Source organism: Leucobacter sp. MMO-125, from assembly GCF_037148395.1.
In the GTDB taxonomy this organism is placed as follows: domain Bacteria; phylum Actinomycetota; class Actinomycetes; order Actinomycetales; family Microbacteriaceae; genus Leucobacter.
The window spans coordinates 690,625-805,596 of the sequence record NZ_JBBCTL010000001.1; the positions used below are offsets into that span (position 1 = coordinate 690,625).

The window sequence follows — 114,972 nt, forward strand, 5'->3', positions numbered from 1 at the left end:
CCTCGTGACGGGCGGGGCCGGGGTCGAGGATCCGTTCCTCCGTCAGCTGCTCGCTCTTGCGGGGATCCGCGATGCCCGTGGCCTCCTTCTCGGCACGCACGCGCCGCAGATCCTGCCGGTTGATGATGAGGCTGGAGATGGTGAGATCCGCGTCGGCATCGAGCACCGTGACGCGCATCTCGATCGTCGCGAGGTGCCGTGACGCGAACGACACCATGCGCCGCGTCTCCACACGCACCCGCTTGCCCGTGGGGGTCAGCCACAGCAGCGTGCGGGTGAGGGTGCCCGCGCGCAGATCGAGCACGCGCTGCACATCGAGAATCTCTGACGATTCGAGGTTGAGCCGCTCATCATCAACATAGATGCGGATCGTCTTCACATCGGGCGCGTTCACGATTGTCTGCCCGTGCTCGGCAAAACCGTAGGCGTTTTCGGCGTGGCGGATCCGCCACGTCTCATGCAGACCGTTGATGAAGGTGCCGTGACTGCCGAGCGGCAGCCCCTCCTCATGATTGCCGCGCAGACCCAGATAGCCATTCGCCAGCGAGAACAGGGTCTCATCCTCAGCCGCGAGCGAACCATCGATGCCGCGCACCACCAGCCGCCACGGATCCTCGCCGAAATCGCGGTGCAGATCCTCAACGGGAATGTCGAAGAGTTCAGGGGTCATCGCACCAGCTCCTCAAGATCGGCAACCACGAGATCTGCACCCGCCTCAGTAAGCATCGCTGCACCAGCGCCGCGATCCACCCCCACCACTAGGCCGAAGCGTCCCGCGCGCGCCGCAGCGACACCCGAGGCGGCATCCTCGAACACGGCAGTGCGCTCCGGGTCGGCACCCAGCAGCTCAGCACCCCACAGGAAGGTGTCTGGCGCGGGCTTCCCCGGCAACCCTTCACGCTCGGCAACAACCCCGTCGACCACGGCTTCGAAACGATCCCGCAGCCCCGCTGCACGCAGCACCGCCTCCGCATTGCGCGAGCTCGACACCACCGCAAGCGGGCGACCCAGCCCGGCCAGCCTGTCGAGCAGCCGCAGCGACCCGGGGTACGGGGCAATGCCGTCACGCTGCAGCACCTCGGTGAACACCCGATTCTTGCGGTTGCCCACTCCGATCACGCTGCCGAAGCCGTCATCTCCGGGCTCACCCTCGGGCAGCACGATGCCGCGCGCCCGCAACAGGGCCGCCACCCCCTCGAAGCGGGGCCGGCCGTCGAGCGATTCGTAGTAGTCGCTCTCGCGGTACGGCGCCTGCCCCAGTGCCGAGAACAAGCTGTTGAAGGTTTCGGCCCAGGCCCGCATGTGCAGTTCGACTGTCGGCGTGATGACCCCGTCAAGGTCAAACAGATAGGCGTCGTATCGGTCGATCAAGCGAATTGCCCTCCCGGAAACTACTTCTGCGACCCCGCCAGCAGCGCCTGTACGAAGTATCGCTGGAATGCGAAAAACACTACCAGCCTCGACATGAAGGCTACGGGGTGACCTCCGTGCCGATGCCGCGCTCCGTGAAAATCTCGAGCAGCACCGAATGCGGTTCGCGACCGTCAATGATCGCGGCCTTCGGCACGCCGCCGCGCACCGCATCAAGGCAGGCACGCATCTTCGGGATCATGCCGCTCTCGAGCGAGGGCAGCAGCTGCTCAAGCTCGCTCGTCGTGATGCTCGACACGAGAGAGTCGCGGTCGGGCCAGTTCGCGTAGAGGCCAGCAACATCGGTGAGAATGACAAGCTTCTCGGCACCGAGCGCCGCCGCGAGCGCAGACGCGGCAGCATCAGCGTTCACATTGAGCGAGTCGCCGGGGTGATCGACATCCGGCGCGATCGACGACACCACCGGGATCAGACCGGCTTCGAGCAGCGCCAGCACCGGCTCGGGACGCACATCGATCACATCGCCGACCAGCCCCAAATCGACACGCTCACCATCGACGTCGACAGGTGGGCGGCGGCGGCCGATGAACAGCCCCGCATCCTCACCAGTGGTGCCCGCGGCGAGCGGCCCGTGCGCGTTGATCTCGTCGACGAGCTCGGGGTTCACCTTGCCGGTGAGCACCATGCGCACCACGTCCATCGTCTCAGGCGTCGTGACGCGGTAGCCGCCCTTGAACTCACTCTCGATGCCGAGCCGCGCCAGCATCGCGTTGATCTGCGGGCCACCGCCGTGCACCACGACAGGCATGATGCCGGTGTGCCGCAGATACACAACATCCTCGGCGAACGCCGCCATCAGGGCGTCGTCGATCATCGCATTGCCGCCGAACTTGATCACCATGATCTTGCCGCGGAACTTCTTCAGCCACGGCAGCGACTCGATGAGCACCTGGGCCTTGCCTGCAGCCTGCTCGTGGTCGAGGGTTCTCGTGGTGGTGGTCATGCGCTGCCTAACTTGAGTACGCCGAGTTCTCGTGCACGTATTCGTGCGTGAGATCGTTGGTGCGGATCGTAGCCGTGTGATCGCCCGAGAAGAGATCGATCTCGACGTGCGTGCGGCGAGGCGTCAGATCGCACTCCTCGACGGGGCGATCGGGGCCGCCGGCGTGGCAGAGGCGCACTCCGTTGAAGCTCACGTCGACTTGATAGGGGTCGAAGGCCGCCTCGGTGGTGCCGATCGCGGCGAGCACGCGGCCCCAGTTCGGGTCGTTGCCGAAAATCGCCGCCTTGAACAGGTTGTTGCGGGCCACCGAACGGCCCACCTCGAGCGCGTCGGCCACGCTCGCAGCGCCACGCACCTCGATGTCGATGTCGTGGCTCGCCCCCTCAGCGTCGGCCTGGAGCTGTGCGGCGAGACTGTCGCAGACCGCAGCGAGGGCATTGGCGAAGGTTTCCTCTTCGGGCACCACGCCTGAAGCGCCGCTGGCGAGCAGCGTCACCTGATCGTTCGTCGACATGCAGCCGTCGCTGTCGAGCCTGTCGAAACTCGCGCCCGTGGCACGGCGCAGCGCCCGGTCGAGCGCGTCGTCGTCGAGCAGCGCATCGGTGGTGATCACCACGAGCATTGTGGCGAGGCCCGGCGCGAGCATTCCGGCGCCCTTCGCCATCGCGCCGATGGTCCAGCCGTCGCCCGTGTGCACGGCGGTCTTTTCGACTGAGTCGGTGGTGAGGATCGCGGCGGGCGCCGTGGTGTCGTCGGCGGCGAGCGCGGCGACGAGCGCGGGCACATTGTTCACGATCTTGTCGCGAAAGGCCTGGTCGCCGGTGCCGATGAGACCCGTGGAGCAGACGAGGATCTGCTCGGCGTCGACGGTGTCGGTATCGAGCTGAGCCGCGCCGAGCGCAGCGGCGACGGCCTCAGCCGTGAGCCTGGTGGTCTCGTAGCCGAAGTCGCCGGTGAAGCAGTTCGCACCACCCGAGTTGAGGATGATGGCGCGTGCGGGGCCGTTCTGCGCGACCTTGCGGCTCCACAGAATGGGGTTCGCCTGCGCGCGGTTACTCGTGAACACCACGGCAGAAGCTCGCTCGGGCCCGTTGTTGACGACGAGGGCGAGGTCGGGCTTGCCGGTGCTCTTCAGGCCGACGGCGATGCCCGCCGAGGCAAAGCCCTGGGGTGCGGTGACGCTCACTATTGCTCCTTCTGCTGCTGCGCTGATGTGTGTTGGCCGGCTCTGCAAGCGAGCCTCGCAAGGTCGCGACCCTGTTGCCCGCTCAGAATCCCGCCGAACGGCTGATATTGCATGCGGATCGCGGGGTGCTCGTGCGAAACCCGCCTTTCGGCGCGGTTGATGGTCACGGGGCGACGCCGTTCACCGACAGGCCAGTGGTCTCGGGGATGCCGAGGGCGATGTTCGCCGACTGGATCGCGGCGCCAGCGGTGCCCTTCGCGAGATTGTCGAGGGCGGCCACCACCACCACGCGACCCGCTGCCTCATCGACCGCGAGGCCCATGAGGCAGGTATTGGCGCCGAGCGTGTCGGCGGTGCGCGGAAAGACCCCCTCGGGCAACAGCTGCACGAAGGGCTCGGCGGTGTAGGCATCTTCCCAGGCGCTGCGCACCTGCTGTGCGGTGACGCCGGGGGCAAGCCGGGCGGTCGAGGTCGCGAGAATCCCACGGCTCATCGGCACGAGCACGGGCGTGAAGCTGATGCTGGGTTCGACCGCGGCGCCCGCCCCGCGCAGCGCCTGCCGAATCTCCGGGATGTGCCGGTGCGTGCCGCCGACGGCGTAGGGGTTCGCGGTGCCCATCAGCTCGGCACCCAGCAAGTGTGTTTTCGCGGCCTTTCCTGCGCCGCTCGGCCCCACGGCGAGCACGCTCACAATGTCGCGCGGCTCAATGACACCGGCGGCGATACCGGGAGCGAGCGACAAGGCCACCGTCGAGGCGTTGCAGCCGGGTGCCGCGATGCGCGTCGCAGCTGCGAGATATTCGCGCTGGCGTGTCCAGATCGGGGTGCCGTCTGCCGCGAGCTCGGCTTTGATGAGCTCGGGCACTCCGTACTCCCAGGCGCCGTGGTGTTCGCCGCCGTAGAACGCGGCCCAGTCGGCGGCGTCGGTGAGGCGGTGATCGGCACCGCAGTCAATGACGAGGCGCACATCGCGCAGTTGCGCGGTGAGCGCCCCCGAGGCGCCATGCGGCAGGGCGAAAAAGACGACATCGTGGCCGTCGAGCACTGCCGGCTCGGTCGGCTGGAGCACGAAGTGCGCCAGTGAGCGCAGATGCGGCTGCGATTCGATGAGCGGGCGCCCCGCTGTGGAGTGCCCCGTGACCGTGCGAATCTCAAACTCAGGGTGCGCAGCCAGCAGGCGCAGCAGCTCGCCTCCGGCGTACCCGCTCGCCCCGGCCACAGCCACTGAATACGTCATCTCGCACCCTCCGTCGTTACCCGTCTATTCTGGCACCTCGCGCAGCGGCGCGCTCCGCCCTACCCGACGCTCCCCACCTTGACCGGCGCACTCAGCGCTGACCGGCGCACTCAGCGCTGCCCGGTGTGCTCCGTGCTGCCCGCAGCAGCTCAACGGTGCTTGAACTCGGCGGCGCGCTTCTCGGTAAAGGCCCGCATCCCCTCTTTCTGATCGTCAGTAGCGAAGGCGGCCGCAAAGGCCTGGCGCTCGAACCGCAGCCCCTCAGCGAGCGGCGTCTCCTGCGCCACCTGCAACGCCTCCTTCGCGGCGTATACCGCCGGCAGCGACTTCGACGCAATCGTCTCCGCCGTCTGCGCGGCCTCGGCAAGCAGCTCAGCTGCGGGCACCACGCGTGACACGAGACCGGCGCGATCCGCCTCCTCGGCACCCATCATGCGGCCCGTCAGCACCATCTCGGCTGCCTTGTACTTGCCGATCGCGCGCGGCAGGCGCTGCGACCCACCGAACCCTGGCAGCACCCCCAAGTTGATCTCGGGCTGGCCGAACTTCGCGGTGTCGGCGGCAATGATGATGTCGCACATCATCGCAAGCTCGCAACCACCGCCGAGCGCGAAACCGGCGACCGCGGCGATCACGGGCGTGCGCATACGCTCGAAGCCACCCCACCCCGGGAACGGCCCGCCCAGGAACATGTCGGCGTAGCCGCGATCCGCCATCTCCTTGATGTCGGCCCCCGCCGCGAACGCCTTTTCCGAACCTGTGATCACGATCGCGCCGATGCCGGGATCGGCATCGAAGGCGAGTGCCGCCTCGATCAGCTCACGCACCAGCGTCGAGTTGAGGGCATTAAGCGCCTCAGGCCGGTGCAGGGTGATGGTGGCAACCCGCCCCTGCGTCTCGGTCTTGATCGTCGTGTATTCGGTCATCGCTGCTCCCTTGCTCGGCTGGCCCCGTCGAGGATCCCGTTCTGGCTCCTCCCCCACGTTACCGCGGCCGCTCAGTCGGCTTCGGCGGCACGCTCCGCCGCCGCAAGCTCCTCCTTGCTCGGCACGTATCCCGCGATGTGACGTTCCTCGGGTCCGTTGTAGGCGGAGAGAGGGCGGATCAGCGCATTCGAGGCCGCCTGCTCCATGATGTGCGCTGTCCAACCGGTGACGCGCGACGCGATGAAGAGCGGCGTGAAGGTGAGCGTGTCGAAGCCCATGAGGTTGTAGGCCGGGCCCGAGGGATAGTCCAAATTGGGGTAGATCCCCTTGCGCGACACGAACTCCCGTTCGAGCGCCTCGTAGAGTTCAGCCACGTCGGCGCGGTCGTAGTGCTCGACGAGCGTGTCGAGCGCCGCCTTCATCGTGGGGACGCGCGAATCGCCCTTCTTGTAGACCCGGTGCCCGAAGCCCATGATCTTACGCTTCTCGGCGAGCGCACGGTCGAGCCACGGCACCACGTTCGCGGCGTCGCCGATCTCGTTCATAATGTGCAGCACGGCCTCGTTCGCGCCGCCGTGCAGGGGCCCCTTAAGGGCGCCGATCGCGGCCACGACTGCGGAGTACAGGTCGGAAAGCGTCGAGGCGACCACCCGAGCGGTAAACGTCGACGCGTTGAAGGAGTGCTCGGCATACAGCACCATCGAGCGGTTGAAGGCGTCGACCACCGTCTCGTGGGGGTCCTCACCGAAGGTCATCCAGAGAAAGTTCGCAGCGTAGTCGAGATCGTCCCGGGGCTCCACGAGCCCCTGTCCGCGGCGACGGCGCTGCCCGTAGGCGACGATCGCGGGCAGCACCGCGTAGAGCCGGATCGAGCGGTCAAGGTTCTGTTCGGGGCTGCCCGAGGCATCGAGCACCGAACCTGAGCCGGCCGTATCGAGGGCACCGATCACGCTCACCGCCGTACGCACCTCGTCCATCGGATGAGCTTTGAGCGGCAGCAGATCGATGGCCGCCCGCACCTCGCCGGGGAGAGCTCGGTGCTCGCGCTCGAGTGTCCGGAGCTCGGCCAGCTGATGCGGGGTCGGCAGCTCACCGTTCCAGAGCAGGTAGGCGACGGCCTCGAAGGGCTGGGTCGCGGCGAGCTCCTGCACCGGGTAGCCGCGGTACAGCAGACTGTTCGTCTCTGGGTTGACCTTCGAGACGGCGGTGACGTCGGCTACGACACCCGCGAGGCCCTTCCTGATATCGGGATCGGTCATGATGGCTCCTTTGCTCATGCTCTGCTGGGAAGTGATGCGCCCGGCGCTAGCGCTCGACCGTGAAGTTGAAGACGCTGGTGTCGAAGTGGTTGTAGCCCTCGTAGTCGATGAGCTCGTACAGCTCGGCTCGGTGCTGCATCTCGTCGAGTTTCGAGGTGAGGTGCCCCTCCTGGTTCAGTGTGTCGAGCGCCCGGCCGGTCGCGCCCATCGCGATCCGCAGCATCGATACCGGCCAGATCACGATGTTCACGCCGATATCGGCGAGTTGCTGCGAGGAGAACAGCTCGCTCTTGCCGAACTCGGTCATGTTCGCGAGGATCGGCACGTCGAGCGCCTTCCGCATCGCCTCGAACTCTTCCAGGGTGCGCATCGCCTCGGGGAAGATCGCGTCGGCGCCGGCGTCGACGAGGGCCTTCGCCCGGTCGACCGCTGCGTCAAGCCCCGCCCGGCCCTCCGCGGTGGCGCGGATGTCGGTGCGCGCCATAATGAGGAAATTCGGATCGCGGCGCGCGTCGACGGCTGCACGGATGCGCTTCGTCGCGGTGGCCTCGTCGACCACCGACTTGTTGTCGAGATGGCCGCAGCGCTTCGGGTTCACCTGATCCTCGATGTGAGTTCCGGCGAGGCCTGCGTCTTCGAGGGTCTGGATCGTGCGCGCCACGTTCATGGGCTCGCCGAAGCCGGTATCGGCGTCGACGATCGCGGGCAGTTCGGTCATGCGGGCGATCTGCTGGGACCGCCCGGCGACCTCGGTGAGCGTGGTGAGGCCGATGTCGGGCAGCCCGAGATCGGCGGAGAGCACGGCACCCGAGATGTAGACGCCGTCGAAGCCCTTGCGCTCGATGAGGCGAGCCGAGAGCGGGTTGAAGGCGCCGGGGAAACGCAGCAGTTCGCCGCTGGCGAGCCGCTCGCGGAAATGACGGCGCTTCTCGGCCGGGGTGGTGGTGGCGTACAGCATCAGAACAGCCCCTTCGGTGCGGCGGCGAGATCGATCACGCCGGGTCGTGCAATGATGTTCAGCGCGCGCACCTCGGCGGCGGTGAGCTCGGGTAGGCGCTGGACGAGGTCGAGGAAGCGGTCGATCTCGGCGGCGTCAAGCACCGGCTCGGCGAGCAGGCGGAACTTCGCGACGTACTGTTCGCGGGCGAAGGGGCGCGCGCCCAGCGGGTGGGCGTCGGCGACGGCGATCTCGTCGACGATCCTGGTGCCGTCGGCGAGCTCGATCTCGACACGACCACCGAAGGACTTCTCGTCCGGATCCTCCGAGTGGTAGCGGCGCGTCCACTCGGCGTCTTCGGCCGTGGTGACCTTGTGCCACAGCTCGACCGTGTCGGGGCGGCCTGCCCGCTCGGGGGTGTAGGAGTCGACGTGGTGCCAACCGCCGTCCTGCAGCGCGACGGCGAAGATGTACGGGATCGAGTGGTCGAGGGTCTCCCGGGAGGCCTGCGGGTCGTACTTCTGAGGGTCGTTTGCGCCGGATCCGATGACGTAGTGGGTGTGGTGGCTCGTGTGCAGCACGATGGCGGTGACGTTCGCCGGGTCGGCGAGATCGGGGCGCTCACGGTGCAGCTTGCGGGCGAGGTCGATCCAGGCCTGAGCCTGGTACTCGGCGGAGTGTTCCTTGGTGTAGCTGTCGAGGATCGCGCGCTTCGGCTCGCCTGCCGCTGGCAGCGGCACCTCGTAGGAAGCATCGGGGCCGTCGAGCATCCACGCGATGACTCCGTCTTCACCCTCGTAGATGGGGTTCGGCGAGGTCTGACCGCGCATGGCGCGGTCGACCGCCTCGACCGCCATCTTGCCCGCGAACGCGGGAGCGTGGGCCTTCCAGGTGGAGATCTCTCCCTTGCGGCTCTGGCGCGTGGCGGTCGTGGTGTGCAGGCCCTGGGCGACGGCCTGCGCGATGGTGGGGACGTCGAGGCCGAGCAGGGTGCCGATGCCTGCCGCAGCCGAGGGGCCGAGGTGGGCGACGTGGTCGATCTTGTGCTTGTGGAGGCACATCGCGCGCACGAGGTCCATCTGAATCTCGTAGCCGGTGGCGATACCGCGAATCAGCGCCGCGCCGTCGGCACCGACGTGCTGTGCAACGGCGAGGATCGGCGGGATGTTGTCGCCGGGGTGGGAGTACTCCGCGGCGAGGAAGGTGTCGTGGTAGTCGAGTTCGCGCACGGCCACACCGTTCGCCCAGGCGGCCCACTCGGGGCTCGTGAGCTTGGCGGCTGCTCCGGTCATGGGCAGGCCGAAAATCGTGGCTCCGGCTCCCCCGGTCGAGACGGGGTGCGAGAGCGCCTGGGCGCGCGCTGCGACGATCGGTGCGCGTGTGAGGGACGCGGCAGCGACAGAGGCGTTGTCGATGATGCGGTTGACGATCATGTCGACGACCTCGGGCTCGACCTCCACGGGGTCGGCTGCGACCTCGGCGATCTTCCAGGCGAGCTGCTGATCGCGGGGCAGCTCTTCTTCGCTCTTGTAGACGCGGACGTGATGGGTGACGGTCATGGCGTTCCTTCCGGGGACGGCGGATCGATTGAGTGCAGGATCGAGCTGAGGGCGTGGTGCAGGTGCACGTGGGTGGCGTGCGCGGCAAGCTCGGCGTCGCCGCGGGAGATCGCCTCGGCGATCAGGGCGTGTTCGGAGACCGATGCGGCGAGGCGGTCGCGGTTGTCGCGGGCGAGGCGACGCGCACGGGCAAGGTGGGTGCGGATCGTGCGCAGCGCACTAACGAGGTAAGCATTGTCAACGGCGGCGTCGAGTTCCGCGTCGAAGCGGGCGATAAGGGCGTAGTAGTCGTCGGCGGCGAGTGCTCCTGCCTCGGGGTGCGCGCGATCGAAGGCAGCGGCGAGCGCTGCGAAGGCGGAGCGCTCTCCACGCTGGGCGGCGAGCCGTGCCGCGGTCTCTTCGAGAGCACGGCGCGCCTCAAAGAGCGCCCGGATGTCGGCGGCGTCGAAGCCGGAGACGACAAGCACCCGGGGCGATTGCTGTCGCACGAGCCCCTCGGCCGAGAGACGGCGGATCGCCTCGCGCATCGGAGTGCGGCTCACACCGACGCGCTCGGCCTGCTCGACCTCGCCGATCACGGTACCCGGGGGCAGTGCGCCGCTCTGGATCTCCTCCAGCAGGGCCGCATAGGCCCGGTCGCTCGCGCGAATCGGCTGCTCACTCACCCCATCAGCGTATACACAAAGCGCGCATTACTGCAATCAAATGCGAGAATTTGCCATTTGTGTATACGCAAACCGGGGTGGTAGTCCTAGCCGATGAGGCTCGGCTGCAGATCGCGCAGCGTGCGCGAACGCATCATGCGAGCCACCCCGAGCGCCGCCAGCAGCACCGCAGCGACCAAGAACAGCGCCAGCTTCACAGCGTCGGCCCCCGCATGCCCCAGATCGCCGCCGTACATCAGCTGCCGCAGCCCATCAACAGCGAACGACATCGGCAAATAATGATGCAGCGCGGCCAGCGGAGCAGGCAGCGTCTGCCATGGGAATGTTCCACCCGCGGTGACCAACTGCAACACCATCAGCACCAGACCGAGGAACTGCCCGACACTGCCGAGCCACACGTTCAACGCAAGAATGATCGCCGCGAAGGTGGCTGACGCGAGCGCCATGAACGCGTACGCCGGCAACGGATGCGTCACCCCGAACCCGAGCGACCCTGCCACAATCCCGAACAGGGCCAACATCTGCACCGCGCCGAGCAGCGCAGGCGTCGCCCAGCCCGCAATCGCAACCCGCACAGGCGCGTGAAGCGCGGTAACCGCACGCCGCGAAACAGGCTTCAAGATCAGGAAGAGCGCATAAATACCGATCCACGCCGCCAGACTCACGAAGAACGGAGCAAGACCCGCGCCATACGTGCCGGCAGAGGTCACCTTCGAGGTGCGCACGTCAACTGGATCCGCAATGTTCGCAGCCTGCCGACCCCGCAACTCCTCGCTGCTATCCGGGATCTGCTCCACCCCCTGCGCAAGCCCATCACGCAACTGCGCAGTGCCATCGAGCAAGGCGCCCAGCCCCCCGTCGAGGGTCTGCGCACCAGCATCCAACTCCGCGAGACCGCTGTCGAGCCGGGCCGCCCCATCAGCCGCCGAAGCAATCCCCGAGGCCAGCTGCGGGCTCGCATCAGCGAGCGCACGGGATCCATCAGCAAGCTGCCGGGCACCCGAAGCAAGTGCGTCGAGCTGAGCGCTCGCACCCTGCACGCGATTGTTCGCCTCGCCGAGCACCGCCCCAGCGCCATTCAGCCGCTGCTCGACAGCCGCCACCACCGCAGGATCGACGCCGGCCGCGGCGAGATCCGCGACAATGGCATCACGATCAGCGGCAAGACGATCCACCGCCTGAGCACTCGCACCCGCAACCTCACGACCCAGCTGCGCCACCTGCGCGTTCCCATCAGCCACCTGCGCCGCGCCACTCGCAAGCCGCTCGCTCTGCGCTGGCAGCTGCGCCGTTGCGTCGCGCAGCTGGCCCAGCCCACTCGCAAGCTCAGACGAGCCGGCGTGAGCCTGCTGAGCGCCGTCTGCGAGGCGGTGCGCGCCATCCTGCGCCGTGGCCGCACCATCTGCGAGCTGCGCAGCCCCATCACGAGCATCCACAAGCGACACCCGGATCTCGGCCACGCCGTCGAGCATGGACCGTGCCGCCTCCTGATTCACCGACCGCACCACCTGCTGGCGGATCTGCTTCACGGCCTGCTCGCCGATCGTCGACGCCAGATAGCTGTTGGCGTCGTTCGTCGTGAGAATCACCTCGGCACGATGCGGATCATCACCGCGCGACGAACCCAGTGCCTCACTAAAATCACGGGGAAGGGTGACCGAGAAATCGTAGGCGCCATCTTCAACCCCGCGCGCAGCCTCCCGTGCCGACACCCGATGCCAGTCAAAGCTGCCATCCTCGATGAGGTTGCGGGCGACCTCGTCACCGATCGTGCGTCGCGCATCGCCCTGCTGCACCCCGACATCAGACACCACAAGTGCAACAGGCACCTGATCGAGCTTCGCGTAGGGATCCTGATTCGCCCACAGATAGAGGCCACCGTAGAGCAGCGGCACGCACATCAAGGCAACGAAGGCGATGCGGGCCATCGGTGTCGCCCACAGCCGCGAAAACTCCGAACGAATCATCTGCGGAATCTTCACGGGCGATCCTCCCCATTCGGGTGCACCTGGTGTTCCGCGGGTGTCAGTGGGTGCTGGGAGACTGGACCATCAGCACGCAGCGGGGCAACCTCGCCCGTGCCCCAACCACCGGGAGCCGCGGTGATCGCAGCTCGAGAAGCGAGACCCGCGATCACCAGAATCGCAGCCCCCCGGCTCGCCAGATCGCAAGCAATCGCCCACCACTCCGAAGGGTCACCGCCATGACGATCCGGCGACACGAGCACGAGGCCATCAGTGCCCGGTCGATCGAGTGCGAGCTCGCACAGCACCCGCACCCGTGCGCCCGGAGGGAGATCTGCCATCGGCGTGCGCGCGTGCTGCGCAACACCCAGATCTTCGAGCACACGTCGCACCGCAAACGGACCGCGGGGGCGACCCGCGAACATCAGCTCCTCAGCAACCACGTCAGCGAGGCGCACGTCACCGTGCGGCTCGCTCACCTCGGGCGCGTCGACAAGGGCCAGCCGACGCCGCAGCGCCCGCGCATCCGGGGCTCCGTCGATCGTCACCTCACCCGAGTCGGGCCGCATGCGGCCGGTGACGATGAGACCGAGCACCGTGGGCCGCTGGGCAGTCTCGGCCTCGACGAACACCGCAGTGCCCGAAGCCAAGTGCACCTCGGTAGGAGGCAAGGCCCGACCACCCGGCCCCTTGCTCACCGAACTCGCACGCACCCGCATTCGGGCTCCCTCCGACTCTTTCCACTGCACATCAGCACTCCGGAGTGTACCGCCGCCAGAACCTCTCTCCGCGCACCCCAGACGTAAGGTGCAGGTGCGAAGCCGGACTCGCAGACGCCCTCCCGTGCCGGGCCGTGTTCTACCCCCAGACCCGAGCCCCCTCCCAAAGAACCCGCCCGCCCCACCTGCAAAACCCAACCTCATCTACGGAACCCGACCCCCGCCTACAACCCGAGCCCCCCACCTGCAGAACCCGACCGGCAGACCCCGGCTTCAGAAATCGGCGATCACGATCTTCTTCATCTCCATCATGTGCGCGTAGGCATCGGGGCGCTGCATCAGCTCCCCCATGTTTGCCGGCACAATTTGCCAACTCACACCGAAGCGATCCGCAAGCCAGCCGCACTGCTCAGCCTCGGGCACCGCTGAGAGCGCCTCCCACAGAGCGTCAATCTCAGCCTGATCGTCGCACTGCACTTCGAGCGAGACCCCACAACCGAAGTCGAACGGCTGTTCAACACCCGAATCCATCACCGCGAACCACTGCCCGCCCACACGGAAATCGCCGTACATGAGCGCCTCTGCGCTCGCCGGCCCCGAGGGTACACCGTAGGGGAAGCGGCCGCCCGCCGCAGCGTCACTGAACACGGCAGTGTAGAAATCTATGGCCTCCGAGGCCCGGTTTTGCGCCCGCCCGGAGAACATGAGCGACGGGACGATGAACGGACGCGGCTCGCCTGCGGGGTCGGTGAGCATGAGCTGCCAGCTCACGCCAAAGCGATCCTGCACCCAGCCGTAGCGTCGGCTGAACGGATACTCCCCCAAATCCATGAGCACGCTGCCACCCTTGGAGAGCAGGCTCCACAGCTGGTCGAGCTGCGCCCGCGCGGCGTCTTCGTCGCCGCCAAACATGAGCGGATCGAAGTTCAGCATGAACGAGATCGACGGATTCGGCGCGAACTCGTCGCCCGCGTTGATGAGCGTCAGGCGCGTCGTGTCGGCGCGTCGCGGATCAGGGATGTCGACCGACACGGTAAGGGGCGCGCCCGCGAACTCCAGCTGGAAGTCGAGCAGGCCGCTATCCGGGTAGCGCGCCTCGACCGTCGAGCTAGCCCCCGGAAAGGCCCGCGCGTAGAAATCACCGACCTGCTCGGCGTTGCGGTTGCACCAGATGTTGGGAATGATCTTCTGAGCGGTCATGATCGCCTCCTCGCGATGGTGCTCTTCAGTATCCTCGCAACCACCGACACTGACAACGGAAAGACAGCATTCACGCGAGCTCAGCCTGCGATCCGCGCACAGCTACGATCACACGCGGCCACGATCCGCGATCCGCATCAATCAAGCACCGCCTACGATCCGCCTCAATCAAGCACCGCGGTCGCCTCGATCTCGATGAGCACATGCGGTTCAAACAGCGCCGCAACACCGATCAGCGTTGCGGGCGGCATCGGCTGCGGGATCCCGAGCTCCTGCGCAACCGCCGCGATTCCGGCCAAAAAATCATCGTGCTTCTCGGTGCGCCAATCGGTGAGGTAGAACCGCAGCCGCACCACGTCGGCGAAGCTTGCGCCCGCCCCGGCCAGGCCCGCCGCAACATTGCGCAACGCCTGCGCCACCTGGCCACTCAAATCACCGGGCGCGACCGCCGCACCCTGCGCATTCACAGACACCTGCCCGGCAACGCACACCGTGCGGCTGCCTGTGCCGACAGCCACGTGCCGAAACGGCACCTCCTGAGCCAGCCCCTCCGGGCTCAATAGTTCAACGCTCACTGCGACGCTCCTTCGCGCTCTGCCTGCGGCGCACGGCACATGCCGCACCCACCCCAGTCGTACCCGAGCACAGGCAGCATCGGCAAACATCCCACCCAGCCGTGCACCGCAGGTCAAGCCCCGAGCGCTGCACCGCAGTTGCGCAGACGCATGCGCCAGAACCACCTCAAGACGACAGTTGCCCGCGCATCTGCGACACTATCCGGGAATAGTGCCGAAGATGCGCGGGCAAGTTCGTGAGAGACCGAGAGACCAAGAGGCTCAGGATCCGCCAAGGAACCAATCGGTGGCGGGAACCGCCCCCGGCCCCTACTCCCGCAGCTTCGCGTCGAAGGCCAGCTCAGCCGCGGCGACACCCGCGAGCTTCGCCTCGCTCGCCTCTTCGGCTTTCAGGGTGCGGTCGGCAGCGCGGAAGCGCAGCGCAAAGGTGATCGCCTTCTGCCCCTCCTCAATGCCGGTGCCGCGGTAATCGTCGACGATCCGCGCCTGTTCAAGCAGTTCGCCGGCTCCCGCCACCACAACGGCGAGCACATCACCAGCAGGCACCTCATCGGCGACCACAAGGGTGAGATCCTGCGTGGCCGCAGGGTAGCTCGACAGCGGAGCAGTCTCGGGCTCACGCGGAGCGAGCGCGATAACACGGTCAAGGTCGAGCTCGAAAGCAGCGACACGACCGGGCAGGTGATGCGCTGCCACCAGTTCAGGCAGCAGCTCACCCGCGACACCCACGACCTCAAGACCGCCCTCGTCACCATCGGAGTCATCGGCTACGCGGATCGCCAGCTCAGCCGTGCGGCCCGGGTGGAACGCGCGATGCGCGCCCTGCGAAACCACGAGCTCCGCCGACACCGCACTGGCAACCGTGCGGGCCGCGTCGAGGGCGTCAGCCCAGTCGAAGGCGCGCGCAGCCTCGCCCGGCTGCTTGGCAACGGCTTCCCCGAGCAGCAGACCGGCGGCGCGGCGCGGCTGAGCTGGAATCGAAGCGTTCAGTTGAGCGAGCACTTCGTCGGAGGGGCGCTCGGCCAGCGGCGGCACCGTCTCGGTGCCGATCTGGCCAGCTGCGGTTGACGGTTCGAACACCGCACCGAACTCGACGAGCGCCACATCGGTCATGCCGCGCGACACATTGCGCTGCGCTGCGGTCACGAGGCCCGGCAGCAGCGAGCGGCGCAGGAACGGCGCCTCACCGTCAAGCGGGTTCGCGAGGCGCACCGCATCGACGGGAGCATCGGCGTCGATGTCAGCGGGCTCTGCGCCCGCGCCGAACGCGGTGAGCTGCGCACGCGACACGAAGGGGTAGCTCTGCACCTCGTCGAGACCGGCAGCGGTCACCACGTTCGCCGCGCGACGGCGCAGGCGCTGCTCTCGGGTGAGCCCGCGACCGGCAGGGGCGACGGGCAGTTCCGAGGGAATGCGGTCGTAGCCGACGATGCGGGCGACCTCTTCGATGAGATCTGCGGGGCGCGACAGGTCGCTGCGCCAGCTGGGCGGCGAGACGAGCAGCACACCGGGCTCCGCCAGCGAAACCTCGCAGCCGATCATCTCGATCGCGCCACGGATCTCGTCGTCGCTGTAGTCGGCGCCGAGCAGGCCATTGACGCTCGCCATCGGCAGGCGCACCTCCGGGGCCTCCCACGGTGCGACGATGTCACAGCCGAGTTCGTCGGCAGTGCCGCCGGCGAGCTCCACGAGCAGATCGACCATGCGCTGCGCTGCGGCGCGCGCCACGAGCGGATCGACGCCTCGCTCGAAGCGCTTGGACGCCTCGCTCGGCAGCTTGTGGCGGCGCGAGGAGCGCGCGATCGACACGGGGTCGAAGGTGGCTGCCTCGATGAGCACGTCGGTGGTGTGTTCGTCTGCCTTGGTGGATTCGCCGCCCATGACGCCCGCGAGGCCGATCACACCGGAGTCGTCGACGATCACGAGATCTTCGGGGTGCAGTGCGCGCTTCTGACCGTCGAGCGTCACCAGCTCTTCGCCGGCTTGCGCGCGACGCACCGTGATGCCGCCCTGCAGCTTCGCGAGGTCGTAGGCATGCAGCGGGTTACCCAGTTCAAGCATCACGTAGTTCGAGATGTCGACCTCGAGCGACAGTGAACGAATGCCCGCGAGCTGCAGGCGCGCCACCATCCACGCCGGCGTGGGGCGCGACTGGTCGATGCCGCGCACGACGCGGGTCACGAAGCCTGTCGCTCCTGCGCGCCCGCGGATGGGTGCGTCATCGGCGAGGGTGACGGGGAAGCCCGATGCGGGGGCCGGATCGCTCGCGAGCGCCGGATCGGTGAAGGCGGCCCCCGTGGCGTGAGCGTATTCACGGGCGACGCCGCGGATGGAGAAGGCGTAGCCGCGATCCGGGGTGACATTGATTTCGACAGCGGTCTGATCGATGCCGAGCAGCGCCTTCGCATCGGTGCCGGGCACGAGCTGCGCAGGGTCGAAGCCGAGGCGTGACAGCACGATGATGCCGTCGTGGTCGTCGCCGAGCGACAGCTCACGCGCCGACGCGATCATGCCGTCGGAGACGTGGCCGTAAGTCTTGCGGGCGGCGATTTCGAATCCGCCCGGCAGCACGGCGCCGGGCAGGGTCGCTACCACCTTGTCGCCCGCTTCGAAGTTGTGAGCACCGCAGACGATGCCGCGCACGTCTTCGCCGCCGTCGGCGGCACGCTCCCCCTCGGGGGCGACGCGCACCTGGCACCAATTCACGGTTTTGCCGTTGGAGTGCTCCTCGGGTTCGCGCGAGAGCACTTCGCCGACGACCACGGGGCCGGTGACATCAAATCGGCGGATCGACTCTTCCTCGAAGCCCACGCGCACGAGGTCGGCGTGCACCTGCTCCGGGGTGACGTCGTCGGGCAGCGAGACGAACTCGCCGAGCCAGCTGAGTGGAACGCGCATTAGACCAGTCCTCCGAACTGACGGTTGAAGCGAACGTCGCCCTCGACCATGTCTCGCATGTCGTTGAGGTCGTTGCGGAACTGCAGGGTACGTTCGATGCCCATGCCGAACGCGAAGCCCTGGTACTCCTCGGGGTCGATGCCTGCCGCGAGGAGCACCTTCGGGTCGACCATGCCGCAGCCGCCCCATTCGACCCAGCGTGCGCCGCCCTTGGCGTTGGGCTGCCACACGTCCATCTCGGCGGAGGGCTCGGTGAAGGGAAAGAAGTTGGGGCGCAGGCGGATCTTCGCCTCGTCGCCGAACATCTGCCTGGCGAAGTGTTCGAGCGTGCCGCGCAGGTGAGCCATGGTGAGGCCGCGGTCGATCGCGAGGCCCTCGATCTGCTGGAACACGGGTGTGTGCGTCGCGTCGAGTTCGTCGGTGCGGTACACGCGGCCGGGGGCCACCACGTAGACGGGCAGTTCGCGTTCGAGCAGCGCACGAATCTGCACCGGCGAGGTGTGGGTGCGCAGCAGCAGGTGACGGTCGGCGGGTTCAACAAAGAAGGTGTCTTGCATGGCACGGGCGGGGTGGTCGGGGTCGAAGCCGAGGGCGTCGAAGTTGAACCACTCGTGCTCGATCTCGGGGCCTTCCGCGATCTCCCAGCCCATGCCGATGAAGATGTCGGAGGCTTCTTCCTGCAGCTGGGCGAGCGGGTGGCGGGTGCCTGCGGCACGGCGCACGGGCGCCGCGGTGACGTCGACGGTCTCGGCGACGAGACGGGCGGCTGCTTCTTGCTCGGCGAGTTCGGTCTCGCGCCCCTGGTAGGCGCCCTCGATGCGGCCGCGCGCCTGGCCCATCAGCTTGCCGGTGGCGGCTTTCTCCTCCTTGGGCACCTGACGCATGAGCGCGTTGAGCTTCGCGATGGCGGAGCCCTCACCGGCGTGCTCGGTGCGGGCGGCCTTCAGCTCTGCGACGGAGCTTGCTGCTGCGAAGGCGGCGAGGGCCGCTTCGACGGCGGCGTCGACCGCTGGCTGGGTGATCGGGTTGGACGGCTGCGGCTGCTGGGCCTCGCCCGCCCCTGCGGGGTTCGTTTCACTCGCTGACACGAGGCACCATTCTACCGGTTCAGCGGCTGGCCTTCCCCACCACTTCGACGAGCAATTCGGCGAGGGCGGCCCGGTCACCCGCCGCGTTCAGTCGGTTGAGCGCCGCGGCGAGCGCGCCGGACACCGTGACTCGGTGGCGCCGGCCGTCGATCTCGATCGTGAACGAGACCGTTTCGGGCACGGGGGCGTCGAGACCGAGGGGTTCGCCGGGTTCGTCGGGGTCGACCGGGTGGAAGCGCACTTCGGCGCCGGGAGCCAGCTGCGCGACGCGATCCAGGTCGGCGTCGATGACGGTGCCGATGACCGGGTAGCCTCCGGTGACGGGGTGGTCGGCGAGGAAGAGCACCGGCAGGCCGTTCGGCGGCACCTGCACGGAGCCACGGGTCATTCCCCCAGTGGCGAGCTCTCCCGGGCGGGAGCGGGTAAGCGGATCGCCGTCGAGTCGGAGGCCGACGCGGTTGGATCGCGGCGAGACCCGCCACGCCTGGCTGATGAAGGCAGCGCGGGCGTCGGCGGTGAACCAGTCATCGCGAGGGCCCGGCACGAAGCGCAGCACGGCGCGCCGCGCGGTCGGGGGCTGGGCGGCGGATCGGGTGAGATCCGAATCCGGGCGCGCTCCCCCCGGTTCCGGCCCGAGCGCGAGCATGTCGCCCGAGCTAAGCGGAGGCGTTCCGAGCCCCGAAAGGCTGTCGTACGCGGCGCTGCCGAGCACCTCGCGCCCCGTCGCGAGGCCGCCCTGCACGGCAAGGTAGTTTCGTAGGCCGCGCCGTGGGGCCCCGATGTGCAAGGTTTCTCCAGCGCTCAGCTCGACGGCGTCGCCGAGCGGCACGGCGCGCGGCACACTGGGTTCGGCAGATTCGACTCTGATCTCGGCCTCGGCGCCGGTCACGGCGATCCGCAGCGCGCGATGCGCCCGCAGCACGAGGCCGCCGTTCAGGTGTTCGAGTCCGGCAACGCCGGGCGCGTTGCCGACCGCGAGGTTGGCTCGCTGCAGTGCGCCGCGGTCGAGCGCGCCCGATGCGGTAACGCCAAGAGCGGCGTGGCCCTGGCGCCCAGCATCTTGCACGAGGGTGAGCAGGCCCGGGTCGAGCACGGTAAGGGCGGGCTGGGCAGCGGGTGCGGCGGGGCTTGCCTGGGCTACTGATTTCCTGAGGCGCGGATCGCGGGGTGCCTGACCGCCTGCCTCCCCCAGCGCAAGGCGCACGACTTCCCGCACTGCACGAAACCGTACTGTGTCGCCGGGCGCGACGCGGGCCGGGCGATCCTGGGCCTCGTCCCACATGCGCTCACCCGTGCGCCCGATCAGCCGCCAGCCGCCGGGCGACGCCCCCGGATAGACGGCCGAGAGGCCGCCCGCGAGTGCGACTGAACCCATTGGCACCGTGGTGCGTGGCGAGGCAAGGCGAGGCACCTCAAGACGTGGATCGCCGCCGGCGAGATAAACGAAACCCGGTGCGAATCCGCCAAAGGCCGCGCGCCACGCGGTTTCCGTGTGAGCGGCGATCACGCCGTCGTGGCCGAGCCCAGTCAGCTCGCCTACCTCGACGAGATCATCGCCGTCGTAGACCACGTCGATCGTCACCTCGTCACCGGCAGCCTCACCCGCCGAGATCCGCTCGTCGAACCCGGCGACCGTCTCGGCGACGCGTCGCACCGCCGCGCGATCGACGCAGACCACGAGCACCGTGCGGGCGGCGGGCACGACGTCGATCATGCCCGGGGGGTCGAGTTCGCGCAGCCGGGCGGCGACGCCCAGCACCCGGTCGATGTCCGGCAGCTCGACGATGCAGGCGCGGTCGCCGACGGGCCGCACCCGGAACACGCCGCCGGCGAACACTACGCAAAGCTCCTGATCGAGACACCCACGCCTTCAAGTGCAGCACGAACTTCACGGGCGAGTCGCACCGCCGCCGGATCGTCGCCATGCAGACAGATACTGTCAGCTGCGATGGCGAGCTCGGTGCCGTCAAGCGCGATGATCCGCCCCTCAGTGGCGATCCGCAGCGCCTGCGCAACAGCAGCCTCCGGCGCGAGCAGCGCGCCGGGGAGCCCCCGGCGCACGAGCGTGCCGTCGGGCAGGTAGCCGCGATCCGCGAAGGCCTCAGTGACGGTGCGCAGCCCCGCATCCCGCGCCACCCGCTCGATCACCGAGCCGGGCAGCACCATCAGCGGCAGCGAATCGTCGAGCTCGAGAATGGCCCGCGTCACCGCGCGCGCCTGATCTTCGCGCACCGTGACGGCGTTGTAGAGCCCACCATGCGGCTTCACGTAGCGCACCTCGGTGCCCACGCTGCGCGCCACCGCCTGCACCGCGCCGATCTGGTAGATCACCTCGTCGGTCAGCTCGCTCAGGTCGACATCCATGAAGCGGCGGCCGAAGCCCTCGAAGTCGCGGTAGCCAGGATGCGCCCCCACCGTCACCCCCAGCTCGGCGGCGCGACGACAGGTGAGGCGGATGCCTCCCGGCTCGCCCGCGTGGAACCCGCACGCCACGTTCGCGCTCGAGATGGAGGGCAGCACCGCGGCGTCGTCGAACACCCGCCCGCCGCCCGACTCGCCGAGATCGCTGTTCAGGTCGATGCGGCCGGTCATCTCCCGGGTCTGCTCACTGCGGGACATGCACCCTCCTCGACGAAACCGGCGGCGCAGCGCGCCTCTCCTTCCTATTCTCCCGCAGCCTGCTTGCCACTAGCCCACCCGATCCGCACCGCTGATGCGTCGAGGTCACCCGTGTGGTCGTTTCCCCGGCCCGCAAACGACCACACGGGTGACCTCGATGCAGGTGGGGGTAGGGCGGAGTGCGGGGCGTGGCTCGGGCAGCGCGGGCGCAGCAGTAGACTGATGGGTATGCAGGGATTGCGGTCGCAGGAGCGCGCTCATGGGAGCGCCGTCTCGCATCGCATCCCCATGAGCCGTGGTGCGCGTACCGCGCGGGGTGCGGCGGGTGCGCTCGCGGCCACGCTACTCGCCGCGGCCTCACACGGGATCGCCGGCGGTGCGATCACCTGGCCGGCGGTCGCGGTGACCGCGATCCTCGCCCTCCCGCTCTGCACCGCTCTTGCGGGCCGTATCGCCTCACTGTGGCGGCTCGCCGCGGCCGTGGGCATCGCGCAATTCCTCTACCACTGGATCTTCGCCGGTATCGATCTCGTCGGCACCGCCCAGACCGGCCCCGCGGTCTCGCCGCACGCCGCCCACCTCGCCGCACTGCAGAACTTCGCGCCGGAGGTCGCGACCCCGGCCTCAGCAGACGCTGCGATGTGGCTCGGCCACGCCATCGCGGCAGTGCTCACCGTCGCACTGCTGCACCGCGGCGAGCACGCCTGGCTCGCCCTCGGCCGCCTCGTGCGTCGCGTGCTGCCGCGGCCCCGCCCCCGGCTCGTCGCAGTGTCGTGGCGCCCCGCGATCCGCCCCCTCATCTTCCGTGCGCCGCTACGCACACGCACCTCCGCCCACTCCGCGATCAGTCACCGCGGCCCTCCCGCGCTCTCGTTCTCCGCATAGGGGTGCGCCCGTGCTCGCGCTGCGAGCGCGCACGGCGATACCCTCACTCACCAGAACTCCGCCCGGAGCACTGCAGTGCCGTATGCGCGCACGCCGTGCTGCCCGGGTCGAACGAGAAAGACAACCATGCACACCACTGCTTCACCGCGACGCACCCGCATCGCAAGCCTCGGCCTCGCGGCGCTCGCCGCGATCGGCCTCACCCTCGGCGTCGCTTCTCCGACGCTCGCCCACGACGAACTCGTCGACCGCAGCATCGTCGCCACCGATGATGGCCGCGTCGACGCGATCCGCCTGAGCTTCAGCAACAGCATCATCGAGGTCGGCACCGAGATCGTCGTCACCTCGGCCGACGGTGCCGACATGACCGATGGGGCACCTCAGATCGCCGGGCCCGACGTGGTGCAGCCGCTCACCGCGGATCTGCCCGAGGGTGACTACGACGTGGCCTGGCGCGTCGTGTCGAGCGACGGCCACCCCATCGACGGGTCCTTCGTGCTGCGACTGTCAAAGCCCGATGCCTGGCAGGCCGAAGGGGCCGCCCTCGTTGAACCTGACCAGAGGCTCACGGAAGGCTCCGAGCAGAAACCCACCGAAGGCACCGATGCCGCCCACGAGGGCGAGGGCCACGACAGCGCCGACCACGGCACCGACACGACGTCCGAAGAGGGCGGCCTGTCGACAGGCGCCATCGCAGCGATCTCCATCGGCGCCGTACTCGTCGCCGGCGGCGCACTCGCCGCGGTGCTCATCGGCCAGCGCCGACGCGCCGCAGGCATGAACGCCGACGCCGCAAACAAGGAGGACCGCGCATGATCAACGTTCGCTCCCTCACTCGCAGCCGCGCCGCCCGTTCTGTGGCAGCGCTCTCCGCAGCCGTGCTCCTGCTGGCCGGCTGCTCAACCTCCGCGCCCACGAGCGACACCAGCGCAGCTGGCGCACCGAACACCGACTTCGTCGACGGCTGGGCGAAAGCCGGCGATGAGGGCGGCATGACGGGTGTGTTCGGCACCCTCGAAAACAACGGTGACGAGGATCTTGTGATCGCGTCTGTCACCAGTGAGTCGGCGGCCAGCGCCGAACTGCATGAGGTGACCTCGGCCGGAGTGATGCAAGAAATCGCGGGCGACGTCACCGTGCCGGCAGGCGACTCAATCGAGTTCGTGCCTGGCGGCAACCACATCATGCTCATGGGCCTCACCGCTGCCCTGCTCGCGGGCGAGGAAGTGCCCATCACGATCACATTCACCGATGGCAGCAGCATCTCTTTCTCGGTGCTGGTAAAGGCTTACTCGGGAGCCAACGAGAGCTACGACGAATCGGGCGAGCACGGCGGCATGGGAGAGCACGGCGGCACCGGTGAGCACAGCGGTTCTGGCGAGCACAGCGAATCCGGTGAGCAGGACGGCCATGCCGGGCACTGAGCCCGCGCCTCGCACAGCCTCAACCCAGCCCGACGCCACGGGGAGCACCGTTTCCTCCGGAGACCCCGGCTCCTCAGATCCCGGCTCGGCCGCGGTGGGGCGCGCAGCTGCGCGTCCCACCGCGGGGCCGCCTTCCGGCCCCCAGATCGGTCGCCGGGCGCTGCTCACAAGCGGTGCTCTCGGAGCTGGGCTCGGGGCCGTGCTGGGCGTTGGCGGAACGCTCGGCGTCGGCGCGGCCAGGAGCGCAGCCGATCCCCCGCCTCCGGGGGCTGCTGCGGCAGCTGAAACCGAACCCTCGCTCGGCCCGGGCGGGGATCTGCCCGGTTTCGGCGGTGAGACGCTGCCCTGCCACGGCGCACACCAGGCTGGGGTCACCACAGTGCCCGCCGCTCATGTGCACTACGCCGCGTACCGTCTGCTGCCGAGCACCGATGCGGCAGCGCTGCGCCGCATGTTCCGGGTGCTGACGGGCGACATCGAGGGGCTCACCTCGGGTGAGGCGCCGCTCGCAGACCCGGAGCCGGAGCTGGCCGCGCGGCCGGCTCGGCTGACGGTGACCGTCGGGGTGGGGCCAGCACTGGTCGACCGCGCCGGTGCTGCTCGGCCGCCGTGGCTCGGTCCGCTGCCGAGCTTTGAGAGGGACCGGCTGAGCGGAGACTTCGATGGCGGCGATCTGCTGCTGGCGATCGAGGCCGACGATCCGCTGCCGATTTCGCATGCGGCCCGCATGCTGGATCGGGATCTCACCAGTTTCGCCGAGCCGTTGTGGCGGCAGCGCGGCTTCCGCCGTGCACGCGGTTCCGAGGGTGACGGCACCACGATGCGCAATCTCATGGGGCAGCTCGACGGCACCGTGAATCCGGCCCCGGCGGATCCGGGCTTCTCGGGGCTGGTGTGGTTGGGCCGAGATGCTGGCTGGCTTGCGGGTGGTTCCGCGTTCGTGCTGCGGCGGATCCGCATGGAGCTCGACACCTGGGACCGGGTGGATCGCCCCGGCCGCGAGCAGGCTGTGGGTCGCAGGCTTTTCGACGGCGCGCCGCTGAGCGCCCCCGAGGGCGCCGGTGAACACACGCCCGCCGATTTTGCGGCGAAGGATGAGCGGGGCTTGAGCGTGATACCCGTAGCCTCGCATATTCGCCGAGCGCACTCAGCGGATCCGTCCGAGCGGATCGTGCGCCGGGCCGCGAACTACGATGATGGGCATGAGGCGGGGCTGCTGTTCGGCTGTTTCCAACGCGATCCGCTCACGCAGTTCGTGCCGATCCAACGCCGGCTGGACGAGGCCGATCTGCTCAACGAGTGGGTCACCCACGTCGGCTCGGCGGTGTTCGCGGTGCTGCCTGGTTTCCGGGCGGGGCAGACGCTGGGGGCGTCGCTGTTCGCATAGCCGCATTCGGTGCCGGGCCCGGGTCGCGGGCTCGGCACTGCGGCTGTGGTGGCGGATCGCGGCGGCGGATCACGGCAGCTGCTGAGCCGGGCCTGCAGCTCGGCCGCTCCAGCAGCAGCGCCGTTACGGCAGTGGGATTGCGGCGAGGGCCTGCGTCGCTTGCCCCAGATATGCGCAGGCGCCCGAGGCGATGCCAGCTGCGAGCAGGCAGGCGGTGAGGAGCGCAGTCGGCACGAGGATGACGGGGCGGCGCAGGAGTGTGATGAACCTCATGATTCCATCGTCGCCGAGCCGCCACGGCACCGCATCGGCCCGCAGTACCCCGCGGGTAGTACCACAGACTGAGATCGTCGTAGCCGCCGGGTGCGCCTGGCGGGAACGCGCTATCCGCGCTGCGAGAAGGCGGTTTCGTAGAGCAGAACGCTCGCGGCGGTAGCCAGGTTCAGCGACTCGGCTGCACCGTAGATGGGCAGTTTGAGCGAGCGATCGGTCAAGCCACGGTCGGCTTCGCTGAGGCCACGGGCCTCATTACCGAACACCCAGGCCACAGGGCCTTCGAGCAGCCCCTCCGCGCGAGCCTCGAGCAGCTCCGCACCGCGCACGTCGGCCGCCAGTGAGGTGAGCCCGGCCGCTCGCGCGGCGTCGATGGCCTCTGCGAGCGTGGACGCGACGGCGACCGGCAGATGGAATAGGGAGCCTGTCGTCGAGCGCACCACTTTCGGGTGGAACGGGTCGATGCTTTCCCCCGAGAAGATCACGGCGTCGGCACCGGCCGCATCGGCGGCACGCAGCACCGTGCCGGAGTTGCCAGGGTCTCTGATCTCGTGCAGGATCGCGACGAGCCGCGCACCGCGCAGTGTCTCTGCGAGGTCGGTGCGCCAGCTCTGCGCCACCGCGACAACGCCCTGGGGGTTGACGGTTTCGCTCATCGCTGCGATGACCTCATCGGTGGCCCGTTCGATCCGCACGCCGGCGTCTGAGGCGAGGCGGTCAATCTCGTGCTGCCAGGCTTCGGTGCCTGTTGAGGCGTAGACGGTCTCTGCGAGTTCCGGCCGGTGCACGAGGAGTTCGCGCACTGACTGCGGCCCTTCTACGAGGAACCGCCCCTGTTCGTGGCGTTCCTTCTTGCGCACGAGGGCGGCGGCCCGCTTGATCCGGGGGGCCTTCGGGTTGCTGAGGATCGCATCGTTCACCCGTCCACACTACCCGCGGGATGCAGAAGAACCCCGTCACCGAGCCGGTGACGGGGTTCTTCAGAACGTCAGGTGCTTACGCAGCCTTCGGTGCCGAGGTGTCCTCGGGGAGAGCGTTCTTGGCAACCTCAACGAGCGTCGCGAAAGCGGCGGGCTCGTTGACAGCAAGCTCGGCGAGCATGCGGCGGTCGACCTCGACACCCGCGAGGCCGAGGCCCTGGATGAAGCGGTTGTAGGTGAGGCCGTTCGCGCGCGCACCGGCGTTGATGCGCTGGATCCACAGGCGGCGGAAGTCGCCCTTCTTCTTGCGACGATCGTTGTACGCGTAGACGAGCGAGTGGGTGACCTGCTCCTTCGCCTTCCGGTACAGGCGCGAACGCTGTCCGCGGTAGCCCTCGGCGCGCTCGAGAATAACGCGACGCTTCTTGTGGGCGTTTACTGCCCGCTTGACTCTAGCCATTTCAGTTCTTCCTTACGAAAATCTCAGGTGAAAGCTTGTGCTCGCGGCTTAGTGGCCGAGGAGCTTCATCGCCTGCTTGGCGTCGCCCTTGGCGAGCACCTGCTCAGCGTTCAGGCGGCGCTTGCGCTTCGAGGACTTCACCTCGAGGTTGTGGCGCATGCCGGCCTGCTGCTTCATCAGCTTGCCGGAGCCGGTGAGCTTGAAGCGCTTCTTGGCCCCCGAGTGGGTCTTCTGCTTGGGCATCGATTTCTCCTTGTTGTGTGCGCGCCGCGAACGGCTGCGTATTGCACGGGGCAGCTGCGCGAGGCAGTGCGCCGTAGATTACTCGCCGGCGGGGGCGGGCCCTGCCGCCTTGTCCGCCTTGCGGATGGCCTTCTCCTCGGCGCGGCGGGCGTTCTGCTCGGCCTTCGCCTCGGACTTGTTCTTGACCGGGGTGATCACCATGACCATGTTGCGGCCGTCGATGCGGGGTCGCGACTCGACGGTGCCGAACTCGGCGATGTCTTCGGCGAACTGCTGCAGCAGGCGCACGCCCATCTCGGGACGCGACTGCTCGCGGCCGCGGAAGAGGATCATGGCCTTCACCTTGTCGCCCTGCGCAAGGAAGCCGATGGCACGCTTCGTCTTGGTCTCGTAGTCGTGCTTGTCGATCTTCAGGCGGAAACGGACCTCTTTGAGAACCGTGTTGGCCTGGTTGCGACGGGCTTCCTTCTGCTTCTGAGCTGCCTCGTACTTGAACTTGCCGAAGTCCATGATCTTCGCCACGGGAGGCTTCGAGTTCGGGGCAACCTCAACGAGATCAAGATCGGCGTCGGCCGCCATGCGCAGCGCAGTCTCGATCGGGACGACCCCGACCTGCTCGCCACTGGGTCCTACCAGTCGCACCTCGGGGACGCGGATTCTGTCATTCGTACGGGGATCGCTGATCGCCGGCTCCTCTGATCTCAGGTGAAGTGCGCCCCGGTTCGGAGCGACGGAGGGAGATCAGGGCCGCGCAAGCGCTGCCCGCACCCTTGTAAGCTGCCGCGAACGGCGGGGTGCCAACTACCCGGTAACCTTGAAGGCGGTGCCGGGTGGGAGAATCTCCTCTTCCGCATCTCGGCAAGTAGCCGAGAACCACAGGCAACTTTAGCACAGATATTCATCGAATAGTCAGGACATCATGAGCGAGAACCCGCAGCAGGACGCATCGATCCACGAGGCCGAGGCGCAGACCGCGGCTCAGGCGGCGCGCGACATCGCCGAGGTGCCCGCGGTCGAGGTCATCACCGCAGCCGCGGTGAATCTGCTCAGCGCTGCCGCGATCAAGTGCGGTCTCGCCGACGACCCCGAGACCCAGACCGACCTCGATGAGGCACGCAAGCTCATCAATGCCCTGGCAGGCCTCATCACTGCCGGCGCCCCCGAGATCAGCGATTCGCACGCTCGGCCGCTGCGCGACGGCCTGCGCTCGGTGCAGCTCGCCTTCCGCGAAGCCTCCGCCATTCCCGACGCCCCTGGCGCCGGCCCGGGTGAGAAGTACACCGGCTCGGTCATCTGAGCGGGTCTCCCCCGCCACTCATCAGCCGATACCTGAATCTGCCGTGCCTTCGACCGCCGCCGACACCGCTGAGCAGGGACGTCCTGCGCGGGCCGGGGTCGCGCAGGGCATGCGCGATTCTCTCGGGGTGGGGATCGGCATCTTCCCTCTCGGAGTGGCGCTCGGCATGCTGGTCGTGCAAGCCGGCCTGCCTTGGTGGCTCGCCCCTGCACTCTCAGTGGGGATCTTCGCGGGATCGGTGGAACTGCTCATGGTGAGCATGCTCGCCTCAGCGACGCCGCTCATCACCATCGCCGCCACCGTTTTCGCACTCAATTTCCGGCACGTCTTCTATGCACTCTCCTTCCCACTGTCACATGTACGGCGAGGGTGGCCGCGGGCCTACTCCGTCTACGCGCTCATAGACGAGGCCTACGCCACCTACGCGCTGATGCCGCCCCAGCAGCTCAGTTCGACGCGGATCGTGACCGGGCAGCTCACCATGCAGGCGTATTGGGTGGCCGGCGGTCTCGTGGGCGCGGCGGTCGCCTCCTCACTGCCCAACCCGATCGAGGGCTTCGAGTTCGCACTGTACGCGCTGTTCATCGTGATGACCCTCGACGCCGCGCGGAGCCGCCGCGAGATCCCGTCGATCGCACTCGCCGGACTGGCTGTAACCGTGGCGATCGTCGTCGCGCCGGACTCGCCGCTGATTGTGGGACTGATGATCTTCACGGCCCTCCTCATCGCACGCCATTTTTGGAGGCGCCGGCACTCGGACGCCCGCAGCACGAGCGGAGGCGACGACGATGCCTGACGCGCCTGTCTGGTACCTACTCGCGGCAGTCGCACTGGGCGGTGTCATCACCCTCGGGCTGCGCGCCATCCCGTTCGCCGTGCTGAAGCCACTGCGCAAGTCGAGGCTCGTGCAACGGCTCGGCACCTGGATGCCCGCCGGGCTGCTGCTGATCCTGGTGGTCGTGGTGCTGCGTGACGAGTTCATCGCCCGCCCCGGTGAGCTCTGGGCACTCGCGATCGCTACTGCGGTGACCGTCGCCGTGCACCTACTCCTCGGCAGACGGGCACTGCTCAGCATCGCGGCCGGCACCGCCTGTTACGTGCTATTACTCAACCTCTGGTGAACGATCCGGGTTGTCTGCCCGGCGTCGCTCACGTGTCGCGAATGGGCGGCAGATCGTAAACTTCTTCGCCGGCAGGGTCGTCTCCCCCTGCCGGATACTCTGCGACCTCTGGCCGCCGCGCGAGGAACAGGGCGCTCACCAGGAGGCCGCCCCACACGATCACGGCGGCGAGCACCAGGAACAGGATTGCGATCGGAGTCATCGCGCACCTCCCTCGGTTGAGGCGGCGTCGGCCGCTCGGTGTGGTGTGGCTGCTGGGCCGGCCCGGCGCCCGGACACCTCGAGCGGGGGCCAGGGGGTGAAGCGATCTGGTGCGACCTTCCACGGCAGCACCGTGAGCACGATCGACCCGGCGATCATCAGCAGCACGGAGCCCCAGCCCACCACGAGCAGGTAGCCGGGGTCGTACCCCTCATAGGGTTCGGCGATCAGGGAGACCACTGTTGCGATGAGCATGTAGCCGAGCACCACGGGCCCCAGCACCGAGACCAGGAACAGCCAGGCGCGGCCGACCTTGAAGGTGGAAAGGGTGCTGAGGTGACCGCTCAGCTCGCGGCCGGCGCGACGAATCCAGAGCACGGTGATCGTGGTGACCACCGCCGAGGCGACGATACCGATGTTGTTGGCCCAGTTGTCGATGGTGTCGAGTGCGATGAGACCGGATGTGGTGCCAAAGAGCACGACGGAGATTACCGCGAGCACCCCACCCAGGCCGTAGGCGGCCGTCTTGCGGCTGATGCCGAACTTGTCGATGATCCCGGCGAAGACGACCTCGAGGATGGAGATCAGCGAGGTCAGTGCCGCGAGTGTGAGCGATCCGAAGAACAGTGCACCGAAGAACGGGCCGCCAGGCATCTCGGCCACGATTGCGGGGAATGTCATGAAGGCGAGCCCCACGCCGGTGAGCCCTTCGAGTTCGCTCACCGCAATGCCCTGCTGGTAGGCGAAGAAGCCCAGCGTGGCGAAGACGCCGATGCCCGCAAGAATCTCGAACGAGGAGTTGGCGAACGCCACGACGAGGCCCGGCGTGGTCATGTTCGAGCGACGTTTGCGGTAGGAGGCGTAGGTCATCATGATGCCGAATGCCACCGACAGCGAGAAGAAGATCTGGCTGTAGGCAGCCACCCACACTCCCGGGTCGGCGAGAGCCGAGAAGTCAGGGGTGAACAGCGCGTTCAGACCTTCGGCTGCGCCGGGCAGCATGAGCGCCCGCACCACGAGCACCAGAAAACCGACGACGAGCAGCGGCAGCGCGATCATGTTGAGCCGCTGCACGCCGTTGACAACCCCGGCACCGAGCACGATGAGTGCGATCACCCACGCCAGCACCAGCGGAATCAGCACGCCGGGCACGAACTCCATCGTGAACGGTGCATCGGAGAGCTTGAGGTACTCGCCGACGAAGAAGCCTGTCGCATCATCACCCCACGGAATGCTGAACGAGAAGACGAAGTAGCTCGCAGCCCACGCCAGCACCGCGGTGTAGTAGACGGCGATGAAGATGCAGATCATCACCTGGAACCAACCGATGCCCTCACCCAGCTTGCCCGCGATGCGACGCAGGGCAAGCGGTGCCGAACCGCGGAAGCGATGGCCGATGGCGTAGTCGAGGAAGAGGATCGGGATACCAGCGGTGAGCAACGCCACGATATACGGGATGAGGAAGGCGCCTCCGCCGTTTTCGTAGGCGACGCCTGGGAATCGCCAGATGTTGCCCAGGCCGACTGCGGAACCGATGGCCGAGACGATGAAGCCGATCTGCCCGGTCCACTCCGCGCGCGGCGCTGCGGCGGGGGTGTGAGATGTCATGTGGCGCCCCTTCGTTGCCAGCTCGATGTGTACGCGAGCGTAACAGCTGCCGCCGACACGCGCACACCCGCCACGCGCCGAACCGCCCTCACCCACCGGCGAAGCGTTCGGCGTTCAAGCGAGAGAGGCCGCAGCCACTCTCACGCAGCGACGGGCCGCACCCGCAACGAATCCACACGCTCGGCGATAATCGCATCCGCAGCCCAGCGCTGCTGCGCCTCCACGACAATCCGCTGCAACGCGTCTCGCGCTAGCCCCGGCGCAAGCCGCAGCACCACGTCGGTCTCGGGGGCGAGCAGTCGCGCCTCGGGATCGCCGGGCAAGAGCAGCACCTCCGCGACGCGGGGCTCGCCCGCCATCGACGTCCGGAAGGCCTCGAGCACCTGCGGATCCGCCCACGCAGGCACGCAGTGCTCGCCAAGCGCTGCGGCCCGCAACTGCGTGCGACGCACCCCGAACTCCTGCTCAGGTGTGCCCGCGTCGATGATGATGAGGTCGGTCTCCTCCTGGGCGGCGGCGAGCGCGAGCTGCGGGCCGGGCACGGGAATCGGTCGCGCCTCGTCATGCCAGCGGCGCATCGCCTCAACGGAGCTGAACGCCGGCATGACCCGCCTGCCATCAGGCGCGGCGACCGTCACAATCGACAGCTCCTGCGACTTCTCCACGACGCGGCCCTCCGGCGTCAGCCCCGTCTCGCCGGCCTCCGCGAGCAGCGGAATCAGCAGGCGCACACTCGAGAGCGCCACAATCGCATCGGCGTGAGCCGCGGCAAGCGCATCGAGATCCGCCCCGGGCTCGCCCGCAGCGAGCCGAGCCGCGGCCCGGCGCACCCTGGCCACCGCCGTGCTCCACGCCGCCGGCGTCGCGCCGTCGTCGTCGGCAAACGCGGTGCCGTGATGATCGAAGGTGCGGCCATCCCACGGAAACCCTGCAGAATCGGCGGCGCCACCGGGCACCAGACTCTCGGGCACCCCTGTCGAGCGCGGTGCGTCACCCGTCGAAGGCAGCTTCTTGATAGCCATGCGTGCGCGCGAACGCGATCCGTCAGCGACCAGCCACGTCGAGTGCGGCGGGCAGTGTGAAGGCTCCGTCGTAGAGCGCCTTGCCAATAATCGCGCCCTCCACACCGAGCGGCACGATCTCGCGCAGCGCGACAAGATCGTCGAGACTCGACACGCCGCCCGAGGCGACCACGGGGCGAGACGTTCGCGCGCACACCTGCCGCAGCAGATCGACGTTGGGTCCGCGCATCGTGCCGTCCTTGGTGACGTCGGTCACCACGTAGCGCGAGCAGCCGGCCTCTTCGAGGCGCTCCAGCACATCCCAGAGGTTGCCGCCGTCTTCGGTCCAACCGCGAGCAGAAAGCGTCTCCCCGCGCACATCGAGGCCCACCGCGATCTGCTCGCCGTAGCGGGCGATCACCGCGCGGGTCCACTCGGGGTTCTCAAGCGCCGCCGTGCCGAGGTTGACGCGGCGAGCACCCATTTCAAGCGCAGCCTCCAAGCTCTCGTCATCGCGGATACCCCCCGAGAACTCGATGTTGACATCACCGGCGCGCTTGATGATCTTGCGCGCCACCGCAACATTGCTGCCGCGACCGAAAGCCGCATCGAGATCGACGAGGTGAATCCACTCGGCACCCTGCTCGATCCAGTCGAGCGCCGCATCGACGGGGCTGCCGTAGTTGGTCTCGGTGCCGGCCTCGCCCTGGGTCAGGCGCACCGCCTTGCCGTCGACCATGTCGATCGCGGGCAGCAGCTGCAGCTTCGGGCCCTGCGCCAGTTCGCTCATGTGTGCGGTGCTCCTTCGGTACGAGGTGTGGGTGCGAAGATCAGAGAGTCGAGATCCAGTTGCGCAGCAGCTGAATGCCGGCTTCGCCAGATTTCTCGGGGTGGAACTGAGTGGCGCTCAACGGGCCGTTTTCGACCGCGGCAACGAAGCGCTCGCCGTGCTCGGCCCAGGTGACGATCGGCCGCGTCGACGCGCCGCGCCCTTCAAGCGTCCACTCGGTGGCGGCGTAGCTGTGCACGAAGTAGAAGCGCTGCTCGGCAAGCCCGCGGAACAGCACCGAGTTCTCGGGCGGTGCGACGGTGCTCCAGCCCATGTGCGGCAGCACGTCAGCTTCGAGCCTGCGCACGGTGCCCGGCCACTGGCCGAGCCCCTCGGTCTCGATGCCGCGCTCAAGGCCGCGCTCGAACATCACCTGCTGGCCGACGCAGATGCCCAGCACAGGGCGCCCCCCGGCAAGCCTGCGGTCGATCATCTCGTCGCCGCGCACAGCTCTCAGCTGCTGCATCACAGCGTCGAAGGCGCCCACGCCGGGCACGAGCAGGCCGTCAGCTTCGGCGACCGCCCGCGGATCTCGGGTCAGCTCGACCTCGGCGCCCGCCTTCGCAAGCGCCTTCACCGCCGAGTGCACATTGCCAGAGCCGTAGTCGAGAACGACGACGCGCTTGTTCTCGGTTTCTCCGGCGACGCCGCTCCCCGTCACAGGGCTCCCTTGGTTGAGGGGATGCCCGCGACAAGCGGGTCGAGCGCCTTCGCCTGGCGCAGTGCGCGGGCGAAGGCCTTGAACTCGGCCTCGGCGATGTGGTGCGGATCCCGCCCCTCAACCAGCTTCAGGTGCACCGTGAGGCGCGCGTTCAGCACCAGCGCCTCGAAGAAGTGCCGCACCATCGAACCAGTGAAGTGCCCGCCGATGAGGTGGAACTCGAAGCCGACGGGCTCGCCGGAGTGCACGAGGTAGGGGCGACCGGAGATATCGACCACGGCCTGCGCGAGCGCCTCGTCGAGGGGCACGAAGGCATCGCCGTAGCGCGAAATGCCGCTCTTGTCACCGAGCGCTTCAAGGATGGCCTGGCCGAGCAGAATGCCAGTGTCTTCGACGGTGTGATGCACGTCGATGTGCACGTCACCGGTAGCGCGCACCGTGAGGTCGGTGAGCGAGTGGCGGGCGAAGGCCGTGAGCATGTGGTCGAAGAACGGTACGCCGGTGTCGATGTCTGAGGTGCCGGTGCCGTCGAGGTCGAGACTCAAGCTGATCTGCGACTCGCTCGTGGAACGTTCGAGCGAGGCGGTGCGTGCGACTGCGGTCATGTGCATGATTCTATCGGGGATCGCGGGGCGCATTTGCTGCCGGTGCCTGATCACGCGGCTCGGAATCGGGGCGCAGCGCCTGGCGCACCGCGATCCACATGCCGCCGACCAGCAGCACGGCGACAACGAACGCCCAGTTCGGGATCGCGGCCGATGCATGCTGCACCCAAGCCTCGATGCGGGCCTGCTCCGAATATCCGAGCACGCTGCCGAGCGTGCTCGTGCCGCGGGTAACGAGCAGCAGCACCCCGATGCCCACCGTCAGCGCACCGCCGATGACACTGCTCCAAGCGTTGCGCCAGCGGCCGATGACAAGCTCACGCGGCCGCACCAGGCGCCGCACCCCGGGGATCCGCTCCCACAGCAGTGCGAGCAGCAGCAACGGCAGCGCCATGCCCGCCGCAAACACCAGCATCACCGCGCCGCCGAGCAGCGCGTTGCCGCCGTACGCGGCCATGGTGAGCGCAGCCCCGAGCAGCGGCCCCGCGCACACCCCCGCCAAGCCGTAGACAGTGCCGAGCAGATACACCGAGGCAACAGACGTGCTCTTCGCGCCGCGCTGGCCGATCAGGGCGGGCGGGCGGATGCCGAGCATCATCGCGACACCCAGCACCATCACCACAATTGCCGCCGCGGTCATCAGGCCATCGCGATGCATCGTCACCCACGCACCGACAGTGCCGGCGAGCAGCCCCAACGGCACCAGCGAGGTAGCGAGGCCGAGGAAAAACACCCCCGTGCGCGCAATGAGCGCCCCCGGGCTGCTGAAGGCGTACGCGAAGAACGCCGGCAGCAGCATCGCCGAACAGGGGCTCAGCAGTGTCAGCGTGCCACCAAGAAACGCACCGAGCAGCGTAAGCTCCACCTCGCGTTACTCGCCCGTCTCACCACGACCGGCATCGGCCACCGCTTCGTCGAGGAGACTGCGGAACTGCTCGATCGACTGGGCGCCCTGCAGCACCCGACAGTTCGCGGTCTCTGCGAAGAACGGCACCGCGCCGACGCCCAGCTGCTTCGCCTGCTCGCTGCTGACGCGCACCGCTTCGCGCAGCTCGGGACTGTCGAGATCATGAGTGAATCGGGCGATATCGGCCACGCCGGCCTCCTCGGCATAGCTGATCAGCAGCGCGTCGGTGATGGCCGGCCGATCCTGGCTCATCGCCTCGTACACCGCGAACAGGTACGGGAAGTAGCGCCCCTGCTCGCCGGCAGCACGCGCCGCCACCGCCACCCGGGCCGACACTTCACCCTCGATGAAGTCGACGTCGTGCACCTCAAGGCGCACCTTCCCGGTATCGACGTACTCGTTGAGCAACACCGGCAAGGTATCTCGCGAGAACACCCCGCAGTAGGGGCACCGGAAATCGGTCCACTCAGCCAGCACCACGGGAGCATCGACGTCGCCGAGCGCCATCGCGTCGGCGGCATCGCGGCGCTCGGGAGCAGCGCAACTCTCGGCTGCGGCGGATCCGTCCGGTGCTGAAGCGGAACCGTTCGCAGCGCCGTCGGCGCCGCCCGCCACCGACCCCGAACTTGCCGCAGCGCCGCCCCGCAACTGCGCGAACTGTGAGACAGACACACCGGTAAGCACCACGACGAGTGCCACCAGCAGCACAACAACATTGCGCATCAAGCGGTATCGCCGTTCGAGCGTGCGGCGGTCGAGCCCCTCCGCCGGGCCGCGGCGAGGCGGCACAGCCGGGGGCTGGGCCTGGGCAGGGCTGTCAGGCACGGCCTGAGATTCCGGCTCGGCCTGAGCATCCGGCTTGGCTTCAGCTTCCGGCTTGGCTTGGACTTCTGCCTGGCGCGGCTGCGCGGCGGGTACCGCCGCAGCGGGCTGCTGGGCGGCAGTCTGCCGGGCATCACCCGTCTCTGGCTGTGGTGCGGCATTGTCAGCTGCATCCGAAGCGTTCTCGGATCTGGTCGCGCGGTCGTGTTCGTGCTGAGACATCGCGCCAAGCCTATCCACGCGCCCGAGAGTTAGCTGTCACTTGTATGGGAACCGCTCCCGGTGTAGCCCCGGCGGCCAGCGCCGACCCACGCCCCCGGCCAACGGACGCACACGCCACGATCGCTGCGGCCTCCACAGAATCGGGGTCACTCTTGGCCGGGTGTTGTCGCAACACGGCCAGAAACGACCTCGATTGCACCGGTGCGCACGGGCCGGGCGGGCCGCGGCAGATGCGGAGTCAGCTCGCGGCGTCAGCCCGGCAGCGTCATCGCGCGGGCGTGAGCGCGGTGATGGCGTCGATTACGGCGGTGGTCTCGGCTTCGGTGCCCGCGGTGATGCGCAGGTGGCCCTCGATGCCGAGATTGCGGATCAGGATGCCTTGCGCACGCAGCGACTCGAAGACTCCGTCTGGGTCGGCGAAGCCGCCGACGAGCAGGAAGTTCGCGCCGGAGGGGTGCACCGCGTAACCGAGCGCTTCGAGGGCTTCGGCGAGCCTGTCGCGCTGCTCACGGATATCGGCAACGGTGGCAAGCATTTCCTCGGAGTGGCGGATCGCTGCTGTTGCGGCAGCCTGCGTCAGGGCCGAGAGGTGGTACGGCAGGCGCACGAGACGCAGCGCGTCGATCACCGCAGGGTCGGCGGCGAGGTAGCCGAGCCGCACACCCGCGAAAGCGAAGGCTTTGCTCATGGTGCGCGAGACGAGCAGGCGGTGGCGCCCTGGCAGCAGGGTGACAGCGCTCTCGTGCTGCGCGTCGAACTCGTGGTACGCCTCGTCGACGATGAGGATACCGTCGAAGGCATCGTAGGCGGCGAGGATCACGTCGCGGTCGAGCGGGGTGCCGGTGGGGTTGTTCGGGCCGCACAGAATCGCAATATCGGGGCGGTGTTCGCGAAGCGCCTCGACAACGAGTTCGGGGGTGAGCGCGTAGTCTGCGGGACGCTCCACTGCGACCCACTCGGTGTCGGTGCCCGAGGCGAGCAGCGGGTACATGGAGTAGGTGGGGGTGAAGCTCAACAGCGAGCGACCGGGGCCGCCGAAAGCTTGCAGCACCTGCTGCAGCACCTCATTGGAGCCGTTCGCGGCCCACAGCTGCTCGGCGGCCAGGCCGTGACCCAGATATCCGGCGAGCGCTTCGCGCAGTTCGGTGAACTCACGGTCGGGGTAACGATTGACCCCGCGCACCGCGGTCGCGAGCGACTGCACAATGTCGGCGATGACATCCTCGGGAATGGGATGCGTGTTCTCGTTGACATTGAGGCTCACCGGCACGGGATCCTGCGGAGCCCCGTACGGCTGCTTGCCGACAAGATTGGCGCGAAGAGGAAGGTCACTCAGACTGGTCACCGAACCAGTCTAGAACCCAACTCCCACTGAGCCGTCAGCCCCAGGCTCCCGCCCAGCATGCCCCGAGCCACACCCGGCAGATTCAGACCCTGCAGATTCAGACCCTGACCCCAACCCAACAGGCCCAGACTCACACCCGCACCCCGCAGACCCAAACCCGCACTCAGCACACCCGTGACAACACCCGGCAAACCCGGGCCAGCACCCGGCAAACCCGCTCAGACTCCGAGTTCGTCAGCCTGGAAAACAGCCGGGCTGTCGGAGTAGCGCAACGGCACCGCGATCGCGTCTCCCGCCTCGATACCGGATCCGTCGAGCTGGTTCAGACGAACGATCTCGGCCACGAGCTCGCGCGGATCGGCCTGGGGATCGAGCTCGGTGGCCAGCGTCCAGAGGGAGGAGCCGGGCTGCGCAACGACGTAGTGGAACTGCTGCTTCTCGGATGCAGAGACCGATGCCAACGCCTGAGGCGCGGCGAAGGTCGCCACCATCGCGAGCAGGGCCGCCACGAGCACCGTGAGCAGCGAACCGAATACCACGCGCCCTCGTCGGGTGAGGCGAAGTTTTGCTTCGCCTCCCACTGAGGGAATCTCGTACGACTCGTGCTGCAGAACCGCCTGTGCACTCATAGTGGCTTCTCCGTTCTCTGCGACGCCCGCGAATATCACATCGGGGCGAACATCTGTTTCGAATATATCTTCGATTATTCGAAACCACAAGCTTCTGTTCGAAGATATCTTTCGTTCTTTTCCGCGACACTCGAACAGGTGTTTGGCCGTGTTCGAATACAGGGACTAGGGTTTCGAGCAACGGCATCACTGAATCAGCAACCACTGACATTCATGGATCGACCGGCACCATCACCGCCCTCGGGCCTCGGAAAGGACAGCGATGAGCGACGTTCCCCACTCCCGGAAGCCCCTCAGCGAGAAGCAGCAGGCGATCCTCGAATACATCGCCCGCTCGGTTGAGTCGAGGGGCTACCCGCCCAGCATGCGCGAGATCGGAGATGCTGTCGGCCTGTCCTCTCTCTCAAGCGTCACGCACCAGCTCAGCCGCCTTGAGCTCGGCGGCTACATTCGACGCGACCCGAACCGCCCACGCGCGCTCGAGATCCTCGTCGAGCTTGCGAGCACGAACGCGGCCATCGCCGACGCACCTGCGCAACAGGTAGAAGAGGCCGCCTACGTGCCGCTGGTCGGGCAGATTGCAGCCGGCGTGCCCATCACCGCCGATCAGCAGGTCGAGGAGATCGTGCCGCTTCCCCGCCAGCTGGTGGGCGACGGCCAGTTGTTCATGCTGCGCGTGGTCGGCGATTCCATGATCGACGCGGCCATCTGCGACGGCGACTTTGTTGTCGTGCGCCAGCAGCGCGAGGCCGAGAACGGCGACATCGTCGCGGCCATGCTTGATGGCGAGGCAACGGTTAAGGTATTCCGCCGCCGCGACGGCCACACCTGGCTGCTCCCCCGCAACAGCGCTTTCGAGCCGATCCTCGGCGACCACGCTGAAGTGCTGGGCCGGGTCGTGGCGGTCTTCCGTTCAGTCTGACCCTGCCAGGCGTCAACGCAACAACGGCCCCTCACTGTCTCTTACCCCAGCAGGGCACAGCAAGGGGCCGTTCCGTGAAGCGCGCTTAACCCACAGGATCTGGCGTCAGCAGCTCAAGTTCGCGCAGCACCGAAAGCACCTGCTCGTGCCTGTTGAAGGTGTACAGGTGCACTGAGGGCGCACCGCCGGCGAGGAGTTCGCGGGCGAGTTCGAGCGTGTGCTCCACACCCAATTCCGGGGCGTATCCCCCAGCCTCCTCAAGCGCTCGCACCAGCCCTTCGGGCGCTGGCCGCCCCGCCAGCGAGGCGACCTTGCGCAGCTGCCCACTCGTCGAGACCGGCATCAGCCCCGGCAGCACGGGGATGCGCAGCCCGGCCCGCTGCGCGTCGTCAACGAATGAGAGATACTCTTCCGCACGGAAGAACAGCTGGGTAATTGCGAACTGTGCACCGGCCTCCTGCTTGGCGACGAGCCAGTCGATGTCTTCCGAACGTGAACGCGATTGCGGGTGTCCGTTCGGGTATGCGGCGACCGACGTGCGGCCCACACTCGTCAGCGGCGGCCGTTCGGCACGAGCCTCAGCGATGAGTTCGACGAGTTCGAGCGACGACAGCGACCCCGCGACTGCGGGCGCGTCTTCGTCGAGACCTCGCGGCGGATCCCCGCGCAGCGCGAGAAAGTCGTGCACGCCTGCGTCCATGACGCGATGGATCGTCTCGCGGACCGCGTCGCGGCTCTCGCCGACGGTGGTGAGGTGTGCGAGCGGCAGCGCATCAGTGTGATCTCGCAGGTATCGCAGCAGGTCGAGCGAGGCGTCGCGATTGGAACCGTTGGCCCCGTAAGTGACCGAGATGAAGTCTGGCCCTGCCGCAGACAGGTGCTGCACGGCGTGCCCCAGCGCGAGCGCGGCCGCCCCGCTGCGCGCAGGGAACACCTCGAAGGAGAAGCGGGCGCGCGTGGCTGCGCTGCCCGCGAGCGGCAGCGGGCTCACGGGGCTACCCCCGCCAGCGCCTCCGCGGCAAGCTCGGTGCCGCGCACGCGCGCTGCGATCTTCGCGAAGGCGACATCGCGGGCAAAATCCGGGGAGCCGTGACGCGGCTTCTCATCGATGAGATAGGGCGAGAAGCCGCAGTCATCGGTGGATCCGAGCAGCTCGGGCGGCACGAAGCGCGCTGCGCGCACCAGTTGATCGCGCACCTGCTCCGCCGTTTCCAACCGAGGATTCGTGGGGTTCGTCACACCGATCAGCACCCGGGGCGCGGCACCGCTCGACGCGCGCCCGCGCAGCTGCGCCCCCACGAGACGAGCGACGCGATCCGGATCCTTCTCCCCAGCGGCCTGCACCAGAAAGTAGCCCGCCTCGATCTGGAACAGCTCGGGGATCAACTCGGCGTAGTCGACGTCGGCGCTGTGCGCAGAGTCGTTGTCGTTGCCAGGGCAGGTATGCACGCCCACGGCGGCCCGCTGCTCGGGAGCGAGACGATCCAGCACCCGGTTCATGAGGTCAATGAAGCCCCCGAGGGCTTCCGGCCCCGCCCACGGGGCGCGCAGATCGCGCCGCAGCGCGAGCCGTCCCTCGGTGAAGTCGATCGTGATGCGCGAAGCGCCGGCCTCGAAGCAGCGCACAATATCTTCGGCGCAGCCCGCAACAACATCACTCAAAAAGTCGGCGCGCGAGTAGTTACCAAGACCCGCGTCAGGCACCATCAGCGACAGCATCGACGGCGAGATCACAGCCTGTTTGAGCGGCAGATCGGTCAGCTCGCGCGCCGCAACAACATCGTCGGCCGCCCACGCGCGAAACGCGAAGGGCGCGCTTGCGAGGCTCGGAATGACTCTGTGGTGTCCATCGGCGAACACCGCGAAGACGGGGCCCTCCTCAACATCGGCGGTGCCCAGCGGATAGCTCGCGAAGCTGTGCCTGCGCTGCTCGCCATCAGTGATGATCGGCGAACCCGTCGCGGCGAGACGCCCGAGGGTGTCGCGCACGGCAAGATCTTGTTCTGCGCGCAGCTCCGCCAGCGAGGCGAGCCCGGTCTCGGCGTCAAGCACCGCGCGTTGCAGCCGCGCCGGTCGCGGCAGTGAACCGACGGGCTCAGTGGGAAGCCCGGTGGCCGGCCAGGGGGCGCGAGTGCCCCCTGACCGCTGCTGCGAAACGGGTCGCGGGGTCACACCGCTCCTTCGCGCACCGCCTGAGCCGCCCGCACGAGGTTCGTGAGGCTTGCCACGGTTTCCTCGTAGCCGCGAGTCTTCAGACCGCAATCGGGATTGACCCACAGCTGCTCACCGGGGATGCGGTTCGCGGCGATGCGGATGAGCTCGGTCTGCTCGGCAACACTGGGCACACGCGGTGAGTGGATGTCGTAGACACCCGGGCCGATGCCGCGTGAGTAGCCGTGATCACCGAGGGGCTCTACAACGTCCATGCGGCTGCGGGCCGCCTCGATCGAGGTCACATCGGCGTCGAGACCGTCAACGGCGTCGATGATCTCGCCGAACTCGGAGTAACAGAGGTGGGTGTGGATCTGCACTTCCGCTGCCGCACCGCTCGTCGCGAGACGGAACGCCCCGACTGACCAGTCAAGGTAGGCGGGCTGGCGCTCGGCTTCGAGCGGCAGCAGCTCGCGCAGTGCCGGCTCATCGACCTGAACAATCTTGATGCCTGCGTCGACGAGGTCATCGATCTCGTCGCGCAGGGCGAGTGCCACCTGGTTGGCGGTGTCGGCGAGGGGCTGGTCATCGCGCACGAACGACCACGCGAGGATCGTGACGGGGCCCGTCAGCATGCCCTTGACGAGGCGATCCGTAAGCGACTGTGCATACGCCGACCACGCGACGGTCATCGGAGCTGGCCGCGACACGTCGCCCCACAGGATCGAAGGGCGCGTAGCGCGCGTGCCGTACGACTGCACCCAGCCGTGCTCGGTGACCGCGAAGCCGTCGAGCAGTTCGGCGAAATACTGCACCATGTCGTTGCGCTCTGCCTCACCGTGCACGAGCACGTCGAGACCGATCTCTTCCTGCAGCCTGATGACGCGCTCGATCTCCTCGCGCAGGAAGCCATCGTAGGCGTCCTTGTCGATCTCACCGCGCGTGAACGCTGCCCGCGCCTGACGAATCTCGGTGGTCTGCGGGAACGAACCGATCGTGGTGGTGGCGAGGTTCGGAATGCCGAGCGCGCGCTGGGCCTCGCGGCGCGCTTCCTCGTCGGCGCGGCTGCGATCCGCTGCGGCCACAGCCGAGACGCGCTCGCGAATGCCATCGACGCGCACCCCAGGAGCGGCCGCGCGATCCGCGAGCACACGATCGACCTCGGCCACCTCACCCTCGATGGCCGCGGCACCTTCGCTGAGGCCGCGGGCGAGGATCGCCACCTGCTCAACCTTCTGATCGGCGAAGGCGAGCCACGACTGCAGGCGCTCATCGAGCTTCGTCTCGTCGTTCACATCGTGCGGCACATGCTGCAGGCTGTTGGAGGTGCCCACCACGACGTCGACGCCCGAGGCGCGCAGCGACTCGGCGATGCCAAAGGCCTTGCGCAGATCGGTGCGCCAGATGTTGCGGCCGTCGACGACGCCCGCAACGAGCTGCGTGCCGGTGAAGGCATGTGCCAGCGCACCGGAGTCGTGCGCCTCGATCGGCAGGGTGCCGCGCACGAGATCGGCGTGCACCGCCTCGACCGGCAGGGCGGCAAGGCGCAGCAGCGCAGCAGACGAGTCACCGTAGGGCGTCGTGAGCAGAATCTGCGGGCGCTGCACGATATCGCCCGCCGCGGCGGCAGCGCCGAGCACACCGTAGGCGCGCTCGGCAAGCGCGAGTGCTTCCTCACGCGACACGGGGAGCGCATCCGAGACGAGGGCGGGCTCGTCGAGCTGCACCCACCCGGCACCCGCTGCGGCGAGCGCGCCCAGCAGCTCGGCGTAGACCGCCACAACCTCGTCGAGGCGATCGATCGGGCGGAAGTCTGGCGCGGCATCGTCGGAAGCCTTCGCGAGCAGCAGGTAGGTGACGGGGCCCACGAGCACAGGGCGCGATGCGATGCCCTGCTGGGCGGCCTCGGCAAGCTGTGCGACGAGGGCTGCCGGGTTCGCAGCAAAGGGGGTGCGCTCGTCGATCTCGGGCACGCTGTAGTGGTAGTTGGTGTCGAACCACTTCGTCATTTCGAGCGGCTGGTGATCGTTGTCGCCGCGTGCGAGAGCGAAATAGATTTCGAGGTCGCTCGCACCCGCGGCGACATCGGCGAACCGGGCCGGGATCGCCCCGAGCGCCAGGCTTGCGTCGAGCACCTGATCGTAGAAGCTGAAGCTCTCGGGCACCGCCCCGCCCGCAGCGGGCAGACCGAGCTCGACCAGCCGGGCACGCGTGGCAGCGCGCAGCTCGCGCGCCGTCTGCACGAGTTCTGCCTCGCTGGTGCTGCCCTTCCAGTAGGACTCGATGGCGCGCTTCAGTTCGCGGCGGCGGCCGATGCGCGGGTATCCGAGGATCGTGGCGTTGGGCAGGGACGTCGTTGCGGACATGCTGGTCCTTCGGTTCGGGGGCGTGGGATGCCGGAAGCTGTCCGGTCATCCACACGCTATCCCGCCCCACCGACACGGAGCCCGCATGTTGCGCTGTATGAACTACGAAGTGTTACGCCCGGGCCATGCCGCCGCCCCGGGTGACCTGTTTACCCCAGATAGGGCTGCAATTTTGCGAGCATCTCACCGGTGACATAGGCACGCACTCGAGTGCCCTCTGCCACGTACTCGGTCGACAGCACGCGGTTGCGCTCGTGCAGCTCGGCAACGAGATCGCCACGGTCGTAGGGCACCACGACGGTGACCTCGCGATCCGGAACCGGCAGCGCCGCGGTGATGCGCCGCCGCAACTCCTCAATGCCCTCACCCGAACGCGCCGACACGAACACCGCGTCAGGAGCAAGCCCGTGCAGCACCAGCCGCTGCGACTCGTCGAGCAGATCGGCCTTGTTGAAGGCGACGATCTCGGGGATGCCCTGGGCGTCGACCTCTGCGATCACCTCGCGCACCGTGCGGAGCTGGGCGGCGGGATCCGGGTGCGAACCGTCGACGATGTGCAGAATCACATCGGCTTCGCCGACCTCCTCAAAGGTGGAGCGGAACGCCTCGACAAGCTGGTGCGGCAGATTGCGCACAAACCCGACGGTGTCGACGTAGGTGAAGCTGCGCCCGTCAGCGGTCTCGGAGTGACGCACCGCCGTGTCAAGCGTGGCGAAAAGTTGGTTCTGCACCAGCTCCTGCGTGCCCGTGAGGCGGTTCAGCAGGCTCGACTTGCCCGCGTTCGTGTAGCCCGCGATCGCCACCGATGGCACCTCGCCACGCTTGCGATTCGCTCGCTTCGCATCGCGAGCGGGAGCGAAACCGGCGATCTGCTTGCGCAGCTTCGCCATGCGGGTGTGGATCTTGCGGCGATCAAGCTCCATCTTCGTCTCACCGGGGCCTCGAGATCCCATACCGGCACCCGCCGAACCAACCTGGCCGCCTGCCTGACGCGACATCGACTCACCCCAACCGCGCAGGCGCGGCAGCAGATACTGCAGCTGAGCGAGCTCGACCTGGGCCTTGCCCTCGCGGCTCTTCGCGTGCTGGCTGAAAATGTCGAGGATCACCGCGGTGCGGTCGATCACCTTCACCTTCACCACGTCTTCGAGCGCGCGCCGCTGGCTGGGGGCCAATTCGGTGTCAGCCACGACGGTGTCGGCACCGACAGCGGCCACGAGCTCGGCAAGCTCCTGAGCCTTGCCCTTGCCGAGGTAGGTGGCAGGGTCGGGGTTCGCGCGGCGCTGCAGCAGACCGTCGAGCACGCGCGCGCCCGCCGTCTCGGCGAGGGCCGCAAGCTCGCGCAGCGAGTTCTCGGCATCCTCAAGCCCGTCGCCCGAAGAGCCCGTGTACAAACCAATAAGCACCGCGTTCTCCAGCCGCAGCTGGCGGTACTCCACCTCGGTGACGTCTTCAAGCTCAGTGGAGAGGCTGCCGACACGGGTGAGCGAGGCGCGCTCCTCGCGTTCGAGGCGGATCAGCTCAAGGTCTTCAGCGAGTTGATCGTGGGCGGCATCACCGAGCGCCTGTGCGCCACCGGTGAGGTTGTCGATGCCGGATCCGCGTTCGCTGGTGTCGCGGATCACAGTAGCCGAGCCGCCGCGCGCCGCACGTGCGAACAGCCTGTCGAGCGGGTCTGCGCTGTCGGGGGCTGTGGCATCGGAGCCAGCAGTATCGTCTACGTCGGCTGCATCGGCTTCGCGCCGCGCGCTGCGATCGGCCTGCTCGGCTGCGACGGCCTCGTCGAGTTCTGATTCTTCAGTGAAACGTTCTGTCATCTGGCCTCCAGTGTACGTCGGATCGTGCCGCGCACGCCGTCAGTTCGCCCACAGCGCGATCCGCAGAGCCTGCCGCCCACGAGACATGCGGCGGCCTGGGATACTGAGAAGGTGACTCAGCACTACTTCTCAGAGGCGCCCTCAGGCGACTTCCGCCCCCGCGAAATCAGCGCGATGCTCGGCGGATCATCGCGCAGCGTGCTCACGGCCGGCGGCGTTTTCAGCCCAGAGCACCTCGACCGCGGCACCGAAGTGCTGCTGCGCACAGTGCCTGATCTGGCCAACGCCCCGGTCGGCCCGGTGCTCGATATCGGCTGCGGCTGGGGGCCCATCGCGCTCGATGCCGCCCTCACCGCCCCCGAGCGCGAGGTCTGGGCTGTCGACGTCAACGAGCGATCACGCGAGCTCACCCGGGAGAACGCCCGCCGTCTCGGCCTCGACGGGGTGCGCGTTGCAGCCCCTGAGGAGGTGCCGGAGGACATCACCTTTGCCGAGATTCGTTCGAACCCTCCCATCAGGGTCGGCAAAGAGGTGCTGCACGGAATCCTGCGTCTCTGGCTGCCGCGGCTCAGCCCAGGAGCCGCCGCCTATCTGGTCGTTGCGAAGCATCTGGGTGCAGACTCACTGCAGCGGTGGATCGCGGCGGAGTTCAGCGAGCTCGACGTGTCCCGTGCAGGCCGCGACAAGGGGTTCCACGTCATCGAAGCGCGGGCGTAGCTCGGGAGTCCCTGCGGAGCGCGGCGCGCGCAGGCCGAGCGATCCGCGATCCGCGATCCGCGATCCGCGATCCGCGATCCGCTACCCTGCTTGCCGCTCTACGGCAGCTCGATCTCCCCTGAGTAGATCAGCTCAGCCGGGCCATTCAGCGACACGTGCTCACCCTCCTCAGTGGGGAACATGCGCACCGCGAGGCGCCCGCCGGGGACATCGATGCGCCAGTGGTTCGGCATGCCCTCGCCACCCCAGTGACGGAACGCGAGCGCGGCCGCCGCGGTGCCCGTGCCACAGGAAAGCGTCTCGCCCACGCCCCGCTCGTGCACGCGCATACGGATGCGGGCCACACCGTCCTTCACCAGCGGATCTTCAGGCACAACGAACTCGATGTTCGCCCCCTGCGCGGGCGCCGGGTCGAGCCCCGGAGCTCGGTGCAGATCGAGGCCGTCGAGCTCGCCTGCGTGCGCGAGCGCCGTCACCACATGCGGGTTGCCGAGGTCGATGCCAAGGCCGGGGCGGGCAATATCAAGGCCGGCAGCCGAGACCAACCGCTCCTCAGCGAGACGCCAGCGGCCCAGATCGACGGTGTAGCCCGACACCCCGGCGAGCACATCTTTCACACCGGCGCGGGTGCCGATCGGCAGCGTGTCACGGCGTTCAGGGGCGACCAGCCCCTCGCTGATCAGGTAGTGCGCGTAGACGCGAATGCCGTTGCCGCACATCTCGGCGGGGGTGCCGTCAGCGTTCCAGTAGTCCATAAACCACTCGGCCTCCGGCTCCTCCGCGAGGGAGGCCGCACCCTCGGGGAGCGCCCGCGAGCGCACCGCACGAATCACACCGTCGGCGCCAATGCCGAAGCGGCGGTCGCAGAGGAAGCGGATCTGCTCGGGAGTGAGCGAGCGCTCGCCGTCGGGGTCGGTGAAGAGCACGAAGTCGTTGCCCGTGCCGTGGCCCTTGGTGAACGCGAGGGTAGTCATTCCTCAAGTCTAGGGCCCGGCGCTTCGTGCCCCTTCCGCCGCGTCACGTCATCCCCGCCCGGCCCTTCTCTCTGCCCCTGCTATCACCCTTGCCCCGACACCCGCCCACGCCCCTCTCGATCATTGAGGTCACCCGTGTGGCCCCAATCCCGGGGCCGAAAGGGCCACACGGGTGACCTCGATGGGGTGTTTGGCCGGAAGCGCGGGGCGGGTTGCGGCGCAGGGGGAAGGGCCGGGCGATCCGCTCAGTACCAGATGCTGAGGAAGGGTGCGCCCGCGATGTGCAGGGCCGCGTCGAGACTCGCGATCGCCGCGGCGTCACCGCGCAGCCGACCGGCTTCGGCAAGCGAGCGCGCCGAAACCCCGCCGAGGTAGAGCGACGACAGCTCGGCAACCCCCAGCTCGATGTCGGGCTCCGCCCCTGGCACCGCGGTAGCCCGGCCCGCACCGTCAGCTGCAGCCTCCACCCGCCACACGCCCTCGGTGAAGCCGAGGGAATCCGCCACACGCAGCACGATATCGATCGGCGCCGCGAAGCTACGGGCCGCGATCACTGCAGGCAGATCGAGAATGCGTAACCAGCCGTGATCCGCCGTCTTGAGCTTCGCGGCGCGCGCATCGGCGAGCAACCACGGTAGCGGCTCATCCACGGGCCGCAGCTGCGCGATCACCGTGCCAATGAGGTCGTGTTGCAGTGCGTACCGCCAGAGCGCGGCGCGCGCTTCGGGGGTCTCGCCGATGAGGTGGCGGACCTCCAACCGCGACCGCGCCCAATCTTCGTCGGACTCGATGATGCGGTACGCCATCGCCCCGCGCAGCTCTCCCCCGCCATCGATGTAGCGCACGCCCCGAATCGCAGCGGCGTGCGGCTCACCCGGTTTCGCCCCGGAAATCTGCTGCCAGAGCAGCGGCCACCCAGGGATCTCTCCCACCCGCGAGTTGCGCGTGCGCTCGTGCAGCTCGCCCAGCGCCACGGCCGTGGCGTCCCTGTCGAGAAACTGCACCGCCCCCTCGGGTTCGACCCCCACCCATCCCGCACGCCGCGTGTCGACCGACACTCGTGTGTGCCAGGTAGCCGGCCCGAACCCATAGCGACCGTAGATCGTCGCTTCAGACACGGTGAGACCGGCAAGCGGCACCCCCGCTGCGGCCGCGGCACGCAGTTCCCCCTCGAGCATGGCCCGCGCGATCCCGCGTCGACGGTGCGTGCCGGCCACGGTGACCTCGCTCACCGCCCACATGGGTAGCTCACCGCCGGGCACCGTCACGGGCGCGATCCATGATCCGACCGTTGCTACGGGAAGCTCGGCTTGCGGGCTTGTCGCATCGAACACGCCGACCAGGCGACGACCCGCTTGGCCGGGGCGGGCGGCAATCACAGTCTCCTCGCTCGGCTCCTCCTCAATGAAACCGCGCGCGATGGCGCGGGTGAGATTGTCGAGCGCGGGCTCGTCGGCGGGATCCACCCGCCGGTAGTCAAGGCCCTCGTTCCGAAGCTGCTCGAGGGAGACCTGATCCAGGTCGACTGTCTGCGCATCTGGCTGCATCATGGTTCCACCCTACGGGCTGGGTTTCAGGCCCGAATAGGGGTGATTCGGCAGCACTCAGGCGAGATCGAGCTGTTCAGCGGCCGGGCCGTCGACCCAGGTGATGTCCGGGTAGCGCTTGAACCAGCTCACCTGACGGCGGGCGTAGCGCCTCGTGAGCGCCTGCGTCTCGGCAATCGCCTCGTCACGGGTCGCGTCGCCGCGCAGTTCGGCGAGGGCCTGCGCGTAACCGATGGCTCGGCTCGCGGTCTTCCCCTGTTCGAGGCGGTTCGGGATCAGCCCGCGCACTTCGTCGAGCAGCCCGTCGGCCCACATGTGCTCGACCCGCCGATCGAGGCGTTCCACAAGCGTCGCCCGCTCGCAATGCACTCCGATGATGCGGGTTTCGGTGCACCACAGGGCCGGCTTCTCCGGTAGCGTCACCCGCGCATCGCCGCCGAGCATGGCGACTTCGAGCGCGCGCACCACGCGGCGGGGGTTGCGGGCGTCGACGGCCGCCGCGGCCTCGGGTGCCAGATCGCTGAGCCGAGCGAGCAGCGGATCGACGCCTCCCTCGGCGAGTTCGGCTTCGAGGCTCGCACGCAGGGTGTCGTCTCGCGGAGGGAACGCGAAATCGTAGATGACGCTCGACACGTAGAGCCCGGATCCTCCGACCAGGATCGCGTCGGCGCCGCGAGCGTGGATCTCCGTCACCGTCTCGCGCGCCACGGGCTGATACCAGGCGACGGCAGCCTCCTCTCTCGGGTCGAGCGCATCGAAGAGGTGGTGCGGGATGCCTCGGCGTTCGGCGAAGGGAAGTTTGGCCGTGCCGATGTCCATGCCCCGGTAGAGCTGCATCGCGTCGGCGTTCACGATCTCGGCGGATCGCCCTGCCGCGGCAAGGCGCTCGGCCAGATCGAGCGAGAGCGCTGACTTTCCGGTGCCGGTGGCGCCGACGACGGCCCAGAGTCGCGGCTGCCTAGTCATGGCTGCCGCCGCTGAGACGACGTCGGCCGCGGTGCCGCATACGGGCGAAGACATCGGCGATCGGCAGCTTCATCGTGTGTCGCGGGTGCGGAGCGTTGGCAGCCCAAGGCTGACGGCCCGGGGGGCACCGGCTGCCGCCGGTGCCGGCACACCGCAGCTTTCTGCCTGCCGGCGATCCCACGCGTCGCCTGCGCGGGTGCGGCGCACCGCGTAGGTGCCGGTGAGGTCGGCGATGAGGAAGTGCGGGGCGGCGGCCGTCACCTGCACGGTGACAGTGTCGCCCGGCCGGGGCTCCTCGGCGCCCTCGGGCACGGCGAAGTGCACGAGGCGGTTATCTTCTGCGCGGCCTGAGAGACGACGTGTGGCGGCGTCTTTCTTGCCTTCGCCCACTGAGACGAGCACTTCGACGGTGCGCCCGATCTGCGCGTGGTTCTCTTCCAGCGAGATGCGCTCTTGCAGTGCGAGCAGACGTTCGTAGCGCTCTTGCACGATCGCCTTCGGCAACTGCCCGTCCATGGTCGCCGCGGGTGTGCCTGGTCGGATCGAGTACTGGAAGGTAAAGGCGCTCGAGAACCGGGACTGTTCGACCACGCGCAAGGTGTCTTCGAAGTCGGCGTCGGTTTCGCCGGGGAAGCCGACGATGATGTCGGTGGTAATGGCAGCGTTGGGGATGCGCTCGCGCACCGCGTCGAGAATGCCGAGGAACTTCTTGGAGCGGTATGAGCGGCGCATCGCCTTGAGCACCGTGTCGGAGCCCGACTGCAGCGGCATGTGCAGCGACGGCATAACGTTGTGGGTTTCGGCCATCGCTGCGATGACGTCGTCGGTGAAGGCCGCGGGGTGCGGGCTGGTGAATCGCACGCGTTCCAGGCCTTCGATCTCACCCATTGCGCGCAGCAGCTTGCCGAACGCCTGCCTGTCGCCGAACTCGACGCCGTAGGTGTTGACGTTCTGGCCGAGCAGCGTCACCTCGATGGCACCGTCGTCGACGAGGGCTTGCACTTCGGCAAGAATGTCGCCCGGTCTGCGGTCCTTCTCTTTGCCGCGCAGGGCGGGCACGATGCAGAAGGTGCAGGTGTTGTTACAGCCGACGGAGATCGACACCCAGCCGCTCGACGCGGAATCGCGCTTCGTGGGCAGGGTTGAGGGGAAGGTCTCGAGCGATTCGAGGATCTCAACCTGCGCCTCGTGGTTGTGGCGGGCGCGTTCAAGGAGGGCGGGCAGGGAACCCATGTTGTGGGTGCCGAAGACGACATCGACCCAAGGTGCCTTCTCGACGATGGTGCCCTGGTCTTTCTGGGCGAGGCAGCCACCGACCGCGATCTGCATTCCCTCGCGCTCGCGCTTCACCCCGGCGAGGTAGCCGAGGTTGCCGTAGAGCTTGTTGGCGGCGTTCTCTCGCACCGCGCAGGTGTTGATGACGATCACGTCGGCGCCGTCGGCGTCTTCGGCTGCGACGTAGCCGGCGGCTTCGAGGGAGCCCGAGAGGCGTTCGGAGTCGTGCACGTTCATCTGGCAGCCGAGGGTGCGCACCGTGTAACTGCGGGGGCTTCCGTCGGGCCGGAGCGCGGCGGGCGACGGGGCGATCTCGGTCGGTTCGGCTGTGACGATGGTCATGCCGAAATTCTACCGTCGCGGATCATTGCGCCAATCCGCGCGCCCGTCACCGCGCCGCACGCGCGCCTCAGCGAAACCGCACCCCCGATCCCCCTGAAGAGGAACCGTCGAGCGCTTCACGGGCTGCTCGCATCGCGGGCTCGCCCGACCAGCCTCGTCTGGCGAGGAAGCCGAGCAGCCGCCGCTCCGCCGTCTGGCGGTCGAGCCCGCCGAGCTTGCGGGCGCGATCCCGCGCGGTTTCGCGCAGCAGGGCGAATTCTTCGTCGATATCGAGCTCACCGAGCGCCGCTTCAATGATTGCATCGGGCAGGCGCCGTTCGCGTAGTTTGACGCGAATCTGCCCACGGCTGGCGCGCTTGGTGTCGCGAAGCTTCTCGGTGACCGCCCTCGCGAGGCCGGCATCGTCAAGGTAATGGCTCTGCTCGAACTCGTCGATGACGGCCTCGACAGCGTGCGCGGGATGGTCGAGTCGCTGCAGTTCATCGCGCAGCTCGCCACTCGATCGGGCGCGGCGGGCGAGCAGCCGCACCCCGTCGTCATAGGCCGAGCTGCGCTCGCTTTCGGCGGCATCAGCAGGAACGATGGGATTGACTGGCTCAGCGGGATCAGCGACCTTCGTTGGATCGACGGCATCGACGGGCTGGGTGAGATCGTCACGCTCGCCGATAGGCGACCCCGCACGGAACGCGTCGATGCTCACAATGCGCCGAAAGCCCGAAGACGCATCCGTGACGGTCGATACCTCTGCATCGCCGTCGCCGTGAACTTCAGCCTCAGCTTCGCGTTCGGCCTCAGCCTCAGCCTCCCGTACAGATTCAGCCTCAACTCCGCGTTCAGGCTCAGTACCACCTGCAACAGCGATATCAGCGCCTTGTGTCGCGGCTGCACCCGCTTGACCCCAGCCCCGGCCACCGAGCAGCGACCGCAGCTCGATGACCTCGGCCAGATCTTGCCGGCTCTCCTCCCCGCCTGCGGGGCGTTCTTCGGGAGGAGGCAAGAATCGAACGGCCACGGGTTTAGGCGCTCGCGCGCTGCTCGGGCTCGACTGCCGGAGCAGCAGCCGGAGCAGCCGCCTCTTCGGCCTCTTCGCTACGCCCGTTCACGCCGAGCTTCGTGAGGATCTTCTCCTCGATCTCCGCCGCAATATCGGGGTTCTGGATGAGGAAGCGGCGGGCATTCTCCATGCCCTGACCCAGCTGGTCGCCGTCGTAGGTGAACCAGGCACCGCTCTTCTTGATGAAGCCGTGCTCGACGCCGTAGTCAATGAGGGAGCCCTCACGGGAGATACCGATGCCGTAGAGGATGTCGAACTCGGCCTGCTTGAAGGGTGGGGCCATCTTGTTCTTGACCACCTTGACGCGGGTGCGGTTGCCCACCGCATCGGCACCATCCTTCAGCGTCTGAATGCGGCGGATGTCGAGGCGCACCGAGGCATAGAACTTGAGCGCCTTGCCACCGGAGGTGGTTTCGGGGCTGCCGAAGAACACGCCGACCTTCTCGCGCAGCTGGTTGATGAAGATGGCGGTGGTCTTGGTGGCGTTCAGGCTGCCGGTGATCTTGCGCAGCGCCTGCGACATGAGACGGGCCTGCAGACCGACGTGGCTGTCACCCATCTCGCCGTCGATCTCGGCCTTCGGCACGAGGGCCGCAACGGAGTCGATGACGACAAGGTCGACCGAGCCTGAGCGAATGAGCATGTCTGCGATCTCGAGTGCCTGCTCACCCGTGTCGGGCTGAGCGACGAGCAGCGCGTCGATGTCGACGCCGAGCTTCTTGGCGTATTCCGGGTCGAGCGCGTGCTCGGCGTCGATGAAGGCGGCGATACCGCCGGCGCGCTGCGCATTGGCGATGGCGTGCAGCGTAAGCGTGGTCTTGCCCGAGGACTCGGGGCCGTAGATCTCGATGATGCGACCGCGCGGCAGACCGCCGATGCCGAGCGCGACATCGAGAGCGACCGAGCCAGTGGGAATCACCTCGACGGGCGCGCGCTCAACACTGCCCATGCGCATGATCGCACCCTTGCCGAAGTTCTTGTCGATCTGCGCGAGTGCCGCTTCAAGCGCCTTCTCGCGATCCTTGGGAGGCCCCGCGGGCGACTTCGATGCTGCTGCCATGATCTTGCTCCTTCGATGTGCGCGGCCACGCCGCTGGTCTGCTGCCTATCGACTGTCTCGACCCCGATCACGGAGTAGACAAGGCATCGATATTCGGTGTGCTTCACACCCTAGAACCGACCACTGACATTCTTGGATCGAGCGGCGAATCTGAGGATAAGTTGGGCAAACCGACTACCTGTGCACGAAGCTACCACGAATCGAACATATCTTCGAACGGGCGAATAGGCGTGTCGCCTTCACGGCCAACCACGGAGCGCTCGCGTCACTCGCGAGGATCGCGCAGACCCCGCCCATGCCGCCGTTCAAGCGGCACATCGAGGTCAGCGCACAGCGCCCCCCAGACATCGCGGGGCGGCACGCCGCGCTCAAGCGCATCTCCGGGCGTTCCCCCGAGCGCGGCGAGCCAGTGGTCCCGAATCAGCACTCCCGCATAGTCGGCACCGAATTCAGCGGCGCAGGCGCGACGAAACTCGCTCAGCTTCACGAAGCGCTACGACACCAGTTCGGGAGCGTATCCCGACATGAGTTCGGCAGGCACCGTATCAGGCACCCGCCCGGCGAGCGGCATCGCGAGCCCCTCAACAACAGCAAGGCGTTCGCTCACCTCGCCCATAATGACCGAGAGCGGCGTATCGAGCGCATCGGCGACCGCCGCGAGGATCTCGCTCGAGGCCTCCTTCTGCCCGCGCTCCACCTCACTGAGGTAACCGAGCGCAACACTCGCGTCGCCGGCAACCTGTCGGAGCGTGCGCCCCTTCTGCAGACGGAAGTCACGCAGCACGTCACCGATCTCTTGACGCATCAGCACCATGTGAACCCTCCTTTACTGCACGACCAGGGGTCATGCCTCCACAATACCCGCTCATCGACAAGCCACCGAGGCGGGGACGCCACTCCAGTCTGGAGGGAGTCACTGGGAATAACCCCGACATTACCGCGCCTATTCCTGAAACTTTGCTGAACTTGAGTCAGTCTGACTCAAGTTCACTGCTCGACGAACTACCCAGCTCCGCGAGCAGCAGCCCGAGGGCCGCAGACACCGAATCGCGGCGGATCTCGCCCCGATCACCCGAAAACGCAAATTCGACGGCGCGCGTGCGCTCCCCCACGCTAAGTCCGATCCACACGGTGCCAACGGCTTGCCCGGTCTGCGGATCCGGCTCCGGGCCAGCTACACCGGTCGTCGCGAGACCGATATCGGCGGGCAGCGACGCAGTTGCCGACTCACGGGGCACCGCGCAGAGCTGCCGCACACCGCTGGCCATTTGCCGTGCCACCTCGCCGTCAACGGGGCCGGTCTGCTGCAGCCGCTCCCCGTCTACCCCCAGAACCGACTGCTTCAGCGCAGTATCGTAGGCGACCACTCCGCCCGAGAAGACCTGCGATGAACCGGGCACTGATACGAACGCGTCGGCGAGTAAGCCCCCGGTCAACGACTCCGCAACGGCAATTCGCAGCCCCCTGGCGACAGCGATCTCCACGACCGCACGTGCGAGTTCACCACCGACTCGCGACGCAGACTCCCCCGCGGGTTTCACTGGCGGCCTCGACGCGCCTTCGCGAACGCAACAACGTAGTCGATGCCGCTGACGATGGTGAGCACCACTGCTACGGTCATGGTGAACACGTTCGCCCAGTAGGCGAACGGTGCTGCCGGGCCGAGCACGGCCGCAAGTGGTAGCAGCGCCAGCGTGATGGCAACGGACTGGGCGACGGTCTTGAGCTTGCCCATCCAGGCCGCAGCGACGACAACATCGTGGGCGATCATGAGACGGTGCACTGTGATGCCGATCTCGCGCACCAGCACCACGACGGTGATCCACCACGGCAGCTCACCCAGTATCGACAGCCCGACGAGGGCGGCACCGGTGAGGGCCTTGTCTGCGATCGGATCAAGCAGCTTGCCGAGGTCGGTGATCAGACCCCGGGAGCGCGCAATGTGGCCGTCCCAGGCGTCAGTGGCGATCGCGACAACGAAGAACACCGCCGAAGCCCAGCGCAACGGTCCATTCTCGCCGCCGTCGGCCAACAGCATCCAGAGGAAGAACGGGGTGGCGACAATGCGCGCGCCCGTGATGATGTTGGGCGCGTTCCAGTTGCTCGGCTTCGCCTGTGGTTGCTGTGCGGTCATCTCTTCCTCGTGTTCGCTCGCCGACGGCCGACCGCGGCTACTCACGACCTGTCAGCTGCCAGGCGTCTTCGTCGTCGTCGCCATCGACCTCTTCAAGCGTGGCCTGGTACTTCGCAACAGGGTCGTCGTAGCGCTCATCTCCGAAACCGCGGGTCTCGGTGAGAGGCTCGATCACATCGGTGGCTGAGTCGCTTGCGCCATCGGGCACCCCGGGCAATGGCGTGGTGGGAGGAGCCGACTGCGGTTCCATCAGGGCAGCGGGAGGCTCCGCAGCGACAGGCTGCTGGAACGGCGTCGGGGCGACCGAGCCACCCTTGATCTTCGCAAGCACCTCGGGCAACTGCTCGGGCGACACGAGCACGTCTCGCGCCTTCGAACCTTCCGAGGGGCCCACGATGTCGCGGGACTCCATGAGGTCCATCAGACGCCCCGCCTTCGCGAAACCGACACGTAGCTTGCGCTGCAACATCGAGGTGGATCCGAACTGCGAAGTGACCACCAGCTCGATGGCCGCGAGCAGCACTTCGAGGTCGTCTCCGATGTCTTCGTCGATCTCCTTCTTCTCGGCGACCTGCGCCACATCGGGGCGGTACTCCGGCTGGGCCTGCGCCTTGACGTGGGCCACAACCTTTGCAATCTCGGCCTCTCCTACCCACGCGCCCTGCACGCGCATCGGGGTGGATTCGCCGTTGAGCAGTAGCAGGCCGTCACCCTGACCAATCAGGCGCTCGGCGCCGACCTCGTCAAGGATGACGCGGGAGTCGGTGCCGGAGGCCACCGCGAAGGCGTAGCGGCTGGGCACATTCGACTTGATCACACCGGTGACGACGTTTACGGAGGGGCGCTGCGTGGCGAGCACCAAATGGATGCCGGCGGCACGGGCGAGCTGCGTGATGCGCTGAATGGAGTCTTCGACGTCTCGCGGGGCGACGAGCATGAGGTCTGCGAGCTCGTCGACCACCACGAGCAGGTAGGGGTAGGGCTTGAGCACCCGCTGGCTGCCAGCGGGCAGCACGATCGAGCCGGAGCGGACGGCCTCGTTGAAGTCGTCGATGTGGCGGAAGCCGAAGCTCGCCAGATCGTCGTAGCGCATGTCCATCTCTTTCACGACCCACTGCAGCGCCTCAGCCGCTTTCTTCGGGTTCGTGATGATGGGGGTGATGAGGTGCGGCACGCCCTGGTAGACGGTGAGCTCGACGCGCTTGGGATCGACGAGCACCATGCGCACCTCGGCGGGGGTGGCCCGCATGAGGATGCTGGTGATCATCGAGTTGATGAAGCTCGACTTACCGGAGCCGGTGGCACCGGCCACCAGCAGGTGCGGCATCTTCGCCAAGTTGGCGACAACGAAGCCGCCCTTCACGTCTTTGCCGACGCCGATCGTCATGGGGTGCGGGCTGCGCTGCGCACGGTTCGAACGCAGCACGTCACCGAGGGCGACGTTCTCGCGATCCTTGTTGGGGATCTCGATGCCGATCGCGCTCTTGCCCGGGATGGGCGAGAGAATGCGCACCTCGTTCGAGGCCACCGCATACGAGAGGTTCTTCGACAGCGCCGTGACCTTTTCGACCTTGACGCCAGGCCCCAGCTCAACCTCGTACTGGGTGACCGTCGGCCCTCGCGAGAATCCGCTCACGCGCGCATCGACCTTGAACTCCTCGAAGACGCGCGCGATAGCCGCCATGATCTGGTCGTTCGCATCGGTGTGCGTCTTCGGGGCATCGCCAGCGGCCAGCGTGCCCTGGTCGGGCAGCAGGTACTCGGCGCGCTGGCTCGGATCGTGCGGGGGTGCTACAGCGAAGGGGACTGACTCGGCAACCGCCGCAGGAGACGGCGCCGGCTCTGGATCAGCGGGTGCATCCGAGAAGTCGTCCCACGAGTCGTCGCCGAGCCCGGAAGCGCGCGTTGCGCCGACCGCCTCCACGGCAGCCTCGGCCTGCTCGAGTTCGTCGAAGAGCCCCGCCGGGAACGGATCGGCGGCTTCGGGTGCGAGCGCCGATTCGAAGGCGCCGTCGTGCTGCTCTTCTGCGGTGCTCGGATCGAGCGCCGAATCGAGTGCTGATTTGTCGTCGGCGTAGGCCGGATCTTCTTCACGGCCCGAGGAGTTGCGGCGCCACCACGGCAGCGATCCGTCGCCGGTTTCTGTCTCGTCTTCGAGATCGAAGAGGGCCTGCTGCGACTGTGACCCCTCGCGTCGCTTTGCCTTCGCCTGACGGCCCTCGTCCTGCGCTGTGTCGCCGCCATCGGTCACACCGAACAAGAATTCGTAGGCCTCCCGCAGACGCCGCACAATGCGGCCGGGCGGGGTCTTCGTGACGATGAGCACCGAGAACAACAGCATCAGCGACAGCACCGGTGTGGCTACCCACACCGTCAGCGCGAGCAGGGGCGCGCCGACCATCCATCCGAGCAAACCGCCGGCCTCCGCCAGCGCGGGCATGCCCTCGCTGGGGACGGGGCGACCGCCATAGATGTGCGAGAGACCAGCCACGCTCATGATGGCGATGAACAGGCCAATCGCGATGCGCCGATTGTCGTTGACGCTGGACGGGTGATTGAACAGCCACAGCGCGAACCCGACCATAATGATGGGCAAACCGAAGGCCACCCGCCCGAACAGGCCGCCGAACGACCACGCATCGAACTGCACGGCCACCGGCTGCCCGATCATGAACCATTCGACGATGGCACCCACCACCGCGAGCAGCATGAGCAGCAGCGGGATACCATCGCGCCGATCTTCTGGGGCGAGCGGCTCAAGCCTGAACGCGCGCGCGGCACCGCCGATGGCGTGGGCGAGCGCGTTCCAGGAGCGCACGAAGGCGTTTTCGCGCGGCTCCGGCTCGGCGAGCACCCGCGTCTTCGCGGTGGCACGGGATGACGCGGCGCGGGATCCCCGTGCCGTGCTCTTGCCCGATTTTTCGCGCGACGAAGTTTTGCTGGCCATGCTACGAGGGTACGTTCGACTGCCGACATTCGCGAGGTGACGCTCCGAGTGCGGCCGTTTCGGACGGCGCGGCCACGGCCTGCCGGTAGACTCGTGCATCATGAGTGCACCCGTGCTTCGCGCCCGATACGCGACAGCCCAGGAAACAGCCGACTGGGACTCGCTCCTTGCAGAGAACCCGGACGGAGGCGATTTCCTCTCCTCCTCGACCCTCGCCGAGACCAAGCAGCTCGTGGCCTGGCACAACCGCCGCGTGGTGTTCGAACGCGACGGGGTGCGATACAGCATCGCGCTCATCCTCGAACGACGCATTCCCCTCCTCGGGCGGCTCTGGTACATCCCCCGCGGCCCGGCGGGCGCCGACATGGCCGAGGTTGCCGAGCACATGACCGCGCTGCGCGACTTCGCAAGTGCCCACGAGCGCAATGTCTTCGCCATCACCTTTGAACCCCCGGTGACCGTCGCCGACCCGGCACAGACCGAAGGCGCCCCGCCCGCAGAGCTGCAGCGCATCGGCGCGATCCGCCGCCCCGCAATTCAGGGCAGCGCGAGCACCGCCATCGTGCGGCTCGACCGCGACGACGACGCACTGCTCGCAAGCTTCGACAAGAAGTGCCGCAACATGGTGCGTCGCGCTCAGCGCGACGGCGTCACCGTGCGCACCCTCCCCGCCGAACCTGGAACCTTCGAGCAGATGCACCGGCTGATGCGACTCGTCGGCGGCGGCAACGCGAAGCTCGCCCTGCGCCCCCGCGAATACACCGAATCGCTGTGGCGAGGCTTCGCCGAACGCGGCCAGGGCCGGTTCTACGCCATCGACGTCGACGGCACCCCCGCGGTGATGAGCTACATGATCGTCATCGGCAAGCGCGCCTTCTACAAAGATGGGGGCTCCGAGCGAGACCGCGTCTCCCCCGGCATGTCGAACCTCATCATCTGGCAGATGATGCTCGACGCCCGCGACGCGGGTGCCACCGAGATCGATCTCGTCGGCATCGCCCCAGCGTGGGCGACGAGCACCGACGATCACCCGTCGTACGGGCTCGGGCTCTTCAAGCTCTCGTTCGCACGCGAACGCACCGACTACGTCGGTGCCTTCGATCTGGTGCTGCGCCCCGCGGCGTATCGCATGTGGCAGCGGATCGGCGAGCGTGTCGTCGCAAAACTGCATCGACGCCGCTACCGCGACATCGGCCTGTACTGAGGCGCGGGCGCTCGATTCGGATCCGCCCCCAAGAAAGCGTTGACTCAGCCTCGCCCGAGCCTGCGCCGCAGCACCGAAACAACCTCGCCGACCTCCGAGGAGCGCATCGCCACAAGAGCGACGATGTAGACCGCCGCGACCACTGCGCCGACGGCAATGGCGAACACGAAGGCCTGCACCACGCTGTAGCCGGGCACCGCACTGCGCAGCAACCAGGTGACCGCCAGCCCGGCGGCTCCGGCGGGCACCGCCGCGATGCCGAACCGCAGCAGGCTACCCAACACCCGGCGCCCGTCGATCCGGCCGATCTTGCGCCGCAGCAGCATCGTCGCGAGTGCCGCTTGCACGATGGTGGCGACTGAGTACGCCACCGTCACCGCGGCACCTCGCACATCGAGCGGCACGAACAGGCACAGCAGCGTCAGCATCACGAACACCACCTGCTGCACCACCGTGAAGATGAAGGGCGTGCGGGTGTCGGAGAGCGCGTAGAAGGATCGCTGCACCACGAACAAGAAGCTGAACGGAGCCAAGCAGAGCACGTAGCACTGCAGCACGAAGGCGAACTGATCTACCTGTACCGGCCCGCCCCGTTCGATCAGCGGGCTCAGGAACGACGCGGCCGCGAAAATCGCCGCCGCCGCGAGCATCATGACCAGCGACACCTGCCGCACCGACGCCGAGAAGTCACCGCGGAAGTCATTCATACGGCCGTCACGGCCCGCCTCGGAGAAGCGCGTGAAATACGCCGTGGCGAGCGACACTGCAAGCACCGAATGCGGCAGCATGAGCACCAGCCAGGCATTGCCGAGCGCTGAGGTCGACGGCCCGGCACCGGATGCCGTGCCCACCACGTTCGAGGTCACCCAGCCACCGATCTGAATGACGACGATCATGGCGAGACTCCAACTCGCGATCTTCGCAGTCGCGCCGAGTCCCATGCCCTTCCAGACGAAGTCGGGGCGGTAGCGGATGCCCGCGCGGCGCCACGAAGCGAACAGGATCAGCGCCTGCGCCACCACACCGAGCGTCGCACTGCCTGCGAGCAGCGCAATACCTGGCAGCGTCCAGTCGGCAGCGGTGCGGTCCCCCATCGGGTCGGCACCGTACCACGCCATGAACGCGATGATGCCGGCGATGCTGATGATGTTGTTGAGCACCGGCGCCCAGGTGTAGGGGCCGAACACGCTGCGCGCGTTCAGCACCTCACCCATCACCGTGTAAATGCCGTAGAAAAGGATCTGCGGGAGGCACCAGTACGCGAAGGCCGCCGACAACGCCAGCTGATCTGCACTCCAGGACATCTGGAACAGGAACACCAAAAGCGGCGCGGCAGCCATCGCGAGCACCGTGATCGCGGTCAACGCGACGATCACGAAGGTGAGCACCTTGTTGATGTAACCGGCACCCCCATCGGGGTTGCGCGCCGCCTTCACGATCTGCGGCACCAGCACCGCGTTGAGCATGCCGCCCAACAGGATCGTGTAGACCGTGTTCGGCAGCATATTGCCGTTCGCGAACGCATCGGCCGAGACCGAAGCGGTCTGGCCGATCGCCGCCGCCAGCACCACGACCTTCGCGAGGCCGAGGATGCGGGACAGGATCGTGCCCGCGGCCATCACCGCGCTCGCGCGCATGATCCCCACAGCGCTACTCCTTCGCCGCAGAACCGTCGCCAGTCGCACCGTCACCAGTCGCGCCGCGACTGCGGAGCTTCGCCCGCAGCTCGTGCAGGGCGTCGAGGCTGCGGCGCACCGCGTAACGGCCGGGCTTCACCGGGATCTCCCACGCACCAGAGAACTGCACAGCGTGGCCGCCGAAGGTGCGCTTGAAGACGGTGAAGCCTGTCCACTCGTCGGGCACATCGTCGCGAGCGGAGATGCCGTAGAAGTCGAAGGTGCGCAGCCCGCGAGCCTTCGCATCGAGCATCAGGAAGACGATGAACGGCGCGGAGATCTGCATGCTGTTGTTCGAGAGATCGCGGCCCACATACAGGTAGTAGCGGGTGTCTTCGTCGTCGATCACATAGCCGACGACCTTCGTCTCGCCCTCGTGCTTCGCGACGAACACGCGCGCGATGCCTTCCTCGACGAGACCGCGGAAGTGCTCGAAGTAGCTGCCGTCACGCACCTCGAAGGAGCGCGTCTCGCCTGTCAGACGCAGCAGTTCGACACCGAGATCGTAGTCTGCGGGGTCATCGCACTCGGCGAAGGTGTAGCCCCGTTTCGCGGCACCACGATGCTGCTTGCGGCGGGTCGCATTCATCCCGCGCACGATCTCGTCTTCGTCCTGGGTGAGGTCGACGACGTGGGTGCGGCTCGGCTGGAAGCCGGTGAGCATGCGCTTGCCGCGCGCAGCTGCCTGCTCCGGGGTGATCGGCAGCGACGGCTCGATCACCAGGCGGTAGCAGCCGAGACGCTTCGCCTGGGCCCGCGCGTCTGCGATCGCGGCGTCAAGCGTGCGCTCATCGGCAACCACCGGGCCATAGGGCAGGTAGAGGTACGGCCCTAGCGCATCGCGCACGATGCGGCCGAAATAGTGCCACCCTTCCCCACGGCCTGAAACAACCTCTTCGCCCAGCGCGCGCTGAAACTCCCACCAGCGCTCCGTCTGAAAGAAGTTCGCCATACCGTTACACCACCACCACGACGGGCACGATCATTGCCTTGCGGCGCAGCTTCGTGCCGACCCAGCGGCCGACGGTGCGGCGGGTGATCTGCTGCAGCTGGTGGTGATCGGTCACGCCATCCTTCATCGCCGCTTCGAGCGCGTCTGCGATCTGCGGCTTGATCTTCTCGAAGACGTGCGCCTCCTCGGCAACACCCTTCGCGTGGATGTCGGGGCCGGAGACGATGTGCGCCGTGGTGGGCTCGACGACGGTGATCACCGAGATGAAGCCCTCCTCGGCGAGCGTGCGGCGGTCGCGCAGATCGTCGTCCGTGACCCGGCCGACGCTCTTGCCGTCGACGTAGATGAACTCGGTGTCGAGCTGACCCACGGCGCGGGCAACCCCGTCGGCGAGGTCGACGACGGTGCCGTTCTCGGCGATGACGGTGCGGTTCTGCGGCACGCCGGTCTCGATCGCGAGGGCGGCGTTGGCGACGAGCATGCGGTATTCGCCGTGAATCGGCATCACGTTCTTCGGGCGCACGATGTTGTAGCAGTAGAGCAGTTCACCTGCGGCGGCGTGACCCGAAACGTGCACCTTCGCATTGCCCTTGTGCACGACATTGGCGCCGAGCTTGATGAGGCCGTCGATCACGCGGTACACGGAGGTTTCGTTGCCCGGGATCAGGCTCGACGCCATGATCACGGTGTCGCCCTCGCCCACCTCGACCTGGTGCTCGCGGTTCACCATGCGGCTGAGCACAGCCATCGGCTCACCCTGCGAACCGGTGGACATGTAGACGATGCGGTGATCGGGGATGTCGCCGCTCTTCTTGAGATCTACGAGCACGCCGTCAGGCACGTTGAGGTAGCCGAGATCGGAGGCGATCTTCATGTTGCGCACCATCGAACGGCCGAGCAACACGACCCGGCGGCCGTTGGCCTGGGCTGCGTCGAGCACCTGCTGCACGCGGTGCACGTGGCTTGAGAAGCTGGCGACGACCACCTTGCCGGGAGTCTTCGCGATGACCTGCTCGATGACGGGCCCGATGTTCTTTTCGAGCGGAGTGAAGCCGGGCACATCGGCGTTCGTCGAGTCGGTCATGAAGAGGTCGACGCCCTCTTCGCCGAGCTTCGCGAACGCACGCAGATCGGTGATGCGGCCGTCGAGCGGCAGCTGATCCATTTTGAAGTCACCGGTGCCGATGACCAGGCCGGCCTCGGTGCGGATCGCAACGGCAAGCGCGTCGGGGATCGAGTGGTTGACCGCGATGAACTCGAGGTCGAAGGGGCCGTACTGCACGCGGTCGCCCTCGGCCACCACACGGGTCTTGGGACGGATGCGGTGCTCTTTGAGTTTCGCCTCGACGAAGGCGAGCGTGAGGCGCGAGCCCACGAGAGGGATGTCTTCGCGCATCTTCAGCAGGTAGGGCACGCCACCGATGTGGTCTTCGTGGCCGTGCGTGAGCACGACGGCGACGATGTCGTTCAGACGGTGCTCGATCTTGGTGATGTCGGGGAGGATCAGGTCGACACCGGGGTGCTGCACCTCGGGGAAGAGCACACCGCAGTCAACGATCAGCAGCTTGCCGCCGATTTCGTAGACGGTCATATTGCGACCGACCTCGCCAAGACCGCCGAGCGGGGTGATGCGAAGGGTGCCCTTTTCGAGCTTGGGCGGTGCGTAAGGGGGGTTTGTCATGTGTTCCTTGGCTGTTCCCGGAGCCTGTCGAGGGGATTCAGCTATCGGGTTCCCCCTGCGACAGGCTCAGGGGGCCGCTTCGTTAGCGGGTGGTGCCTGCGATCTTGGGCAGGGCACCGCCGGCGGCCGCATTGCGGTCCGGCCTGAAGTTCGAGAGATCGACGCCGGGCACGTCGGTCACGAGGGCGAGTTCGTCCTCGATGAGGGCTGCTTCCCACTCTTCCGGCCCCACGAGGGGCAGGCGCACGCGCGGGCTGCCGATACGGCCGAGGCCGTGCAGGATGTACTTCGCCGCGACAGTGCCGGGCACGTGGGTCATCACGGCGCGCACCAGAGGCTCGAGACGCTGGTGCGCATCGCGGGCGGTGTGCAGATCGCCGGCGTTGACGGCATCGACGATGGCGCGGTAGGGAGCGGCGGCAATGTTGGCGGTGACGCCGATGAGGCCGGTGGCCCCGATGGAGAGGTGCGGCAGCACATTGGCGTCGTCGCCAGAGAAGTAGAGCAGGTCGGTCTGGTTGAGCACACGGCTCACCTCGCTGAAATCACCCTTGGCGTCTTTCACGGCGAGGATGTTGGGGTGCTTCGCGAGACGCAGAATCGTCTCGTACTTGATGGGCACGCCCGTGCGGCCGGGGATGTCGTACAGGATCACCGGTAGCTCGGTCGCGTCTGCGACCATGCGGAAGTGGGTGAGCAGGCCCGCCTGGGTAGGCTTGTTGTAGTAGGGGGTGACGATCATCACACCGTCGGCGCCGGCCTTCTCGCTGGCCTTGTAAAGCTCGATCGCGTGCGCGGTCTCGTTGGATCCGCCGCCCGTGATGATCTTGGCGCGGCCCGCCGACACCGACTTTGCGACCTCGACGAGCTTGATCTTCTCGGGGTCGGTCAGCGTTGAGGTCTCGCCGGTGGTGCCGGTGACGACGATGCCGTCTGCACCGCTCTGAATGCAGTCGTCAATGTGCTTCTCGACCGCAGGCCAATCGACCTCGCCGTCAGCCTGGAAGGGCGTGACGAGCGCGACGAGCACCTGACCGAAGGGGTTTTCCTGGATTGCCACCGTACTAGGCTACCGGACTCCGCCGACACGGGCCCGTGCACACCCACCGCCCTGGCCGAAACGGACCGAACGCGGGTCGCGCTCGCCGGTGCGCCTACCGGATGCATCTCATTCGCAGAGCGATTTCTCCTACGACCTCAGCGAGCGCCTACGATAGATGCACTCCCTCGGGAGCTCAGTTCGAATCCCCTACTGCTTCGAGTTCGCGGAACTCGAAGAGCCAAGATCTGGAACCCGTGAATGCCGGAAATCGATACCAATCTCGACTCGATAGACCCGGACGCCCCAGTTCCCGTCTTCAGTGCCGAAAGTTGCCCTCGCATCACTGATCCTGCGACGGGCGAACCACTCGTCGTTCCGTCATTTGCGACCCTGGATCAGGCCAGAGAACGCGCACAGCGTGAGAAGAACGGGGACCTGCATCGGCTGCGCTTTTTCCTCGATCACGGTCACGAGTGGCCGCTCTGGGACACACGCTGCGGATACACAGCCGAGCCGAGCTGCTATGGCCTGAGCCTGGGTCTCGTCGAGAAGATCGCAGCTTGGAGCGACACCTGGCGGAACGCCGCGAACGAACTACTCCGAGGGCCCGACATCAATGTCCCGCTCGTGCTCGATGCCTCGTGGTACCAGACCGGGTGGGCACTCGCCCGATCGACGGCGCAGGAGATCTGGCACATGGGCGACGTCTTCCCGGAGTTCCTCAACGGTCTGCGACCTGCCTCCTGCCGGGCACGCTCTGGGTACGTTCGCACCGGATTCTCTCAGCAGCATCGCCGACCAGAATGACATATCTGGCCTCCCTGAACTAGCCAACAAGCGGCTAACCCAAGCACGCCACGCTCTTCATCTTGATCGGGCCTAATTGTGTCCGATACCCCCGAGTACACCCTGTGCTTAAGCGCGTTTAGAAGCAGATCGAACTGAAAGCACTCAATGCGTCGAGCGGAGATCGGAACGGCTTGGGTTGCTCGAACACCAGTCATGAACTGCACCGCCAGGCCTGAACCACACGAGCAGAGGAATAGCCGCCTCGAAGCCGGCCATCAATGCGGCCAGGAGAAGCGCGCCGTCCGCGCCTTTCGAACACTCGATTACTAGGAAAAACCTAGTTAACACGTTAACTTTTGATTGTTTACCTACTTAAATGAAATAGTAAAAAAGAGGTTGCAATGAAGCAATTTGTCTCATATTTCACTAGAAGCATTTCACTCATGGCCCTTTGCCTCTTCATGGCATATGGACTTTCCGCCCTGGACTCTTCCGCGGCGCACGCCCTCTCAGACGATCAGACCAGCCCCACACCCGAGCACACTCAAGACATCCGCCTTGTCGTTCTCGCTGAGGATGGCACGCAAACTCCAGTTGAGACTCCGCCTCTGGGAGGACTTGCACCGCAAGAAGACGCTCTTGCTCCATATCTCATCGACTTCAATCAGTGGAGCCAGTGCTACTCATTTAACAATTCTGGCTTCGTCCTCAAACAATATGGGTGGATCAACGCTCCCGGATCAGCCACAATGGTCACGCTCAAGTGCGGCACGGAGGGCTATGGCTACAAGCACATTACACAGAACCACAGGTCCCACTGGGAGACGGTTCTAGCGAACGCGGAGGCTACTGGCTGGAAGAAGACAACTTACATGATCAATACGTGGGACGACCTAATGTTCATGGCACTTGTCAATGCAGTGAGCGGCCCCGCAGGGACCAGCAATAACCCAGCGAGCAATAAGGCCTGTGCCAACGTTCAATTTGGACTCGTGGATAGCTCTACGGGCGCTGTCAAATACAGCTTCAGAGCCGAAGGTGTAATTTCGATGAATAACCTGACCACAATCACGGCCTTTCCCTCAAGTAGAACGTGGTGTAACAATGTGTGACGCAGCATAAACACCTCAGTCTGAGACCTAGCGAACGCGCAAGATGAGCTTTACGGAAGCGCCCCGATGTTCTGTCGGGGCGCTTCTATGCACCCCACAACCTTGCGCCATTCAGAACTCCATTGAACACAAGTTCAGCTGGCTGACCGCAGGCGGAACTGCATAGTCCGAGATCAAGCGGAAAGGCGTTGGGTTCGCCAAGACGTAGGGACTCCGCCGACACGGGCCCGTGCATCGATGTCAGCGGCGCAGCCAGCGCTCGAAACGGTAGCCGAGACCGGTCGTCGATACGAGCGGTGTGCCTGGGTCTGCGAGCCGCCAGTCGGGCCCGATTTCGGGCGCGAAAGTGTCGGCGTCGGGCACGTCGAGTTCGATTCGCGTCACCACGAGTTCGTCGGCGAACGGCATGGCCGCACGGTACAACTGCCCGCCACCCATGATCCATGCGGCCCTGGTCGGCCAGGTGCCCGGATCCTGGCACGTTGTGCCGGGATCATCGGCGATCCGGCTGAGGTGCGCCTCGTACTCGTCGCGCACACGACCTCGGGTGCGCTCGATCGCTGCTTCGAGCGACGCCACTGCGGTCGCCCCGGGCGTTTCGAGGTCTCCCGCGCGCGTCACCACAACGTTTTCGCGGCCCGGAAGCGGTCTGAAGCGTTCGGGCAACGACTCCCACGTGCGGCGGCCCATGATGACGGGCGCGCCCCAGGTGGTGTGCTTGAAGTGGGCGAGATCTTCGGGCAGATGCCAGGGCATCGTGCCGTCTCGACCGATGGCGCCGCCCCGGGCCTCGGCCCAGATCATACCGACGCCCGCACCGATGCTGTCGCTGAGGTCGGCTCGCAGGCGGTCAGCGTACGTCACGCCTCACACCGCCACAGGCGCTTTGATGCCGGGGTGATGCTCGTAACCGACGATCTCGAAGTCGTCGAGGGTGTAGTCGAGTATCGAATCGGCCTTGCGGATCTCGATGCGGGGGTAGGGGAAGGGCTCGCGGGCGAGCTGCCGTTCGACCTGCTCGAGGTGATTGTCGTAGATGTGGCAGTCGCCGCCCGTCCACACGAATTCGCCGGGTTCAAGCCCGGTCTGCTGCGCGACCATGAGGGTGAGCAGCGCGTAGCTTGCGATATTGAAGGGCACGCCGAGGAACATGTCGGCGGATCGCTGGTAGAGCTGACAGGAGAGCTTGCCGTCGGCCACGTAGAACTGGAAGAAGGCGTGGCAGGGTGCGAGCGCCATCTGGTCGAGCTCGGCGACGTTCCAGGCTGACACAATGATGCGACGCGAATCGGGGTCGGATCGCAGCTGCTCGACGACCCGCGCAATCTGGTCAATGTGTTCGCCGTTCGGGGTGGGCCAGGAGCGCCACTGCACGCCGTAGACGGGACCGAGATCGCCGTGCTCGTCAGCCCACTCATCCCAGATCGTAACGCCGTGCTCACGGAGGAAGCCGATGTTGCCCTCGCCGCGCAAGAACCACAGCAGTTCGACGGCCACCGATTTGAAGTGCACACGCTTCGTGGTGATCAGCGGGAACGACTCTGCAAGATCGAAGCGAATCTGACGGCCGAAGAGGCTGCGAGTGCCAGTTCCGGTGCGGTCGCTCTTGGGGGTGCCATGCTCGTAGACCTCGCGCAGCAGGTCTTCGTACGGGGTCGGGATCGCGTTCGCAGTCACGCTGACGAGTCTAGCGCGGCAACCTTGCGGCGCTGCTTGTCGGCGAGCATGCTGAGGTCGGCGCGAGAAATGAACTCTTTCGGCGTCTCACCCGGCTGCCACTGGGCGATCCCGTACGACCAGGTTGGGGTGAACACCTCGTTCCTGAGCCGCTCGGCTGATTCCCTCGCCTGTCGGGCATCGCAGTCGATCAGCAGCAGCGCAAACTCGTCGCCGCCGAAGCGCGCGAACACGTCTTCGGTACGGATGCGTTCATCGATGTCTCGGGCGAAACTGCGCAGCATCTGATCACCGACAACATGCCCACGGCCGTCGTTGATGGCTTTGAAATTGTCAATATCGAGATAGACGAGCGCCAGCGGACGCTCGTTGCGTTCGGCCACAGCCACAGCTTTCGAGAGCAGGTACTCGAAACCTCGTCGGTTCCACACGTTGCAGAGCGAATCGGTGATCGCTTCGCGCTCAAGCCGCCGCTTAAACCGGTGCACGAGCTCACCGAGGGTAGCGCCGCTCACAACCAATACGAGCAGGACTGCCGCCGGGTCCAGCCCATACTTTACGATGACGGCCCCGCAGAAGAGCGCCAGCCAACTGTAGCCCAGCAACCGGGCGAACCAGATCGGCAAGAACCAGACGAGGAAGATGAAGTAGGGAAAGAACAGGAAGCCCAGCGACAGCACACGCAGTTCATGGGATGAAAACAGCACGTTCGGAACGGCAGTCAAGAGCGGCAGACTCATGACGACACCTGCCGCGATTCTTGAGAAGCGATCTCCGATGATGAGGATACCGAGAGCCGCACTGAAAGAGAGCACAGCGATCACCAGCAGGTCGTAGCGCGGACCGGCCGTGAGACGGAATATCGTCGCGTTCAGCAGCGGGAACAGTCCGCCGGCGAAGTAGAAGGAGGCGGCAGCGAGCGAGCGATCGTTCTGCTTCCTCATCCGCAACACGTTCCTCCCCCTGCCCTCCGTTGTGAATCCTACCGACTCGCAGCCTGCAAATCCGAAGGGTATCGCAGAACGGAGCATGTCCGTGATCCTGTACAGATTGCGGACATGCTCCGTTCCGGTGCGTTGCGGCAGGGCGGCAGCTACGAACCGAGCCCGTCATCGAAGACCTGCAGCGCCGAGGTGTCGTTGCTGGCGTCGGCCTTCGCGAGCACGCGGCCCTTGAAGAAGTCGGGAGCCACGCGCGCCTGCAGCAGCATGAGCACCACGCCGATGCCGAGCACAGCCACACCGATGATGCCGACGAGGCCGATTCCGCCGATGTTGCTGCCCGATCCGAAGCTCGGGTTCATGCTGTCGATCGTGGTCTGCACGAACACGATCAGCAGCAGCACGCCGCCGATGCCGGGCAGCACGATCTTCGAGATGACCGAACCGAGACCCTCCTTGAGCGCCGCCTTGCGGAAGTACCAGGGGCTCGCGAGGGCGGTGATGCCGTAGTAGAAGCACACCATCATGCCGAGCGCCGTGATGGTGTCCCACAGCACGTCTTCGCTGATGAAGCGCATGACGGCGTAGAAGGCCGATGCAACGATCGACGACCACATGAGCGCCACGTAGGGCGACTTGTATTTGGGGTGGATGCGCTTGATCGAAGCGGGCAGCGCGCGGTAGTGCGACATCGCCAGCAGCGTGCGGGCCGGCGAGATCGCGGTCGAGTTGATCGAGGCCATGGCGCTGACGAGGATCGCGAGCGAGAGCAGGATCGCGGCGGGTCCCATCACCGGGTGCGCGAGCGCGGCGAACACGTTCTCGGCGATGTCGGGGTTGCCGAGGCCGGTGGGGCCGTCGCCGATGCCTGCGTAGGCGACGGTGGCGGCGGCGGTGCCGACGTAGAGCACGACGAGGATGAGCACGAGGATCGTGGCAGCCTTGCTCTCAGTCGAGAGGCGTCCCTTAGAGGGCTTCGTCTCCTCGCCCATGGTGAGCACGGTGTCCCATCCCCAGTAGACGAAGATCGACACGGCAATACCGGCTGCGAAGGCGCTGAAGCTGTCGACCTCGAGCGGGTTGAACCACGAGAGTTCTGGCATGCGGCCCTCGGTGTTGGCGGAGTCGCCCGCACCGATGAACATCGCGATGATGAACCAGACGAGCACGATCATCTGGAAGGCGACGGTGACGTACTGGAAGATCTTGGTGGAGGTCATGCCGCGGTAGGAGATGAACGTGGCGATTGCCATGAAGCCGAGACAGACAGCGATGTTGATGAGGCGGTTGCTCGCGAGGTCGGCGATCGAGGGATCATCGGCGACGATACTGATCGACTGGAAGAGGAACTCGACGGCGATACCGGCGAGGTTTGAGAGCACGAGCACGGTGGCGGCGATCAGGCCCCAGCCCGCCATCCAGCCCACCCAGGGGCCGAAGGCGCGGGCTGCCCAGGTGAAGGAGGTTCCCGAGTCGGGCATCGCCGAGTTGAGGGCGCGGTAGCCGAGTGCGACGAGCAGCATCGGGATGAACCCCATGAGGAAGATAGCCGGGGTCTGATAGCCGACCTCGCTCGCAGCCGGGCCGACCGCCGAGGTCAGCGTGTAGGCCGGGGCGCAGGTGGAGAGTCCGATAACGAGGGCACCGAGCACCCCCACCGTTCCCGAGGGGAGCCCCTTCTTGCTGATTCCCGTCACCGAATCCAGCGTTCGCGTCGCTGGTTCGGCGGCCGTCAGGTCGTACTTGGCCATAGTGTTCTTCACCGTTGCTTTCCCACGCACCGTAGCGTGTTCGCGCATTCGGCGGCAGGATGATCGCGGGGTCATCCGGGCCCCGTCCTGCTGCCGTCCGCGGACGATTGTAGGCCGGAAGTTCGGAATTCCCTAACCCTGCACGGATCACCTACGAATTTCGTCGCGTTCCAGGGAGATTGCTTGTCGGATCGCCCCTCTTGCGCGTCGTCGATCACCGCAGGCGTCGTACACGATGCCCAGCCGCATCCACGCCCGCCACGAGGCCGGATTCGCCTCAGCCTCGTCGCGGTAACGCGGGAACGCCGCGTCGGCATCCTCGCGCACAGGGCGCCCTGATGGGTGCGTGGCGACGGGCTCCTCGGGAAGGACACCCTCAGCGGCGAGCCTGTCGGCGAGCCTCGTCGCGCTGCGCCCGAACTGCAGCTCGCGCACGAGCGCCCACACGCCAATCAGCGGCAGGATCAGCATCGCCGCACCCATCACCACCGGGATCGGCTCCTGAGAAGCGAGCAGGGCTACCGCGCGAACACCCGCGAACACGAAGTAGAGCACCAACAGCACGCTCATCACCGCGACGCCCAGCACAGACCGCGCCCGAGGGCTCATGCGTTGGCTCCGAGCACGCCGATGCCGAGCACGCTGTCAAGACCGACCGTGAGCCCACGAGCTTCGCCGACGGCTTCGAGCGCTGCGCGGATCCCCGCGCGATACGCCTCGTTCGAGTGGGTGTCATGGGTGACGGTGAGCACCTCGCCAGGCCCGCCGAACCGCACCTCCTGTTTCGCGACCACACCGGCAAGCCGCAAACTGTGCACCGGGATTCCCGCGACAAGCTGCCCACGCGCCGGCTGCTCGGCGAACGGCGCCTCGAAGGGGCGGCCCTCGCGAGCCTCAGCCATCAGCTCAGCAGTGCGCACCGCCGTACCCGACGGCGAATCGACCTTCGCGGGGTGGTGCGCCTCAACAACCTCGACAGCGTCAAAATAGGGTGCCGCGATACGCGCGAGCGCCGTGCCGATCACCGAGCCCAGTGAGAAATTCGGCACCACGATCACGCCAGCATCGGGCAGGCCGGCAAGGCGCTTGCCCAGCTCGGCGAGGCGATCCGCCGACCAACCGCTCGTGCCGACGATGACGCGCTGCCCCCGCGCCAGCGCACGCTCCACAATGGCAGGCGAGGCATCGGGGTGGCTGACATCGATGAGGATCTCGGCCTCAGCACCCGCCTCAGGCTCAGACGCACTGGTCAGCCGAGCGACAAGCTCGAAAGCGGGGTGCTCCTCCACCACTCGGCAGACGAGGGACCCCAGACGGCCGGTGGCACCCGCCACCGCAACGCTCGCAGACATGCCTCCTAGGGTACCGAAGTTCGACTGGGGTACCCTCGAAGTATGACGACGGCTCCCGGTTCTTCCCCCTCGCGCCCCCGCCTCACATCCCTCGCAGAGATCACGGAGCACCTGCGGAACGACCCGCAACCCTTCTTCTACGTGAGCCGATCCGCGACGAACCTGCTCGGCGTCGACCGCTGGGTCGGTGGGTTCCGCTACATCTCGCTGCGCGACTCCTGGGACGGCGCCCACCCGCGAGCCTTCGCCCCCACGAACGTGCCCGACATCGAACCCCGCGGCAACATCAACATCGTCAACTGGTTGCTCAGCAACGAACAGGTGCAGCGCTACATCGCCGAGCAGACCCCCGCCGGCCTGCGCCCGAAGATCGTGATGGCAATGTTCGATGAGCGCAGCGAGCGCATCTGCCGCGAACTCGGCTACGATATCGCGATGCCCGAGGTCGCCCTGCGCAGCCGCCTCGACTCCAAGATCTCCACCACGCAGCTCGGCAACGACGCGGGCGCGTTCAGCGTGCCCAACATCCTCACCACGATCACCGGCTGGGACGACCTGCGCAGCCAGGCACGCGACGCCGGGCTTGGCGAGCACCTGGTGATCCAGCTCCCCTACGGCGATTCCGGCCGCACCACCTACTTCGTCTCCTCGCACGCCGACTACGAACGCGTCGCAGCCGCGATCACAGGCCCCGACATCAAGGTGATGCGACGCATCGCGCACCTACCGCTTGCCGTGGAGGCCGTGATCACCGCCGCCGGCACCGTCACCGGCCCGGTGCTGCGCGAGATCACCGGCCACCCCGAGCTGACCGCGTACCGCGGCGGCTGGGCCGGCAGCGAACTCTACCCCTCCCTACTCGGCGACGACGCCCGCAACCGCACCCTCGACCTCGTCGAACGCTTCTGCAACCGTCTCGCCGCAGAGGGCTACCGTGGCATTCTCGAGGTGAGCGTGCTGCTCGACACCGACACCGACGAGGTGTATCTCGGTGAACTGAACCCGCGGATCAGCGGATCGTCACCGCACTCGAACCTCACCCCGCACGACACCACACTGCCGCTCTTCGCCTACCACGTGCTCGAGTTCTCAGACGTCGACTTCGACCTCGACCTCGCACAGATCAAGGCGGAGCGCGCTGCCGCGCTCGACAACGAGACCTGGAGCACACTCGTGATCCAGTACCCCGGCCCCGACACCGACCGCGTCGTGGAGGCCCCCAGCACCGGGCGCTACCGGGTATCGCAGGACGGCTCCCGCCTCGACTTCATCGCGGCAGACCTCGACTGGCAGGCGCTCCAGTCGCCCGACGAAGTCTTCTGGATGCGCGCCGTGGGCGTCGGCGACTACCGCGGACGCGGCCTCGACCTCGGCATGCTCATCACCCGCACTCGCGCGCAGGAGCAGCATTACGCCCTCACCGAACCCACGAAGCGCCTCATCCCGGCGGTGCAGGGACTCTACCGCGGCACGCGCGTGCCGACGGCCAAGGTGTACTGGCGCGCCGGCATGCGCAAGCTGCGGGAGATCACTCAGCGGTCGCGCTGAGCGTCGACCTCGCCGTGTCGCCCACGGCCACAATCGTGAGCGGACGAGCCGCAAGATCGGCGGCGATAGCACGGATGTCGTCTGCGGTCACCGCTGCGAAGCGCTCCAGCGAGGCGTCGAGATCGTACAGCTCACCGCTGCCGAGCTCCGCCCGTGCGAGACGTCCCATACGGGTATCGCTGTCTTCGAGCGCGAGCGCCGACGACCCCGCAATCTGCCCGAGCGCACGTTCGCGCTCTTCCTCGGTGATGCCGCTCTCTGCGATCCGCTGCAGTTCGAGACGGCTCAGCTCCACCACCTCTGAGGCCCTCTCGGGCGCGCAACCGGCGTACATCCCGAAGAGGCCGGCATCGCTGTAGCTCGCGCCGAACGAGTACGCCGTGTAGGCCAGGCCGCGCTTCTCACGGATTTCCTGGAAGAGCCTGCTCGACATGCCCCCGCCCAGCACCGAGTTCATGACACCGAAGGCGAATCGACGCGGATCATTGGCGCGCAGACCCTCAGCGCCGATCAGTAGATTGATCTGCTCGCTCGGACGCGCAGTGATGTGCACGCTCGGCTCGGTGCCGCGCTCGGCAAGCGACGCGAGCGAGGCCGCGCGATCCGCCGCCCCTGCCTGCACGCGGCGCACCGGAAGCGCCGAACGGCCCGTGTGCCAGCGATCTTCAGGCGAGAGATCGAGGGCCGAGAGCACCTGCTCCACGAGCTTGTCGTGGTCGACGGCCCCGGCAGCCGTGATGACGAGCGTGCTGGGGTCGTAGCGGTGACGGTAGTGCGACGCGACGTCGTCTCGTCGAGCGGCACGGATGGTTTCGGGCAGGCCTCCGATGGGGCGGCCGAGCGGGTGCTCCCCCATCACCGCCTCGAAGAACCGCTCGTTCGCGACGTCGGCGAGATCATCAGCGGCCATCGCGAGCTCCTCGAGGATCACACCCCGCTCCATCTCGAACTCGTCGACGTCGAGCACCGAGCTCGTCACCATGTCGGCGAGCACGGTCACCGCACCCTCCAGATCGGCGTCACGCACCTTCGCGTAGTAGCAGGTGTACTCCTTGGCCGTAAGCGCGTTGTGTTCGGCCCCGATGCGGTCGAAGCTGGTAGCGATCGAGTAGGCGTCGCGTGTCGGCGTGCCCTTGAACAGCAGGTGCTCCAGGAAATGTGTCGAGCCGAGACTGCCGGGAGCGTCATCGCGCTCGCCCTGCTCGTCGCGCGAACCGACGCCCACCCAGAAGCCGATAGAGGCGCTGCGGGCGCTCGGCATGCGCTCAGTGAGCACGCGCAGGCCACTGGGGTGCACAGTGCGCCGCACGACGCCTCCGGCGAGATCGGTTTCGAGTTCCGGCTGATCAAGCGGCAGCAGAATGGGTTCGCGCATCCTGACAGCCTATGCCCTCGTGCACCGCACCTCTGCCGCCCAGGCTGCACGTCGCCGAGAATGGCGAAGAACCGCCTCTCAGCAGCGCCTCACTCCCCCATCAACACGGAAGCGCCCGCCGAGCCTGAGCTCGACGGGCGCTTCGTGATCCGCACCGGCACTGCCGGGCCGCAGAGGGTTACTCTGCAGCGGCCTCCTCAGCGGGGGCCTCAGCGGCGGACTCTTCGAGCACCGGCTCGAGCGAGAGCTTGCCACGATCATCGACCTTCGTGATCTTCACGAGGATCTTCTGACCGACGGAAAGCACATCGTCAACGCTCTCGACACGCTTGCCACCGGCGAGCTTGCGCACCTCGCTGATGTGCAGCAGACCGTCCTTGCCGGGAAGCAGCGACACGAAGGCGCCGAAGGCGGCGTTCTTCACCACGGTGCCGAGGTACTGCTCGCCCACCTCAGGGTTCTGCGGGTTCGCGATGGCGTTGACCTGGGCGCGAGCGGCCTCAGCGGAGGGGCCGTCGACGGCGCCGATGTACACGGTGCCGTCGTCGTCGATCGAGATGTCGGCGCCGGTCTCGTCCTGGATGCCGTTGATCGTCTTGCCCTTGGGGCCGATCAGCTCGCCGATCTTGTCGACGGGGATGTTCACCGTGATGACGCGGGGCGCTGTGGGCGCCATCTCGTCGGGGGTGTCGATCGCCTGCGAGAGCACGTCGAGGATGGTGGTGCGAGCTTCCTTTGCCTGCGACAGCGCACCAGCGAGCACGTCGCTGGGGATACCGTCGAGCTTGGTGTCGAGCTGCAGCGCGGTCACGAACTCCGAGGTGCCTGCGACCTTGAAGTCCATGTCGCCCAGTGCGTCTTCGGCACCGAGGATGTCGGTGAGGGTTGCGTAGCGGGTCTCACCGTCGACCTCGTCGGAGACGAGACCCATGGCGATGCCTGCGACGGGCGCGCGCAGCGGTACGCCGGCGTTGAGCAGCGACAGCGTCGAAGCGCAGACCGAGCCCATCGAGGTCGAACCGTTCGAGCTGAGCGCCTCGCTCACCTGGCGGATCGCGTAGGGGAACTCCTCGCGGCTGGGCAGCACCGGCACGAGCGCGCGCTCGGCGAGGAAGCCATGGCCGATCTCGCGGCGCTTGGGGCTGCCAACGCGGCCCGTCTCACCAGTCGAGTAGGGCGGGAAGTTGTAGTGGTGCATGTAGCGCTTGCTGCTGGTGGGCGACAGCGAATCGATCTGCTGCTCCATCTTCAGCATGTTCAGCGTGGAGACGCCCAGGATCTGGGTCTCTCCGCGCTGGAAGATCGCCGAACCGTGCACGCGCGGGATCACCTGGACCTCGGCGTCGAGCGCACGGATGTCGCGCAGACCGCGACCGTCGATGCGGGCGCCCTCAGACAGGATGCGACCGCGCACGATCTTCTTGGTGACCGACTTGTAGGCGGCAGACACCTGGCCCTCGATCGTGGCAGGCAGTTCGCCGGCCTCGATCTTGGCTGCGATGGCCTCCTTGACGCGGCTCTTCAGCGCGTCGTCGGCGTCCTGGCGCTCCTGCTTGTCGGCGATCTGGTAGATCGCGGTGAGCTCGGCCTCGGCGAGCTCGGCGACAGCGGCGTAGGCCTCGTCGGTGTAGGGCAGGAATACGGGGTACTCCTGGACCTCCTTTGCGGACTGCGCGGCGAGCTGCTCCTGCGCCTTCACCAGCTGGGTGAGGAAGGGCTTCGCGGCTTCGAGGCCCTGGGCGACGACGGCCTCATCGGGCTTCGTGGCGCCGGCCTGGATAAGGTTCCAGGAGCCCTCGGTGGCCTCGGCCTCGACCATCATGATCGCGACATCTTCGGTGCCGTCGGCCTTGGTGATCACGCGACCGGCGACCATCAGGTCGAAGACGGCCTCCTGCAGCTGTTCGGCGTTGGGGAATGCCACCCACTGGTCGCCGATGAGCGCGAGGCGCACGCCTGCGATCGGGCCGGAGAAGGGCAGGCCCGAGATCTGGGTCGACGCCGATGCGGCGTTGATCGCGAGCGCGTCGTAGAACTCGCCGGGAGCGATCGACAGCACGGTGACAACGATCTGCACCTCGTTGCGGAGGCCGTCGACGAACGACGGGCGCAGCGGGCGGTCGATGAGGCGGCAGACGAGGATCGCCTCGGTCGAGGGGCGGCCCTCGCGGCGGAAGAACGAGCCGGGGATCTTGCCTGCGGCGTACGAGCGCTCTTCGACGTCGACGGTCAGCGGGAAGAAGTCGAAGTGATCCTTCGGCTGCTTCGATGCGCTGGTGGCCGAGAGGAGCATCGTCTCCTCGTCGAGGTATGCGGCGACGGCGCCCTGCGCCTGCTGCGCGAGGCGACCGGCCTCGAAACGGATGGTGCGCTTGCCGAACTTGCCGTTGTCGAGCACGGCCTCGGCGAACTTGATTTCAGGACCCTCCACGGGTTCTCCATTCACTTGCGAGAGCGCGTGGCGGCAGCTCGAGACGCTGCGAGCGGTGCTGCGCAGACCCGGGTGCTGATGTTCAGTAGAAGACCACCCCGGTTCTGCGGCCCGCGCAGGGGCCGGCGGGGGGATCCACCACCGAAGACCAGCCCGCCGACCGACGCGCTCGGTTCTTCATTGAGGCGGGCAGATGCCCGCACACCAAGGTTATCACCGGTGCTTTGAAAAGGCTCGGGATCGCGTGTGTTCTGCACGCTCGCCGCTCCGAGGCCCGTGGCGGGCACCGGCGAGCCCCGCACCGAGCTACCTGTAGAAGCCCTCGCGCAGATTGATGCCGTGCTCCAGCCAGGCCTTCATCGCGGCCAGCATGCCCGTCCATCCCATGCAGTTGCCGAAGGCCCCCACTGCACCGCCCGGTGTGGAACGCCACGCACGCTCCGTGATCCGCACCTCGGTGCGTGCGCCGTCATCGACTGAGCGGAACACAAACTCGACCTCGGTGCCCCGCGGGTCGAGCGTCGCGGCGGAGTCTCCCGCCCATCGCAGGCGGATGCGGGCGGGCGGCACGGCCTCGATGATTTCGACGGGGAACGCGCCGGGAGAATCGGCGAAGTTCCAGCGCACCGTCGCGCCGGTCTCGATGCGGCCGATGGCTCCACCGGTGGTGAAGTAGCGGCTGAGAATCTCGGGGTCGGCCACAGCCTCGTAGACCTCGGCCGGCGGTCGGGCAATGAAGCCGAACACGGTGAAGTCGAGTTCGGCGAGGCCGTCATCCATACTCATGCCCCGACTCTACGCCGCCGCTGCGCAAGCGTCACCCCCTCACCTTCCTCTCCCGGCCCCTACTTGCTTCCTTCCCCACGGAGGCATCCGTCGAGAGGCGAAAAAAGCGCCGCAACCCGCCTACTAAGCCGCCAAATCCTCCACTCGGCGAGGTGGATCCCGGGGCCAGCAGGGGGCCAGGCGAGAGACGGCAGGCTGCATAGCGGCTCGCGGCGGGCAACCCCGGGCCTCTGACCACGCGCCTACTGCGCGATGGCCCCGTTCGTGCGCTTACTGCGCACCGGCACCGTTCGTGCGCCTACTGCGCGATGGCACCGTTCGTGCGCTTACTGCGCATCGATGCTGATCGTGCTGAGGGTCTCTGCCCCGATCGCACCGCGCAGCGCGCCGATGAGCGACTCCTCCACGGGGGCGTCGACCGAGAGCACCGACAGCGCGGTGCCCTTCTTCTCGTCGCGCGCGATCTGCAGGCCGGCGATGTTCACGCCGGCCTCGCCCAGGATGCCGCCGTAGGCCGCCACGATGCCGGGGCGGTCGACGTAGCTGAACACGATGAGGTGGTCCGAGAGCGGCAGTTCGAGCTCGTAGCCGTTGATGCCCACGATCTTCTCGATCTGCTTCGGGCCGGTGAGCGTGCCCGACACCGACATCTGGGTGCCATCGGTCAGCGATCCGCGGATCGTGATGACGTTGCGGTAGCTCTCCGACTCGGCATCAACGGTGAAGCGCACCTCGACATCGCGCTGCTCGGCGAGAAGCGGTGCATTCACGTACGACACCGGATCGCTCACGATCTTCGAGAAAATGCCCTTGAGCGCAGCCAGACGCAGCGCGTCGACGTTGTGCTCGGAGAGTTCACCGTGCACCTCGATATCGAGCGACGCGATCGCGGTGCCCGCAAGGCCCGCGAACACCTGGCCGAGCTTTTCGGTGAGCGGCAGGCCGGGGCGCACATACTCGTCGATGGCACCGCCCGCGACGTTGACGGCGTCGGGCACGAGATCGCCGGCGAGGGCGAGACGCACCGACTTCGCGACCGAGACGCCCGCCTTCTCCTGAGCCTCTTCGGTCGAGGCGCCGAGGTGAGGCGTCACGTTCACGTTCGGCAGGCCCGTGAGCGAGGTGTCGGCCGGGGGCTCCTGCATGAAGACGTCGAGTGCGGCACCGGCGATCTCACCGGCTGCGAGCGCGCCGACGAGCGCGGCCTCGTCGATGAGGCCGCCGCGGGCGACGTTCACCACGTAGGCGGTATTCTTCATGGCGCGCAGCTGCTCGGCACCGATCATGCCGAGCGTTTCGGGGGTGCGCGGCATGTGGATGGTGAGGAAGTCGGCACGCTCGACGAGCTCGTCGAGCGTCACGAGCTGCACGCCGAGCTGCTGAGCGCGGGCCGCGGTCACGTAGGGGTCGAAGGCGATGAGCTCGACGCCGAAGCCGCGCAGGCGCTCGGCCACGAGGGCGCCGATACGGCCCAGGCCGACGATGCCGATGGTCTTCTCGTACAGCTCGGTGCCGGTGAACGACGAGCGCTTCCATTCGCCGGCCGAGAGCGAGCCGTGGGCGCGCGGCAGGTGCCTCGCGAGGCCGAGGATGTGGGCGACGGTGAGTTCTGCTGCGCTGATGATGTTGGAGGTGGGCGCGTTAACCACCATCACGCCGGCCTGCGTGGCCGCTTTGATGTCGACGTTGTCGAGGCCGACGCCCGCGCGGGCGACCACCTTGAGATTGGGGGCCCAGCCGAGCGCTTCCGCGTCGATCTGCGTGGCCGAGCGCACGAGCACCGCGTCGGCGGTGGCGAGGGCGGCGCGCAGGGCGTCGCGATCAGTGCCGTCGACGTGCACCACCTCGAAGTCGGGGCCGAGAGCGGCGATGGTGGCGGGAGACAGTTGTTCGGCGATCAGCACGACCGGCGCAGACATCAAGCGGATCCTTCGGGTCAGCGGCAGGAGATTTCCGGCCCGACACGCGGAACCGGATTTCCATCCTATCCTGCCGCACCAGCTCGGCTGCGGCCCGAAGCCGCCCCGCGTCATCCCGCGTCATCAGGGCGCGCGGCAGCAATCGCGGTGCTGCGCCGGGATGGGGCGGCGGATCCGGATCCGCCATCCCATCATCAGCAGAGAAGCGACCGCTCGCTTAACCGAAGAAGCTCGACTGCGGCACGAGGTGCAGCACTTCGAGCTGCACCGCCGCAACCAGGCCGAGCCCGGCCGCGATCACGAGCAGTCGCGGGCCGGCGGTGCGGCCCTTGCCGATCAGCAGGGCGAGCGCGTAGACGAGCACCGGCAGGGCAATGCCGAACACGAGCCAGAACCAGCCGGCACCCGAGATGCCGAGCCCCATCGAATCGGCCATCTGCGGCAGCAGCACGGCGTTGCCGATCGCCGCAATGACGGTGTAGATGTAGAGCGCGGTGAGCAGCGCAGCGGCCGCCCACACGGTGATGCGCCGGACCATCAGGCTCCTCCTCCGAAGACGGGCAGGGGTAGCAGCACGACGGCCCCGATCACGATCCAGATCGTGAGGCGTCGCATGCCGGCCCCACGACACAGCACCATTGCCGCAGCGAACCAGAGGATCGGGGCGAGCGGAGCCGCCCAGAACACGATCTGCTGCAGCACGGCGCCGAGCGATCCGCTTGATTCTGCAACCGAGGCGTTCTGGCCCGCGTAGAACTGGGCCCAGCTGAGCCAGATCCAGGCGTAAAGCAGGTAGAGACCGCCGAAGACGCCCAGCAGCACGAGCGCAGCGTTCGACAGTTGTGCCGGGGGTGCGTCAGCCTCCGAGTCAGCGGCGTCGACTGAGCCGTCGTCGATTCCGCTGCCCGCGGCTTCGCTCGGGGTGTCGTCTGCTGCGGGTGCGTGATCCGCTGCGGGAAGCGGATCGGCGTGCACCGTCCATCCGCTCGCGATGGCGCTCTCGCGCTCCTCGCCGTCTGGTTCTGCCATGACCACCAGCCTAGCGAGCGGAGTCTCGGAGCATGCCGAATGCGCACTCCCGCCACAGGGCGCATGCGGTACCGCCCGTAGGATGAGTGCGTGACCGCCCACCGCTTCGATCTCGACCGCATCGGCGCAGGGCTCCCGGTGGCGGCGGCGCACACCGCCATCGGAGAGGCCGCGAGAAGCGGGGCGTGCGTCATCACCGCACCGCCCGGCACCGGCAAGACCACCTATGTGCCACCGCTCATCGCGAACCTCACCGCCGCGAACGGCGGCGGGCGGGTGCTACTGACGCAGCCACGCCGGGTAGCGGTGCGGGCAGCGGCCCGGCGGATCGCGGCACTCGATGGCGGCGGCGACCTCGGCGGCAATCTTGGCGGCACCGATCTCGGCGCAGTGGGCTTCACCGTGCGCGGCGAACGACGCGTCGGCCCGCGCACCAGGCTCGAAGTGCTGACACCTGGTGTGCTGCTGCGGCGTCTCATCGCCGACCCCGCGCTCGAGGGTGTCGACGCGGTGATCCTCGATGAGGTGCACGAGCGCTCCGTCGACGGTGACCTCCTGTTGGGGCTGCTGGCCGAGGTACGGGCACTGCGCGATGATCTGCGCCTGGTCGCCATGTCGGCAACGCTTGATGCCCGCGGGATCGCCGCACTGCTCGGCACTGACGGCGCCCCGGCCCCCGTCGTCGATATCCCGTCTCCGTTGCATCCGCTGCGCATCGACTTCGCGCCCTTCGAGGGCGCCAGGCTCGATGACCGGGGCACGACCCGCCCGTTTCTGACGCACCTCGCCGCTGTCGCCGCGGCGGCGCAGGCCGAGCAGGGCTGCGATGCGCTCGTGTTCGTGCCCGGTGCCCGCGAGGTCGACGAGGTGGTGCGGCTGCTGCGCGAGCAGCAGCGGGGCGGCAGCCCTGTCGAGGTGCTGCCCCTGCACGGCCGCATTTCGGCGCGGGATCAGGATCGCGCCGTGCGCGGTCGCGGCAGCGGCGATCCGCCCCGCATCGTGGTGAGCACCTCGCTGGCCGAGAGCTCGCTCACCGTGCCGGGGGTGCGTCTTGTCATCGACTCGGGCCTGGCGCGCGAGGTTCGCCGCGATCGTGCGCGCGACATGACCGGGCTGGTCACCGTAAGCGCTTCTCGCGCGAGTGCCGAGCAGCGGGCTGGCCGCGCTGCTCGGCAGGGGCCGGGCCGGGCGGTGCGCGCCTACTCGGAGACTGATTTCGCGCGCATGCCGGCCGCGGCGGTCCCCGAGATCGCCTCCGCCGACCTTGCCGATGCGGCCCTGCTGCTCGCCGCGTGGGGCACCCCTGGCGGGGTGGGCCTGGCGCTGCCGACAGCGCCGCCGGCTGCAGCGATGTCTGCTGCCGGCGAGGTGCTGCGCACCCTCGCACTTGTCGATGCGGCCGGACGCATCACCGCGACGGGTGAGCGCGTGGTGCGGATGCCTGTGGGGGCGCGCGAGGCACGGGCGCTGCTCACCGGGGCCGAAGTGCTCGGCGACGCAACCACGGTCGGTGAGATCGTGGCGGCGATGTCGGATGATCACCGGGCTGTCGGCGCGGATCTCACCGGGCTGCTGCGCGAGCTGAGCGCGGGGCGGCATCAGGGGGCGGATCGCTGGCGCCGGGAGGCCCGCCGCCTTGCCGGCATTGCGGGCGGCGACGCGGCTCCCACCGCAACCACGACTAACGCAGGCGCTACCGGCGCGGCGGCAAACCGCGCGACGCCGCCGGGATCCGCCCCCGGCATCGTTACTGCACTGGCCCGCCCTGAGTGGATCGCGCGCCGCACCGGGGAGCACTCCCGCAGCTATCTGCTCGCGAGCGGCACCCGGGCCGCACTCCCCGAGGGCAGTGCGCTGCTCGGCAGTGAGTGGATCGCGGTGCGCGAGGTGCAACGGGCCGCTGGGCGCGCCGCCGACGGCACGGGCGCCGTGATCCGCCTCGCCGCACCGCTCGACCCCGATGATGCCTTGCGCATCGGAGACGCGCTGCTGCTGACCGAGCGAGTTGCCCGCGTCGATGCCGGCCGTGTGCGGGTGCGAGAACAGCGCAGGCTCGGCGCCATCACACTCTCGTCGCTCCCCGTCGCGGCGACGCCCGATGATGTGGGGCCGGCGCTCGCCGCGCACCTGCGCGAGCACGGGCTTGCCGCGCTCGATTGGACCGAAGCGGCGGCCTCACTGCGCAACCGTCTCGCCCTGCTGCACCGTGAACTCGGCGAGCCGTGGCCCGCTGTCGACGACGAGGCGCTGACCGCGCGCATCGAGGAGTGGTTGGGCGCAGACCTGGCACGGCTCCGCCCGGACGCCTCGCTGCGCGGCATCGACGTTGCCACAGCGCTGCGTCGTCTGCTGCCGTGGCCCGAGGCTGCGCGCTTCGACGAGTTGGCGCCCGAGCGCCTGACGGTGCCATCCGGCTCGAGTGTGCGCATCGCCTATCCGGAGGCGTCGGCTGACCCTGCCGCGCGGCCCGTGGTCGCGGTGAAGCTGCAGGAGGTGTTCGGTCTCGCCGCCACCCCGCGCATCGCGGGTGGCAAGGTGCCGATGCTCTTCCACCTGCTCTCCCCCGCCCGCAGACCGCTCGCGGTCACCGACGACCTTTCATCGTTCTGGAACGGCCCCTACGAGCAGGTGCGGCGCGAGATGCGCGGCCGCTACCCGAAGCATCCGTGGCCGGAGAACCCCTGGGAGGCAGAGCCGACGGCGCGCACGACGCGCGCCACCAAGCGGTGACTGCGGTGAGGTCACAGCGCCGCGGCACTGGTTCTCCCTCGCAATAGCGAACGGGCCCGGAGCCACTTCGAGATGATCGAAGCGGCCCCGGGCCCGCGGGTGCGCTGCGGCTTAGCGCAGCGCGTTCTGCTTCCGGGCGCGACGCACGAACAGTGCGGTCGCACCGAGCAGGAGCAGCGCGGCCGAGCCGATCGCGGGGCCGGCGATGGAGCCACCGGTCTTGGCGAGCGGAGCCGAGGGTGCTGCCTTGGAGCCGGTCGAACCGCCGGGCGTGGGCTTGGGCTTGGGCTGGGCAGGATCCACTCGCGCCGTGGGGATCTGATCCTGTGAGGGGTCAGACGTGACCGGCGAGACGGTGCCACCGGCGAGAGCACGGGTCTGCAGCGTCAGTGGCTTGCCGTTGAGGTCGCCGGGCACGGTGGTGTACTCCACGGAGCACTCGATCGACTGGCCGGGCAGCAGCGGGTTCGGCGTTGCCGGGCAAACGGGGGTGCCGATCTTGCCTGCACCACTGAAGCTGGTGATCTCAACGCCGGGGTCGGTCAGCGACACATTGCCGTTGTTGGTCACGGTGAAGCTGTAGCGCACGCGCTGACCGGCGCGATCGATCTTGGTGGTCTCGGTGGTCTGCACGAGTTCGAGCTCGGGAGCATGCTCGATCGTCAGCTCGGTCTTCGAGGGGCCACTGGTGACGGGGCCTGGAAGCGTACCGCCTGCGGGGACACTGCCCGTCGCGGTCGCGGGGCTCAGCACCGAACCGCGGTCGATGTCTTCCTGGGTGAGCTCGTAGTCGGCGGTGCATACCGATTCGGCGTTGACGGCAAGATCCGTGGGCAGCGCGGGCGTGCAGCTCAGGTTCTTGAGCACACCGGATCCGCCGAAACCGCTGGTGTCGAGGGTGACCCCGGTGAGGGGCTCGGTGCCGGAGTTCTTCACCGTGAAGGTGTAGTCAAGCCGCTGCCCGGCGCGATATGCATCGGAACCCGCAGGCGACACGGTCTGCTTAACGGTGAGCTTGGGTTCAACGACAACGAGAGTTCCTCCCGTGGCACGGTCGACGAGGTTCGCCGACCCCGAGGTCAGCTCATCGGTGGTGAACGGGAAGCTTCCCGTCGTCTCAGGGGTATAGGGGATCTTGATCGTGCACACGCCACCGCGAGCGACATCGAGCTTGCTCGCGTCAACGACGCCTCCGGTGAGCGTGACGCTGGTCGCGGTGCCGCAGTTCTCGAGGACCGGCTGCGTGCCCGCGGGGAGTTCGAGCCACGCGGGCAGCTTGTCGGTGAATTCCAAGCCCGTGAATCCGACCTGGCCTTCGACGTCTGGGTTGGTGATCGTGTAAGTGAGGTACGTGGTCTCGCCCACTCGAAGCGGCGCGGGTGCGAAGCTCTTGGTGAGGTTCGAGGTGGGGTACGACAAGTACCAACCCCAGCCGTCGTTGGCGTCGATGGTCTCGCTGACGCTCACCTTACTCACGGCGCCCGGGCCGATGCTGAAGGAGCCGCAACGCCCGTTGCCGAACGAGCCGTCGTTTCCTTGACACCACACGGTGCCGGTGTTGGCCCGAACCGTGTTGATCCGTCGAGCCGCTTCATCGACCTGCAGCACATCATTCTTACTCAAGGTCGAAATCCGCAGTGGCTCGCTGGCTTCGTTCGACCCAGAAATATCGATCTTGACATTGTCGACGTTGACGATGTGGTAGAGCAAGCCCTGAACGGGTTTCGAGAAGGTGAGATCGTAGCTGACACGCCCTGCTCGGCTCTCCCGAGACGCGAGCGGGACGTCATTCGTGGGCGTCGGCGTGAGGAACGCAGTGCTGTTTGCTGCGCCTCCAGGGAACGAGTTGCTTTGCCAGCTGTTCAACTGGCCGGTGTTGTTCGTCACAGAGGTGATCCGCTCTGTAGCGGTGATGGCGTCTGCACCGACTCCAAATGTGTAGCCGCGCGCTTGACCGACCGAGATTGCACCACTCGTCGGCCCGGCGGGCACCGCCCAGATCTGATTCGCCTGGGGAGCGGCTTCGGCGGACGTCTCCCCCGCGGCGGTGGTGACAACCGTCAGCCCACTCACGGCAAGCAAGCCCGCCAGGCCCAGGGCACTGAGTCGGGCAAGCTGCGAACGACTGCCGGGTTCTCGATTTACGCGCACACGCACTCCTGTTGACTATCTCAAAAGCATTAGCCGGAGGCGTCTCAGCGCACGGGTCAAGAAAAATACGCGACCCGCAAGTTGCACCAATACACCCAGGCAATTCCTCATTTCAACGTAGTCGGCAGCAATCAGCGGGTCGGGTCCGCCTCCACATTTTCACCCTGGTTTTCATCCCCGCTTCACCCACCCAGTTGCTCCCTTCCTCGCGGCGCACACACAAACACCGCAGGCACCCGGGGAATCCCCGGGTGCCTGCGGTGGTGTGTGACGCTGAAGCGGCGTCAGGCCGGTTCAGCGTCGCAACGCGCAACCGATTCGGCTGCGCAACGGATCAGCGGGCGGCCGAACCGTCGGTGTAGTCGTCGTCGCTCTGCTGCCATGCGAAGAGCTTGCGCAGCTCGGCACCGGTCTTCTCGATGGGGTGCGACTCGGCCTTGGCGCGCAGCTGCTGGAACTCGGCGCCGCCGTTGTCCTGATCCTCGATGAAGCGCTTCGCGAACGCACCCGACTGGATGTCGGCGAGCACGGCCTTCATGTTCTCCTTGACGGAGGGGTCGATGACGCGGGGGCCGGAGACGTAGTCGCCGTACTCGGCGGTGTCGCTGACCGACCAGCGCTGCTTGGCGATGCCGCCCTCCCACATGAGGTCGACGATGAGCTTGAGCTCGTGCAGCACCTCGAAGTAGGCGATCTCGGGCTGGTAGCCGGCCTCGGTGAGGGTCTCGAAGCCGTACTGCACGAGCTGCGAGGTACCGCCGCAGAGCACGGCCTGCTCGCCGAACAGGTCGGTCTCGGTCTCTTCGGTGAAGGTGGTCTTGATGACGCCGGCGCGGGTGCCACCGATTGCCTTCGCGTACGACTTCGCGGTCTCCCAGGCGGTGCCGGTGGCGTCGACCTCGACGGCGATGATGTCGGGGATGCCACGGCCGGCCTCGAACTCGCGGCGCACGGTGTGGCCCGGAGCCTTGGGGGCGACGAGGATCACGTCAACGCCTGCAGGTGCCTCAATGTAGCCGAAGCGAATGTTGAAACCGTGTGCGAAGGCGAGGGTCTTGCCCTCGGTGAGCTTGTCCTTGATCTGCTCGTTGTAGATCGCACGCTGGTGCTGATCGGGAGCGAGGATCATGATGAGGTCTGCCCACTCAGCAGCATCGGCAACAGTCTTGACCTCAAAGCCGGCCTCTTCAGCCTTCTGGATCGACTTCGAGCCTTCCTTGAGCGCGATGACGACCTCGACGCCCGAATCGCGCAGGTTCATTGCGTGGGCGTGGCCCTGCGAACCGTAGCCGACAACGGCGACCTTCTTGCCCTGGATGATCGACAGATCGGCGTCGGCATCGTAATACATCTCAGCCACTTGGGACTCTCCTTGTGTTGTGTGGGTGTGTCAGTTGTTCAACGGGGTCGGCGCGACCTCGTTAGTTTTTGAAGACGCGCTCCGAGATCGACTTCGAGCCGCGGCCCATTGCGATAAGGCCGGACTGCGCGATCTCCTTGATCCCGTAGGGTTCGAGCACTTTCAGGAAGGCATCGATCTTGCCGGTGTCTCCGGTGACCTCGATGGTGAGCGCATCGGGCACCACGTCGACCACGCGAGCGCGGAACAGGTTTACGGCCTCGAGCACGTGCGAACGGCTCTGGTTGTCGGCGCGCACCTTGATGAGCACGTGCTCGCGCTGCACCGAGGTGGACTCGTCAAGCTCGACGATCTTGATGACGTTGACGAGCTTGTTGAGCTGCTTGGTGACCTGCTCGAGCAGGGTCTCGTCTTCGTCTACGACGACGGTGATGCGCGACAGGCCGCGCATCTCCGTGGGGCCGACGGCAAGCGACTCGATGTTGAAGCCGCGACGGGCGAAGAGCCCTGCGACACGGGTCAGCAGACCGGGCTTGTCCTCCACGAGGAGGCTGAGTACGTGACGGCTCATGGTTACTCGTCCTCCCACTCGGGGCTGTGTTCGAGGGCGTACTGAATATCGCTGTTTGAGGTGCCCTGGCGCACCATCGGCCACACCATCGCGTCGGCACTCACCACGAAGTCGATGACGACGGGGCGGTCGTTGGTCTCAAGCGCGAGCTTGATGGCATCGTCGACCTGGTCTTCGCGCTCCACGCGGATCGCGAGGCAACCGTAGGCGTCGCCGAGCTTCACGAAGTCGGGGATGCGCTGCGAGCCGTGCCCGGTGTTGAGCTCGGTGTTCGAGTAGCGACCGTTGTAGATGAGGGTCTGCCACTGGCGCACCATGCCCAGCGAGGAGTTATTGATGATCGCGACCTTGATCGGGATGTTGTTCACCACGCAGGTGGCGAGCTCCTGGTTGGTCATCTGGAAGCAGCCGTCGCCGTCGATCGCCCACACCACGCGCTCAGGCTCTGCGACCTTGGCACCCATTGCGGCGGGAACGGAGTAGCCCATCGTGCCGGCGCCACCCGAGTTGAGCCACGCCCCGGGGCGCTCGTACTTGATGAACTGCGCAGCCCACATCTGGTGCTGGCCGACACCGGCCGCGTAGATGCCCTCGGGCCCCGTCAGTTCGCCGATGCGCTGGATGACGTGCTGCGGGGAGAGCAGCCCGTCGCTCGTCTCCTGGTAGCCCAGGGGGAAGCGCTCCTGCAGCATGCGCAGGCGCTCCCACCATGCGGAGATGTCTGCGAACTCTCGGCTGAGCTTAGCCGTGGAGACCGCGGCGATGAGATCTGCAATGACGTCGGCTGCGTCACCGACGATGGGTACGTCTGCGGCGCGGATCTTGCCGATCTCGGCGGGGTCGATATCTGCGTGAATCACCTTCGCCTCGGGGGCGAAGAGCGCTGCCTTGCCGGTGACTCGGTCGTCAAAGCGGGCACCGAGCGTGATGAGCAGGTCAGATTCTTGCAGCGCGAGCACCGCAGGCACGGTGCCGTGCATACCGGGCATGCCGAGGTGCTGCGGGTGCGAGTCGGGGAAGACGCCGCGCGCCATCAGCGTGGTCACCACGGGGGCGCCCACGAGCTCGGCGAGCTGCAGCAGTTCTTCGGATGCGCCGGCGCGGCCGACGCCACCGCCGACGTAGAACACTGGGCGCTGCGCTGCCGCGATGAGTTCGGCTGCGGCCTGAATCTGCTTGCTGTTGGCCTTCGTGATGGGCCGGTACCCGGCAAGCTCGACGCGTGCGTCCCACTCGAAGTCGAGGATGCCCTCCTGGGCGTCCTTGGTGATGTCGACGAGCACGGGGCCGGGGCGGCCCGTGGAGGCGAGGTGATAGGCCGCGGCAATAGCGCCGGGGATCTCCTCGGGCTTCTTCACCAAGAAGGAGTGCTTCGTGATGGGCATGGTGACACCGACGATGTCGGCTTCCTGGAAGGCGTCGGTGCCCATGAGGTGCGAGAACACCTGGCCGGTGATCGCGAGCAGCGGCACGGAGTCCATGTAAGCGTCGGCGATCGCGGTGACGAGGTTCGTCGCGCCGGGGCCTGAGGTGGCGATGCAGACGCCCACCTTGCCCGTCGCAGCTGCGAAGCCTTCTGCTGCGTGGCCGCCGCCCTGTTCGTGGCGCACGAGCACGTGGCGCAGGCGATCGGCGTCCATGAGTGCGTCGTAGAGAGGCAGCACGGCGCCACCGGGCAGGCCGAAGACGTCGGTGACGCCCAACGCTTCGAGGCTGCGCACGACGGCTTGGGCACCGGTCATCCGCTCACCGCGTTGCGCCGCGGGTTTCGATGGGGGAACTGCACTCGATTCCGAGGTCATTGCTTGCTTTCCTGGTCTGAGGTGTGAATGCGTTCGGCACGGCTCCGAGGCCGACATGCTGCGGCGGCTCGGAGTGAGTGCCCACTCCGCGGAGCGGGCCTCTGCTGCGAGCCGCCGGGCGTTGTCGGCGGCACCGGATCAGCCGGTGACGGCGCCTTCGGAAGCCGAACGGACGAGCTTGGCGTACTTTGCCAGAACACCGCGCGTGTATCGCGGGGGAAGCGGGGCCCAGCTTGCTCGGCGGGCCTCGAGCTCGGCGGGATCTACCAGCAGATCGAGCGTTTGTGCGACGACATCGACCCGAATCAGGTCGCCGTCGCGGACCAGGGCAACCGGACCTCCGTCCGTTGCCTCAGGCGCGATGTGGCCGATACACAGGCCGGTTGTGCCGCCTGAGAATCGTCCGTCCGTCAATAGTAGTACATCCTTGCCGAGCCCTGCGCCCTTGATGGCGGCGGTGATCGCGAGCATCTCGCGCATGCCGGGGCCACCCTTGGGGCCCTCGTAGCGGATCACGACGACGTCACCCTTGTTGATGGTGCCTTCGGTGAGGGCGTCCATCGCGGCGCGTTCACGGTCGAAGACGCGGGCGGGGCCTTCGAAGACCTCGGCGTCGAAGCCTGCGGTCTTCACCACGGCGCCCTCAGGGGCGAGGCTGCCGGTGAGGATGGTGAGGCCGCCGTTCTCGTGCAGCGGATCATCGAGCTTGCGAATCACTTTGCCGTCGAGCTCGGTGGTGACGTCGGCGAGGTTCTCGGCGACAGTCTTTCCGGTGACGGTGAGTGCGTCGCCGTGCAGCAGACCGGCATCGAGCAGCGCCTTCATGATGACGGGCATGCCGCCGACACGGTCGAAGTCTTCAGCGACGTACTGGCCGAAGGGCTTCATATCGGCGAGGTGCGGGGTCTTCGCGCCGATGCGGGTGAAGTCTTCGAGGGACAGCTCGACCTCGGCCTCGCGCGCGATGGCGAGCAGGTGCAGCACGGCATTCGTGGAGCCGCCGAGCACCATCGCCACGGTGATCGCGTTCTCGAAGGCCTTCTTGGTGAGGATATCGCGGGCCGTGATGCCTTGACGCAGCAGGTTGACGACGGCCTCGCCCGAGCGGTGGGCGAAGTAGTCGCGGCGGCGGTCGGCGCTGGGGGGCGCCGCCGAGCCGGGCAGGCTCATGCCGAGCGCTTCTGCAACGCACGCCATGGTGTTCGCGGTGTACATGCCACCGCAGGCACCCTCGCCCGGGGCGATCGCGCACTCGACGCGCTTCAGGTCTTCTTCGCTGAGCGTGCCGGCCTTGCACGCACCCACGGCCTCGAAGGCGTCGATGATGGTCACCTGCTTCTCGGTGCCGTCTGAGAGCTTGACCCAGCCCGGCGCGATCGAGCCGGCGTACAGGAACACCGAGGCGAGATCGAGGCGAGCCGCGGCCATCAGCATGCCGGGCAGCGACTTGTCGCAGCCCGCGAGCAGCACTGAGCCGTCCATGCGCTCAGCCATGATCACGGTTTCGACGGAGTCGGTGATGACCTCGCGGGAGACGAGCGAGAAGTGCATGCCCTCGTGGCCCATCGAGATGCCGTCAGAGACGGAGATGGTGCCGAACTGCAGCGGGTAGCCGCCGCCAGCGTGCACGCCCTCCTTGGCGCCCTGCGCAAGCCTGTCGAGGCTCAGGTTGCAGGGGGTGACGTCGTTCCAGGAACTCGCAATGGCGATCTGGGGCTTATCCCAGTCTTCATCGCCCATACCGACCGCTCGGAGCATGCCCCGGGCAGCGGCCTTCTCGATCCCATCGGTGACGTCGCGGCTCCGCGGCTTCATGTCAATCTCTGCCATGTCAACAGTCTAGCCGCCACCGAGGACACCGACGCAGCATACGCAAGAGCGCCGAAGGATCCAGGATCCTCCGGCGCTCAGTATCGGCGAACCGCCGCGCTACTTGCCGATCGCGGGCAGCAGAGAGAAGGGCAGCACGAAGCCGACGATGGTGGCCGCCAGGCCGCCGATGAACGTCCACAGCTCAACGACCTGACCCAGTGTGACATTGAAGCCGAAGCTCATCAGCACCATGCCGCCGATGACCAGCACGATTGAGAGGATGAAGAAGATCGCGGTAGTCGCGCTCACCGCCCCCTGCGAGCTCTCCTCGAACAGCGTCTCCTGCTTCGCCATGCCGGCCTCTCCTTCGCTCTCGCTTCGGTCGGCCTCTCCGAGGCCGGGTGTGATCTGCCCGCGGCGCGGGCTCCTGATGGCAAGATTACCCCACTGGCGCGCAGCGCCTGATCCGCCCCTCGCGCGGCGCTCGATCCACCCCTCGCACAGCACCGCAACGAACAGTGGCGTATCAGAAACGAAGCGGCGTGGGAAGGCAGCTGATCGCGGGCGGGCAGGGAGTAGGCTGGCGGGAGACCTCGATCCGCAGCGGATCAGTCCAGGCAACCCGAGGGAGGAATCGTGTCGATCGGCAAGTACGTGACCAATCCCGGCGTGATCGGAGCAGCCGCGGGCGCGCTCAGCACCGCCCGACGCACGCAGTCCATGCGGAAAGACTGGCGACGCATGCTCGTGTGGGGCGTCTGGCTCGCCGGATTCGCGCTGGCGATCGCCACGGTCGCGATGCAGGAGCAAGACACCGAGTACGAGCTCGAGAACGAAGCGGCGAAGCGCCGCAAGATGCAGGGCTAGCCACCCCCCAAGTACACTCGTCTCGGCGCGTCGGGAAGTCTGGTCGACACTGTAACGAGAGTCCCCTTCCTGAAAGGCGCGAGATGAACGAGCCCCGCCACTCCCCCGAAGCCCCCGGGCGGCAGCCCAGACCGCGCCGCCTGCTGCGGCTTGTCAACCAGCGGGAAGCCGCGCGCGTCAGCACGCTGCTGCGCGGCGAGGTGGTGGGTGGTGTGATCGTGATGGTCGCCGCCCTGATCGGCTTCATCGCGGCGAACAGCCCCCTCGCTGACGGCTACTTTGCACTGCGCGACACCCGCATCGGCCCCGCATCCCTGCACCTCGATCTATCGCTCGGCCAGTGGGCCGCTGACGGCCTGCTGGCCATCTTCTTCTTCATGGTGGGGCTCGAACTCAAACGAGAGTTCGTCGCGGGCGAGCTGAGCCGCTTCTCGACGGCGATCGTGCCGGTCGCAGCCGCGTTCGGCGGGGTGGCCGTGCCGGCGCTCATCTACGTGGCGTTTACCGCGGGCACCCCAGCAGTGCACGGCTGGGCGATCCCAACAGCCACCGACATCGCCTTCGCAGTCGCCGTGCTCGGCCTCATCGCCCCCCGGATCCCGCCGGCGCTGCGCATGTTCCTGCTGACCCTCGCGGTGGTCGACGATCTCATCGCGATCAGCATCATCGCGATTTTCTACACCGAAGGCATGCAGTGGCTACCCCTCGCCGCGAGCCTGCTGCCGATAGCGGCCTACGCGTTCCTGGTGCGGCGCTTCCCTGCCTGGTTCGCGAAGTCGGGGTGGGGGCCGTGGCTGATTCTGCTCCCGATCGGGGGTGTTGCGTGGGCGCTCTTCCATGCCACCGGCATCCACGCCACGATCGTGGGCGTGGTGCTCGCGTTCCTGGTTCCTGTCTCGGGTGTCGGCGGCACCCAGCTCGCGGAGGTATTCGAGCACCGCTTCCGCCCACTCTCGACAGGTATCGCCGTGCCCATTTTCGCGTTCTTCGCAGCCGGTGTGGCCGTTGGGGGTGACTCGCGCTTCCCCTTCGACCCGATCGCGCTGGGCATCATGGTCGGCCTGGTCGTGGGCAAGCCCCTCGGCATCGCGGTCTCGACGTGGCTGCTCACCCGCTTTACGAGGGCCGAGCTCGACGAGTCGGTTCGGTGGCGCGAACTCATTGGGGTGGGCGCGCTCGCGGGCGTTGGGTTCACGGTGGCTTTGCTGGTGGCGGATCTGAGCTTCGTCAATGCTTCCGATGCTGACACGGCACGGCTCGCAGTCATGTCGGGTTCCGTGATTGCCGTGGTGGTGGCCGCGGCTCTGCTGGTGCGGCGGCCTGCGGCCCGCAAGCGCTGACACTCGGAGGCCGGACGACACGCCCGTGATCCGCCGTTTGCCGACTGAATTTGAACGGTTGGAAAATCCCGTGTTAGTATTTTCTCTGTTGCTCAGCGAGCAGCAGGCGCCTTTAGCTCAGTTGGTAGAGCAGCTGACTCTTAATCAGCGGGTCCACGGTTCGAGCCCGTGAGGGCGCACGCAGTGAGAAAAGCTCCACCTCCGGGTGGGGCTTTTCTCGTATCCGAACCCGGTTTACCGACCGTTCATGGAAGGCGTGCGATGCCCGCTTCACTCCCCATCCCCTCGACCGATCTCGCGTTCGCGCTCGCGCTCGCCGATCTCGCCGATGCGGTATCCCTGCCGCGCTTCCAGTCGGCTGACCTCACGATCGAGACGAAGCCCGATCGCACCTTCGTCACCGACGCCGACAAGGCCGTCGAACGCGCACTGCGCGAGCGGATCGAGGCCGAACTGCCCGGCGACAGCTTCTTCGGTGAAGAGTCGGGTCGCTCCGAAAAGGGTTCTCGGCGCTGGATCATCGATCCGATCGACGGCACCGCCAACTTCCTGCGCGGCGTGCCGAACTGGGCGACCCTCATCGCGCTCGAGGTCGACGGCGAGCCGACGGTGGGAGTGGTCTCTGCACCCGGCTTCGGCGCGCGCTGGTGGGCAGAGACCGGGAGCGGCGCCTGGGGTCAGCAGGCCGGGCAGGATCCGCGCAAGCTGCGCGTCTCGGGCATCAGCGAGCTCGAGCATGCTTCTCTCAGCTTTCAGAGCATCGAGCAGTGGGATGTTGCCGGCTACCTGCAGCCCCTCATCGAGCTCAGCCGCGCGGTGTGGCGGGATCGCGCCTACGGCGATATGTGGTCGTACATGCTGCTCGCCGAGGGCTTGCTCGACGTCGTTGCCGAATTCGATGTGAAGCCCTACGACCTCGCAGCGCTCGTGCCCATCGTGCGCGAGGCAGGAGGCCGTTTCACCGACATCGCAGGCTCAGAAAGCGCTTGGAATGGCAGCGCTCTCGCCACGAACGGCGCCCTGCACGACGCGGTGATCGCCACCATCGAGGATGCCCGCGCGGCCAACGGAACCACGCGGTGATGGGCCGCTCCACCGCACCCTGGCGTGCGGCTCTCGCCCTCGCAGTCGACGCGGCTCTCGTGCTCCTGTTCGCGGGGATCGGCCGCGCCAGCCACTCTCGTGGCGGAGCACTGCTCGGCCTCATTGAGACTGCGTGGCCGTTCCTCGTGGGGTTGCTGCTCGTGTGGGGCTGGGGCATGGTGTGGCGTGAGCCCGTGCGACTGCTGCGCTCCGGGGTGCCCGTGTGGGTCGGCACCGTGGTGCTCGGCATGGCGATGCGACTGCTCTCGGGGCAGGGCACCGCGCCGGCGTTCATCATCGTCGCCACGGTGACCCTCGGGGCCTTCCTGCTTGGATGGCGCGGGATCGTCACGCTCGTGCTGCGCATCCGACACCGGGAGCATCACCCGAAACACCCCTGAACCACAACGAACCCCGACGCCCGCAGGCGCCGGGGTTCGTCAGTGCGAGAACCTTGCTCAGTCAGCCATCTTGGCGAGCATCTCGGCGGCCCGGTTCGAGAACCCCCACTCGTTGTCATACCAGCTGGTCACCTTGACGTGCTTGCCCTGCACCTCAGTCAGCTCGGAATCGAAGATCGAGGAGTGAGAGTTGCCCACGATGTCTGAGGAGACAAGCGGCTCGTCGGAATACTCGAAGACATGCTCGAGGGCGCCCTCCGCGGCGGCGGCCCGATATGCCTCGAGCACCTCCTCGCGCGTCACCTCGCGCGACACTGCGGCGTTGAGCTCGACGATCGAACCGACCGGCACCGGCACGCGCATCGAGGTGCCCGACAGCTTTCCGTCGAGCTGCGGCAGCACAAGACCGATGGCCTTGGCTGCACCCGTTGAAGTGGGCACAATGTTGAGGGCAGCGGCACGAGCACGCCTCCGGTCCTTGTGCGGGCCGTCGATCAGGTTCTGATCCTGGGTATAGGCATGCACCGTGGTCATGAAGCCCTGCGTGATCCCTGCGAGGTTATCGAGCACCTGCGCGAGCGGCGCAAAGGCATTGGTGGTGCAGGATGCGTTCGAGACGATGCGGTGCTTCGCCGGATCGTAGAGGTGATCGTTCACACCGACCACGACGGTGAGATCGGCGCCCGTTGCCGGGGCGCTCACGAGCACCCGCCCGGCGCCGGCGTCGAGGTGCTTGCGGGCATCATCGGCCTTGGTGAAGCGGCCCGTCGACTCAAGCACCACGTCAACACCGAGCTCGCCCCACGGCAGCTTCGCGGGGTCAGCCTCGGCGAACACCTTGATGCGACGGTCGTCGACGATCAGCTCTCCGTCTTCGAAGGAGATGTGCCTCTTCAGGCGACCGTAGACGCTGTCCCACTCCAGCAGGTGCGCAAGCATTTCACCGTTGGTGAGGTCGTTGACCGCGACCACTTCGATGTCGCTCTGGTTTTTCAGGATTGCGCGCAGCACTCCTCGTCCGATACGTCCGAATCCGTTGATAGCCACCCGTGCGGTCATGGTTGCATTTTCTCCTTCAGCGTTGATCGCGAAATGCCTCATATCTAGGATGAGGCGAATTCCGCACCACGTCCAGTGGCACTAATGCCAGTGTTCGAACGTATTCTGCCAAGATGTGGTGACGATCCGCCCCCTCCGCGACCCTCACCCCGATCACACAACCAGGCCACCGCCACTCACGACCTGCGAGAAAAGGTGCGCCGATAATCGCTCGGTGTCGTGCCCAGTACCGCACGGAAATGCCGTCGCAAATTGGTCGCCGTGCCCAACCCCACCATGGCCGCGATCTCCTCCACCCCAAGCCCCGTCTCCTCCAGCAACTCACGCGCACGATCCACACGCGCCCGCATGATCCACTGCATCGGCGTATACCCTGTCTCATCACGAAAACGGCGCGCCAAGGTGCGTTCCGACACCCGAGCATGAGCCGCAAGAAGCGGGATATCAAGCGGCTCACCCAAACGCCGCAGCGCCCAGGCCCGCGTCTCAGTGAATCGCTCGCCATGCGTCTCAGGCACCCCCTGCGGCACAAACTGCGCCTGGCCGCCACTCCGATACGGGGCCGCCACAAGCCGCCTCGCAGCGTGATTCGCCACCGCCATGCCCGCCTCCTTGCGCAAAATATGCAAGCAAAGATCGATGCCAGATGCAGCACCGGCCGAAGTCAACACCGAGCCCTCATCGACAAACAGCACCCGCTCGTCAACCCGCACCTCTGGAAACCGTTCGGCAAGCACACGCGAATAGTGCCAGTGCGTCGTAGCGCGCCGACCATCGAGCAGCCCCGTTGCGGCGAGCGCAAACGCGCCCGTCGAGATCGCCGCGAGACGCGCCCCACGCGCGTGAGCGGCACGCAGCGCCTCGATAAGCGCCGGCGGCGGAGCATCGCGGTCAGGGTGCCGGTAGCCCGGAACGAACACGAGATCCGCCACCTCAAGCGCCTCAATGCCATGCTCCACATGGTAAGAAAGGCCATCGCCGCCCGCGATCAACCCCGGCTGCACCCCGCACACCTCAACCGAGTACGGCATGCTGGCACGAGTCGTGAACACCTGCGCGGGAATGCCGACATCAAGCGGCTTCGCCCCCTCCAACACCACAACCGCAACCCGCTTCATGAACCCTCAGCCTACCCGCGGGGTGGGTAGGCTGAGGGTATCTCCGACCCGAGCGAAGGCCACTCCTGCATGAGCCGTCAGCACTCCCCCGCCGAGGTGTTTCGAGCGTTCTTGAAACTGGGGCTTACCTCCTTCGGTGGCCCTGTCGCCCACTTGGGGTATTTTCGCGATGAGTTCGTGGTGCGGCGGGAATGGCTGAGCGACAGGCAGTATGGCGAGCTGGTGGCGCTGTGTCAGTTTCTGCCTGGTCCGGCGTCGAGCCAGGTGGGCTTTGCGCTGGGTCTGATGCGTGGCGGCCCGCTGGGTGCGCTCGCCGCGTGGGCGGCGTTCACCTTGCCGTCTGCGGTGTTGCTGGTGTTGTTCGCGGTCGGTGCGCTTGCCTTCGAGGGGCCACTGTGGGCGGGGGTGCTGCTGGGGTTGCAGGCGGCCGCAGTTGCGGTTGTGGCGCATGCGGTGTGGGGTATGGCACGCACGCTCACCCCTGATGCGCCGCGTCTCGTGATCGGTGTCATGGGTGCGGCTTTGGCACTGTTGTTGCCTGGCCAGTTTGGCCAGTTCGGGGCGATTGCGGCTGGTGTGGTCGCGGGTGCTATGTGGTGTCGGCGTTCGTTGGGTGAGGATCCGCCTGCGTTGCTGCTGCGGGTGTCGCGGCGGGCTGGTGTGATCGCGTTAGCGATGTTTGTTGCTGTGGTTGTCGGTTTGCCGATGCTGAACAGTCTGGTGCCTTCACTGTGGGTGGGGATTGCTGACGCGTTCTCGCGGGCTGGTGCGGCGGTGTTTGGCGGTGGTCATGTGGTGCTGCCGCTGTTGCAGGCTGAGCCGGCGGTTGCGGCGGCGGTGTCGCCTGAGCAGTTCATTGCGGGGTATGGGGCGGCGCAGGCGGTGCCGGGGCCGCTGTTCACTTTCGCGGCGTATCTGGGGTTTGAGATGGGGGCGGGGTGGACGGCTCCGTTGACCGCATTGCTCGCGCTGGTTGCGGTGTTTGTGCCGGGTATGTTGCTGTTAGTGGCGGCGCTGCCGTTTTGGAACGGGCTTCGTGCGAGGCCGCTTGCGCGCGCGGCGATGGCGGGCGCGAATGCTGCTGTGGTGGGGATTCTTGCGGCGGCACTGTGGCATCCGGTGATCACTTCTGGGGTGGCGGGTCCGGCATCGCTGGCGATTGCGGTGGGCGGGCTGCTGATGCTCACACTTGCGAAGTTGCCTGCGTGGTGCGTGGTGCTTACGGCCGCGGCTGCAGGTGTGCTCGCGGGACTACTCGGAATCCCGTAACCTCGTCGGCTCCTCTTCCGGGCGTTCCTCGGCGAGACGCCGTTCGGCTTCCCGGTTCGGCAAGCCGAAGCGGATCGCGGCGGCGCCGATCAGGGTGACTGCCGCGCCGATGACAAAGGCGAGCAGCGAGCCGTCGAGCAGACTCGCGCGAGCACCGTCGAGGATCTCCTGCGTGTAGTGCGGGTACTGCTGCGCGACATGTTCGGCCGAGGCGAACGACGACTGGAGGGCTCTGGTGACCTCGGCGCTCAGGGAGGCGGCATCCGGGGAGGCCGCGATCTTGCCTGCGACGACCGCGGCGAATCCGCTGGCGAGCACTGCCCCGAGGAGCGCTTGCATCACTGATCCGCCGAGGTCGTTCTGCAGGTCTGAGGTTGCTGAGGCCATGCCTGCACGGCGCACGGGGGTGCTGCTGGTGAGCGCGCGCCGGGAGGCTGTCATGACGAAGGTGACGCCGATCCCGATCATGAAGAATCCGAATCCCACCAGCGGGTAGGGTGAGTGTTCGCGCCAGAGCAGCATACTGAGCATGGCGATCAGCAGAAAGGCGTAGCCGAGGAGCATGGTGTCGCGGGTGCCGTACCGCCCCACGGCGCGGGCTGAGAGCGGTGCTGCGAGCATGAGGCTCACGGCGGCGGGGATGACGGCGAGCCCGGTTTGCAGTGGGCTGTACCCCATTACGCTCTGCATGAACTGTTCGCCGACGAACATGGCACCGCTCAGGGAGCCGACGGCGATGAGCCCGCCGACTGCGGGCAGCCAGAAGAGTCGCTGTTTGGCGACGCTCAGGTCGAACAGCGGAAAGCTTGCCCGTGCTTGCCGCAGCCCGAACAGCAGGAGCAGAAGCGCGGCGGCTGCGAGCAGCGCCACGCCGATGGTTGCGCCGCCCGGCGCGAAGACGATGCTGACGCCGAGCACGAGGGCACCGAGCGCGGTCGCTGAGAGCACGCCGCCGAGGTGATCGACGGGGGTGTTCGATTCCGCGATGTGCGAGGGCACGAAACGCAGCACGAGCACGAAGGCGATTGCTGCGATGGGGGTGCTGAGCATGAACACCCAGTTCCAGCTGGTGAGCACCAGCACGAGGCCCGCGAGGATCGCGCCTGCGATGGTGGCCATGCTCGAAACGCTCGACCAGATCGCGATGACGCCTGTGCGGCCGGGGCCTTTCGCCCAGAGCGCGGTGATGAGCGAGAGCGTGGTGGGGAACGCCATGCCGCCGGCAAGCCCCACCAGCACCTGCGCGACGATCAGCATCTCGACCGACGCTGACAGGCTGGAAAACGTGCTGGCCGCGAGCGTGCTCGCGATCCCGATGAGCAGCATTTGCTTGCGGCCATAGCGGTCGGCGACGGCCCCCAGGTAGAGCACGGAGATTGACAGGCCAAGGCCTGTGGCGAGTGCGACGAGATTGAGCGCGGTCTGCGACGCTCCGAACTGCTCCCCGATGTCAGGAACAGCGATGCCAGCAACAACCGTGTTGATGTTGCAGACCGCGGCGGCGAACAAGAGCGCAACGAGCGTGCCGCGCGCCCGCGGGGGCGCGTCGGTTGTGCTCGCTTCGGGGGTTTCGGTGGCGACGTCCACGGGGCTCCTTCGTCTCGCACCCGGTCGCGTGATCGGTGCCGCACCAGTATCCCGTATCACGGGTGGGCACCCCAAGCGCCGGGTCGCCGAACCGAACAGGCGGCACCGAACAGGCGGCACCGAGTCGACGTTGGCCGGGCTGCGCAGCGGAGCCGCTCAGGGCAACGGAGACTCGGGGCGATGATCGCGCGCCGCTTCCTCCTGCTGGTAGACATCGGGGGTGCCATCCCCATCGGCATCCACCTGTTCACGCTCGAGGGCCTTGCCATGTGCACGATTCCGCAGACCCAAGAGCACGGACGCCAGCAGTGCGGCGGTCACCGAAGCCGCGAGGATCGCGAACTTCGCGAAGCCGTACTCGGGCGCTTCGGGAGCGAAACTGAGCTCTGCGATGAGCAACGACACCGTGAAACCGATGCCGGCGAGAAGGCCGACCCCGATGAGGTCGACCCATCGGAGAGCCGGGTCGAGCCGGATACCCGCAGCCCTCGTCAGCAGCCACGTGGTCACGACAATGCCCAACGGTTTACCCACGACCAGCGCTGCGACGATGGCCACTGTGACGGGGGCTGCAACCGCGATCTGCACCCCGTCCCATCCGCCGACGGCCACCCCGGCAGCGAAGAACGCGAACACCGGGACCGCGACCCCCGCTGAAATCGGCCTGAATCGATGTTCGAACTCCTCGGCAAGCCCGCGACCTGCCGATGGGTCGCGATCCGCTGCCGCCCGGAGCTTCACCGGCACCGTGAAGCCAAGCAGCACGCCCGCAATTGTGGCGTGGATCCCCGAAGCGTGCATGAACGCCCACGCCACGATGCCGATCGGCAGCAAGATGACCCACGCTGCGAATGCGCGCCGGCCGAAGAACTCCCGGTAGCGCTGGGCGATGCAACCGTAAACAACGATGACCGCAAGCGCAATGACCAGCGGGATGATGTCGATGCGATCCGTGTAGAAGATCGCAATGATGCTGATGGCGATGAGGTCGTCGACGACCGCGAGCGTCAGCAAGAAGATGCGCAGCGCGCTCGGAAGTTTCGACCCGATGATGGCGAGCACCGCGAGCGCGAAGGCGATGTCAGTCGCGGTGGGGATCGCCCACCCCTGGCTCACGGCTGCGTCGCCGCGCACGATGAGAATGTAGACGACCGCAGGGACCGCCACTCCCCCGACCGCGGCAGCCACCGGCACGATCGCCGTGCTGAAGCGTCGCAGATCGCCGGCAACGAACTCCCGTTTGAGTTCGAGGCCGACGAGGAAGAAGAAGATCGCGAGCAGGCCGTCTGCGGCCCAAGCACCGAGACTGAGCTTCAGATGCCAAGGTTCATAGCCGAGCTCGAAGTCACGGATGGTGAAGTAGACCTCTGCGGCCGGTGAGTTCGCCCACACGATGGCAATCGTGGCGGCGACGACCAGCAGAACGCCGCCAACTGTTTCTTTCCGCAGAATCTCTGAAATTCGGCCGGCTTCCGAGAATGAGCCGTATCGAGGAAACGAACGTCGGGTACTCCGCGAGGAATCGGTCATGGTTGCTCCAGTTTTCTGGTCGATGCATTCTTCGCCGACCAGACTTCCCGGCACTCCACTGCGGCCGCTGGCGTCCGCAGACCTCCATCCTATGGTGCGCATGCGGGAAGCGCACCTACGCACCGAATGCGCGATTCGGCGTGACGCGGACGTGTCGGACGAGTATACGATCGAGTGCGTCCTGCATCTGTAACAAGAAGGGACTCAAGCTGGGAGGTTCGCCGATCATGGAGCCACACACCGGAGCCATCGCGCTTGGGCAGCTGAGGCGGCAAGCGCGTCACTCATGGCACCGGGTGCGCTACATGCTGGGCCATTCCCCGGCCCGCATCGCGATCAGCGTGTTCATCGCAGCAGTGTTCGTGTTCACTCTGCTACTCACCTTGCCGGCAGCTTCGGCCGACGGCACTGCGACCGCCCTCCCCGACGCACTGTTCACCGCCGTCTCGGCCGTGACCGTCACCGGGCTCACGAGTGTGGACACCGCGGCGCACTGGTCATTCTTCGGGGAAGCGGTGATCCTTGTCGCGATCCAGACCGGTGGGCTCGGCGTCGTCACCATCGCTCTTCTGCTCGGGCTCATGGTCACTCGTCGACTCGGCGTCAGTAGCCGCGTGTTCGCGAAAGCCAGCATCGGTTCCGAGGGACTCGGCGAGGTCGGCCGACTGCTCCGAGTGGTCGTCGTGACGACCCTGGCGATCGAGGCAGCGCTCTTCGCTGCGCTCGCGCCAGCGTTCATCGCCGCCGAAGGGTCCTTCGGGCAGGGGCTTTGGAATGGAGCGTTCTACGCGATCTCCGCATTCTCCAATGCGGGGTTCACCCCTCATGACGGCGGGCTGGCAGCATTTGACGACAATCTCTTCGTGCTCGCGCCGATCACCATCGGGGTGTTCGTGGGCAGTTTCGGCTTTCCGGTCTATCTCAACCTCATCCGCGCGAGATGGACACGCCAGCGGTGGACGCTGCACACCAAACTCACTTTGGCGACGACGACGATTCTGCTGCTCCTCGGCACGGCCGCGTGGGCGCTCTTCGAATGGAACAACCCGGCGACCGTCGGTGCCGAACACTGGGGAAGCAAGCTCGGACACGCGCTCTTCGCATCAACGATGATGCGCTCGGGTGGTTTCGCTATCGTCGACATGGAATCCTCGACCTCGACCACGATGCTGCTCAGCGACGCGATGATGTTCGTGGGTGGCGGCTCCGCATCCACAGCGGGTGGCATCAAGGTCACCACTCTCGCGGTGCTGTTCCTCGCGATCATCACGGAGGCACGCGGTCGCCAGCACACGAATGTGATGGGGCGCCGCATTCCGAACAGCACGCTGCGGCTGGCAATCAGCGTGACATTCCTGGGGGCGACGCTCGTCTTCGTTGCGTCGGCTCTGCTCACCGTCGTCAGCGATGCGAAACTCGATCGGATCCTGTTCGAGGTGATCTCGGCCTTTGCGACCTGTGGACTCTCCGTGGGGATATCGAGTGAGGTCGGGGCGTTCGGAAAGTACGTGCTGTCGGCGCTCATGCTCGTCGGTCGAGTCGGACCCATCGTGCTCGCATCAGCTCTCGCCCTCCGGCAGAAACGCGAATCGTTCACGCTGCCGACCGAGCGCCCGATCATCGGCTAGGCGCGAGACGCGCGTCTCGCAAGATCAACTCACGGCGACGCCGAACAACACCCCGATCACATAGGTGGCCACCATGGTCGCCGAGCCCATCACCACGTTGCGCAGGATCGCGCGGCCTCGCGGTGCCCCGCCGAGCGCGGCGCTGATCCACCCCGTGAGCAGCAAGCCGAGCACCACGGCCACTGCCGCAATCCACACTCGATGCTCGCCGAAGGGCAGCAGGATCATGATGAGCGGGACCAGCGCGCCGACAGTGAACGAGATGAACGACGAGACCGCCGCTGCCCACGGGCTCGTGTACTCGTTGGGGTCGATGCCGAGTTCGACCTCGGCATGAGCGGCGAGCGCGTCTTTCGCGGTGAGTTCCACCGCAACCTGGTGCGCAAGATCAGGCGACAACCCGCGGTCACGGTAGAGTCCGGCGAGCTCCTCCAGCTCTTCTTCGGGCATTTCGGCGAGTTCGCGCCGCTCTTTCTCGATCAGCGCGCGCTCGGTGTCGCGCTGCGTGCTCACCGAGACGTACTCGCCGCCCGCCATTGAGAAGGCGCCTGCGACGAGGGCTGCGATGCCTGCGGTGGCAATAGCGATCACGTTGTTGGGTGTGGCCCCGGCCACACCGATCACCACACCGGCCGTCGATACGATGCCGTCGTTCGCGCCGAGCACTCCGGCGCGCAGCCAGTTGAGGCGCTGTCCGATGTTGCCACCGTGGGCTTCGCCCTGATGGGGCTGCGATGCGGGGGTGGCGGGCTTGGTTTCGCTCATACTCATATCCTGGCCGCTGGCTGCAGCACCCGCAACGCAGGAAAGCCTGGCCTCACCACAAAGCGCAGAGGCCGCCCCCAGGGGCGGCCTCTGCGGTGTGTGGTGCAGTGCGTGATGCGAATGCTCTGGTGGAGCCGCGGGGAATCGAACCCCGGTCCACTTCGACGATTCCGTGCCTTCTACGAGCGTAGTTCGTGCAAACGTTCTACTCGGCCCCGTTCTTTGTCACGAACACCTAGAACGACAGGCCCAGTCTCAGTGAAAGTCCCGATGCGCCCTGAGACACGACGCATCAGCAAGCCTCCTAGATGACGCCAGGAAACCGGGGCGGAGGCCCACCCGACCTGACGGACTCGGTCTCGTGCTTAGGCAGCGAGAGCGAAGTCGGTGCGCTTAGCGTTGGCACCTATGGTTTGCGAAGGGCGTTTACGAGATAACTCCGCGTCCTCGGCCCGCTTCTCACAGTCTCAAAATCGACGTGTCGAAACCGATCGGCCCCGTGTGCGCCGCAAGCGGCGCTCGCACCCTGGGGTGCAGCTTGGGGGCATTCGCATCACGCGCTGTTGAATTTTCAATCCGGGATGATCCCGGCCTTACAGAATACCACCGTCGGCTTGCTGTGTATAGCGGTGCGACACGCGCTCCCGCAGGGTTCCCGGCGTGAGGCCGAGCGCCCACTCGCACACGTCAGCAACGAAGTGCACGTAGGCGGCGTGTTCGAAGGGCGCGGGGTCGTTGGCATAGGAGCCGAAGCCGTCGACCGCCATGAAGATGCGCACGCAGGCCTCGAAGGGATCCTCGACGGTGAAGACACCATCGGCGCATCCCGCTTCGATGACCTCGGCCAGCCGGCCGCGGTCGAGGCCCTCCTGCTCCTCGATGGCGTCGGCGAGCGCCGGCGTGAATCTGGCGAGGTGCCGGGCGTTCAGCCAGAGACGCGAAAAGCCCTCTTCTTCAAACTGCATGCGCTGCACGAAGACCACCAGCCGCTCAAGGGGGTCGCCGCTGACGGAGAACAGATGCTCCCGCTCCCCCGTGATGGCGAGCACGAATGCTGCCGCGACGAGGTCTTCGGCGGCCGGGAAGTAGTGGCTGATGAGGCCGGGCCGCACGCCGAGGCGGTCGGCGACGGCGCGCAGTGTGATGCGTTCGAGCCCTTCTTCGAGGGCGATACGTGCGGCCTCAGTGAGGATCTCTGCGCGGCGCTCTTCCGGCTGCTTCCGCACCCGCGACGACACCCGCTCCGATCCACCTGAAGCACTCGGTGGCACCCCTGCAGCAGCCCCGTTTCCCCCGGGCTGCGCCGCCCTTGGCTCTCCGCTTGACACCATGCTCATCATCCTATTGGATAGGTGACCAACAGAGTCCATTGGCCCCATGACCAATAGCAGCGCTGCTCACATGCCACCAGCAATGATGCTCGGGACTCCGCCGAGAGGATCCTCACCCGTGTCCAACGACCCCACAGTCGCCCCTCACGAATTCGTTGACGTCGCCACCCATCCGGAGACCCGCGGTATCGAGCTTGTCGCTCCTTCCGAGCGCCACGGCCGTGCCCGCGACCTCTTCGCGGTGTGGGCCGCGCCGAACGTCAGCGTGCTCAACTTCACCATGGGTGCCACGCTCACCCTCGTGCTCGGGCTCGAAATCTGGCAGGCCATCATCGTGATCGTCGCCTCAGCGCTGCTGTGGGTGCTCCCCGGCATCGTCGCCATCAGCGGCCCCGCGGCGGGCACCTCCGGCTCCGTCGTCACCCGCGCGATCTACGGCGTGATCGGCAACAAGTTCGTCATCGCCTTCTACGGCTGGTTCATCTCCGGCGTCTTCCTCGCCCTCAACTGGGTCGCCTCGACCTTCATGGGCGCCGAACTGCTGCGTCGCATGGGCATGGAGAACGAGACGCTCAACATCGTGCTCGTGAGCCTCGTGGTGTCGGCGGTCACCGTGCTGGTGGCGGTGTACGGCCACGCACTGATCCTGCGCGCCTACACCGCGATCACCGCGGTGCTGCTGGTGATCTTCGTAGTTGTGGTGGGCTACATCCTGCCTCACGTCGATTGGGCGTTCACGCAGCCTGAGCCGCTTGAGGGCATCGGCCTGTGGTCGGCGATGGCGATCGGCTTCGCGATCCTCGCCTCCACCCCGCTCTCCTACTCGAACAGCGCCGATCTCGCCCGCTACCTGCCGCGCGAGACCAAGCCCTCCCACATCATCGCCGCGACGGCGCTTGGCGGCGCGCTCCCCTGCATCGTCTTCACCTCGTTCGGCGCGCTGCTCGGCGGCGCCGTCAGCCCCGAGGATCTCGCCTTCGGCATCGAATACCCGCTGCTCGACATGGTGCCCGCCTGGTTCGGCCCGATCTTCGTGCTCGGCGTCATCGTCAACACGATCGCCCTCAACGGCATGACCACCTACACCTCGAGCATGGTGTTCCAGTCGATTGGCATCCCGATCAAGCGCATCCCCTCGGCCGTGCTGGTGGGGGTCCTCGGCACCATCTTCACCGTCGTGCTCGCGCTGTCAACGAACCTCATCGACGCGGTGAACCTCATGCTGCAGTTCCTGCTCATCATCTCGGCACCGACCATGACCGCCTACGTCACCGACATCATCATGCGGCGCAACCGATACAGCGGTTTCGACCTGTTCGACGAGACCCGCACCGGCGCGTTCTGGTATTCCGGCGGCTTCAGCATCGGCGGCCTGGTGTCGGTGGTCGCGGGCGGCGCGGCGACCGCGCTCTTCCTGTCGACCGACATCTGGACCGGCCCGCTCGCGGAGGCGATCGGCTACATCGACCTGTCGGTGCCCGCCGGCATGATCGTCACCGCGGTGCTCTACATGGTCTTGAATCGCGGTCGTATTGCGGCGCAAAACGCCGAGTACGAGGCCGAGCACGGCACGGGCCAGGCAGCAGCATGACCGGCGAGGCTCTGACGGGCGCCCACCCGCCCCGCTTCCCCGGCGCAGAGCCCGGGCAGCCCCACCTCGACAGCTGGCAGGAGGCACCGCAGAACCGCTGGGCGTTCGCCCACCTCGGCGAGCTGCTCCCGTCGGCGACGATCTCCCGCCGCTCGCCCGCGGCGCCCCTCGCAGCGCACGTGCGCCTCGAAGCGCTCACCCCGCAGATGCCCGATGTCCAGGCGCGACTCGAGCAGACCTACACCGACGCGTTCCTCGTGCTGCGCGGCACCGAGGTCCTGGCCGAGTACTACGCACCGGGCTTCGCGGCCGACGATCTGCACCTCCTGATGAGTGTGTCGAAGTCGCTGTGCGGCACGGTCGTTGGGGCGCTGGTGGACGAGGGGCGGATCGACCCGGCCCAGCCCGTCACCGCGTATGTGCCTGAGCTTGCGGGGTCGGTCTATGACGGACCGCTGGGTGATCCGTCAGCCCCGCGGGTCACGGTGCAGCAGGTGCTCGACATGGAGATCGCGATCGACTACAGCGAGGACTACGTCGATCCTGCTTCTGAGGTGCAAACGCACGATCGTTCGGCAGGCTGGCGTTCGCGGCGTAAGGGCGACCCGGCCGACACCTACGAGTTTCTCACCACGCTGCGCGGCAACGGCGCTACGGGCGAGTTCCAGTACTGTTCGGCGAACACCGACGTGCTCGCCTGGATGATCGAGCGTGTCACTGGCTTGCGTTACGCTGAGGCGCTTTCGGTGCATCTGTGGTCGAAGCTGGGTGCGGATCGCGACGCTACGATCACGGTCGATTCGGCGGGCTTCGGGTTCGCGAACGGCGGGGTCTCGTGCACGGCGCGCGACCTCGCCCGCGTGGGCCGCATGATGCTCGACGGGGGCGTCGCTCCCGGCGGTCGCGTGGTCTCGGAGGCCTGGGTGCGCAGTGTGATGAGCGGCGGATCGCGCGAGGCCATGACCGACCCGGGCTTCACAGGCGCCTTCCCCGAGGGCAGCTACACGCGCCAGTGGTGGTGCACCGGCAACGAGCGCGGCAATGTGAGCGGGATCGGGATCCACGGCCAGAACCTGTGGCTGGATCCACAGACCGACTCGGTGATCGTGAAGCTCTCGACGTGGCCGGATCCCGACACGGAGCACTGGCACGGCCTGCAGAGCGGCGTGCTGCTCGACGTGAGCCGCGCCCTCGACGCGGTGGTATGACAGTGGGGCGGATCCGCCGACTGATGTGACTGCGCCCATCGCAGGTGAGCACAGTTTCGACGCGATGTCGGGGCTGGCTCGGCTGCGAGGGGCGCAGTGCTGTGGGGTCTACTCCCCCAGGCGGTTGCGGGCGCGCATGGCGCGCTCTGCTTCGCGCTTGTCTTGCTGTTCGCGCAGGGTTTGCCTCTTGTCGTATTCTTTCTTGCCCTTCGCGAGGGCGATTTCGACTTTGGCGCGCCCGTCGAGGAAGTAGAGCCGCAGCGGCACGATGGTCATGCCGCCCTCGCGGGTCTTCTGGTAGAGCTTGTCGATCTGCTGGCGGTGCAGCAGCAGTTTGCGTTTGCGGCGCGGGGCGTGGTTGGTCCACGAGCCGTTGAGATATTCGGGGATGTAGGCCGCGTCGAGCCAGGCTTCTCCGCGCTCAATGAACACGTAGCCGTCGACGAGCGAGGCGCGACCCATGCGCAGCGACTTCACTTCGCTGCCGGTGAGCACCATACCGGCTTCGTAGGTGTCGAGGATGTGGTACTCGTGCCGTGCCTTCTTATTGGAAGCGATCAGCTTTTCGCCGGTCTCTTTGGGGCTCATGTCACATCCTCTCTCCGCGCCGGGGTCTGGGTTCGCGCATAAGCGCGAAGATCAAGCCTAGCGCACGCGCGGCCGCGGCGAGCACGACTGATGCAGCGAGACGACCTGTTCCGGCGCCTCTGCAACAGGCCGTCTCGCGGAAACGCTCAGTCTCGCCGCACGGCAATGCGGGCCGCGAACTCGCTACACCCGCAGGTAGCGGGTGATCGCGATCTTCGCGGCGATAGCAGAGAGCACCACGCCAACGAGCACGAGCACGGGTGGCACGACGAGCGATTGTTCGACGGTGATGTAGCTCGTGAACGGCACTTCCCGGGCCAGGAATCCTTGCACGAAGAATTTCACGATCCCCACTGAGGCACCGCCGGCGAGCACCGCACCGACGAGCGCGGCGATGATGCCCTCCAAGATGAAGGGGGTCTGGATGAAGCGGTTCGATGCCCCCACGAGGCGCATGATGCCGATTTCGCGTCTGCGCGAGTATGCGGAGAGGCGGATCGTTGTGGAGATGAGCAGCATGGCGGCGACGAGCATGAGGCCTGCGATAGCGATGGCGGTGTAGCTGGCGACGCCGAGGAACAGGAAGATTCTGTCGAGCAGGCTGCGCTGATCGGACACGCTCTGCACGCCGGGAATGCCCGAGAACGTCTCAGTGACGATGTCGGAGCGGGAGGGGTCTTTGAGTTTCACCCAGAAGGTCTGGTTGAGCTGTTCTGGGCGTGTGATGTCGAGGATGGGGTTGCCCTCGAACTGCTTGGTGAACTCTGCGTAGGCCTGCTCGTGGTCGACGAAGAAGAAGTCGTCGATGTAGGGCCGCAGCGTGTCGGATTTGAGGGCGTTCTCGACGGCGGAGATTTCTTCTTCGTTGGCGTCGGTGCCCGAGCAGGTAGCGCTCTGGTCGAAGTCGGTGCATAGGTAGATGGCGACCTGCGCCCGGTCGTACCAGAACGTCTTCATCTGCTGGATCTGCAGCTGCATGAGAATCGCGGCACCCACGAAGGTGAGCGACACGAAGGTCACGAGGATCACCGAGATGACCACTGACATGTTGCGGCGCAGGCCACTCCAGACCTCGCCGAGTACGAGTCCTGCTCTCATCGCACCGGCCCCACATCTGTTTCGTCGTCGTCTTTTCGGCTGAGTCCGAGGTGTTCGGCGAGGTTGCCGGTTTCAGACATCTGCACGGGGTCTATGGGGCGCCCCGGGTCGAGGAAGCTGGGGATGCGGCGCAGTTGTTGGCCGTCGGCGCGCACGGTGTCGTCGTCAACTTCGGGGTCGACCTGGCCGAGCGGCTGGGGTTCTTCGAAGACGGAGGCTTCGCGCGGCGCGGGCGCAGGCGTCGGGGCCACGGGCGCAGCCGGCGGTGCGACAGGGCGCTGCGGGGCTGCGGGGGCCGCAGGTGCTTGTGCGGCGGGGGCGGCGCTCGGTGCCGGGTAGCGGATCGGCTCGGCGAGCGCAGCGGGAGCGGCCTGAGCCGGAGCTGCCGGTGCCTGGGTTGCCGGTGCCTCGCCGCCGTCTTCCGGTGCAAGCGCGGCGCGCACCACGGCTTCGGTGGTGCGCAGCACCTGCACGCCCTCTTCTGAGAGGTCGGCGACGGGGATCGAGGCGGTCTGGCCGTAGCCGCCGCCCACTTCGTCGCGCACCACGACGCCCTGCGAGAGTTCGACCACGCGCTGCTGCATGATGTCGACGAAGGTGGCTTCGTGGGTGGCCATCACGACGGTGGTGCCCGAAGCGTTGATGGCGCGCAGCAGTTGCATGATGCCGAGGCTGGTGGCGGGGTCGAGGTTGCCTGTGGGCTCGTCGGCGAGCAGGATCGAGGGCTTGTTGACGATGGCGCGCGCGATCGCGACGCGTTGCTGCTCACCGCCGGAGAGTTCGTGGGGGAAGCGTTTGGCTTTGCCCGCGAGACCTACCATTTCGAGGGTGTCGGGCACTGCTTCTTGAATGAAGCCGCGCGACTTGCCGATCACCTGCAAGGAGAAGGCGACGTTGTCGTAGACGGTCTTGTTGGTGAGCAGACGGAAGTCTTGGAACACCGTGCCGAGGTTGCGTCGAAAGTAGGGCACTTTGCGCGAGGAGATCTTGCTGAGATCTTGCCCGAGCACGTGGATCTTGCCGGAGCTCGGCTGGTCCTCGCGCAGGATGAGGCGCAGGCAGCTCGATTTGCCCGAACCGGAGGCACCCACGATGAACACGAACTCGCCGCGGTCGACGCGCAGGTCGATGCCGTCGAGCGCCGGTTTCGCGGTGCCCCGGTACTTCTTGGTGACGTTCTCGAAGAGGATCATGACGTCACGACACTACGCCACTTGTGCTGGAAGCCGGCAGAGGCGCGCGGCGCGAAGTCGCCTAAGCCTCGTTCTTCGAGAGCGAGCGCCAGCGAATACCCGCGGCGATGAAGCCGTCGAGGTCGCCGTCAAACACGGCGTCGGGCTGCGACGACTCATGCCCCGTGCGCAGATCTTTCACCAGCTGCTGGCCATACAAGAAGTACGAGCGAATCTGATCGCCCCAGCTCGCCGTCACCGAACCGGCAAGCTCCTTCTTCTTCGCAGCCTCCTGCTCCTTCTGCAGCAGCAGCAGGCGCGTCTGCAGCAGCCGCATCGCGGCCGCACGGTTCTGAATCTGCGACTTCTCGTTCTGCATCGAGATCACGATGCCGGTGGGAATGTGCGTAATGCGCACCGCCGAGTCGGTGGTGTTGACCGACTGGCCGCCGGGGCCAGACGAACGGAACACATCGACGCGAATGTCGTTCTCGGGAATATCGACCGCGGTGGCCTCTTCGAGCAGCGGGATCACCTCAACGCCGGCGAAGCTCGTCTGCCGCTTATCAGCCGACCCGAAGGGGCTGATGCGCGCGAGACGGTGCGTGCCGGCCTCAACCGAGAGCGTGCCGAAGGCGTACGGCGCATCGATCTCGAACGTTGCCGATTTGATGCCGGCACCCTCGGCGTACGAGGTATCGAGCACCTTCGTCGAGTAGCCGTGCTGCTCGGCCCAGCGCAGGTACATGCGCAGCAGAATCTCTGCGAAGTCGGTGGCATCATCGCCGCCGGCACCGGAGCGGATCGTCACCACAGCCGCACGCTCGTCGTACTCCCCCGACAGCATCGTCTGCACTTCGAGGTCTTGCACCAGCTTCTCAAGCGCAATGAGCTCGTCTGCGGCCTCCTGAGCCGAATCGGCATCATCAGCTTCCTGCGCCAGCTCGATCAGCACCTCGAGATCATCAAGCCGGCTCTCCACCGCACGCAACTTGCGCACCTGCGCCTGCCGGTGCGAGAGTCCGCTCGTCACCTTCTGCGCAGCGGCGGGATCATCCCACAGATCGGGGGCGGCGGCCTGCTCTTCAAGCTCGACGATCTCCCGCTCAAGGCGCGGCAGATCGAGAACCGCGGCGATGTCGGCGTAGGTGGCGCGGAGAGCGCGGATGCGAGCGCTGAAGTCAAGATCGAGCATGATCCCCTAGCTTACAGTCCAGCACCGAAACCCACCCCGCAACGCCCCTCACACCACCTCGGCGGTCGCCGGTGCGGCAGCCGCAGCCCCACCGCCATCCCAGGCCTGGCGCAGCAGCTCGACAGCGTGTGGCAAATCGACCCCAGAGACCGCGAAGGGCAACCGCACGAAACGTTCGAACACCCCCGGGCTGCCAAACTGCGGGCCAGGCGAAATGCGCAGGCCCAACCGGGCCGCCTCCCGGCTCAACCTGGTGCTGCGCGCCGCCCCCAGATCTGCCCACACACTCACCCCGCCCGTCGCCGGTGAGATCCGCCACTCAGGCAACCCCTGCGCGAGCGCACCCGTCAGCGCACGATGCCCCGCAGTGAGCTCACGGCAGCGATCCGCAAGCACCTCGTCATAACGTTCCAGCGAGAGCGCACCGAGCAACTGCGCCCAGGTGCTCGTGCCCAGATCTCCCACCACCCGCGCCGCCTCAAGGCGCGCTATCAGCTCGGGCGCCGCCCGGATCCACCCCACCCGCAGGCCACCCCACACCGTCTTCGCAAGCGAACCGACGGTGAGAATCGCGTCTCGCTGGTGCGGCAGCGCCGCCGACGCCGCGAACGGCAGCACACCTCGCGGCTCGCCCAACACCAACTCTGCCGTCGTCTCGTCGGCAATGATGTACGTGCCCTGCTCGGTGAGGTTCGTGATGAGACGCTCGCGCAGCTCGGGGGGCATGCTGAGGCCAGTGGGATTGTGATGATCGGGAATCAAATATGCGAGACGGGCCGAGGTGCGACTCGCGATCTCCAGCATGCTGGCCGCGTCATAATCGTGCGGGCCGACGGGCAACTCAGCCACGAGCGCACCGGCCGAGGCGAGCGCCTCCCGGGCGTGCGGGTAGCTCGGCGACTCGATCAGACTGCGATCACCCCGATTCAGCAACGTGCGGGCAATCAGAAAGATCGCGTGCTGGGCACCGAGCGTCACCATGATCTGCTCGGGCACAGTGGGCAGGCCGCGGCGCGAATAGCGCTCCGCGACAAGCGCGCGTAGCGCCGGATGGCCGATCGTGTCGTAGCCGTCGAGGAGGAAGGCGTCAGGGTGTTCTGTGAGCGCCAGTTGCGCCAGCTCGGGCAGCCGCTGCCAGGCGCCGGGCGAGGCTCGCGTGAGCGCGATTTCATCGGGGTCACCCTCAGCCCAGACACCACCACGCACTCCCACGCGTCCGAGCACCACGGTGCCGGAGCCGCGTCGAGATTCGACGACTCGCTCCTCGCGCAGGCGCTGGTAGGCGGCCGCCACGGTGGTGCGGCTCACGCCGAGCTGCTCGGCGAGGGGGCGCTCGGCGGGGAGCACCGAGGCGGGTGGCAGCCGTCCGTCGCGCACGAGGAGCGTGATGCTCTCGCTCAGCTCACGGTAGCTGTGGCCGTTGCCGCGCCACGCTCCGAGGAGTTCTTGGAGCCGGCGGGCGGAGAGACGCTGCGCGATCATGAGGCCACTGTATGCGAATTGGCATCTTGAAGGCCAGTCCAATCTCATGTGGACTGATCGCATGTATTCCCGACTGCTCCGACTGGTCCCAGGCCTCCTGCTCTACGGCGTCGCCGACGCCTTCATGATCCGCGCCGCCATCGGCGTCGACCCCTGGACCGTCTTCGCCCAAGGCATGTCAGTGCGCACCGGCCTCGGCATCGGGCTGCTCACCAACATCATCGGCCTCGCTGTGCTGCTGCTCTGGATCCCCCTCCGCCAGAAACCAGGCCTCGGTACCCTGCTCAACATCATGCTCGTTGGCCCCGGCATCGAACTCGGCCTCTGGCTGCTGCCCACCCCCGAAACGCTCTGGGCCAAGATCGCCTTCTTCGCAGCCGGACTCCTCCTGCTCGCCATCGCCAGCGGCATCTACATCGGTGCCCACCTCGGCCCCGGCCCGCGCGATGGCCTCATGACAGGCATCTACAACCGCTTCGGCACCCCCATCTGGATGGGCCGCACCGCCGTCGAAGTAACCGTGCTGCTCATCGGCTGGGCGCTCGGCGGCAACGCCGGCATCGGCACACTCGCCTTCGCCCTACTCATCGGCCCGCTCTGCGGCATCACCCTGCCACTGCTCGACCCCGTGGCGCGGCGCGAACCCCGTGA

General features: G+C 67.1%; 103 protein-coding genes, 1 tRNA gene, 1 other RNA gene and 1 pseudogene (2 of these 106 cut by a window edge). 24 read left to right on the plus strand and 82 right to left on the minus strand.

What is annotated here, in order from left to right:
• The 18 genes from WFI54_RS03115 to WFI54_RS03200 all read right to left on the minus strand — a co-directional run.
• Positions 1 to 670 carry the 5' portion of a glycoside hydrolase family 65 protein gene (locus WFI54_RS03115; protein WP_336651328.1) on the minus strand. The gene continues 1,868 nt to the left of window position 1, outside the view, so only the first 670 of its 2,538 coding nucleotides appear in the window; the start codon lies at positions 668 to 670; its stop codon lies off the left edge, out of view.
• On the minus strand, positions 667 to 1,371 hold the full coding sequence (locus tag WFI54_RS03120; protein ID WP_336651329.1) for an HAD family hydrolase: 705 nt from the start codon (positions 1,369 to 1,371) through the stop codon (positions 667 to 669). Before WFI54_RS03120 ends, WFI54_RS03115 begins: the two co-directional genes overlap by 4 nt.
• A gap of 100 nt (positions 1,372 to 1,471) precedes the next feature.
• On the minus strand, positions 1,472 to 2,374 hold the full coding sequence (gene argB, locus WFI54_RS03125) for an acetylglutamate kinase (RefSeq protein WP_336651330.1): 903 nt from the start codon (positions 2,372 to 2,374) through the stop codon (positions 1,472 to 1,474).
• A gap of 7 nt (positions 2,375 to 2,381) precedes the next feature.
• Entirely contained in the window at positions 2,382 to 3,560 is a 1,179-nt protein-coding gene (argJ, locus tag WFI54_RS03130; RefSeq protein WP_336651331.1) for a bifunctional glutamate N-acetyltransferase/amino-acid acetyltransferase ArgJ, read from the minus strand.
• Between the two features lie 163 nt (positions 3,561 to 3,723).
• Positions 3,724 to 4,797, minus strand: a complete 1,074-nt coding sequence (argC, locus tag WFI54_RS03135; RefSeq protein ID WP_336651332.1) for an N-acetyl-gamma-glutamyl-phosphate reductase — start codon at positions 4,795 to 4,797, stop codon at positions 3,724 to 3,726.
• Positions 4,798 to 4,946: 149 nt separating this feature from the next.
• The gene (locus tag WFI54_RS03140; protein WP_336651333.1) at positions 4,947 to 5,723 is read right to left on the minus strand and encodes an enoyl-CoA hydratase; all 777 of its coding nucleotides are present in this window, start codon (positions 5,721 to 5,723) and stop codon (positions 4,947 to 4,949) included.
• Positions 5,724 to 5,794: 71 nt separating this feature from the next.
• The gene (locus tag WFI54_RS03145; RefSeq protein WP_336651334.1) at positions 5,795 to 6,982 is read right to left on the minus strand and encodes a bifunctional 2-methylcitrate synthase/citrate synthase; all 1,188 of its coding nucleotides are present in this window, start codon (positions 6,980 to 6,982) and stop codon (positions 5,795 to 5,797) included.
• Between the two features lie 46 nt (positions 6,983 to 7,028).
• On the minus strand, positions 7,029 to 7,940 hold the full coding sequence (gene prpB, locus WFI54_RS03150) for a methylisocitrate lyase (protein ID WP_336651335.1): 912 nt from the start codon (positions 7,938 to 7,940) through the stop codon (positions 7,029 to 7,031).
• Positions 7,940 to 9,478, minus strand: coding sequence for an MmgE/PrpD family protein (locus WFI54_RS03155; RefSeq protein ID WP_336651336.1), 1,539 nt, complete (start codon positions 9,476 to 9,478; stop codon positions 7,940 to 7,942). Before WFI54_RS03155 ends, prpB begins: the two co-directional genes overlap by 1 nt.
• Positions 9,475 to 10,128 carry a GntR family transcriptional regulator gene (locus WFI54_RS03160; protein WP_336651649.1) on the minus strand — a complete coding sequence of 218 codons (654 nt, stop codon included), beginning with the start codon at positions 10,126 to 10,128 and terminating at the stop codon, positions 9,475 to 9,477. Before WFI54_RS03160 ends, WFI54_RS03155 begins: the two co-directional genes overlap by 4 nt.
• Positions 10,129 to 10,229: 101 nt before the next feature.
• Positions 10,230 to 12,125: a YhgE/Pip domain-containing protein gene (locus WFI54_RS03165; RefSeq protein WP_336651337.1), complete on the minus strand. Its 1,896-nt coding sequence runs from the start codon at positions 12,123 to 12,125 to the stop codon at positions 10,230 to 10,232.
• Positions 12,122 to 12,763: a hypothetical protein gene (locus WFI54_RS03170; protein WP_336651338.1), complete on the minus strand. Its 642-nt coding sequence runs from the start codon at positions 12,761 to 12,763 to the stop codon at positions 12,122 to 12,124. The genes WFI54_RS03165 and WFI54_RS03170 overlap by 4 nt, the downstream gene beginning before the upstream one ends.
• Before the next feature lie 336 nt (positions 12,764 to 13,099).
• Positions 13,100 to 14,026 carry a VOC family protein gene (locus tag WFI54_RS03175; protein WP_336651339.1) on the minus strand — a complete coding sequence of 309 codons (927 nt, stop codon included), beginning with the start codon at positions 14,024 to 14,026 and terminating at the stop codon, positions 13,100 to 13,102.
• Between the two features lie 164 nt (positions 14,027 to 14,190).
• On the minus strand, positions 14,191 to 14,601 hold the full coding sequence (locus tag WFI54_RS03180; protein ID WP_336651340.1) for a RidA family protein: 411 nt from the start codon (positions 14,599 to 14,601) through the stop codon (positions 14,191 to 14,193).
• A gap of 309 nt (positions 14,602 to 14,910) precedes the next feature.
• Positions 14,911 to 17,499, minus strand: coding sequence for a phenylalanine--tRNA ligase subunit beta (gene pheT / locus WFI54_RS03185; RefSeq protein ID WP_336651341.1), 2,589 nt, complete (start codon positions 17,497 to 17,499; stop codon positions 14,911 to 14,913).
• Positions 17,499 to 18,587, minus strand: a complete 1,089-nt coding sequence (pheS, locus tag WFI54_RS03190) for a phenylalanine--tRNA ligase subunit alpha (RefSeq protein ID WP_336651342.1) — start codon at positions 18,585 to 18,587, stop codon at positions 17,499 to 17,501. Before pheS ends, pheT begins: the two co-directional genes overlap by 1 nt.
• A 19-nt stretch (positions 18,588 to 18,606) precedes the next feature.
• Positions 18,607 to 20,424 carry a 5-oxoprolinase/urea amidolyase family protein gene (locus WFI54_RS03195; RefSeq protein WP_336651343.1) on the minus strand — a complete coding sequence of 606 codons (1,818 nt, stop codon included), beginning with the start codon at positions 20,422 to 20,424 and terminating at the stop codon, positions 18,607 to 18,609.
• Positions 20,424 to 21,206, minus strand: coding sequence for a LamB/YcsF family protein (locus WFI54_RS03200; RefSeq protein WP_336651344.1), 783 nt, complete (start codon positions 21,204 to 21,206; stop codon positions 20,424 to 20,426). The genes WFI54_RS03195 and WFI54_RS03200 overlap by 1 nt, the downstream gene beginning before the upstream one ends.
• Before the next feature lie 228 nt (positions 21,207 to 21,434).
• On the opposite strand from WFI54_RS03200, the gene WFI54_RS03205 reads away from it, so the two are divergent.
• The 4 genes from WFI54_RS03205 (at position 21,435) to WFI54_RS03220 (ending at position 24,902) form a co-directional block, all read left to right on the plus strand.
• Complete coding sequence (locus WFI54_RS03205) at positions 21,435 to 22,091, plus strand: hypothetical protein (RefSeq protein WP_336651345.1); 657 nt, start codon at positions 21,435 to 21,437, stop codon at positions 22,089 to 22,091.
• A gap of 126 nt (positions 22,092 to 22,217) precedes the next feature.
• Positions 22,218 to 22,907, plus strand: a complete 690-nt coding sequence (locus WFI54_RS03210) for a copper resistance CopC family protein (RefSeq protein WP_336651346.1) — start codon at positions 22,218 to 22,220, stop codon at positions 22,905 to 22,907.
• A complete protein-coding gene (locus WFI54_RS03215; RefSeq protein ID WP_336651347.1) occupies positions 22,904 to 23,515 on the plus strand; it encodes a copper chaperone PCu(A)C in 612 nt (203 codons plus the stop codon). Before WFI54_RS03210 ends, WFI54_RS03215 begins: the two co-directional genes overlap by 4 nt.
• Entirely contained in the window at positions 23,502 to 24,902 is a 1,401-nt protein-coding gene (locus WFI54_RS03220; protein WP_336651348.1) for a Dyp-type peroxidase, read from the plus strand. The genes WFI54_RS03215 and WFI54_RS03220 overlap by 14 nt, the downstream gene beginning before the upstream one ends.
• A gap of 123 nt (positions 24,903 to 25,025) precedes the next feature.
• On the opposite strand, the gene WFI54_RS03225 is transcribed toward WFI54_RS03220, so the two are convergent.
• The 5 genes from WFI54_RS03225 to infC all read right to left on the minus strand — a co-directional run bounded on the left by WFI54_RS03225 (position 25,026) and on the right by infC (position 27,440).
• Entirely contained in the window at positions 25,026 to 25,175 is a 150-nt protein-coding gene (locus tag WFI54_RS03225; protein ID WP_336651349.1) for a hypothetical protein, read from the minus strand.
• 110 nt (positions 25,176 to 25,285) lie between these two features.
• Complete coding sequence (locus WFI54_RS03230) at positions 25,286 to 26,095, minus strand: TrmH family RNA methyltransferase (protein ID WP_336651350.1); 810 nt, start codon at positions 26,093 to 26,095, stop codon at positions 25,286 to 25,288.
• A gap of 76 nt (positions 26,096 to 26,171) precedes the next feature.
• Positions 26,172 to 26,555 (minus strand): 50S ribosomal protein L20, encoded by a 384-nt coding sequence (rplT, locus tag WFI54_RS03235; RefSeq protein WP_024356295.1) that lies wholly within the window; start codon positions 26,553 to 26,555, stop codon positions 26,172 to 26,174.
• 48 nt (positions 26,556 to 26,603) lie between these two features.
• On the minus strand, positions 26,604 to 26,798 hold the full coding sequence (rpmI, locus tag WFI54_RS03240; RefSeq protein ID WP_024356294.1) for a 50S ribosomal protein L35: 195 nt from the start codon (positions 26,796 to 26,798) through the stop codon (positions 26,604 to 26,606).
• A gap of 78 nt (positions 26,799 to 26,876) precedes the next feature.
• The gene (gene infC / locus WFI54_RS03245) at positions 26,877 to 27,440 is read right to left on the minus strand and encodes a translation initiation factor IF-3 (RefSeq protein WP_442918360.1); all 564 of its coding nucleotides are present in this window, start codon (positions 27,438 to 27,440) and stop codon (positions 26,877 to 26,879) included.
• Positions 27,441 to 27,717: 277 nt separating this feature from the next.
• Between infC and WFI54_RS03250 the strand changes: the two genes are divergently transcribed.
• The 3 genes from WFI54_RS03250 to WFI54_RS03260 are packed head-to-tail and all read left to right on the plus strand — an operon-like array spanning position 27,718 to position 29,216.
• Positions 27,718 to 28,095, plus strand: coding sequence for a DUF1844 domain-containing protein (locus tag WFI54_RS03250; protein ID WP_336651351.1), 378 nt, complete (start codon positions 27,718 to 27,720; stop codon positions 28,093 to 28,095).
• A gap of 43 nt (positions 28,096 to 28,138) precedes the next feature.
• Complete coding sequence (locus WFI54_RS03255; protein ID WP_336651352.1) at positions 28,139 to 28,891, plus strand: AzlC family ABC transporter permease; 753 nt, start codon at positions 28,139 to 28,141, stop codon at positions 28,889 to 28,891.
• A complete protein-coding gene (locus WFI54_RS03260; RefSeq protein ID WP_336651353.1) occupies positions 28,884 to 29,216 on the plus strand; it encodes a branched-chain amino acid transporter permease in 333 nt (110 codons plus the stop codon). Before WFI54_RS03255 ends, WFI54_RS03260 begins: the two co-directional genes overlap by 8 nt.
• Before the next feature lie 28 nt (positions 29,217 to 29,244).
• Here WFI54_RS03260 and WFI54_RS03265 read toward each other — a convergent pair whose 3' ends face one another.
• The 10 genes from WFI54_RS03265 to WFI54_RS03310 form a co-directional block, all read right to left on the minus strand.
• Positions 29,245 to 29,418 (minus strand): methionine/alanine import family NSS transporter small subunit, encoded by a 174-nt coding sequence (locus WFI54_RS03265; RefSeq protein WP_336651354.1) that lies wholly within the window; start codon positions 29,416 to 29,418, stop codon positions 29,245 to 29,247.
• Positions 29,415 to 31,025 carry a sodium-dependent transporter gene (locus WFI54_RS03270; RefSeq protein ID WP_336651355.1) on the minus strand — a complete coding sequence of 537 codons (1,611 nt, stop codon included), beginning with the start codon at positions 31,023 to 31,025 and terminating at the stop codon, positions 29,415 to 29,417. Before WFI54_RS03270 ends, WFI54_RS03265 begins: the two co-directional genes overlap by 4 nt.
• Before the next feature lie 140 nt (positions 31,026 to 31,165).
• Positions 31,166 to 32,047, minus strand: a complete 882-nt coding sequence (locus tag WFI54_RS03275; protein ID WP_336651356.1) for an SseB family protein — start codon at positions 32,045 to 32,047, stop codon at positions 31,166 to 31,168.
• Positions 32,048 to 32,069: 22 nt separating this feature from the next.
• Entirely contained in the window at positions 32,070 to 32,816 is a 747-nt protein-coding gene (gene priA / locus WFI54_RS03280; protein WP_336651357.1) for a bifunctional 1-(5-phosphoribosyl)-5-((5-phosphoribosylamino)methylideneamino)imidazole-4-carboxamide isomerase/phosphoribosylanthranilate isomerase PriA, read from the minus strand.
• 40 nt (positions 32,817 to 32,856) lie between these two features.
• Positions 32,857 to 33,516, minus strand: a complete 660-nt coding sequence (gene hisH / locus WFI54_RS03285) for an imidazole glycerol phosphate synthase subunit HisH (protein WP_336651358.1) — start codon at positions 33,514 to 33,516, stop codon at positions 32,857 to 32,859.
• The gene (hisB, locus tag WFI54_RS03290) at positions 33,513 to 34,121 is read right to left on the minus strand and encodes an imidazoleglycerol-phosphate dehydratase HisB (protein ID WP_336651359.1); all 609 of its coding nucleotides are present in this window, start codon (positions 34,119 to 34,121) and stop codon (positions 33,513 to 33,515) included. Before hisB ends, hisH begins: the two co-directional genes overlap by 4 nt.
• 10 nt (positions 34,122 to 34,131) lie before the next feature.
• On the minus strand, positions 34,132 to 34,986 hold the full coding sequence (locus WFI54_RS03295; RefSeq protein WP_336651360.1) for a cytochrome c biogenesis CcdA family protein: 855 nt from the start codon (positions 34,984 to 34,986) through the stop codon (positions 34,132 to 34,134).
• Between the two features lie 6 nt (positions 34,987 to 34,992).
• Positions 34,993 to 36,072: a DsbA family protein gene (locus WFI54_RS03300; protein ID WP_336651361.1), complete on the minus strand. Its 1,080-nt coding sequence runs from the start codon at positions 36,070 to 36,072 to the stop codon at positions 34,993 to 34,995.
• A gap of 265 nt (positions 36,073 to 36,337) precedes the next feature.
• On the minus strand, positions 36,338 to 37,417 hold the full coding sequence (locus WFI54_RS03305; RefSeq protein WP_336651362.1) for a histidinol-phosphate transaminase: 1,080 nt from the start codon (positions 37,415 to 37,417) through the stop codon (positions 36,338 to 36,340).
• A gap of 218 nt (positions 37,418 to 37,635) precedes the next feature.
• A complete protein-coding gene (locus tag WFI54_RS03310) occupies positions 37,636 to 38,046 on the minus strand; it encodes a hypothetical protein (protein WP_336651363.1) in 411 nt (136 codons plus the stop codon).
• Between the two features lie 262 nt (positions 38,047 to 38,308).
• Between WFI54_RS03310 and lexA the strand changes: the two genes are divergently transcribed.
• Positions 38,309 to 38,968, plus strand: a complete 660-nt coding sequence (gene lexA / locus WFI54_RS03315) for a transcriptional repressor LexA (protein WP_336651364.1) — start codon at positions 38,309 to 38,311, stop codon at positions 38,966 to 38,968.
• 85 nt (positions 38,969 to 39,053) lie between these two features.
• On the opposite strand, the gene WFI54_RS03320 is transcribed toward lexA, so the two are convergent.
• The 4 genes from WFI54_RS03320 to hflX all read right to left on the minus strand — a co-directional run bounded on the left by WFI54_RS03320 (position 39,054) and on the right by hflX (position 45,302).
• The gene (locus tag WFI54_RS03320; RefSeq protein ID WP_336651365.1) at positions 39,054 to 39,959 is read right to left on the minus strand and encodes a methylenetetrahydrofolate reductase; all 906 of its coding nucleotides are present in this window, start codon (positions 39,957 to 39,959) and stop codon (positions 39,054 to 39,056) included.
• On the minus strand, positions 39,956 to 41,140 hold the full coding sequence (locus WFI54_RS03325; protein WP_336651366.1) for a hypothetical protein: 1,185 nt from the start codon (positions 41,138 to 41,140) through the stop codon (positions 39,956 to 39,958). Before WFI54_RS03325 ends, WFI54_RS03320 begins: the two co-directional genes overlap by 4 nt.
• Positions 41,137 to 43,485 (minus strand): 5-methyltetrahydropteroyltriglutamate--homocysteine S-methyltransferase, encoded by a 2,349-nt coding sequence (gene metE, locus WFI54_RS03330; RefSeq protein ID WP_336651367.1) that lies wholly within the window; start codon positions 43,483 to 43,485, stop codon positions 41,137 to 41,139. The genes WFI54_RS03325 and metE overlap by 4 nt, the downstream gene beginning before the upstream one ends.
• Before the next feature lie 149 nt (positions 43,486 to 43,634).
• The gene (hflX, locus tag WFI54_RS03335; RefSeq protein ID WP_336651368.1) at positions 43,635 to 45,302 is read right to left on the minus strand and encodes a GTPase HflX; all 1,668 of its coding nucleotides are present in this window, start codon (positions 45,300 to 45,302) and stop codon (positions 43,635 to 43,637) included.
• 111 nt (positions 45,303 to 45,413) lie between these two features.
• On the opposite strand from hflX, the gene WFI54_RS03340 reads away from it, so the two are divergent.
• Positions 45,414 to 46,019 carry a class I SAM-dependent methyltransferase gene (locus WFI54_RS03340; RefSeq protein ID WP_336651369.1) on the plus strand — a complete coding sequence of 202 codons (606 nt, stop codon included), beginning with the start codon at positions 45,414 to 45,416 and terminating at the stop codon, positions 46,017 to 46,019.
• 98 nt (positions 46,020 to 46,117) lie between these two features.
• On the opposite strand, the gene dapF is transcribed toward WFI54_RS03340, so the two are convergent.
• From dapF to WFI54_RS03395, 11 genes are all read right to left on the minus strand, one after another.
• The gene (dapF, locus tag WFI54_RS03345) at positions 46,118 to 46,993 is read right to left on the minus strand and encodes a diaminopimelate epimerase (RefSeq protein ID WP_336651370.1); all 876 of its coding nucleotides are present in this window, start codon (positions 46,991 to 46,993) and stop codon (positions 46,118 to 46,120) included.
• Positions 46,994 to 47,238: 245 nt separating this feature from the next.
• The gene (locus WFI54_RS03350) at positions 47,239 to 48,543 is read right to left on the minus strand and encodes a GNAT family N-acetyltransferase (RefSeq protein ID WP_336651371.1); all 1,305 of its coding nucleotides are present in this window, start codon (positions 48,541 to 48,543) and stop codon (positions 47,239 to 47,241) included.
• Positions 48,544 to 48,597: 54 nt separating this feature from the next.
• Entirely contained in the window at positions 48,598 to 49,506 is a 909-nt protein-coding gene (miaA, locus tag WFI54_RS03355) for a tRNA (adenosine(37)-N6)-dimethylallyltransferase MiaA (protein ID WP_336651372.1), read from the minus strand.
• A 69-nt stretch (positions 49,507 to 49,575) separates the two neighbouring features.
• Positions 49,576 to 51,123 (minus strand): tRNA (N6-isopentenyl adenosine(37)-C2)-methylthiotransferase MiaB, encoded by a 1,548-nt coding sequence (gene miaB / locus WFI54_RS03360; protein ID WP_336651373.1) that lies wholly within the window; start codon positions 51,121 to 51,123, stop codon positions 49,576 to 49,578.
• 67 nt (positions 51,124 to 51,190) lie between these two features.
• Entirely contained in the window at positions 51,191 to 52,135 is a 945-nt protein-coding gene (locus tag WFI54_RS03365; protein WP_336651374.1) for a regulatory protein RecX, read from the minus strand.
• Positions 52,136 to 52,139: 4 nt separating this feature from the next.
• The gene (gene recA, locus WFI54_RS03370) at positions 52,140 to 53,237 is read right to left on the minus strand and encodes a recombinase RecA (RefSeq protein WP_336651375.1); all 1,098 of its coding nucleotides are present in this window, start codon (positions 53,235 to 53,237) and stop codon (positions 52,140 to 52,142) included.
• A gap of 265 nt (positions 53,238 to 53,502) precedes the next feature.
• Complete coding sequence (locus WFI54_RS03375; RefSeq protein WP_336651376.1) at positions 53,503 to 53,724, minus strand: DUF3046 domain-containing protein; 222 nt, start codon at positions 53,722 to 53,724, stop codon at positions 53,503 to 53,505.
• A 6-nt stretch (positions 53,725 to 53,730) separates the two neighbouring features.
• Complete coding sequence (locus WFI54_RS03380) at positions 53,731 to 54,051, minus strand: helix-turn-helix domain-containing protein (protein WP_024356255.1); 321 nt, start codon at positions 54,049 to 54,051, stop codon at positions 53,731 to 53,733.
• 157 nt (positions 54,052 to 54,208) lie between these two features.
• Entirely contained in the window at positions 54,209 to 54,778 is a 570-nt protein-coding gene (locus WFI54_RS03385) for a CinA family protein (protein WP_336651377.1), read from the minus strand.
• Positions 54,775 to 55,371 (minus strand): CDP-diacylglycerol--glycerol-3-phosphate 3-phosphatidyltransferase, encoded by a 597-nt coding sequence (pgsA, locus tag WFI54_RS03390; RefSeq protein ID WP_336651378.1) that lies wholly within the window; start codon positions 55,369 to 55,371, stop codon positions 54,775 to 54,777. Before pgsA ends, WFI54_RS03385 begins: the two co-directional genes overlap by 4 nt.
• A gap of 37 nt (positions 55,372 to 55,408) precedes the next feature.
• Positions 55,409 to 58,318, minus strand: a complete 2,910-nt coding sequence (locus WFI54_RS03395) for an FtsK/SpoIIIE family DNA translocase (RefSeq protein ID WP_336651379.1) — start codon at positions 58,316 to 58,318, stop codon at positions 55,409 to 55,411.
• A gap of 100 nt (positions 58,319 to 58,418) precedes the next feature.
• On the opposite strand from WFI54_RS03395, the gene WFI54_RS03400 reads away from it, so the two are divergent.
• Complete coding sequence (locus WFI54_RS03400) at positions 58,419 to 59,522, plus strand: lipid II:glycine glycyltransferase FemX (RefSeq protein ID WP_336651380.1); 1,104 nt, start codon at positions 58,419 to 58,421, stop codon at positions 59,520 to 59,522.
• A 44-nt stretch (positions 59,523 to 59,566) separates the two neighbouring features.
• On the opposite strand, the gene murJ is transcribed toward WFI54_RS03400, so the two are convergent.
• The 4 genes from murJ to dapA all read right to left on the minus strand — a co-directional run bounded on the left by murJ (position 59,567) and on the right by dapA (position 64,891).
• A complete protein-coding gene (gene murJ, locus WFI54_RS03405) occupies positions 59,567 to 61,159 on the minus strand; it encodes a murein biosynthesis integral membrane protein MurJ (protein ID WP_336651651.1) in 1,593 nt (530 codons plus the stop codon).
• 13 nt (positions 61,160 to 61,172) lie between these two features.
• Positions 61,173 to 62,150: a lipid II:glycine glycyltransferase FemX gene (locus WFI54_RS03410; RefSeq protein ID WP_336651381.1), complete on the minus strand. Its 978-nt coding sequence runs from the start codon at positions 62,148 to 62,150 to the stop codon at positions 61,173 to 61,175.
• A gap of 4 nt (positions 62,151 to 62,154) precedes the next feature.
• A complete protein-coding gene (locus tag WFI54_RS03415; protein ID WP_336651382.1) occupies positions 62,155 to 63,831 on the minus strand; it encodes a ribonuclease J in 1,677 nt (558 codons plus the stop codon).
• Positions 63,832 to 63,913: 82 nt separating this feature from the next.
• Positions 63,914 to 64,891, minus strand: a complete 978-nt coding sequence (gene dapA, locus WFI54_RS03420; RefSeq protein ID WP_336651383.1) for a 4-hydroxy-tetrahydrodipicolinate synthase — start codon at positions 64,889 to 64,891, stop codon at positions 63,914 to 63,916.
• Positions 64,892 to 65,131: 240 nt separating this feature from the next.
• On the opposite strand from dapA, the gene WFI54_RS03425 reads away from it, so the two are divergent.
• On the plus strand, positions 65,132 to 65,680 hold the full coding sequence (locus WFI54_RS03425) for a hypothetical protein (protein WP_336651384.1): 549 nt from the start codon (positions 65,132 to 65,134) through the stop codon (positions 65,678 to 65,680).
• Between the two features lie 383 nt (positions 65,681 to 66,063).
• Positions 66,064 to 66,774, plus strand: a complete 711-nt coding sequence (locus WFI54_RS03430; protein WP_336651385.1) for a hypothetical protein — start codon at positions 66,064 to 66,066, stop codon at positions 66,772 to 66,774.
• Between the two features lie 240 nt (positions 66,775 to 67,014).
• Here the strand turns inward: WFI54_RS03430 and WFI54_RS03435 are convergent, their stop codons facing one another.
• The 6 genes from WFI54_RS03435 to dapB all read right to left on the minus strand — a co-directional run bounded on the left by WFI54_RS03435 (position 67,015) and on the right by dapB (position 72,495).
• Positions 67,015 to 67,638, minus strand: a complete 624-nt coding sequence (locus tag WFI54_RS03435) for a dihydrofolate reductase (RefSeq protein ID WP_336651386.1) — start codon at positions 67,636 to 67,638, stop codon at positions 67,015 to 67,017.
• 3 nt (positions 67,639 to 67,641) lie between these two features.
• Entirely contained in the window at positions 67,642 to 68,451 is an 810-nt protein-coding gene (locus WFI54_RS03440) for a thymidylate synthase (protein WP_336651387.1), read from the minus strand.
• Entirely contained in the window at positions 68,448 to 69,395 is a 948-nt protein-coding gene (locus tag WFI54_RS03445) for a GGDEF domain-containing protein (RefSeq protein WP_336651388.1), read from the minus strand. Before WFI54_RS03445 ends, WFI54_RS03440 begins: the two co-directional genes overlap by 4 nt.
• A 149-nt stretch (positions 69,396 to 69,544) precedes the next feature.
• Positions 69,545 to 71,143, minus strand: a complete 1,599-nt coding sequence (locus tag WFI54_RS03450; RefSeq protein WP_336651389.1) for an APC family permease — start codon at positions 71,141 to 71,143, stop codon at positions 69,545 to 69,547.
• 147 nt (positions 71,144 to 71,290) lie between these two features.
• Positions 71,291 to 71,752 carry a hypothetical protein gene (locus WFI54_RS03455; RefSeq protein WP_336651390.1) on the minus strand — a complete coding sequence of 154 codons (462 nt, stop codon included), beginning with the start codon at positions 71,750 to 71,752 and terminating at the stop codon, positions 71,291 to 71,293.
• Complete coding sequence (gene dapB / locus WFI54_RS03460) at positions 71,749 to 72,495, minus strand: 4-hydroxy-tetrahydrodipicolinate reductase (RefSeq protein ID WP_336651391.1); 747 nt, start codon at positions 72,493 to 72,495, stop codon at positions 71,749 to 71,751. Before dapB ends, WFI54_RS03455 begins: the two co-directional genes overlap by 4 nt.
• 42 nt (positions 72,496 to 72,537) lie before the next feature.
• Between dapB and WFI54_RS03465 the strand changes: the two genes are divergently transcribed.
• Positions 72,538 to 74,043 (plus strand): biotin carboxylase, encoded by a 1,506-nt coding sequence (locus tag WFI54_RS03465; RefSeq protein WP_336651392.1) that lies wholly within the window; start codon positions 72,538 to 72,540, stop codon positions 74,041 to 74,043.
• Here the strand turns inward: WFI54_RS03465 and WFI54_RS03470 are convergent.
• The 6 genes from WFI54_RS03470 to WFI54_RS03495 form a co-directional block, all read right to left on the minus strand.
• Positions 74,024 to 75,418, minus strand: a complete 1,395-nt coding sequence (locus WFI54_RS03470) for a M16 family metallopeptidase (RefSeq protein WP_336651393.1) — start codon at positions 75,416 to 75,418, stop codon at positions 74,024 to 74,026. The two genes, WFI54_RS03465 and WFI54_RS03470, sit on opposite strands and share 20 nt — an antisense overlap.
• 178 nt (positions 75,419 to 75,596) lie before the next feature.
• Complete coding sequence (locus WFI54_RS03475; RefSeq protein WP_336651394.1) at positions 75,597 to 77,849, minus strand: polyribonucleotide nucleotidyltransferase; 2,253 nt, start codon at positions 77,847 to 77,849, stop codon at positions 75,597 to 75,599.
• Between the two features lie 306 nt (positions 77,850 to 78,155).
• Positions 78,156 to 78,635 (minus strand): SRPBCC domain-containing protein, encoded by a 480-nt coding sequence (locus WFI54_RS03480; protein ID WP_336651395.1) that lies wholly within the window; start codon positions 78,633 to 78,635, stop codon positions 78,156 to 78,158.
• Between the two features lie 326 nt (positions 78,636 to 78,961).
• The gene (gene serA / locus WFI54_RS03485; protein WP_336651396.1) at positions 78,962 to 80,554 is read right to left on the minus strand and encodes a phosphoglycerate dehydrogenase; all 1,593 of its coding nucleotides are present in this window, start codon (positions 80,552 to 80,554) and stop codon (positions 78,962 to 78,964) included.
• Positions 80,555 to 80,771: 217 nt separating this feature from the next.
• Positions 80,772 to 81,092, minus strand: coding sequence for a hypothetical protein (locus WFI54_RS03490; RefSeq protein ID WP_336651397.1), 321 nt, complete (start codon positions 81,090 to 81,092; stop codon positions 80,772 to 80,774).
• The gene (locus WFI54_RS03495) at positions 81,092 to 81,583 is read right to left on the minus strand and encodes a hypothetical protein (protein ID WP_336651398.1); all 492 of its coding nucleotides are present in this window, start codon (positions 81,581 to 81,583) and stop codon (positions 81,092 to 81,094) included. Before WFI54_RS03495 ends, WFI54_RS03490 begins: the two co-directional genes overlap by 1 nt.
• Positions 81,584 to 81,673: 90 nt before the next feature.
• Here WFI54_RS03495 and hrpB point away from each other — a divergent pair, with 90 nt between their 5' ends.
• Positions 81,674 to 84,313, plus strand: coding sequence for an ATP-dependent helicase HrpB (gene hrpB, locus WFI54_RS03500; protein ID WP_336651399.1), 2,640 nt, complete (start codon positions 81,674 to 81,676; stop codon positions 84,311 to 84,313).
• A 111-nt stretch (positions 84,314 to 84,424) separates the two neighbouring features.
• Here hrpB and WFI54_RS03505 read toward each other — a convergent pair whose 3' ends face one another.
• The 6 genes and pseudogenes from WFI54_RS03505 to WFI54_RS03530 form a co-directional block, all read right to left on the minus strand.
• On the minus strand, positions 84,425 to 86,464 hold the full coding sequence (locus WFI54_RS03505) for a DUF7507 domain-containing protein (RefSeq protein WP_336651400.1): 2,040 nt from the start codon (positions 86,462 to 86,464) through the stop codon (positions 84,425 to 84,427).
• Positions 86,465 to 86,798: 334 nt separating this feature from the next.
• A pseudogene (gene ilvC, locus WFI54_RS03510) lies at positions 86,799 to 87,842 on the minus strand (ketol-acid reductoisomerase); the annotation flags it as partial.
• Between the two features lie 43 nt (positions 87,843 to 87,885).
• Positions 87,886 to 88,395 carry an acetolactate synthase small subunit gene (ilvN, locus tag WFI54_RS03515; protein WP_336651401.1) on the minus strand — a complete coding sequence of 170 codons (510 nt, stop codon included), beginning with the start codon at positions 88,393 to 88,395 and terminating at the stop codon, positions 87,886 to 87,888.
• A 2-nt stretch (positions 88,396 to 88,397) separates the two neighbouring features.
• Positions 88,398 to 90,197: an acetolactate synthase large subunit gene (locus WFI54_RS03520; RefSeq protein ID WP_336651402.1), complete on the minus strand. Its 1,800-nt coding sequence runs from the start codon at positions 90,195 to 90,197 to the stop codon at positions 88,398 to 88,400.
• Positions 90,198 to 90,335: 138 nt separating this feature from the next.
• Positions 90,336 to 92,027, minus strand: coding sequence for a dihydroxy-acid dehydratase (gene ilvD / locus WFI54_RS03525; protein ID WP_336651403.1), 1,692 nt, complete (start codon positions 92,025 to 92,027; stop codon positions 90,336 to 90,338).
• A gap of 99 nt (positions 92,028 to 92,126) precedes the next feature.
• A complete protein-coding gene (locus WFI54_RS03530; RefSeq protein ID WP_336651404.1) occupies positions 92,127 to 92,363 on the minus strand; it encodes a hypothetical protein in 237 nt (78 codons plus the stop codon).
• Between the two features lie 282 nt (positions 92,364 to 92,645).
• Between WFI54_RS03530 and WFI54_RS03535 the strand changes: the two genes are divergently transcribed.
• The 5 genes from WFI54_RS03535 to WFI54_RS03555 all read left to right on the plus strand — a co-directional run bounded on the left by WFI54_RS03535 (position 92,646) and on the right by WFI54_RS03555 (position 95,700).
• Positions 92,646 to 92,876 carry a hypothetical protein gene (locus WFI54_RS03535; RefSeq protein ID WP_336651405.1) on the plus strand — a complete coding sequence of 77 codons (231 nt, stop codon included), beginning with the start codon at positions 92,646 to 92,648 and terminating at the stop codon, positions 92,874 to 92,876.
• Between the two features lie 83 nt (positions 92,877 to 92,959).
• A complete protein-coding gene (gene nhaA, locus WFI54_RS03540; protein ID WP_336651406.1) occupies positions 92,960 to 94,216 on the plus strand; it encodes a Na+/H+ antiporter NhaA in 1,257 nt (418 codons plus the stop codon).
• A gap of 106 nt (positions 94,217 to 94,322) precedes the next feature.
• Positions 94,323 to 94,395: transfer RNA gene (locus tag WFI54_RS03545), tRNA-Lys, on the plus strand.
• Positions 94,396 to 94,477: 82 nt separating this feature from the next.
• Complete coding sequence (locus WFI54_RS03550) at positions 94,478 to 95,299, plus strand: inositol monophosphatase family protein (protein ID WP_336651407.1); 822 nt, start codon at positions 94,478 to 94,480, stop codon at positions 95,297 to 95,299.
• Positions 95,299 to 95,700: a DUF3054 domain-containing protein gene (locus WFI54_RS03555; RefSeq protein ID WP_336651408.1), complete on the plus strand. Its 402-nt coding sequence runs from the start codon at positions 95,299 to 95,301 to the stop codon at positions 95,698 to 95,700. Before WFI54_RS03550 ends, WFI54_RS03555 begins: the two co-directional genes overlap by 1 nt.
• 57 nt (positions 95,701 to 95,757) lie before the next feature.
• Here WFI54_RS03555 and gap read toward each other — a convergent pair whose 3' ends face one another.
• Positions 95,758 to 96,759, minus strand: coding sequence for a type I glyceraldehyde-3-phosphate dehydrogenase (gap, locus tag WFI54_RS03560; protein ID WP_336651409.1), 1,002 nt, complete (start codon positions 96,757 to 96,759; stop codon positions 95,758 to 95,760).
• A 176-nt stretch (positions 96,760 to 96,935) separates the two neighbouring features.
• Positions 96,936 to 97,877, minus strand: a complete 942-nt coding sequence (locus WFI54_RS03565; RefSeq protein WP_336651410.1) for a GlxA family transcriptional regulator — start codon at positions 97,875 to 97,877, stop codon at positions 96,936 to 96,938.
• Between the two features lie 69 nt (positions 97,878 to 97,946).
• Here WFI54_RS03565 and chrA point away from each other — a divergent pair, with 69 nt between their 5' ends.
• Complete coding sequence (chrA, locus tag WFI54_RS03570) at positions 97,947 to 99,146, plus strand: chromate efflux transporter (protein ID WP_336651411.1); 1,200 nt, start codon at positions 97,947 to 97,949, stop codon at positions 99,144 to 99,146.
• On the opposite strand, the gene WFI54_RS03575 is transcribed toward chrA, so the two are convergent.
• Both WFI54_RS03575 and nhaA (WFI54_RS03580) read right to left on the minus strand, forming a co-directional pair.
• Entirely contained in the window at positions 99,129 to 100,733 is a 1,605-nt protein-coding gene (locus tag WFI54_RS03575) for an MFS transporter (protein ID WP_336651412.1), read from the minus strand. The two genes, chrA and WFI54_RS03575, sit on opposite strands and share 18 nt — an antisense overlap.
• A 156-nt stretch (positions 100,734 to 100,889) precedes the next feature.
• Positions 100,890 to 102,263: a Na+/H+ antiporter NhaA gene (nhaA, locus tag WFI54_RS03580; RefSeq protein WP_336651413.1), complete on the minus strand. Its 1,374-nt coding sequence runs from the start codon at positions 102,261 to 102,263 to the stop codon at positions 100,890 to 100,892.
• 227 nt (positions 102,264 to 102,490) lie between these two features.
• On the opposite strand from nhaA (WFI54_RS03580), the gene WFI54_RS03585 reads away from it, so the two are divergent.
• On the plus strand, positions 102,491 to 103,891 hold the full coding sequence (locus WFI54_RS03585; protein ID WP_336651414.1) for a TrkH family potassium uptake protein: 1,401 nt from the start codon (positions 102,491 to 102,493) through the stop codon (positions 103,889 to 103,891).
• Positions 103,892 to 103,915: 24 nt separating this feature from the next.
• Here the strand turns inward: WFI54_RS03585 and WFI54_RS03590 are convergent, their stop codons facing one another.
• From WFI54_RS03590 to WFI54_RS03600, 3 genes are all read right to left on the minus strand, one after another.
• On the minus strand, positions 103,916 to 104,656 hold the full coding sequence (locus tag WFI54_RS03590; RefSeq protein ID WP_336651415.1) for a VIT1/CCC1 transporter family protein: 741 nt from the start codon (positions 104,654 to 104,656) through the stop codon (positions 103,916 to 103,918).
• A gap of 126 nt (positions 104,657 to 104,782) precedes the next feature.
• Positions 104,783 to 105,155, minus strand: a transfer-messenger RNA (tmRNA) gene (gene ssrA / locus WFI54_RS03595).
• A 94-nt stretch (positions 105,156 to 105,249) separates the two neighbouring features.
• On the minus strand, positions 105,250 to 105,987 hold the full coding sequence (locus tag WFI54_RS03600) for a TetR/AcrR family transcriptional regulator (RefSeq protein WP_336651416.1): 738 nt from the start codon (positions 105,985 to 105,987) through the stop codon (positions 105,250 to 105,252).
• Between the two features lie 118 nt (positions 105,988 to 106,105).
• Between WFI54_RS03600 and WFI54_RS03605 the strand changes: the two genes are divergently transcribed.
• Both WFI54_RS03605 and nylB read left to right on the plus strand, forming a co-directional pair.
• Positions 106,106 to 107,578 carry a purine-cytosine permease family protein gene (locus WFI54_RS03605; RefSeq protein WP_336651417.1) on the plus strand — a complete coding sequence of 491 codons (1,473 nt, stop codon included), beginning with the start codon at positions 106,106 to 106,108 and terminating at the stop codon, positions 107,576 to 107,578.
• Positions 107,575 to 108,786: a 6-aminohexanoate-dimer hydrolase gene (gene nylB / locus WFI54_RS03610; protein ID WP_336651418.1), complete on the plus strand. Its 1,212-nt coding sequence runs from the start codon at positions 107,575 to 107,577 to the stop codon at positions 108,784 to 108,786. The genes WFI54_RS03605 and nylB overlap by 4 nt, the downstream gene beginning before the upstream one ends.
• 108 nt (positions 108,787 to 108,894) lie before the next feature.
• Here the strand turns inward: nylB and smpB are convergent, their stop codons facing one another.
• From smpB to yczR, 5 genes are all read right to left on the minus strand, one after another.
• Positions 108,895 to 109,374, minus strand: coding sequence for an SsrA-binding protein SmpB (smpB, locus tag WFI54_RS03615; protein WP_336651419.1), 480 nt, complete (start codon positions 109,372 to 109,374; stop codon positions 108,895 to 108,897).
• 183 nt (positions 109,375 to 109,557) lie between these two features.
• Positions 109,558 to 110,472, minus strand: a complete 915-nt coding sequence (gene ftsX, locus WFI54_RS03620) for a permease-like cell division protein FtsX (RefSeq protein ID WP_336651420.1) — start codon at positions 110,470 to 110,472, stop codon at positions 109,558 to 109,560.
• On the minus strand, positions 110,469 to 111,665 hold the full coding sequence (gene ftsE, locus WFI54_RS03625) for a cell division ATP-binding protein FtsE (RefSeq protein ID WP_336651421.1): 1,197 nt from the start codon (positions 111,663 to 111,665) through the stop codon (positions 110,469 to 110,471). The genes ftsX and ftsE overlap by 4 nt, the downstream gene beginning before the upstream one ends.
• A gap of 61 nt (positions 111,666 to 111,726) precedes the next feature.
• The gene (gene prfB, locus WFI54_RS03630) at positions 111,727 to 112,839 is read right to left on the minus strand and encodes a peptide chain release factor 2 (RefSeq protein ID WP_336651422.1); all 1,113 of its coding nucleotides are present in this window, start codon (positions 112,837 to 112,839) and stop codon (positions 111,727 to 111,729) included.
• Between the two features lie 48 nt (positions 112,840 to 112,887).
• On the minus strand, positions 112,888 to 114,321 hold the full coding sequence (gene yczR, locus WFI54_RS03635; RefSeq protein ID WP_336651423.1) for a MocR-like transcription factor YczR: 1,434 nt from the start codon (positions 114,319 to 114,321) through the stop codon (positions 112,888 to 112,890).
• A gap of 61 nt (positions 114,322 to 114,382) precedes the next feature.
• On the opposite strand from yczR, the gene yczE reads away from it, so the two are divergent.
• On the plus strand, positions 114,383 to 114,972 hold the 5' portion of the coding sequence (gene yczE / locus WFI54_RS03640) for a membrane protein YczE (RefSeq protein WP_336651652.1). It continues 103 nt past the right edge of the window; only the first 590 of its 693 coding nucleotides appear in the window; its start codon is at positions 114,383 to 114,385; its stop codon lies beyond the right edge, outside the window.

Coding starts and splice junctions, on each gene's coding strand:
- WFI54_RS03275 (WP_336651356.1), bottom strand. CDS start 32,047: ATGGCTATCAAGAAGCTGCCTTCGACGGGTGACGCACCGCGCTCGACA.
- WFI54_RS03530 (WP_336651404.1), bottom strand. CDS start 92,363: ATGGCGAAGCAGGAGACGCTGTTCGAGGAGAGCTCGCAGGGGGCGGTG.
- WFI54_RS03495 (WP_336651398.1), bottom strand. CDS start 81,583: ATGGCAGAACCAGACGGCGAGGAGCGCGAGAGCGCCATCGCGAGCGGA.
- WFI54_RS03395 (WP_336651379.1), bottom strand. CDS start 58,318: ATGGCCAGCAAAACTTCGTCGCGCGAAAAATCGGGCAAGAGCACGGCA.
- hflX (WP_336651368.1), bottom strand. CDS start 45,302: ATGACAGAACGTTTCACTGAAGAATCAGAACTCGACGAGGCCGTCGCA.
- WFI54_RS03300 (WP_336651361.1), bottom strand. CDS start 36,072: ATGTCTCAGCACGAACACGACCGCGCGACCAGATCCGAGAACGCTTCG.
- WFI54_RS03600 (WP_336651416.1), bottom strand. CDS start 105,987: ATGGTGTCAAGCGGAGAGCCAAGGGCGGCGCAGCCCGGGGGAAACGGG.
- gap (WP_336651409.1), bottom strand. CDS start 96,759: ATGACCGCACGGGTGGCTATCAACGGATTCGGACGTATCGGACGAGGA.
- WFI54_RS03250 (WP_336651351.1), top strand. CDS start 27,718: ATGAGCGAGAACCCGCAGCAGGACGCATCGATCCACGAGGCCGAGGCG.
- WFI54_RS03565 (WP_336651410.1), bottom strand. CDS start 97,877: ATGAAGCGGGTTGCGGTTGTGGTGTTGGAGGGGGCGAAGCCGCTTGAT.
- WFI54_RS03415 (WP_336651382.1), bottom strand. CDS start 63,831: ATGACAAACCCCCCTTACGCACCGCCCAAGCTCGAAAAGGGCACCCTT.
- recA (WP_336651375.1), bottom strand. CDS start 53,237: ATGGCAGCAGCATCGAAGTCGCCCGCGGGGCCTCCCAAGGATCGCGAG.
- WFI54_RS03265 (WP_336651354.1), bottom strand. CDS start 29,418: ATGACTCCGATCGCAATCCTGTTCCTGGTGCTCGCCGCCGTGATCGTG.
- WFI54_RS03430 (WP_336651385.1), top strand. CDS start 66,064: ATGAAGCAATTTGTCTCATATTTCACTAGAAGCATTTCACTCATGGCC.
- WFI54_RS03205 (WP_336651345.1), top strand. CDS start 21,435: ATGCAGGGATTGCGGTCGCAGGAGCGCGCTCATGGGAGCGCCGTCTCG.
- metE (WP_336651367.1), bottom strand. CDS start 43,485: ATGTCCGCAACGACGTCCCTGCCCAACGCCACGATCCTCGGATACCCG.
- WFI54_RS03585 (WP_336651414.1), top strand. CDS start 102,491: ATGGAGCCACACACCGGAGCCATCGCGCTTGGGCAGCTGAGGCGGCAA.
- WFI54_RS03225 (WP_336651349.1), bottom strand. CDS start 25,175: ATGAGGTTCATCACACTCCTGCGCCGCCCCGTCATCCTCGTGCCGACT.
- WFI54_RS03200 (WP_336651344.1), bottom strand. CDS start 21,206: ATGTCCCGCAGTGAGCAGACCCGGGAGATGACCGGCCGCATCGACCTG.
- ftsE (WP_336651421.1), bottom strand. CDS start 111,665: ATGATCCTCTTCGAGAACGTCACCAAGAAGTACCGGGGCACCGCGAAA.
- dapB (WP_336651391.1), bottom strand. CDS start 72,495: ATGTCTGCGAGCGTTGCGGTGGCGGGTGCCACCGGCCGTCTGGGGTCC.
- smpB (WP_336651419.1), bottom strand. CDS start 109,374: ATGAGCCCCAAAGAGACCGGCGAAAAGCTGATCGCTTCCAATAAGAAG.
- chrA (WP_336651411.1), top strand. CDS start 97,947: ATGAGCCGTCAGCACTCCCCCGCCGAGGTGTTTCGAGCGTTCTTGAAA.
- nylB (WP_336651418.1), top strand. CDS start 107,575: ATGACCGGCGAGGCTCTGACGGGCGCCCACCCGCCCCGCTTCCCCGGC.
- prfB (WP_336651422.1), bottom strand. CDS start 112,839: ATGCTCGATCTTGACTTCAGCGCTCGCATCCGCGCTCTCCGCGCCACC.
- WFI54_RS03470 (WP_336651393.1), bottom strand. CDS start 75,418: ATGCGCGAACCCATTCTGCTGCCGCTTGATCAGCCGGAACTCGAAACC.
- pgsA (WP_336651378.1), bottom strand. CDS start 55,371: ATGACCGCACAGCAACCACAGGCGAAGCCGAGCAACTGGAACGCGCCC.
- pheT (WP_336651341.1), bottom strand. CDS start 17,499: ATGCGCGTTCCACTCAGCTGGCTCGGCGAGTTCGTCTCGCTGCCCGAC.
- hisB (WP_336651359.1), bottom strand. CDS start 34,121: ATGACCGCAGTCGCACGCACCGCCTCGCTCGAACGTTCCACGAGCGAG.
- WFI54_RS03210 (WP_336651346.1), top strand. CDS start 22,218: ATGCACACCACTGCTTCACCGCGACGCACCCGCATCGCAAGCCTCGGC.
- WFI54_RS03260 (WP_336651353.1), top strand. CDS start 28,884: ATGCCTGACGCGCCTGTCTGGTACCTACTCGCGGCAGTCGCACTGGGC.
- yczR (WP_336651423.1), bottom strand. CDS start 114,321: ATGATCGCGCAGCGTCTCTCCGCCCGCCGGCTCCAAGAACTCCTCGGA.
- WFI54_RS03490 (WP_336651397.1), bottom strand. CDS start 81,092: ATGGTCCGGCGCATCACCGTGTGGGCGGCCGCTGCGCTGCTCACCGCG.
- prpB (WP_336651335.1), bottom strand. CDS start 7,940: ATGCTGTACGCCACCACCACCCCGGCCGAGAAGCGCCGTCATTTCCGC.
- WFI54_RS03455 (WP_336651390.1), bottom strand. CDS start 71,752: ATGAGCCCTCGGGCGCGGTCTGTGCTGGGCGTCGCGGTGATGAGCGTG.
- WFI54_RS03220 (WP_336651348.1), top strand. CDS start 23,502: ATGCCGGGCACTGAGCCCGCGCCTCGCACAGCCTCAACCCAGCCCGAC.
- WFI54_RS03380 (WP_024356255.1), bottom strand. CDS start 54,051: ATGGTGCTGATGCGTCAAGAGATCGGTGACGTGCTGCGTGACTTCCGT.
- WFI54_RS03350 (WP_336651371.1), bottom strand. CDS start 48,543: ATGATGCAGCCAGATGCGCAGACAGTCGACCTGGATCAGGTCTCCCTC.
- WFI54_RS03590 (WP_336651415.1), bottom strand. CDS start 104,656: ATGAGCGAAACCAAGCCCGCCACCCCCGCATCGCAGCCCCATCAGGGC.
- WFI54_RS03465 (WP_336651392.1), top strand. CDS start 72,538: ATGACGACGGCTCCCGGTTCTTCCCCCTCGCGCCCCCGCCTCACATCC.
- murJ (WP_336651651.1), bottom strand. CDS start 61,159: ATGCGCGCGAGCGCGGTGATGGCCGCGGGCACGATCCTGTCCCGCATC.
- WFI54_RS03425 (WP_336651384.1), top strand. CDS start 65,132: ATGCCGGAAATCGATACCAATCTCGACTCGATAGACCCGGACGCCCCA.
- WFI54_RS03520 (WP_336651402.1), bottom strand. CDS start 90,197: ATGACCTCGGAATCGAGTGCAGTTCCCCCATCGAAACCCGCGGCGCAA.
- WFI54_RS03310 (WP_336651363.1), bottom strand. CDS start 38,046: ATGAGTGCACAGGCGGTTCTGCAGCACGAGTCGTACGAGATTCCCTCA.
- WFI54_RS03145 (WP_336651334.1), bottom strand. CDS start 6,982: ATGACCGATCCCGATATCAGGAAGGGCCTCGCGGGTGTCGTAGCCGAC.
- WFI54_RS03550 (WP_336651407.1), top strand. CDS start 94,478: ATGCCCGCTTCACTCCCCATCCCCTCGACCGATCTCGCGTTCGCGCTC.
- WFI54_RS03270 (WP_336651355.1), bottom strand. CDS start 31,025: ATGACATCTCACACCCCCGCCGCAGCGCCGCGCGCGGAGTGGACCGGG.
- WFI54_RS03140 (WP_336651333.1), bottom strand. CDS start 5,723: ATGACCGAATACACGACGATCAAGACCGAGACGCAGGGGCGGGTTGCC.
- miaA (WP_336651372.1), bottom strand. CDS start 49,506: ATGACTAGGCAGCCGCGACTCTGGGCCGTCGTCGGCGCCACCGGCACC.
- ilvD (WP_336651403.1), bottom strand. CDS start 92,027: ATGGCAGAGATTGACATGAAGCCGCGGAGCCGCGACGTCACCGATGGG.
- lexA (WP_336651364.1), top strand. CDS start 38,309: ATGAGCGACGTTCCCCACTCCCGGAAGCCCCTCAGCGAGAAGCAGCAG.
- nhaA (WP_336651413.1), bottom strand. CDS start 102,263: ATGACCGATTCCTCGCGGAGTACCCGACGTTCGTTTCCTCGATACGGC.
- ilvN (WP_336651401.1), bottom strand. CDS start 88,395: ATGAGCCGTCACGTACTCAGCCTCCTCGTGGAGGACAAGCCCGGTCTG.
- miaB (WP_336651373.1), bottom strand. CDS start 51,123: ATGACCATCGTCACAGCCGAACCGACCGAGATCGCCCCGTCGCCCGCC.
- WFI54_RS03410 (WP_336651381.1), bottom strand. CDS start 62,150: ATGGCGAACTTCTTTCAGACGGAGCGCTGGTGGGAGTTTCAGCGCGCG.
- argB (WP_336651330.1), bottom strand. CDS start 2,374: ATGACCACCACCACGAGAACCCTCGACCACGAGCAGGCTGCAGGCAAG.
- ftsX (WP_336651420.1), bottom strand. CDS start 110,472: ATGAGAGCAGGACTCGTACTCGGCGAGGTCTGGAGTGGCCTGCGCCGC.
- WFI54_RS03480 (WP_336651395.1), bottom strand. CDS start 78,635: ATGAGTATGGATGACGGCCTCGCCGAACTCGACTTCACCGTGTTCGGC.
- WFI54_RS03400 (WP_336651380.1), top strand. CDS start 58,419: ATGAGTGCACCCGTGCTTCGCGCCCGATACGCGACAGCCCAGGAAACA.
- rpmI (WP_024356294.1), bottom strand. CDS start 26,798: ATGCCCAAGCAGAAGACCCACTCGGGGGCCAAGAAGCGCTTCAAGCTC.
- WFI54_RS03445 (WP_336651388.1), bottom strand. CDS start 69,395: ATGAGGAAGCAGAACGATCGCTCGCTCGCTGCCGCCTCCTTCTACTTC.
- WFI54_RS03555 (WP_336651408.1), top strand. CDS start 95,299: ATGGGCCGCTCCACCGCACCCTGGCGTGCGGCTCTCGCCCTCGCAGTC.
- rplT (WP_024356295.1), bottom strand. CDS start 26,555: ATGGCTAGAGTCAAGCGGGCAGTAAACGCCCACAAGAAGCGTCGCGTT.
- serA (WP_336651396.1), bottom strand. CDS start 80,554: ATGTCTGCGCCGGTCGTGCTGATCGCCGAACAACTGTCTCCCGCCACC.
- argC (WP_336651332.1), bottom strand. CDS start 4,797: ATGACGTATTCAGTGGCTGTGGCCGGGGCGAGCGGGTACGCCGGAGGC.
- WFI54_RS03155 (WP_336651336.1), bottom strand. CDS start 9,478: ATGACCGTCACCCATCACGTCCGCGTCTACAAGAGCGAAGAAGAGCTG.
- WFI54_RS03450 (WP_336651389.1), bottom strand. CDS start 71,143: ATGGCCAAGTACGACCTGACGGCCGCCGAACCAGCGACGCGAACGCTG.
- WFI54_RS03215 (WP_336651347.1), top strand. CDS start 22,904: ATGATCAACGTTCGCTCCCTCACTCGCAGCCGCGCCGCCCGTTCTGTG.
- nhaA (WP_336651406.1), top strand. CDS start 92,960: ATGAACGAGCCCCGCCACTCCCCCGAAGCCCCCGGGCGGCAGCCCAGA.
- WFI54_RS03175 (WP_336651339.1), bottom strand. CDS start 14,026: ATGACCGCTCAGAAGATCATTCCCAACATCTGGTGCAACCGCAACGCC.
- priA (WP_336651357.1), bottom strand. CDS start 32,816: ATGAGCGAACTGGCGCAGGGCCCGAAGCTGCAGCTGCTGCCCGCGATC.
- dapF (WP_336651370.1), bottom strand. CDS start 46,993: ATGACTACCCTCGCGTTCACCAAGGGCCACGGCACGGGCAACGACTTC.